Raw genomic sequence first — 85,517 nt, forward strand, 5'->3', positions numbered from 1 at the left:
AGGGGGCCGACGGCTGCGCGCTGATCGAGCCGCAGGTGACCAACCAGCTGTTCGTGCGGATGGCGCCGGCGGTGCGTCGGCGCCTGCGCGACGCCGGCTACAGCTTCTACGACCTGCCCGGCGCCGGCGCGGACGTGATCCGCCTGGTCACCGCCCACGACACCCGGGTGGAGGACGTCGACGGCTTCGCGCGCACCGCCCGGCAGGCCGCCGCCTGAGACCGGTCGCGGCCTGAATTGCTGGCGCGGGCGGCGTCGGTCAGGGTCGCAGTGCCGATTGCGCCGCCGGCGCCGCATGGGACGCGGGCACCGCGCCGGCATTGACGCTGGTCCGCGTGACCGCCCAGCCTCCGGCGCCGGCCGGGACGAAGATGCAGGCCTCGTAGCCGGCGTCGCAGCGCAGCTCGGCGCCGTCGCGGAACCGGCAGACGGTGTGGTCGACCGCCTGGTCGGGCGCGTTGCTCCAGGACCCGCCGTTCTTCGCGCAGTAGGTCAGCGTTTCATAGGCGTCGCTGGCGGCATCGGGCGGCGGGGTGTTGGCGCCGGCCGGCTGCGTGCCGAGCGCGATGCCCAGCAGCGCGGCGCACAGCGGGACGGACGGAAGGGCGAAGCACAGGGACGTGCGCATGGGGTTTCTCCCGGAATCCGGGTCTGCGCCCGCACGGCGAAAGGCGGACGGCGACCTCTGTCGCCTTCCCCGAAGCATGTCCCTGGCCGCAACCTGCCCGCCGATTGCGGCTTTTGCACGGCACCGACGCAGCGATCCCGGCCGAACAGATCAAGCGCCGCGGTCACGCCCCTTGATCTGCCCGGCTGGGATCGCTTATATCCGGCCTACGCCATTGGTCCCCTTCGTCTAGTGGCCTAGGACATCGCCCTCTCACGGCGAAAACAGGGGTTCGAGTCCCCTAGGGGACGCCAGCTTCGGCGCTGGCGGATATATCGGGGAAATCAGCGCGTTGCGTTCGGCGGGCGGGAGCCTTCCGCTGCGGTGCGCCGCGTGCGCGTGCCGCTCAGTCGGTCGGGCGGGTCAGGTCGAGCAGGCCGACGGGGAAGCCGTTCTCGACCAGCGGGCCGATCGGCAGCGGCGTGCCCTCGGCGATCGGGCGCAGGCCTTCGGCCAGTTCCTGCACGCCGCCGGCCAGCATGTCGCGATCCGCATCGTGGGCAACCGGCCCGTCGCCGGCCAGATAGGCCTCGATCGCAGCCAGTTCCGGCTCGGACAGCGGGCGCGCGCCGGCGGGCGCGGCGGCGTGCTGCAGATAGACCCACGGGTTGGTCGCGGTCGGCAGGCCGGCCGGGTCGACGTCGACGAATCCGAGCGAGCCGGAGGCCGACAGCGGCGTGCCGCCGGCATAGGTGCCGGCGCTGGCGAACTGCCGGGCGGCGGCGATGGCGGCCGCGCCGGCGTCGTCCGCGAGCGGGACCATGGCGATCGGCACGATGTCGAACGCGGTACCGAACAGGCCGGAGACGTGCAGCCCCAGCGCCGCGGCCTGTGTCGCGCCCGGCTGGATGCCGGGCTGGCTGAAGCCCCACAGCGCCAGCCGCTCGACCGGCTCGCGCTCCACGGCCAGCGTCAGGTTGAGGGTCAGCGGCGCATAGTCGAGACGCGCATCGGCGTGGGCGTCGGCCAGCGCGAACACGCCGTCGCGGAACGGGTTGTCCGCGTCGTGCCGGTGGACCGTGGCGACCACGCTGCCGGTGACCGAGAAGGCGCCGTCGACGACCGTTTCGATCGTGCAATAGGGCGTGGATTCGCGGTCCGGCACCGGCGGCTGCCAGGCGCAGGCATCCATCTGGGCATAGACGATCACGCCCTCGCCCGAAACGCGGCCGTCGGCCGTCACCGTGACGGTGCCGTAGAGCGCCATCACCATGCCGGCGACGGCATTCTCCGGCGCGGCGACCTGCACCAGGCCGGCGAGCGGATAGACGATCTGCCGCCCCGCCTCCTCGGCGGCGGCATGCGACAGGGTCGCGGCGAGCAGCGCGGCGGCGGGCCAGAGGGGCCTGGCCGGACGGATCATCTGGTGCATCGGCGAGTCTCCCGCGATCTTCCTGACACGGCTGGGACGACCGCACGACCGCCCCGGGGGCCATTCGACCACGCAGGGGTGACCGATTGCTTGACCGCGGGCGGCGCGTGCGAGTGAAGCAGAGCACGGAAATACGTCCCTGCGATGGCCGGCGCGGGGTCATCCGATGGCATGCGCAGCCGGCCGCCGGGCGAAGCGCCAAGCGCATGGCGAATATGAACAATTTGGAGGATTGCGGCGACCCACGAGTATGAGTCAGCATCGCGGCTGGCCGTTTCACCGGGGGGCGAAGGCCGATGGGGGAAGAGTTCGACGACGCGGACCGGCGGTTCGCGATCGCGTTCAACAACGAAGTCTGGGACCTGCTGGCGAAGCCGCGCCGCAGCGCCGCGGAAGACAGCCGCATGGTGCATGCCGCCCATGCGTCGTGCATCCACTGGCTCAGCGCCGGCACGCCGGTGCACCACCAGCGCGCGCTGTGGCTGCTGTCGCGGGTCTATGCGGAGCTCGGCAACGCCGCGGAGGCCAAGCGCTATGCCGCCCAGTGCGCTGCGCTGACCGAACGGGCGCGCGACCTGCTGGCGCCGTTCGACCTGGCCTATGCCATGGAGGCGCTGGCCCGCGCCCATGCGGTCGCCGGCGAGGTCGAGCAGGCGTTGCGCAACCGCCGCGACGCGGTGGCGCTGGCCGAGGCGGTGGAGGACGAGGAGGCGCGCGCGCTGACCCTGGACGACATCCGCAGCGGCAACTGGGGCGCGCTGGAGAAGGAACACGCCTGAGGCCGGCTAGCCGCGCGTGCCCCGGCCCTCCGGGTGGCCGGGCGCGGCGGCGATGGTGTGGCCGGAGACCTCGGCGCCGGCGTCCGGCGCCAGCCGGGCGAAGATCAGGGCGGACAGGGTCGACAGCACCGCCACGACGATGAAGCCGGCGGCGAAATCCGGCGTCGCCAGCGCCGTCGCGCCGCGGGCCGCCTGGCTCACCTCCAGCACCGTCGCGGCAAGGGCGACGCCGGCGGCCAGCGCCACCTGCTGCACCACCGCGTTGAACGAGGTCGCCCGGCTCATCCGCGGCGCGTCGATGTCGGCATAGGCCAGCGCGTTCAGGCTGGTGAACTGCAGCGAGCGGAAGAAGCCGCCGGCCAGCAGCACCGCCAGGATCAGCAGCACAGGCGTGCTCGGCACGAAGGCGGCGACCGCGGCCAGCAGCACGCCGCTGAGCAGGGTGTTGACCAGCAGCACCTGGCGGAAGCCGAACCGGCGCAGGATCGGCGCCGCGGTCAGCTTCATCGCCAGCGCGCCGGCCGCCGACACGAAGGTCAGCGAGCCGGACGCGAACGGCGTCAGCCCGAAGCCGAGCTGCAGCATCAGCGGCAGCATGAACGGGATCGCGCCGATGCCGACGCGGAACAGCGTGCCGCCGACCACCGATATCCGGAAGGTCGTCACCTGCAGCAGGGCGAGGTCGATCAGCGGGTGCGGCGAGCGGCGGGCGTGCAGGACATACAGCGCCACCAGCGCCAGCCCGAACGCGACCAGGCCCTCGGCGCCCGGCTCCGGCAGCACGTCGCGGCCGACCAGGGTGAAGCCGAAGATCAGGGCCGACAGCCCGAGCCCGGACAGCAGGAAGCCGAGCCAGTCCATCGGCCGGGCCTCGTAGCCCTGGATCGGCGGGATCAGCAGGGTGGCCAGCACGATGCCGGCCAGCCCGATCGGCACGTTCAGCCAGAAGATCCAGCGCCAGTGATAGTAGGTGGTGATGAACCCGCCCAGCGGCGGGCCCAGCATCGGCGCGACCAGCGCCGGCACGGTCAGCCAGGCCATGGCGGCGACCAGCGCCCGCTTCTCGACGACGCGCAGCACGATCAGCCGCCCGATCGGCACCATCATCGCCCCGCCGACGCCCTGGCCGAAGCGCGCGGCGACCAGGCCGAACAGGCTGTCGGCCATGGCGCAGCCGATCGACGCCACGGTGAACACCGCGATGGCGGCGCGGAACACGCCGCGGGCGCCGAAACGGTCGGCGCACCAGCCGCTGACCGGGATGAAGATCGCCAGCGACACCAGATAGGCGGTGAAGGCGAGCTTGAGGATGATCGGGTCGACGCCCAGGTCCGCCGCGATCGCCGGCAGCGACGTCGCGATCACGGTCGAATCCAGGTTCTCCATGAACAGCGCCGTGGCGATGACGAGCGTGGTGACGCGGACGCTGGCCATCGCGGGTCAGGGCGCCGCCGGCGCCGCGGGCGGGCGGTGCGCCGCCACGCCGCTCAGTCCGCCGTGTCGCGGTCGGGGTGCTGGAAGCTCTTCAGGCCGGCCATCCGCTCCGGCGGCACGTCGCCCTCGGTGGTCGATTCCGGCAGGCCGTGCAGGGCGGCGAAATAGGGCACGCGGCTCTCCACCCCGTACTGGCGTGCGGGCACCACCGCCGACGGGTCGTCCAGGCTGCCCAGCGCGATGTCGATGGCGTCGCGGTCGATATAGCGGAAGGTCAGCGGCGTGCCGCATTCCGGGCAGAAGCCGCGCTCGACCAGGGCCGAGCTGGCGAACCGCTTCGGCTCGGTCCGGGTCCAGGCGATGTCGGCCAACGCCACCTCCGCCAGCGGCGCGAAGAACGAGCCGAACGCCTTCTGGCACATGCGGCAGTGGCAGATGTGCGGACCGGACGGCACCGCATAGAGCGCGTAGCGGACGGCGCCGCACTGGCAGCCGCCGGTCAGCACCGGTGCGCGGGCTTCGCTGTCGTTCATCGGTCAAGCTCCCGTCGGTTCGGTCCCGGCGCGGCGGCGGGTTCAGCCCAGCGCCATCCAGTCCTCGACCAGCCGGCGGGCGATGGAGTCCAGCCGCGGCAGGCGGAAGGTCTCGTCCTCCGGCGAGGCCTGCAGCGCGGCCCGGTCGTACCAGCGCGCGTCCTCCAGCTCGTGCGGGTCGACCCGGATCTCTGTGGTCGCCGCCCGCGCCCAGAAGCCGAGCATGATCGACGACGGGAACGGCCAGGGCTGGGAGGAATGATAGTGCACCTCGGTGACGCGCACGCCGATCTCCTCATAGACCTCGCGGGCGACCGCGTCCTCCAGGCTCTCGCCCGGCTCGACGAATCCGGCCAGCACCGAATGCATGCCGGGCGGCCACACCTTCTGGCGGCCCAGCACGATGCGGTCGCCGTCGTGCACCAGCATGATCACCGCCGGGTCGGTCCGCGGGAAGTGCTGGATGCCGCAGGCGGCGCCGGTGCACTGGCGCACATGCCCGGCCTGGCCGCTGCGCGTCGGCGCGCCGCAGGCGCCGCAGAAGCGGTGGCGCTGGTGCCAGTAGGCCATGGCGCGGGCATAGGCTAGGATCGCGCCGTCCTCGGCGCCGAGCAGCGGCCCGACGGCGCGCAGGTCGCGATAGGCGGCCTCGTGGTGGCCGGGCTCGTCCGGCGCATGCTGTGACAGGTCGACGGCGAAATAGGCGGCGCGGCTGAACTCGCCGAGGAACACCGGCTCGGCCCCGGCGTCGAGCCACATCCGCACCTCGGTCAGCGACCAGTGCACCGGCATCGGCATCGGCTGCTCGCGGATCAGGTTGCGGTCGCGCCACACCGGCACGAACCGCGCGGCGGGGTCGGCCAGCCGCTCGGTCAGCCAGGCCTCGTCGCTGCGGCGGTCGTGGCGGCGGTCGAGCGGGTTGCCGGCATAGGCGTTCGGGCGCGAGGGAATCGGGCGGACCATGGGCGGATCATAGGCGCTCGCCGCCGCCGGCGCCATCGCGGGCGCGGTGGCCGCGGTGCCGTCAGGCCGCGCTGCGTGCGCCCGCGGCGGCGGGCCTGGCCAGGGGCAGTTCCAGGGTGACCGTGGTGCCGCGGCCCGGCTCGGATTCGAGCGCCAGCTTGCCGCCGTGGTGGTCCATGCAGGTGCGCACCACGTTCAGCCCGATGCCCATGCCGCCGTGCTTGCGCGACAGCGCGCCCTCGACCTGGCCGAACGGGCGCAGGATGCGCGCGATCTCGTCGCGGCTGAGCCCGGGCCCGTGGTCGACGACGAGAATCTGCACCATGTCCGCCGTCCGCGCCGCGGCGACCGCGACCTGGCCGCCTTCGGGCGTGAACTGCACGGCGTTGCGGATGACATGCATCAGGGCGGTGACCACCGCTTCGCGGTCGACGGCGACGACCGTGTCGTCGTCGCCGCGGCTGACCCCCAGCGCGACGCGGCGCGCGGCGGCCAGGGTGGAAACCTTGCGGCAGGCCTCGTCGATCAGCCCGGGCACCGGGGCATCCTCCCAGCCTTCGCCGAAGGCGCGGCCGCCGCTCTCGGCATAGGACAGGATGTCGCTGACGATCTGCAGCAGGCTCTCTGCGGCGGTGGAGATGTTGCCCAGATAGTCGCGCTGCTGGTCGGTGACCGCGCCGCCGACGCCTTCGCCCAGCAGCGAGGTGAAGCCGATGATGTGGTTCAGCGGCGTGCGCAACTCGTGGCTCGCGGTGGCCAGGAAGTCCGACTTCGAGCGCTCGGCCTCGACCTGCGCCTCCAGCGCCAGCCGGCGCATCGCCTCCAGCCGGCGCTGCTCGCTGACGTCGCGGAACACGAAGATGTAGTACTGGGTCTCCAGCAGCGGATCGGCCGCGCCGTCCTCGGCGCCGATGCCGGCCAGCGCCAGCTCCAGTTCCAGCGCCGAGCCGTCGGCGTGCACGCCGACCACGTCGACCGGGTATTGCAGGCCGGGCACGGTGCCGCCGTCGTGCATCATGGCGCGCAGCAGCGGCGCGATCCGGTCGTAGGGATCGATCAGTGCGGTGGCGGACATGCCGACCAGCGAGTCCGCGCTGCGGCCGAAGATCGTCTCGCAGGCCGGGTTTGCGATCAGCACGGCGCCGCGCCGGTCGGTGATCGCCACCGCGTCGATGGTGGTGTCGACCACGCTGCGCAGCAGCGCCTGGCGCCGCTCGGCCTCGCGGTTTTGCTGGGCGATGCGCTGCGACTGCGCGCGCAGCACGCGGGCGATCTGGATGCCGTGCGCGACGGCCAGGCACAGGGCAACCGGCGCCAGATCCAGCTTCAGCGCGGCCATTGCATAGGCCGCCTCGCCGATCGCGAACAGTCCGGCCAGCTGCAGCGCCGCCGGGATCAGCGTCGCCTGCAGGCTCTGGCTGCGGCCGATGGCCGGTGCGGCCGCCGCGGCCAGGCACAGCAGGAACACGAACCACGCGTCTTCCAGCGGATGGATCGCGCGCTGCTGGCGCAGGCTTTCATAGGCGGTGGCGATAACCAGCGGGCCGGGCAGGTTGCCCCAGCGCGGCACCGCCAGCACGTCGCCCAGCTCGACCGCGGTGGCGCCGACCAGCACCGCGCGGCCCGCGATCAGGCTGCGGTCGAAATTGCCGATCAGGACGTCGGCATAGGACAGGCGCGGCAGCGTGCGCGGATCGATACCGAAATCGATCAGGAAGGATTCGGCCGGGGCATCCGCCGGCGCCGTCCGGCCCAGCAGGGCGGCGGCCATGCCCGGCACCGCGACGCCGTCGATGCGGTCGGTGGCGTTCATCCGCCGGGCGATGCCGTCATAGTCCGGCCGCACGTTGATCGATGCCAGCGGCACGTCGCGGAACAGGCTCTGCAGCGGCCGGTCGGTGATGTAGTCGAGGGTGCCGTCGCCGCGGCGGACCTGCTGGCGGAAGACCGGCAGCAGCAGCCGCTCGCCGGCCGCCCGCGCGGAATCGGCCAGCCGGCGATCCTGTGCGGTGTCCGACGCGCTGGAGAAGCTGACGTCGAAGCCGACGCGGGCGGCGCCGGCGTCGATCAGCCGGTCGAGCACCATGGCGTGGTGCCCGCGCGGCCAGGGCCACTGGCCCAGGCGGTGCAGGCTGTCGGCGTCGATCTCGACGACGACCAGGCCGCCGGACGCGGCCAGGTCCAGGGTGCGCATGCGCAGGTCCTGGATGGCGTTGTCGACCAGTCGGAAGCCGCCGAGCAGATAGCCTGCGGTGGCGACGGCGGCGATGGCGCCGGCCACCAGCGGGCAGCACAGCAGGCGGCTCAGGCGCGGCATCGCCCGGCTCCCGGTGCGGCTGTGCGGTCGGTGCGCGGTCGGGTCTGCATCGGTGCAGCTTGCCACGGCCGGGTTTCGGCTTCGTTGCGCCGGCGAGAAATTGGCTAAAATTCGAAACGAAAGCGCTAGGTCGCGAGGCGGCGTTAACAAATCTGTATCGAAAGTTCATCACCGTGAACTCAGGACAAGTTCGGGGGTTTTACCATGACGGTACGTAGTAATAACGGATATCGCGGCGCGCTGTTCTGCGGCGCTGCCATGTTGGCTCTGGTCCCGGTTGCCGCTCAGGCCGCGCCGGACCGGGTCGAGCAGGATGACTATTGGCGCGTCGTCGAGGTCACCGGCGAGGCGACGATGCTGCAGGGCGCCAACCCCTGGAATGCGCCGGCACCGCTGCAGGTCGGCGATGTCGTCGGGCCCTACCAGTCGATCGCCACGCAGGGCGGCGCCAGCGCCATCCTCAGCCGCGGCCAGGACGTGATCGTGGTCTACGAGAACACCACGATCGAGCTGCCGCCGCCGGCGCCCGACCAGGCCGAGACCCAGATCGTCCAGGCCGAGGGCGAGGCGTTCTATTCCGTCGAACCGCGCCCGGACCCGCACTTCGCGGTCGAGACGCCGTACCTGATCGCGGGCGTCAAGGGCACCGAGTTCGCGCTGACCGGCGGCGGCACCAGGCTGGAGGTGGCGCGCGGTCTGGTCGACGCCGAGGATCTCGGCACCGGCCAGCATGCCGACGTGCCCGCCGGTACCGGCGTCGGCGCCGGGGCGGCCGGCGCGCAGATGCGGGTCGCCGCGCTCGACACCGCGGCGATGGAGCGGTGGAATGCGGTCAGCCAGGATGTGGCCGAGGCTAGCGAATCCTGGGCCGAGACCGTGGCCGATGCGGCCGCGGACGAGGCCCACGATGCGACCGAGGCATCGGGCAACGGCAATTCCGGCGGCAACGGCAACGGCAATTCCGGCGGCAACGGCAACGGCAATTCCGGTGGCAACGGCAACGGCATTCCGGTGGCAACGGCAACGGCAATTCCGGCGGCAACGGCAACGGCAATTCCGGCGGCAACGGCAACGGCAATTCCGGCGGCAACGGCAACGGCAACGGCGGAACGGCAACGGCAATTCCGGCGGCAACGGCAACGGCAATTCCGGCGGCAACGGCAACGGCAACGGCAACGGAAACGGAAACGGCAACAACTGATCGCCGCAGCCGCATCGCCGGTTCTCCGGTCCTGAAAGCGAAACGCCGCCCAACCGGGCGGCGTTTTCGCGTCAGCTGTTGCCGGCCTCGCGCGGTCGCCAGCGCTCGGTTTCCGCGTCGCGGCAATAGCGCTCGGTTACGCCGGTCGCGGCAAGGTCCGTCTGGGTGGTCAGGTCGCGGCAATAGGATCCGTCGGCGTCGCGCGCGGTGGTGCCGACCGTGACCCGGGCGGGCATGCCCGTCTCAGGGTCCGTCCAGTCCAGGGTCTCGCCGTCCGGCAGATACTCCAATGCGCGCTGGACCGAGACCGCCAGCGTATCCTGCGAGCTCGGCGCGCTGGAGAACAACCCATCCCAAAGGGCGCAGCCGGAAATCATGCAGACGGCGGCCATCGTCGGCACGATGGGCGTCAACCGGGCCCGCACCAGTGGCTCAACCAGAATGGAATACATGGGGTCCCCCTCGCCGTTGCGTGAGGACGGCATATCGGAGATTGGTTAACGACAAATTGAGGCACGGCGCCGCGGCGCCGTCCGGCTTAACTACGGTTCGCGCGACAGGCCGCGCGCGGCGAGGGCGGCGAGATAGGCGTCCCACACCGCCTGCTGGCGCCGGCCCAGCTCGTGGAGGTAGCGCCAGGAGTACAGCCCGGTGTCGTGGCCGTCGTCGAACAGGATGCGGACCGCGTAGTTGCCCACCGGCTCCAGCGCGCGAATGGCGACGTCGCGCTTGCCGGCGACGATCGTCTTGCGGTCGCCGCCGTGGCCCTGCACCTCCGCCGACGGGCTCTCGACCCGCAGCAGTTCCGCCGGAAGCCGCGCCTGGCTGCCGTCGTCGAAGGCGACCGTCAGCCAGCGCCGGGTCGGGTCGAGGGCGATTTCCTGCGGCCAGGGCGCGTCCTCGCCGCTCTCGCTCACCGGCGGCCCTCGTCGGCGTCGGTCAGCGGCCGCGCCTCGTCGGGCAGCATGATCGGGATGCCGTCGCGGATCGGATAGGCCAGCCCGGCCGCCTTGCTGACCAGCTCGTTGCGGGCGCGGTCGTAGACCAGCGGCTGCTTGGTCAGCGGGCAGACCAGGATCTCCAGCAGCTTGGGATCGAGGCCGGAGGGAGCGGAGCTGGCGTCGGACATGGGCGTGGGCCTGTTGCTGCGGTGGGTCAGTGCGCCGGCTTATCGCCCTCGTCGGGCGCGTGCAAGGCCATGTCGATCAGCGCGTTCATGGTCTGGGCGCGGTCGTCGATGGTCTGCGCCTCGACCAGCGCCTGCTTCTCGTTCACCGGAAACGGGCAGACCACGGCCAGCGTGTTGACCAGCAGCGGCAGCGCGGTGCGGTCGATGGTGTCCCAGTCCGCCTTCAGCCCGTGCAGGTCGAAATAGCGCCGCAGCCGCGCCAGCAGCGAATCGCGCTCGACCGAGCATGGCCCCGGCGGCTCCAGGTCGGCGAGGAAGGGCGTCCAGTCGGCCACGACCCGGCGATAGCCGCGCACGGTGGCCAGCTCCTCGGCGATCCGGAACCGGGCGACGCCGAACAGGGTGATCAGCAGGCGGCCGTCGTCGGTCTCCTGGAAGCTGACGATGCGTCCGGCGGTGCCGACGTCATACAGCGCCGGCGCGCCGTCCGCGCCGGTCTCCGCCTTCGGCTGCACCATGCCGATCAGCCGGTCGGTGCGCAGCGCGTCCAGCGTCATGGCCAGATAGCGCGGCTCGAACACGTTCAGCGGCAGGTGCGTGTCGGGCAGCACCAGCGCGCCGGGCAGCGGAAACACCGGCAGGGTGGCCGGCAGGGCTTCGGCGGTGGGATGGAATCGGTTGCGGCTCATGGCTCCAGCCGGGCATGAGCCAGCCGGCTCACGCGAACATCATGGACGATAGGCGCCGCCGGCCGCTGATCGTGGCCGGATGGGTATGACCTAGAGCTTCGAAGAACTTCAGCAACTGCACCCGCGCGGCGTCGTCGTTCCAGGCACGGTCGCGGCGGTAGAGCTCGAGCAGATGGTCGATCGCCGGCTCGGTCTGGCCGAGGGCGAACAGCGCGTTGGCCAGGGCCAGCCGTTCTTCATGCGCATTGGCGTTGGCGTCGACGGCGGCCTGCAGGCGCGGCATCTCGGCCACCGCGTCGGCGTTCTGCTCGGCCAGTTCCAGCGCGGTGCGCGCCGACTGCAGCTCCTTCGCCTCGCGCATCTCGACCGGGAAGGCGTCGAACTGCTGGCGCGCGCCGGCGACGTCGCCCAGTCCGAGCACGGCGCGGATCAGGCCGTCGGCCGCCGGCAGCCGGCTGTTGTCCGCGTTCAGCACCTGGCTGTATATCGCCGCGGCGGTGCGGGCGTCGCCGCCGTCCAGCGCGGTCTTGGCCTGCTCCATCGCGCGCTCGATCGCCTCCGCCTGGGCCGCGGCGGCGCCGCCGCCCATCTGCACCAGCTTGTCGATGAACTGCTTGATCTGGCTCGCCGGCAGCGCGCCGACGAAGCCGTCGACCGGCCGGCCGTCCTTGAACGCGAACACCGCCGGAATCGACTGGATGCGCATCTGCTGCGCGATCTGCGGGTGCTCGTCGATGTTCAGCTTGACCATCCGCACCGCGCCGCGCGCGGCCTTCACCGCCGCTTCCAGCTGCGGGCCCAGCGTCTTGCACGGCCCGCACCACGGCGCCCAGAAGTCGACCACCACCGGCGTGTCCATCGACGCGTCGATGACGTCGGTCATGAACTGCTCGGTGGTCGTGTCCTTGATCAGGTTCGCATCGCCCCGTCCGCCGGGGCCACCCGCGATCAGCGGTTCCATCTGTCGTTCTTTCCCGAAAATCTGGTGCGGCTGCGCCCGTGTGCCGGGGCTGCCTCAGAAATGGAAGCCTCGGCCGGGATTGACAAGCGAATTCGCGCCGCCGGCTCAGTCCGGTGCCGGCAGCGGCACCGGCCGCGGCGGATCGGCCGCCAGGTCGACCGCCAGCGGCTCGAAGCCGCAGGCGCGCACGAAGCGCACCAGGTCGCCGGGCGCGATCGCGGTGGTCGCGTCGTTCGACAGCGGGTGATAGTTCAGCGGGTCGTGGTCCAGCATCCCGCGGTCCAGCGCCACCACCAGCCCGCTGTGCGGGTCGGCGTTGATCAGCCCGAACGGGGTGACCGAGCCGGGCGCCACGCCCAGGGTCGCCATCAGCCGCTCCGCGCTGGCGAACGACAGGTTGCCGGCGCCCAGCGCGCCGCGCAGCGCCTTCAGGTCCACCGGCCGGTCCTCCAGCGCCACCACCAGGAACTGCCGCCCCTTCTTGTCGCGCAGGAACAGCGACTTGCAGTGGCCGCCGGGCAGGCTGCCGCGCATAGCCTGGCTCTCGGCGACGGTGAACACCGGCGGGTGGTCGACCGTGCGGGTGGCGATGCCGAGCGCCTCCAGCCGGTCCCACAGCCGTTGCCGGGCGGCGGCCAGCCGCGGGTCCGGGCCGGAATCCGGCGCTGCTTCGGTCATCGTCGCCTGCCTTTCCCTGGCGCATCATATGGCTTGCAATGGCGTGTTGCGGGCGGTATACACCGCGACCTGTCGCGGGAGTAGCTCAGAGGTAGAGCATCACGTTGCCAACGTGAGGGTCGCGGGTTCAAATCCCGTCTCCCGCTCCAGTCTTCCTCGGAAAATTGTCGAAGATCGGGGAACGCCGGGGCGCCCTGCCTCAGGCGGCGGAACCGCGCGTGGCGCGCCGCGACTTCGGCGTGCCGGCCACCGGCCAGTCGGTCGACACCACCGTGCCGACGCCGGGCTCGCTGGCCATGCTGACCGTCCCGCCGTGGGTCTCCACCAGCGACTTGACGATGGCCAGCCCGAGGCCGGTGCCGTTGGTGTTGCGCACGAACGGCACGTCGGCCTGCACGAAGGGCGTGAACAGGCGCGGGATCTGGTCGGGGTCGACGCCGACGCCGGTGTCGGACACGCTGACCGCGACCCGCTGGCCCTGGCGATGCGCCCGCACCGTGACCAGCCCGTGCGGGCCGGTGAACTTCAGCGCGTTCGACAGCAGGTTGATCGCCACCTGCTTGAATGCTCGCCGGTCGGCCAGCACGGTCGGCAGGCCGTCCTCGATCTCCGCCTTCAGGGTGATCGGGATGCTGCTGGCCTGGGCGAAGAAGGTCTCCAGCAACGCGCGCAGCTCGCCCTCGATGTCGATGGCGTCGAAGTGGAAGCGCAGCCGGCCGCTCTCGATCCGCGACAGGTCGAGCAGGTCGTTGATCAGGTCCAGCAGCAGGTGGCCGCTGGTCAGGATGTTATCGGCATATTCGCGGTATTTCGGGTTGCCCAGCGGCCCGATGAACTGGCCCGATAGCATTTCGGCATAGCCGTTGATGGCGTTCAGCGGCGTGCGCAGCTCATGGCTCATCCGCGCCAGGAAGTCCGACTTGGCGGCATTGGCCTGGCGGGCCTCGTCGCGGGCCAGCCGCAGCAGCTGCTGGCTGCGCACCAGCTCGCTCTCCACGTCGTGCCGCACATAGGCATAGATGATCGCCCGCTCGATCTGCGCCGCGGTCATCTCGTTCTTGTCGATGAAGTCGGCCACGCCGGCCTGCAGCGCGTCGATGGCGGCGGTGTCGTCGCCGCCGGCGGTCAGCAGCAGCATCGGGATGGCGCAGTTGCGGCCGCCGAGCTCGCGGATCAGCTCCACGCCGGGGCTGCCGTCCAGCACGTTGTCGACCAGCGCCACGTCGAACAGGTCCGACGGCAGCCGGCTGATCGCGGCGTCCAGCGAGGAGATGTGGGTCAGCTCGAACCGGGCGCGCCGCGCGTCGCGCAGCATGCGCTTCAGGTTGAGGAAATCGATCTCGTCATCGTCGACGACGGCGACGCGGAAGCTGGGCAGGCCGTCGCGCCGCGGCAGCCGCGACATCGGGTCGTCGAGCCCGACGACACCGGGCCGGTTGCGCCCGACATTGGCGACAAGGGGCCGGCTGTTCAGTGCAGCCGGCTCTGGCGAGCCTGACGCCATGCTTCCCCACAGGTCCTGCCATCAGTGCAAACATTGTGAAGGTGTAATGCTTAACGGCGTGTTAACACCCGCCGGATGCGCGGTGCGGTGCCGGCCGCAAGAAAAAGCGGCGGCACCGCAGGGTGCCGCCGCCTGTTCAGGGCCGGATGCCGGGCCCGGTCAGGGCGCCGGCACCTCCTTCACCGTCAGGGTGAAGTCGCTGTTGCCGTCGAACGCATAGACATGCAGGTAGTAGGTGCCCGGCTCGACGCTGAGCCCGACCATCTCCTCCGCATTGCCGCTGTTGTTCGACACCGAGACGATCGCGCCGTCGGAGCCGAGCAGCTCCAGGTCGAGATCGCCGACCAGGCCGGTCAGCCTGGCCTCGATCGTCGTCGCCGCAGTCACCGTGAACGAGAAATAGTCGTCCAGGTCGCCGGAGCCGACCCAGTCGGTGGCGGTGAGGCCGTCCGGCGCCGCGGTGGCGTCGAGCGTGCCGAGGTCGGCGGCGTTGTCGACCGAGTTGCCGGCGTTGTCGGGCGGCGGCGGCGCGCTCGGCACGCCGGAGACGTCCAGCGTGTAGTCGGACTGGCCGGCATAGATGTAGACGTGGATGAAGTGCGTGCCGGGGCCGACCACGGCCACCGTCTGCTCCTCGGTGTTGCCGCCGTTGTCGGAGATGGCGACCTGGTTGCCGTCGGCATCGACGATCTCGAGGTCGAGATCGCTGCCCAGGCCCGACAGATAGGCGGTCACCTCGGTGAAGTCGGCGACGGTGAAGCTGTACCAGTCGTCGCGATCGGTGAGGTCGAGGCGCTCATACAGGGTCTGGCCGGTCTCGGTCGGCGACTCGATCGGGCTGGCCTCTTCCATCGTGTTGCCGACGGTGTCCGGCGGCGGCGGCGTGGTCGGCTCGGTGTAGAGATAGAGCGTGTAGTCGGTATCGCCCTCATAGGAGGTGACGCGCACGTAGTAGCGTCCGGCCGGCACGGTCTGCTGGACGTATTCGGAGCCGGGGCCGGCGACCTCCGACGAGCCGATGATGGTCTCGTACTCGTCGACCAGCATCAGGTCGGCGTCGCCGGTGAGGCCCTCGAGGGCCAGATCGACATAGGTCCAGTCGGTGACGTCGATGGCGTAGTAGTCGTCCAGGTCGGTTGAGCTGACGTGGTCGCTGAAGCTGACGTCGGTGGAATCGGCGTTGCCGATCTCATAGGCGTCGTAGATCGAGTTGCCGGCGCCGTCGGGCTGCGGCTGCTCGGTGGCGGTGCCGCCGCCGGTCTGGCCGCCGTCGGTGCTGGGGGCAGCCGGGGCGCCGACCATCGCCGGGGCCAGCACGCCGCTCCACATGTAGCCGGAGGTGCCGTCGTCGAAGGCGATCCGCACCCACTCCGTGCCGATCACCTCGCCGGTCACATAGATGCGGTCGCCCATGTACACTTCGGCCACGGCCGCGGAGCCGGTCGACGGTGCCTCGCGCACCGTCGCCTCCAGCCAGGTGACGTAGTAGACCGCGTCGATCTCCCGCACGTCGGACGAACCGAGGCTGTCCTGGGCGAAAGCCGTCGCGGCGGTGCCGAGCACGGTCGCCAGGCAGGTCGATGCAAGCAAAGCTCGAATGGTCATGAAAGGCTCGCTTCTTTGACAATAGAGGGGCCGGTGACGCATGGCCGGCGGGCCAGCGGAGCACGGCCGCTAGTGTTAGCGGGAGGTTCGGTGTTATCCAAGGCGCAAATTGCGGCGTTATTGCGTTGCAGCCGGATCAACACTGCGGCGAATGGTGAATATGAGCAACGGCGCCCGCACCGACGCGGCGGTTTTCTACGTCGCCGACGGCTACGACACCAACACCCGCCAGCTGATGGGCCGACGCGCCGCGGGCGAGGCCTTTTTGAAGGCGCTGGCGCAGGATCCGGCCGGCGGCCCGCTGGTCTGCTGCACGCCGGCGGCGGGCGGTTTCGACGGCTTCCGCAAGCATGTACGGGCGCTCGGCGCCCCCGCCGACCGCCCGCTGCGCCACGTCGTGCTTGGCGACCATGCCGGCCTGGCCGCGGCCGGCTGCGTGTTCTATCCGGGGCCCGACATCGCCAAGCTGGCGTGGGCGCGGGCGGCCGGCGACCCGCGCGGCCACAGCCTGACCGGGGTGACCCACACCACCGCCTCGCACGGCGCGATGGACCACATTGCCGGCCTGCTCGGCGGTCCGCTCGAGGCCTGGGACGCGCTGATCTGCACCAGCCGCAGCGTGCGGACCACCGTGGAGCAGGTGCTGGGCGTCGCCTTCGAGCAGGCGGCGGCGCGGGGCGAGCGGCCGCGGCCGCCACAGGCGCAGCTGCCGGTGATCCCGCTCGGCATCGACTGCGCCGGCCTTGCCCCGGGGCCGGCGGCGGGCGCGAGCCGCGCCGGCTTCCGCGCGCGCTACGGCATCGGCGCTGACGACCTGGTCGTGCTGTCGCTGGCCCGGACCAGCTATCACGGCAAGGCCCATCCGCTGCCGATGTACCTGGCGCTGCAGGCGGTGGCCGCGATGCCGGGCCGCGGGCCGCTGCACCTGCTGCAGACCGGCTGGTTCGCCAACGATGCCATCGAGCAGCATTTCCGCGCCGCCGCCGCGGCGCTGTGCCCCGACGTCGCGGTTCATTTCGTACCCGGAACGGACCCGGACGTGCGCAGCGGCATCTGGCACGCGGCCGACATCTTCAGCCTGATGTCCGACAACATCCAGGAGACGTTCGGCCTGGCGCCGCTGGAGGCGATGGCAGCCGGCCTGCCGGTGGTCGCCAGCGACTGGAACGGTTTCCGCGAGACGGTGCGCCACGGCGTCGACGGCTTCCTCGCCCGCACCGCGATGCCGGCGGCGGGCGCCGGCGCCGACCTGGCACTGCGCCACGACATCGGCGTCGACAGCTACGACCGCTATATCGGCGGCGCCAGCCAGGCGACCGCGGTCAGCATCGCCGATGCGATCGCGGGCTTTGCCGCGCTGGCCGACGGTGCGGACCTGCGCCGTTCGATGGGCGCCGCCGGCATGGCCCGGGCGCGGGCCGAGTTCGACTGGCCGGTGGTGCTGGGCCAGTATCGCGCCCTGTGGTCGGAACTGGCCGCCCGCCGCGCCGGCGCGATGCCGGACTCCGATCCGCCGGTGCCGGTGCCGCCGCTGCGGCCGCCGCATCCGGTCAACCCGGCGCGCGACGATCCCTTCCGCAGCTTCGCCTGCTATCCCAGCGTCGCGCTGGACCGCGACACGCCGCTGCGGCTCGCCGCCGGCGCCGGCGAGCCGCTGCTGCGCGAACGCGCGGCGCTGGCGATGAACAGCTTCGCCGCCGCCGTGCTGCCGGCCGGGGCCCAGTTCGCCGCGATGCTGCACGCGCTCGGCCGCGGCGACGCCACTGCGGGCGCGGTGCTGGACCGGGCCGAGGTGGCCTTCGCGCCCGGCCTGCGCGGCCTCGGCTGGCTCGCCAAGATGGGCCTGGTCGAGATCGGCGACGGCCGCGGCGGCTGGTTCTAGGCCGGGGGCGGGACCGTGTACGAAGCCGCGCTGGTCGCCTTCACCACCTTCTTCGCCACCATCGGGCCGCAGGACGTGGCGGCGGTGTTCGCCGTGCTGACCCGCGAGCACACCGCCGCCGAACGGCGGGCGATGGCGTTGAAGAGCACGCTGATCGCGGCCGGCATCCTGGTGTTCTTCGCCGTCGCCGGCAAGCTGGTGCTGGTCGACCTCGGCATCGGGCTGCCGGCGCTGCGCACCGCCGGCGGCATCCTGCTGCTGCTGATCGCCATCGACATGGTGTTCGCGCGCACCTCCGGCGGCACCTCGACCACCAGCGAGGAGAATGCCGAGGCGGCGAAACGGCGCGACCTGTCGGTGTTCCCGCTGGCCTCGCCGCTGATGGCCGGGCCCGGCGCCATCGGCGCGGCGATGCTGCTGGCCTCCGAGGCGCAGGGCGACGCGGTGCGGCTGGCGCTGGTGATCGGCGCGATGCTGGCGGTACTGCTGCTGGCCTATCTGCTGATGCTGGTCGCCACCCAGGTGCAGCGGCTGCTCGGCGTCACCGGCCTGCACGTGGTCACCCGCATCGTCGGCATCCTGCTCGCCGCGCTGGCGGTGCAGTTCATCTTCGACGGCGTGCGCGAGAGCGGCCTGGTCGGCTGAGCGGCGCGGTCAGCAGCGGCCGGTCTGGGCGCCGTCGGCGAACAGGGCGGGGCCGCGCTCGTCGATGATCTGCTTGCCCTTGCGCACGGCATAGCTCTCCGCCTCGTCGCGCGAGGCGAAGGTGTCGGCGCGCTGGAACACGCGCTCCAGCGTGCCGGCCTCGGTCTGCTTCTCGATCACGCCGGCCAGCCGCCACTGGCCGCCGGCGGACTCGGGCGCGGCGCGGATGACGAGGCCCTCATATTCGATTGCCTCGCCTTTCTTCGTGCCGCCGCCGGCGGCGGGTTCGCCGCCCTCGCCGCCGCCGAAGATGCGTTTCAGGAACGATGCCATGGCCCGCAGTCTAGCATGCACGGCGGGGGCGGCAACGTCGCAGTGGCCGGCCGGCCGCCGCGCCGGGCAGGTCGCGCTGCGGGCCGGCGCGACAGCGCCGGCGACCGGGTCGAGGCCGAGCGCGATGCGGCCGGCGAACAGCTGCTGGCGCTTCGCCGGCAGCGGATGGAACTGGGCGCCGTGCACGTCGCGCAGCAGCCGCTCCAGGCCGAGGGGCCGCATGAAGCCCTGGCCGCCGGCAACCTCCAGCGCCTTTTCCGCCGCGGCGACGGCGTGCTCGGCGACCACGGTCTTGCGGGTCAGCATGGCGGCGGCGAGCGCTGCCGACGGAACGAAATCCAGGTCGTTGGCCAGCTGCACCATGTCGGCGTGCATCACCTGCGCCGTGGTCAGCAGGGTCTCCATCTCGCCGACCAGCAGCGGCGCGACCGGATCGTCCGGGCGCAGGCCGGCGCGGTCGCGGGCGATGGCGGCGGCCGCCTCGGCGGTGCCGAGATAGGCCGCCATGATCAGCGGCAGCGCCGCGGTCAGCACCACGGCCAGCGCCGGGTGGAACGCGCCGCGCGGCCGGCGCAGCACGACCGCCGCCTCCGGCACGAACACCGCGTCGAGCCGCACGGTCTGCGAGCCGGTGCCGCGCATGCCGAGCGCATCCCAGTCGCCCTGCGGCGTCACCCCCGCGGCCGACAGCGGCAGCGGGAAGTGCAGCACCTGGGCGCCGTCGGCCGGGTCGTCATAGGCGGCCGAGGTGACCATCAGGTCGCCCTTCGGCGAGCCGCTGGCGAACGGCTTCACCGCGGTGACCCGATAGCCGCCGTCGACGCGCTCCGCGGTGCCGTTCGAATCCAGCCAGTCGTTGGCGCCGGTGCTGACCAGGATCGCCTCCGCCGCCGCGACCTTCTCCAGCAGCGCGCGGCCGGGCCGGCCGGCGCGGTCGTTGGCCAGGGCGGTCGCGACCAGATGCTGGTGCATGGACAGCGCCAGCGCGGTCGAGGGGCAATTCCGCGCCAGCCCGCGCAGGAACCCGCACATCGCGCCGTGCGTCGCGCCGCCGCCGCCATAGGCCGCGGGAACCAGGGCCGAGAACACCTTGTGCGCCCTCAGCGCGTCATAGGCCTCGGCGACGAAGGCGGCCGCGGCGTCGCCGGCTGCGGCCTGCGCGGCGCAACGCGGGCCGATGTCGCGGAGGATGGCGTCGAGATCGATGCTGGCGCTCATGGCGGGTCTCCTGGCTTGCGGCGCGGGGTCGAGCATCGCGGTTGTGCTGTCCGGCTTCAACTTCAGCAAGTGAAGTTGCCGAGCACCTGTCAGCTCCCTAGCCTTCGGTCCGGCAACGGAGAAAGGGGCCATGGGCAAGGGCAACGGCTATGGGCAGTTCTGCCCGATCGCGATCGCGGCGGAGGTGGTGGCGGAGCGCTGGACGCCGCTGGTGCTGCGCGCGTTCTTCTGCGGCGCGACCCGGTTCAACGACATCCAGGCCAGCGTGCCGCGGATGTCGCCGGCGCTGCTGTCGCGCCGGCTGAAGGCGCTGGAATATGCCAACATCGTCGCGCGCCGGCCGGCGCCACGGGGCCGCGGCAGCGAATATGCGCTGACCGACGCCGGCCGCGCGCTGTTCCCGGTGCTCGACGCGATGGGCGAATGGGCGCAGCACTGGCTGCGCCGCGAGATCACCCGCGACGAGAATCTCGATCCCGACGTACTGATGTGGGAGCTGCGGCGCACCGTGCTGAACGGCGCCCACCGGGTCGGCGCGCGCCGCGTGGCCGAGTTCCGGCTGAGCGGCGTGCCGGTGGCCAAGCGCTTCTACTGGCTGGTGTTCGAGCCCGACGACGTCGAGATCTGCGTGAAGAACCCCGGCTATCCGGTCGACCTGTGGGTGGCCGCCAGCCTGCGCACGCTGGTGCGGATCTGGGTCGGCCACCTGTCGGTCGCGCAGGCCTGCGACCAGGACCTGCTGGCGCTGCACGGCACCAGCGACGAGGTCGCCGCCTTCTCGCGCTGGTATGCGCTCAGCCACTTCGCGCCGGCCGGGCGGCAGGCGCCGGCCGACGCGGCCGCGGCAGCGGGCTGACCGGCGCCGGCGGCCGGCCGCTGTTCAGCGCCGTTTCGTGCCGCGCAGCCGGAGCGCGTTGGAGATCACCGAGACCGACGACAGGCTCATCGCCGCGGCGGCATAGATCGGCGACAGCAGCGTGCCGAACAGCGGGAACAGGATGCCGGCGGCGATCGGCACGCCGGCGGCGTTGTAGACGAAGGCGAAGAACAGGTTCTGGCGGATGTTGCGCATGGTGGCGCGGGCCAGGGCATGGGCGCGGACGATGCCGTTGAGATCGCCCCTGACCAGGGTGACGCCGGCGCTTTCCACCGCCACGTCGGCGCCGGCCCCCATGGCGATGCCGACATCGGCCGCAGCCAGTGCCGGCGCGTCGTTGACGCCGTCGCCGGCCATCGCCACCACCGCGCCCTCGGCCTTCAGCGCCGCGACCAGCCGGGCCTTGTCCTGCGGCTGCACCTCGGCGCGGACCTCGTCGATGCCCAGCCGTGCGGCGACCGCTTGGGCGGTCGCCATGCCGTCGCCGGTGGCCATCACGATGCGCAGCCCGGCCCGGTGCAGGGCGCCGATCGCCGCCGCCGTGGTCGGCTTGACCGGGTCGGCGACCGCGACCAGCCCGGCCAGCGCGCCGTCGACCCCGGCCAGCATCACCGTCTTGGCCTCCGCCCGCAGCGTTTCGGCCCGGTCGGCCAGCGGCGCCGCGTCGATGCCGGCCGCCGCCATCATCGCCGGATTGCCCAGCACCACCGCGCGGCCGTCGACCGTCCCGCGCACGCCGCGGCCGGTCTCGGCCGCGAAGTCCGACGCCTTGGCCGGCGCGACGCCGCGCGCCACCGCGCCCGATACGATCGCCTCGGCCAGCGGGTGCTCGCTGGCCCGCTCCAGCGCGGCGACCAGCCGCAGCAGCGCGGCCTCGTCGCCGTCCGTGGCGACGACGTCGGTCAGCGCCGGTTTGCCCTCGGTCAGCGTGCCGGTCTTGTCGACCACCAGCGTGTCGACCTTGGCCAGCCGCTCCAGCGCCTCGGCGTCGCGGATCAGCAGCCCTTCCTGCGCGCCGCGGCCGGTGGCGACCATGATCGACATCGGTGTGGCCAGGCCCAGCGCGCAGGGGCAGGCGATGATCAGCACCGACACCGCCGCGACCAGCGCATAGGTCAGCGCCGGGCTGGGGCCGAAGGCCAGCCAGGCGACGAAGGCGGCGACGGCGACCGCCACCACCGTCGGCACGAACCAGCCGGCCACCCGGTCGGCCAGGGCCTGGATCGGCGCGCGGCTGCGCTGGGCCTCGGCGACCAGGGCGACGATGCGGGCCAGCATGGTGCCGGCGCCGACGCGCTCGGCCACCATCACGAAGCCGCCGCTGCGGTTCATGGTGCCGCCGATCACCGGGTCGCCGGCCGTCTTCTCCACCGGCACCGGCTCGCCGGAGATCATGCTCTCGTCGACCGTGGAGCGGCCCTCGCGCACGCGGCCGTCGACCGGTACCGCCTCGCCCGGCCGCACCCGCAGCAGGTCGCCCGCGGCCACGTCGTCGACCGGCACGTCGGCCTCGCTGCCGTCGGCGGCGATGCGCCGCGCGGTCTTCGGCGCCAGGTCCATCAGCGCGCGGATCGCGCTGCCGGTACGGGCGCGGGCGCGCAGCTCCATGATCTGGCCGGCCAGGACCAGCACGATGATCACCGACGCCGCCTCGTAATAGACCGGCACCATGCCGTGGGCGTCGTGCAGCGCGGCGGGGAACAGGCCAGGCAGGAATGTGGCGGCCGCGCTGTAGGCCCAGGCCGCACCGGTGCCGAGCGCGATCAGCGTCCACATGTTCGGGCTGCGGTTGGCGATCGACGCCCAGCCGCGGCGGAAGAACGGCGCCGCCACCCACAGCACCACCGGCGTGGCCAGGGCGAACTGCAGCAGCACGAACGGCCAGTGGCCGAGCCAGTCCAGGAAGGGCAGGCCGGCGTGGCTGCCCATCTCCAGCACGAACACCGCCAACGCCAGCGGCGCGCCGATCCACATCCGCCGGGTGAAGTCGACCAGCTCCGGATTCGGCCCCTCGTCGGCCGGCGGCACGCCCATCGGCTCCAGCGCCATGCCGCATTTCGGGCAGTCCCCCGGGCCGTCGCGCACGATCTCGGGGTGCATAGGGCAGGTGTATTGCGTGCCCGCCGGCACTGGCCCGGCCGGCCGCTTCGGCGCGTGATGGCCGTGGGCGTGGCAGCAATGGCCGCCCGCCGCGGTCTGCGCCGGTTCCGGCTCCGGCACTGGGTCAGGCCCGGCGGCGGCCTTGTGGCCGCAACAGCCGTGCGCCGCGGCCGGTGCCGACGCCATATGATCATGGTCATATGCCGTCGCCGGGTGGCGGTGGCTGTCGCCCGCCGCGTGGCAGCTCTCGCCGGTCTTGTGCCGATGGCTTCCGTCCACGGCGACATCTCCGCTGGTCTGGTTCCAGCCTGACATGGACCTTCCAGTGACTGGAGGGTCAAGCCGCCGATGGGCTCAGGGCAGTGCGCGGCGGAAGGTCAGATTGACGCGGCAGTCGCCGGTCAGCGGGTGGCGGCCGGGCTTCAGCCGGCGCACGCCGTGATAGCCGCGCCGGGCCGGCCCGCCGAACACCACCACGTCGCCGTGCTGCAGCGGGATCGTCAGCGGGGTGCCGCCGCGGGTGGCCCCGTACCAGGCGAACACCGCCGGCAGGCCGATCGAGACCGAGACGATGGGGAAGGCGAAGTCGGCCTCGTCCTTGTCCTGGTGCGCGCCCAGCGTCGTGCCCGGCGCATAGCGGTTGACCAGGCAGGCGTCGGGCGCGAACGGGTCGAAGCCGGCCGCCCGCGCCGCCCGGTCGGCCAGGTCGGCGAACGCCGCCGGCATCGCCGGCCATGCCCGGCCGGTCAGCGGGTCGGTCGCCGTGTAGCGATAACCGCGCCGGTCCGACACCCAGCCGGCGCTGCCGCAATTGGTCATCGCCACCGACATGGTGCCGCCGCCGGGCGTGGTCAGGTGGCGGAACGGCGCCGCCGCCGCGATGCGCCCGACCTCGCCGTGCAGCGCGTCGGCATCGGCGAAGCCGGCCAGCAGCACCAGCCCGTCGACCAGGACGGTGCACGGCGGGCGCAGGGTGGCGAGCAGGTCGGTCATGGCCGAATCCTAATGCCTCTCGACGCTGCCCGCACGTCTCATACTTTCGACGCTTGATTATATAGGAATCCTATGTTTTGCTCCGTCCGCGATGGTCGACGAGGCATCCTTGGACGCGTTGCAGACGGCGTTGGCGCTGGCCAAGCTGGGCCAGTATCTGCGCACAGAAGCGCAGCGTGAGGGCACGCCGGCTCGGCTGAGCCCGACACAGATCATGATTCTGCGTCAGCTAGACCGCGGCTGCACGATGGGGGTGACCGCGCTGGCCGCAGAGTTGGGGGTAACCCAGCCGACCGTAAGCGACGCCATTGCGGCCTTGCGGCGCAAAAGGCTGGTGACGCGCGAGCCCGCTCGTCAGGACGGACGCGTCGCGACCATCTCGCTGACCGCCGCAGGTGCCGAGACGCTGCGACGCCTGACCGCCGTACCTGTCGCGCTGACGCGCATCATGGGCGACTTGCCGCTCAGCGAGAAGGCGGCCCTGCAACGTGTATTGATCAAGATTATCAAGGGTCTACAGGACGCACAGGCGATCCCGGTGCAGCGGATGTGTGTGACATGCGCCCATTTTCGCCCGTTCGCCTACGACGACCCAGTCCATCCCCATCATTGCCGGTTCGTGGACTCCGCATTCGGCGACGACCAGCTACGCGTCTACTGCGGTGACCACCGAACGGCCGACAATCCCGCAAGCGCAGCAACAACGGCAATTGCGGCGAACCCGGCCGAATAAGCGGACGCCCTGCCCGCGGCAACGGACAGGGCGCCCAGATGTCAACCCTCTCTTGGCAAAGACAAGGAGACGTCAGCACGATGACACAAAATCCAACCCGCAACCAGGGCGCGCGGGCGCCCGGAATCTTGTCCTTCCCTGCCTTGGCGGCTTCGATCGCGATTGCGACGCAGGCATCGGCGGACGAAACCCATGGCTCGATCACGGCGACCGCTACACCATCGGTGGACGCGGCGTTCGACATCGTCGAAGCGGCAGTGGTGCTGGACGGCCATATTGCCACGTTCCGCATCACCGTCACCGGAACGGCAGGCGCGACACGGCCACTGGCGGCCGGCCAGCTCGGCGGCAGCGCCGTTCACTCCTATGTCTGGCCGACGTCGCTGGATCCCTCCGCGGTGGGGTTCGAGGCCGGCAGCGGCATCCTGTCCCTCGCCGTGACGGCGCATCCGGACTTCGACGACACGCCGCTCTATGATGAGAACAACGATGGCGACCCGGCCAATGACGGGGCCGACTGGCACAGCCACTGGGTGGTGCTGGCACCGACCGAGGGTTGCGGCGACGGTGCGTTGGGGGTGGTCGACATTCCCGACGGCGCCGCGCCGCCGCTGCCGTCGACATGGCCCGGACTGCCGCTGTTGATCGACAGCCCGGGCTGGGACCCCGTGCTGACGCAAGACAGCGTGACGGTGCGCGTGCCCTTCACCGCCGGCACGGTATCCGGCCACACGGCGTTCGATGGGGTCACCGCGGGACTGCGGGTCAGCGAACATGTTCATGCGCCCCTGTTGTGCGTGACGGACGTGTTCGATGTCGCCTCGGGCGACCTCAGCCTGCCGGGACGCTTCGCCGAGTAGGTCGTCGCATCAGGCCGGCGGACACCGACCCGCCGGCCTCACCGCGCGTCGTGAAAGATGATGCCGAGGACGTGGCGGCGGCCGGCGCGGACCCGGCTGACGCCGTGGCGCAGCGTCACCCGGTGGTCGCCGCGCACCCCGCGCCGCGGCCGGGCGTCGACCGCGAACAGCACCGCCTGGCCCTGGCCCAGCGGCACCACCGCGGCCCGCGACTGCATGCGCGGCCGCTGCTCGACCAGCACGAACTCGCCGCCGGCGAAGTCGCGGCCGGGCGCGTCGAGCAGGATCGCCGCCTGCAGCGGGAAATGGATGTCGCCATAGAGGTCGCGGTGCAGGCAGTTGTAGTCGCCGGGCCCGTAGCGCAGCAGCAGCGGCGTCGGCCGGGTCTGGCCGGCGGCGTGGCATTCGGCGCGGAAGCTGTCGAGATCGGGCGGATAGCGCCGGGCCGCGCCCAGCCGCGCCGCCCAGCCGTTGGCGACCGCGGCCAGCGGCGGGTAGAGCGCGTCGCGCAGCGCGGCGACGACCGGCGGCAGCGGGTCGGCGAAATACTTGTACTCGCCCTGGCCGAAGCCGTGCCGCGCCATCGTCACCCGGCTGCGGAACGGCGCCGCGGCGTCGTAGAGCCCACGCAGCGCGGCACACTGGCCGGGATCGAGCAGCGGCCCGGCGACCGCGTGGCCCCAGGCGTCGAGGTCGGCGGACAGCGCGGGCCAGTCGAGCGCGCCGATCCGTTCGGCCAGTGCCGCCGCGGCGTCGACGCCGGTCGCCCCGGCCTGCAATGCGTTCCGTCCACCGCCGCGCTCCTTGTCGATGCCAAGGCCGCGATCATGCCAGCGCGCTGCGTCACCCGCAGTCCGTTCCTTGCCCGGCAATGCACGAATGCGCGAGGCGGCATGCGCGGCGGTTGATTGCGCGCGTCGGCTGGCCGAACCTCATGTGATGCGATCGACCGTTTCACCCGGCGCCGTCGGCCGGCGCGGCCTGCTGGCGGGGGCCGGCGCCGCGATCGGCCTCGCCGCGCTGCCGCAGGCCTCGGCCGCGGTGCCGCAGGCGGCCGCGCCGGCCGTCGACGCGCGGACGCTTGCCCGCGCGGTGGAGCGGGCGCGCGGTCTGGACCAATTGCACGCGCTGGTCGTCGGCCACGGCGGCGCCATCGTCTTCGCCGAGGCGTTCCGCGGCCCGGCGCTGGACGTGCCGGTCAACGTCAAGTCGGTGTCGAAGACGGTCGTCGCCGTCCTGACCGGCATCGCCATCGACCGCGGGCTGATCGCCGGCGTCGATGCGCCGATGGCGCCGCTGCTCGGCCCGCTGGTCCCGGCTGCGGCCGACCCGCGCGTCGAGGACATCACCGTCGATCACCTGCTGACCATGCGCACGGGGCTGGAGCGGACCTCGGGCCCGAACTACGGCCAGTGGGTCGGCAGCGCCAACTGGGTCGCCTATGTGCTGACCGGCCGTTCGTCGACGTGCCGGGCGGGCGCATGCTCTATTCGACCGGCAGCTACCACCTGCTGTCCGCCGTGCTGACCCGGGTGACGGGCACCAGCCTGCTGGCGCTGGCCCGCGACTGGCTCGGCGGACCGCTCGACGTCGCGATCCCGCCGTGGACCCGCGATCCGCAGGGTCTCTACATGGGCGGCAACAACATGGCGCTGTCGGCCGTCGCCCTGTTCCGCTTCGGCGAGATGGCGCGGGCCGGCGGCCTGTGGCGCGGCGCGCGGTCGTGAGCCAGACGTGGATCGACGAGCTGGACCCCGCGCACCCGCTCGCCCTTCTCGGGCGACGACTATGGCTACGGCTGGTTCGCCGCCGAGATCGGCGGCCGGGCGGTGCGCTATGCCCGCGGCTATGGCGGCCAGATGATCTACGTGGTGCCGGACCTGGCGCTGACCGTCGCCGTCACCTCCGACCCGAACCGCCCGGCCCGGTCCGACGGCTATGTCGGCGACCTGCGCGCGATGCTCGCCGAGGACATAATTCCGGCGGTGGGGTGAGGGCGGCCGTTCCCGTCGGCATTGCCAGCCGCCGAAGTCCGCCTGGAGATCTGCGCGCCTGCGGATCGAGCGACGCCATGGACCGCAGCGTCGCTGACGCGCCTCGCGATGACAGCGGTGGTTGGGGGCGGCCGCCATGCGCCGCTGGCGCCGTCATCGCGAGCTGCCGACGGGCGGCGCGGCGAATCAGGCGCTGACGGATCGGGCGGCGGTGGGGTGATGTGTCTGCCTCTCCCGCCCTGCGGGCGAGGGAAATCAGAACCGCGGCAGGTGCTTGTGCGCGGTCTCGCCCTGGTGGACGTGCATGCGGCCGAGCTCGGCGCAGCGGTGCAGGGTGGGGAACACCTTGCCGGGGTTGAGCAGGCCGTCGGGGTCGAAGGCGCACTTCACCCGCTGCTGCTGGTTCAGGTCCTCCTCGCCGAACTGCACCGGCATCAGGTCGCGCTTCTCCACGCCGACGCCGTGCTCGCCGGTCAGCACGCCGCCGACCTCGACGCACAGCTTCAGGATCTCGGCGCCGAATTCCTCGGCCGCCTCCAGTTCGCCCGGCTTGTTGGCGTCGTAGAGGATCAGCGGGTGCAGGTTGCCGTCGCCGGCGTGGAACACGTTGGCGACCCGGAGGCCTTAGTGCGCCGACAGCTGCTCCATCCGCGCCAGCACCCTGGGCAGCTGGCGGCGCGGGATGGTGCCGTCCATGCAGTAGTAGTCGGGCGAGATGCGGCCGACGGCGGGGAAGGCGGCCTTGCGCCCGGCCCAGAACTGCAGCCGCTCCGCCTCGCTGGTCGAGGCCTTCAGCGAGGTGGCGCCGCGTTCGTGCGCCATCGCCTCGACCCGGCCGATCAGCTCGTCGACCTCGGCCGGCGGGCCGTCCAGCTCGACGATCAGCAGCGCCTCGGCATCGCGCGGATAGCCGGCGCGCACGAAGTCCTCGGCGGCGTGGATCGCCGGCCGGTCCATCATCTCCATGCCGCCGGGCACGATGCCGGCGGCGATCACCGCGGCGACCATGTCGCCGGCCGCCTCGCTCGACGGGAAGCCGATCAGCAGCGCCCGCGCCGAGGTCGGCTTGCGCAGCAGCCGCACGGTGACCTCGGTCACCACGCCGAGCAGCCCCTCCGAGCCGGTGACGATGCCGAGCAGGTCGTAGCCGCCGGCGTCCAGGTGCTTGCCGCCGAACCGTACCACCGTGCCGTCCATCAGCACGAACTCGACGCCGAGCACGTTGTTGGTGGTCAGCCCGTATTTCAGGCAGTGCACGCCGCCGGAATTCTCCGCCACGTTGCCGCCGATGGTGCAGGCGATCTGACTGGACGGGTCGGGCGCGTAGTAGAAGCCGTCGGCGGCGACGGCGTTGGAGATGCCGAGGTTGGTGACGCCGGGCTGCACCACGGCGCAGCGGTTGTCGTAGTCGACCTCGAGGATGCGGTTGAACTTGCCCAGCCCGAGCAGGATGCCGTCGGCCAGCGGCAGCGCGCCGCCGGACAGCGAGGTGCCGGCGCCGCGCGGCACCACCTTCAGCTTGCGGTCGTGGCAGTATTTCAGCACGGCGCTGACCTGGGCCGTCGTCTCCGGCAGCACGGTGACCAGCGGGATCTGGCGATAGGCGGTCAGGCCGTCGGATTCATAGGCGCGCAGCTCGTCGATCGCGTCGATCACGCCCTCGCCGGGCACGATCGCGCGCAGGTCGGCGGCGATCTGCGCGCGCCTTGCGATGGTGTCGGCGTCGGCTGCCGGCATGCGCATGGACAGGCCCTCCGCTGCGGCGGCCCGGGCGGGCGCGCCTCGAAGGCACAGCTAGAAGGCCGCGCCGGGCAGGTCAAGCCCGGCGCATGCGGAGCGACGGGGCGCGGAAACGGCGCGGCCGTCGCGGGGGATGCCGGCGGGGACCGCCGGCGGCACTGTGGGAAGGTGGCGGGTCGGCCGCGCTTGCGCGCGGCGGCGCTCAGCCCTGGCGGGCCTTGAAGCGCGGGTTCGACTTGTTGATCACGTAGATCCGGCGCTTGCGACGCACCACGCGGCAGCCCTTGTGGCGCGACTTCAGCGTCTTCAGCGAGCTGACGACTTTCATGGTCCTGTCCTCGATGCGCGATGGTCTTCGCGTGCGAAGGCGCGGTTGATACCGGGCGGGGCCGGCGATGTCAAGCCGGCGATGGCCTTTTTCGCCGGCTTTCGCGGCCTATCCGGCCAGCACCGCCTCGATCCGCTGCAGCTCGGCGTCGTCGAAGCCGGGCGCGTCGAGCGCGCGCACGCAGTCCGCGATCTGCTCCGGCCGGCTGGCACCGATCAGCGCCGACGTCATCCGCCGATCGCGCAGCACCCAGGCCAGCGCCATCTGCGCCAGCGTCTGGCCGCGTGCGGCGGCGATGTCGTTCAGCGCCCGCAGCCGGGCGCGCATGGCTTCGTCGATCCGGCCGGCCGACAGCCCGGTGCCGGCCGCCGCCCGGCTGTCGGCCGGGATGCCGTCGAGATAGCGGCCGGTCAGCAGGCCCTGGGCCATCGGCGAGAAGGCGATGCAGCCCATGCCCTCGCCGGCGAGCGTGTCGAGCAGGAAGTCGTCCTCGATCCAGCGGTTGAGCATCGAATAGCTCGGCTGGTGGATCAGGCAGGGCGTGCCCAGCTCGCGCAGGATCGCGGCGGCGCGGCGGGTCTGCTCGGCATTGTACGACGAGATGCCGACATAGAGCGCCTTGCCTTGGCGCACCGCCGTGTCCAGGGCGCCCATCGTCTCCTCCAGCGGCGTGTCCGGGTCGAAGCGGTGCGAGTAGAAGATGTCGACATAGTCCAGGCCCAGCCGCTGCAGGCTGCGGTCCAGGCTGGCCAGCAGGTACTTGCGGCCGCCCCATTCGCCATAGGGCCCGTCCCACATCCGATAGCCGGCCTTGGTCGAGACGATCAGCTCGTCGCGGTGGGCGGCGAAGTCGGCGCGCAGGATCGCGCCGAATGCCTCCTCGGCCGAGCCCGGCGGCGGGCCGTAGTTGTTGGCCAGGTCGAAATGGGTGACGCCGGCGTCGAAGGCGGTGCGGCACATCGCCCGGGCGTTCTCCCGCGGCGCCAGCCCGCCGAAGTTGTGCCACAGCCCCAGCGCGATCGCCGGCAGCTTCAGCCCGCTGCGGCCGCAGCGGTTGTAGGTCATCGCCGCATAGCGCGCGGCGGCGGGGGCATAGCCCATCGTCGGTCCCTCCCTGGCAGAACGCTGTCGTGTTATCGTTAACATAACGTCCGGTCGCGCCAAGGGCGAGAGCCGGCGACGCGGCGCGTCACTCCTGCCGGGCGCCGGTGCGGCCGATCAACCCGCCGAGCCAGGCCCGGCCGTTGGGCACCAGCACCGACAGGATCAGCAGCAGGCCGATCACCCCGGTCTGGATGTGGCCGGTGATGTTGACCAGCTGCATCCCGTTCCTGAGGTTCAGCACGATCAGGATGGCCAGCAGCGCGCCGAACAGCGTGCCGGAGCCGCCGAAGATGCTGATGCCGCCCAGCAGCACGATGGTGATGATGTCCAGCTCGAAGCCGGTGCCGATGTCGCCGCGCACCGAGGCGACGCGCATGGTGTAGAGCAGCCCGGCCAGGGCGGAGACGGTGCCCGAGGCGATGAACAGGATCGCCTTGACGCGGTTCACCCGCACGCCGGAATAGCGCGCCATCTCCTTGTTGTTGCCGATCACGTAGACCTGGCGGCCGAAGCCGGAGAAGTGCAGCACCACCACCATCGTCACCAGCAGCACGGCGAACACCACCAGCGCCAGCGGCAGCGGCCCGATCAGCGCCTCCCGGCCGAGGGCGTCGAACCAGTCGGGGAAGCCGGTGACGCCGCGGTCCTCGACCAGGATGCGGGCGACGCCGCTGAAGCCGATCATCATCGCCAGCGTCACCACCAGCGACGGCAGTCCGATGCGGGTGATCCAGAAGGCGTTGAACGCGCCGCCCAAGGCACCGGCGGCCAGCGCGATGACGATGGCCAGCTCGGCCGCCACCCCGTGCTCGAACAGCCAGCCGAACAGGCAGGCGCTCAGCCCCATCATCGAGCCGACCGACAGGTCGATCTCGCCGTTGATGATGATCAGGGTCATCACCAGCGCGATGACGATCTTCTCGCTGGACAGCTGGAACAGGTTGACGATGTTGCCGACGGTCAGGAACTCCGGCGAGATCACCGCGTTGGCGACCACGGTCGCCACCAGGATCAGCAGCAGGAACCCTTCCCAGCCGAGCAGGCGGGCGCCGACGATCTGCAGGGCCGAGCGGGGCCGGGCGGCAGCCATGTCAGCCGCCCTCCCGCGTCGTTGCCGGCCGCCCGCCCGCCCGGGTCGTCGGATCGGCAGCCGCCTCGGCCGCGGCCTGGCGCGCCGCGGCGCGGCGCTGGCGGACGAACACCAGCCGGCGCAGCAGGAAGCTGTCGGCGGCCACCGCCAGCAGGATCATCAGGCCGAGCACGGCGTCGCGCCAGAACTCGGAGATCAGCTCCCAGCGCACCAGGCTGTTGTCGATCAGGTCGACCAGGATCGCGCCCAGCAGCACGCCGATGGCGCTGCCGGAGCCGCCGAAGATGTTGACCCCGCCGACGACCACCGCCGCCACCGACTTCAGCTCCAGCTGCAGCCCGGCGGTGACGGTGATGTTGCCGAACTTGGCCAGGTAGAGGAAGCCGGCCAGCCCGGCCAGCGCGCCGCACAGCACGAAGGCCAGGAACACGATCCAGCGCGTGTTGATGCCGGCGGTGACCGCCGCCTCGGGGTTGGAGCCGACGGCGTAGAACTTGCGGCCCAGCCGCAGCCGGGTCAGGAACAGGTGGACCAGGATCACCACCACCACCGCGATGACGAAGGTCAGCCGGAACTGCAGCCCGCCGAGCTCGAACAGGTTCACCGGCGGCAGCTCGACCAGCCACTGCGGCAGCGACTGGGTGGTGATCGACCGCGCCTCGCCATACTCGACCAGCAGGGTGCGGAACAGCGCCATCGTGCCCAGCGTGACGATGATCGCCGGCACCCGGCCATAGGCGACGACCAGCCCGTTGACGACGCCGAACAGCCCGCCGACCGCCACCGCCACCAGCACCGCCAGCACCGGGCTGAGATCGGGCGTGCCGGCCAGCAGGTCGCCGACGAAATAGGCGGTGAAGCCGACGATGGAGCCGACCGACAGGTCGATGTTGCGGGTCAGCACCACCAGCGACTGGCCGGCCGCGATCAGCAGCACGATCGCCACGCTGGTGGTCACCCGGGTGAACATCCGTGCGTTGTAGTAGTTGTCGACCACGCTGCCGAAGAAGACGATCACCAGCGCCATCACCACGATCAGCGCCAGCAGGCGCAGCGTCTGCGGGTGCAGCCGGTCGATCAGCCAGCTCATCTCAGGCCGCGTCCTGGCGGGTCGTCTGGCCGGTGGCCAGCCGCATCACCTGTTCCTGGGTGGCGTCGCCGGCGTCGAACACGCCCATCTGCCGGCCCTCGCGCATGACCAGGATGCGGTCGGCCAGCGCCATCACTTCCGGCAGGTCCGACGAGATTACGATCACCGCGACGCCGGCCGCGGCCAGGTCGCGGATGATCTGGTGCACCTCGGCCTTGGCGCCGACGTCGATGCCGCGGGTCGGCTCGTCGACGATCAGCAGCTTCGGCTCCGCGTTCAGCCACTTGCTCAGCATCACCTTCTGCTGGTTGCCGCCGGACAGCTTGCCGACCTCCACGTCCAGGCTGGTGGTGCGGATGTTCAGCCGCTCGCGGAAGCGCTCGGCGGTGGCGAACTCGGCGTGGCGGCGGATCAGGCCGAAGCCGGTGAGGAAGCGGTCCAGCGTCGGCAGCGAGATATTGGCGACGATCGACATCGGCAGCGCCAGGCCCAGCTTGCGGCGATCCTCCGAGACATAGGCGATGCCGAGCCGCAGCGCGGCGCGCGGCGATGCGATCGATACCGGCCGGCCGTCGAAGCGGATCGTGCCGGCGTCGGCCGGCTCCACGCCGAACAGCGCCAGCGCCACGTCGGTGCGGCGCGCGCCGATCAGCCCGGCGAAGCACAGGATCTCGCCGCGGTGGACCTCGAAGCCGACCCCGCCGAACACGCCGGCCTTGCCCAGGCCCTCGACCGACAGCAGCACGTCGCCGGTGCGGTGGCTGACCTCGCGGCCGAAATAGTCCTCCAGGTTGCGGCCGACCATGTCGCGGATCAGGCTGTCGCCGGTCACGGCCGCGGTCGGGTTGGTCGAGATCAGCTTGCCGTCGCGCAGCACCGTCACCCGGTCGGCCAGCGCGAACACCTCCTCCAGCCGGTGGCTGATGTAGAGCACGGCCACGCCCTGCTCGCGCAGGGTGCGGGCGATCTTCATCAGCTGCTCGACCTCGTGCGCCGACAGCGAGGCGGTCGGCTCGTCCATGATCAGCACCCTGACGTCGAGCGAGATGGCGCGGGCGATCTCCACCGTCTGCTGTTCGGCGAGCGTGAGCCCGCTGGCCGGGCGGGTGACGTCCAGGGTGACGCCGAGGCGGGCGATCAGCGCGCGGGCCTCGGCGTGCATCCGGCGCCAGTTGACGAAGGCGCCGAGCCGCAGGTGGCTGATGAAGATGTTCTCGGCCACGTCCAGGTCCGGAAACACCATCGGCTCCTGGAAGATCGCCGCCACGCCCAGCGCCTGCGCCGCCTGGGTGTTGGCGATGGTCACCGCCCTGCCGTCGACCAGCACCTCGCCGGCGCTGGGCTGGTGCACGCCGGTCATGATCTTGATCAGCGTCGACTTGCCGGCGCCGTTCTCGCCGACCAACGCGTGGATCTCGCCGGGAAGCAGGTCGAGCGAAATGCCGCTGACCACCTCGGTGCCGGCGAAGCGCTTGGAGATCCCGCGCAGCTGCAGGACGGGTTCGGTCATCGGGGCGGTCGCGCGCCTTTCTCGGAAAGGCCCCGGCCGTCTTGGTCGGGTCGGTCCCGACCATCCACGCCCTTGCGGCTGTTGCCGCAGGAGGCGTGGATGCCCGGCACGAGGCCGGGCATGACGCGAGGGCTATGACGGGGCCTGGAGCCCGGCGTTCGGGCAAGTTCCCGGCCCGTAGCCGGCCCGCCGCGACGGGCCGTACGGGCCGGGGGCTCGGCCTATTGCGCGGCGGCCTCGACGTTCTCCGCGTTGTAGACCGTGAACGGGCCCATCAGCACGCGGTTGCCGACGTCGCGGGTCGGGTCCTTCTCGACCGTGTAGGTGCCCATGCGGCCGGCCTCGAAGGTGTCGCCGACCTCGCCGGCCATCTGGCCGGTCGCGATCAGGTAGGTGACGTAGTAGGTCAGGTAGCCGAGATCGACGAAGCTCCACAGCGCGAATTCGGGCGCGCAGCCGTTCAGCGTGTAGGAGACCATCTCCGCCGGCACGCCCAGGCCGGAGACCTTGACCTGGTCGCACAGGCCCTCGTCCTGCATCGCCTTGGCCGCGGCGACGATGCCGACCGAGGTCGGCGCCATGATCAGGCCGAGGTCGGGATGCTGGTCGATGAGCCCGAGGGCGCGGTTGTAACTGACCTCGGAGATGTCGTCGCCATAGACGGTGTCGACCAGCTCGAGGCCGGCGTATTTCGGATCCTCGAGCGCGGTGTGCATCGCCGCGATCCAGGCGTTCTGGTTGGCCGCGTCCGGGGTCGCGGACAGGATGGCGAACTGGCCCTCGCCGCCGAGGATGGAGTGGGCCATGTCGGCCATCACCACGCCGATCTCGGTGAAGTCGACCTGGGCGACGAACAGGATCTCGCCCTCGGCGGACGGGATCGGCGAATCCCAGGTCACCACCTTGACGCCGGCCTCGCCGGCCGCGACCGCCGCCGGCGCGATCTGGTCGCCGGCGTTGTTCGACAGCATCACGGCGTCCTGGCCCTGGGTGGCGGCCGTGGTCATGATCTCGATCTGGCCGGCGACGCTGTTCTCGGGCGTCGGGCCGACATAGAGCAGCTCGCCCGGGTTCTCCAGCTCGGCATGGGCTTCCTGCGCGCCCTGGTGGGCCTGGTCGAACGGCAGGATGCCGAGGAACTTCGGCAGCAACACCAGGTCGGCTTCCATCCCCTTCTGCGGCACGATCGCCTGGGCCAGCGCCGTGGTGCTCCACAGGGCGGCCGAGCAGGCTACGAGGCCGAGCATGTGTCTGAACCGCATATTGGCATCCTCCCGTTGGCCAATTTGCGCGGGCCGGTTTCGGCGACTGCCGTGGCCGCGCTTGTTGTCCGCGCACTCTCCGCGTTGTGTCGCATCGAAGTCAATAGCGGCCCCGGACCCGCGCGGCGCGCGCGGCGGGGCCGGGCGACGGCCCGAACCGGGCGGAAAATCAGCCGTGAGCGGCTGCCGCCGGCTCCGGCCACAGCGCGCGGATTCCGCGCGGCAGCGCCTCGCGCACCTGGCGCGCCTCGCCCGCCGCGATGCGGCGGCCGACCAGGCCGAACACCGCGCCGGCGACCGCCGCAGGGTCGATCGGCTCGTCGGTCGGCAGCTGGCGGAAGCCGTTGTGCAGGGCGATCAGGAAGGCGTCCTGGTCGCGCGCCTTCAGCGGCTTGTGCGCCGGGTGCCAGCCCTCGTAGTAGAAGCCGCGCACCAGCATCGGCAGCTGGGCGCCGAGGTGGGCCGCCTCGTCGACCGGCAGGTGGTCGCGCAGTTGCTGCAGCGTGACCCTGAGCCCCAGATAGGCGCGGTGGCGATCGGTCCAGCCCATCGCCTCCATCAGCTCGTTCAGCCAGATGTTGGTCAGCTGCACGGTCTCGTCGAAAACAGGCAGTCCGGTCGCGCTCATCGCCATCCCCCGTCGCTGCGGACGCACGGTATCCGTGGTCCCACGCCGGCAGGCTAGCGCGGTCCGCCGGGACGCGGGTTGATCTGCCGCAAGCGTCGCTGCGCTTGGCCGCGCCGGCCATCTGTGGCATGAGACCGGCGCCCGCCTCTCGGCGGGCCCGTCAACCGAACAGACAGCAGGTCGCCCGTGCCCGCCTCGCCCGAGACCGCCGACGCCGCCGATGCCGGGCGGCGCGACTTCATCCGCGACATCGTCCGCGCCGACATCGCCGCCGGCCGCGTCGCCGCGCCGGTCACCCGCTTCCCGCCGGAGCCGAATGGCTATCTGCACATCGGCCACGCCAAGTCGATCTGCCTGAATTTCGGCGTGGCGCAGGAATTCGGCGGCCACTGCACCCTGCGCTTCGACGACACCAACCCGGTGAAGGAGGAGCAGGAGTATATCGAGGCGATCCAGGAGGACGTGCGCTGGATGGGCTTCGACTGGGGCGATCACCTGCGCTTCGCCTCGGACTATTTCGAGCAGCTCTACGCCTGGGCCGAGCACCTGATCGGGCACGGCAAGGCCTATGTCGACGACCTCAGCGCCGACGAGATCCGCGACTATCGCGGCACGCTGACCGAGCCGGGCCGGCCGAGCCCGTGGCGCGACCGCGCGCCGGCGGAGAACCTGGACCTGTTCCGCCGCATGCGCGCCGGCGAATTCCCCAACGGCGCGCGCGTGCTGCGGGCGAAGATCGACATGGCGTCCGGCAACATCAACCTGCGCGACCCGGTGATCTACCGCATCCTGCACGCCCATCACCCGCGTACCGGCGATGCCTGGTGCATCTATCCGACCTACGATTTCGCCCACGGCCAGTCCGACGCCATCGAGGGCGTGACCCATTCGATCTGCACGCTGGAGTTCGAGGACCACCGGCCGCTCTACGACTGGCTGATCGACAACCTGCCGGTGCCGTCGCGGCCCTACCAGTACGAGTTCGCCCGGCTGAACCTGGGCTACACCGTGCTGTCGAAGCGGCGGCTGATCCAGCTGGTCACCGACCGGCACGTCGCCGGCTGGGACGACCCGCGCATGCCGACCATCCGCGGGCTCCGGCGCCGCGGCGTGCCGGCGGCGGCGATCCGCGACTTCATCGGCCGGGTCGGGGTGGCGCGCGCCGACAACCTGGTCGACCGCGCCCTGCTCGACCACTGCATCCGCGAGCTGCTGAACAAGACGGCGGAACGGCGGATGGCGGTGCTGGACCCGGTGCGGGTGGTGATCGAGAACTACCCGGAGGGCGAGGGCGAGCTGCTCGATGCGGTCAACAACCCGGAGGACCCGGCCGCGGGCACGCGCCAGGTGCCGTTCGGCCGCGAGCTGCTGATCGAGCGCGACGACTTCATGGAGAACCCGCCGAACAAGTTCTTCCGGCTGGCGCCGGGCCGCGAGGTGCGGCTGCGCTATGCCTATTTCATCACCTGCCACGACGTGATGGTGGACTCTGCTGGCAAGATCGTCGAACTGCGCTGCACCTACGACCCCGCCACCCGCGGCGGCGACGCACCGGACGGGCGCAAGGTGCGCGGCACGCTGCACTGGGTGTCGTCCGCCCACGCGGTGCCGGCCGAGGTGCGGCTCTACGACCACCTGTTCCGCGAGCCGGAGCCGGGCAGCGCCGGCGACTGGCTGGCCGACATCAACCCCGACTCGCTGAAGGTGGTGACCGGAGCCCTCGAACCGGCGCTGGCGCAGGCCGGCGAGGCGCCGGTGCAGTTCGAGCGGCTCGGCTATTTCACCCGCGACGCGGACTCGACGCCGGACAAGCCGGTGTTCAACCGCACCGTCGGGCTGCGCGACAGCTGGGCGAAGCTGCAGATCAAGCAAGGCGCCTGAGCCGGCGAGATCGAGGAAGGCGCCTGAGCCGGCGCTGGGGCCGCCAGGCGCGCCGCGCTATTCGGCCGGCTCAGGCACGACGGGCAACCGGCTACTGGCCGTTCACGCCCTGTCCGGACTGCGGCAGCGCCGTCTGCGGCACCGGCGTGGACCCGCCCGTGGTGAACGTGCCGTTGAAGCGCGGATCGTCGGTGATGGTCACGTCGTCGTCCGGCCAGCACTGGAAGATGCGGCCGGTCTCGATCAGCCCGGTGTTGGGGTTTTCGCTGTTGCAGGGCCGGTTGTTGAAGGCGGCACAGCCGATGCCGTGGTTGGCGACCGTGAGAAGGACGCTTCTGCCGCCCGGCAGGTCGCACCCGCACTCGCAGCGGGTATAGCCGAGACCGTTGTCGAGGGCGAGGGCCGGGGTGGGCGCCGCCGCCGGCAGCGCCAGCAGCGGGAGGACGAAGGCGGACCTGAAGACGCCATGGATGTTCATGACCTGCTCCAACACTCCACCGGCATGATCGCGACGGTGGTGCATGTAGGGCGTGGCAGAAGTGAACGCGGTTCACCACGGTCCGCGCGGGCTGTGATGCGGCGCACAGCCGCGGCGCGGCTGCTTGGGAGCGGAACGCTGGCGCCGGTGGCGTGCCGCGCCGCCGCTCAGTCCGCTGCGTCGGCGGCGAGCGCGACGAGGCGGGCTGCGAACCGATCGGCCATCGCCGCGTAACGCCCGTCGTCGACCTCGCGCGAGGTCGCGACCAGGCTGGCCTCGGCCGGCCGGCCGCAGACCGCCTCGATCGCGGCGACGACCTGGTCGGCGCCGGAACCGCCCTGGGTGCAGATCACGGCGAGCCGGCCGATCTGCCCGGCGTGGCGCGCCAGCCAGCTGCGCATCGGCGCGGCCATCCGGCCGGCCCAGACCGGCGTCGCCAGCACTACCAGCGCATGGGCGGCCGGATCGGCATCGGGCTCGCGGATCGCCGGCAGCCGACCCTTCAGGGCCTCGAAGGCGGAGCGGAAATAGGCGAACGGTCCGGCGCGGCTGCGCACGTCCTCGATCACGGCGAGCCGGCCGCCGCAGCGTTCAGCCACGCGGGCGGCGACGGTGCGGGTGCGACCGCTGCGCGAATAGCAGACCAGCAGGATCGGGAAGTCGGGCATCGGGCGCCGCCGCTACAGATGGCCCTGTTCGAACGGCTGGCAGGAGTGGCCCAGCTGCGCCAGCCCCTCCTCCAGATAGGTCGCCAGCAGCGGGATGCCGAGCAAGTAGTCCGGCATGTTGCGGCCGGCGGTGTCGGCGGCCTGCTCGCGGGCCTCGGCCCAGTCGTCGAAGTCGCCGCGGCCGAGCCAGGTCAGCGCGATGATGTCGAGCTGCGCGTCCGCGTTCAGGTCCTCGATCGCGCTGCTCAGTTCCTGCACCACCGGGTCGTCGCCATAGTCGGCCAGCACTGCCGCCTCGTTGTCGTCGGTGGGGTTGGAGCCGGGGTCGGACAGGTTCGGCGCGACCTTGGCGTCGAATGCGCGGGCCTTCATCACGATCCGGCATACCGTCTCCGGCGAAATGGTCAGCATGCTGCTCCTCCTTCGGCCGCCGCCCAGCCGGCCTCAACTGCCCTCGATGCGCTCGCCGGCCAGGATGTCGTGGATGCTGCCGACCCGGCTGGCGCGCGCCACGTGCGGCGCGCCGTCCATGCCGGCCTCGGCGGACACCAGCGCGACGGCCTGCTCCAGCTCGTCGACCGTGGCGCCCAGCGCCAGGATCGCGGAGACCTTCCACGCCGGAATCTGCCCGGCGACGGCGACGACGCGGTCGTAGGTCAGCCGCTCCTTTGCATCGTCCGGGCCCATGGCGGTGCGGTGTCCTCGCGCGCCGGTCAGTCCAAGGCGTGGACGTGGACGTCGCGGGCGCCGTGCTTGTCCAGGATGCGCGCCGCCCGTGCCTCGTGCATCGGGTCGCGGGTCCTGACCCACAGCACCAGCCCGCCGCGCTCGATCTGCGCCTGCAGCGCATGGGCGTGGCGCACGTCGATCAGCCGGGCGAGAGCGGCGCCGATCATGCCGCCGGTGCCGCCGGCGACCGCCGCGGCGACCAGGGCTGCGGCCAGCGCGCCGCCGGATGCGACGACGGCACCGGCCGCCGCCACCGCGCCGACATAGACCAGCGCGCCGACGAGACCGCCGGTGGTTTCGCCGCGGGTCTCGGTCGAGACGAAGGCGGTGCGCGGTGCGTCGGCCTCGTCCTCCACCTCGTCGACCCGGCGATAGCGGTGGCCGAGCTTGGCTTCGACCGTCGGCACATCGGCGAGCAGGCTGACATCGGCGCGGTCGAAGCCGTCGCTGAGCAGGTCGTCGACGGCCGCCTCCAGCGCCTCGTGGGTCTCGAACACGCCGACCGCCTCGGTCTGGGCGTGGGAATGCGCCAGATCGGCCATGGCCAGGTCCTCCTTGCCGTGTCTCGCTGCGGCGCCCCTTGCCGCGCCGCGACCGCTTCGACCCTAGGCCCGCTTGTGCGGCGGCTCCTTGACCCGGATCAACGGGTCAGCCGCGCAGCGCGCCGATGTTGCGGCGGAAGCGGATCGCGGCGAAGGCGAAGAAGGCGCCGCCGATCGCGGCGACCAGCGCGAACTGCGGCCAGACGATGCCGAGGCCGGCGCCGCGGAACAGGATCGCCTGGGCGAAAGCGACGAAGTGGGTCGACGGCACCGCCTGCATCAGCGCCTGCAGCGCCTCCGGCTGGCTTTCGGTCGGTGTCTCGCCGCCGGACAGCATGTTCATCGGCAGCACCACCAGCATGAACAGCAGGCCGAACTGCGGCATCGACCGCGCCAGCGTCGCCAGGAAGATGCCGAGCGCGGTGGCGAAGAACAGGTACAGCACCACGCCGGCCAGGAACAACGGCCGCGAGCCGGCCACCGGCACCTGCAGCAGCGTCTCGACCACGATCCACAGCGACAGCGCGACCGCGACCAGGATGACCAGGCCGTTGGCCCAGACCTTGGCCAGCATGATCTGCAGCGGGCCGACCGGCATCACCAGCAGGTGCTCGATGGTGCCGTGCTCGCGTTCGCGGATCAGCGCCGCACCGGTCAGCACGATCGCCAGCATGGAGACGTTGTTGATGATCTCCATCACGCTGGTGAACCAGGAGCTGGTCAGGTTCGGGTTGAAGGCATAGCGCGCGCGCAGGCTGACCGGCGCCGGCGCCGCCCGCCCGGCCGGGTCGACGAAGCGGGCCACCTCCTCGCCGACGATGGCGGCGATGTAGCCGGCGCCGATGCCGGCCTGCATCATCGCGGTGGCGTCGACATCGACCTGCACCGCCGGCCTGCGCCCGGCGACCACGTCGGCCTCGAAGCCGGGCGGGATCACCACGACGAAGGTGTAGCGGCCGACGTCCATCGCCGGGTCGATCTCGGCGAAGTCGATGAAGTCGGGCGGCTTGAAGCTGGGCGCCAGGAAGCCTTCGGCGATGCGGGCCGACAGCGCGGAGCGGTCCTGGTCGACCAGCGCGATCGAGCCGTTGCGCAGGTCGTGCGCCACGCCGGTGGCCGCGGTGTGGACCGACAGGCTGAACGCCCACGCGATCAGCACCAGCAGCACGTAGTCGCGGCGCAGGCTGTACAGCTCCTTGACCCCGAGCCGGAACACGGTCGCCAGCCAGCGCACGCTCAGCGCTCCTGCTTGCGCAGCAGCAGCACGCTGACCGCGGTGAGCACGGGGAAGAAGGCGGCCAGCGCCAGCAGGTGCGGCGCCAGCTCGCGGAAGTCCAGCGCCTTGGCGTAGGTGCCGAGGCTGACCAGCATGAAATAGCTGGTCGGGAAGGCCTGGCCGACCAGCGCGGCACCGCCTTCCAGCGAGGCGACCGGCTGCATCATGCCGGAGAACAGGGTCGCCGGCACCATGGTCGCGATCGCGCTGGCGAACAGGGCGGCGATCTGGGTGCGGGTGAAGCCGGACACCATGAGGCCGAGGCCGGTGGTGGCGATGACATAGAGCAGGGCGCCGACGGTCAGCGTCGCGAAGCTGCCCTTGACCGGCACGCCGAACAGGAACTGGGCCAGCGCGGCCATCGCCAGGAAGTTGACCATGCCGATCGCCACATAGGGCAGCTGCTTGCCGAGCAGGAACTCGCCGCGTCACCGGCGTCACGTGCAGGTTGGTGATCGAGCCCAGCTCCTTCTCCCGCACCACGCCCAGCGCGGTCAGCACCGCCGGGATGAAGATCAGCAGCAGCGCCACGATGATCGGCACCATCGTGTTGATGCTCTTGAACGCCTGGTTGTAGCGGAAGCGGGTCTCGACGGTGGCCGGCGCGGACTGCGGCGTGCGCCCGGTGGCACGGCGGCCGAGCTCGGCCAGATAGTCCCGGTGCAGGCCTTCCACATAGCCGCGCACGGTCTCGGCCCGGAATGGCATGCCGCCGTCGATCCAGGCCGCCACCTCGGCGGGGTCGCCGCGGGCGAGGTCGCGGCCGAAGCCGGGCGGGATCTCCAGCGCCAGGATGATCTCGCCGGACTGCAGCCGCCGGTCCATCTCGGCATGGTCGGCGATCGGCGGCCGCTCGATGAAATAACGCGAGCTGGAGAAGGACTCCAGATAGGCCCGGCTCTCCGGCGTGCGGTCGCCGTCGAGCGCGGCGTAGGACAGGTCCTCGACGTCGAAGGTGATGCCATAGCCGAACACCAGCATCAGCATGGCGGTGCCGAGCAGGGCGAAGGCCAGCCGGATCGGGTCGCGGACCAGCTCCATCGTCTCGCGCCGCGAGTAGGCCAGCAGGCGTCGGCGGCTGAAGCGCATCGGCCGCGGCGGCGGCGCGGGCACGGCCGGCGGCGGTGCCACCGGCTGTGCCGGTGCGGCGCGGGCCGGGGCTGCCGCCTGCAGATAGGCGATGAACGCCTCCTCCAGCGTCCCCGCCCCCTTGGCCGCGATCAGCGCCGCCGGCGTGTCGCTGGCCAGCACCCGGCCCGCATCCATCAGCGAGATGCGGTCGCAGCGCTCGGCCTCGTTCATGAAGTGGGTCGAGATGAAGATGGTGACCCCGCGGTTGCGCGACAGGTCGATCAGCAGCGCCCAGAACCGGTCGCGCGCCACCGGGTCGACGCCGGAGGTCGGCTCGTCGAGAATCAGCATCTCCGGCTCGTGGATGATCGCCACCGCCAGCGACAGCCGCTGGCGCACGCCCAGCGGCAGCCGCTGCGCCAGCTCGTCGCCATAGCCGGCCAGCCCGAAGTCGGCGACCAGCGCGGCGATGCGCGCCTTCGCCCGGGCCTCGCCCAGGTGGAACAGCCGCGCATGCAGCCACAGGTTCTGCAGCACGCTGAGCTCGCCGTAGAGCGAGAAGGACTGCGACATGTAGCCGACCCGCTTGCGGGTGGCGATGTCGTGGGAGTTGGTGCGCGCGCCGAACAGCCAGGCCTCGCCGGCGCTGGGCTGCAGCAGGCCGGTCAGCATCTTCATCGTCGTGGTCTTGCCGCAGCCGTTGGAGCCGAGGAAGCCGAAGATCTCGCCCTTCTCGATGCGGAAGCTGACGTTGTCGACCGCGGTGAAGTCGCCGAACCGGCAGGTCAGCCCCTCGGCGACGATGGCCGGCGCGCCGTCGTGCAACCGCCGCGGTGCGATCGCCAGCTCGGCGTGCTCGGCCTGCTGCGCCGCCGGCAGCAGGGCAACGAAGGCGTGCTCCACGCTGTCGGCGCCGGTGCGCGCGATCAACTCCGCCGGGCTGCCGTTGGCCAGCACCCGGCCCGCATTCATGGCGAACAGCAGGTCGAACCGCTCGGCCTCGTCCATATAGGCGGTGGCGACGACGACGCTCATCTGCGGCCGCGCCCGGCGGATGTCGGCGATCAGGTCCCAGAACTGCCGGCGCGACAGCGGGTCGACGCCGGTGGTCGGCTCGTCCAGCACCAGCAGGTCGGGGTCGTGGATCAGCGCGCAGCACAGGCCGAGCTTCTGCTTCATGCCGCCGGACAGCTTGCCGGCCGGCCGGTCGGGGAAGGGCTCGAGGCCGGTGGCGCGCAGCAGCACGTCGATCCGCCGCCGCCGCTCGTCGCGGTCCTGGCCGAACAGGCGGCCGAAGAACGCCAGGTTCTCGGCCACGGTCAGGTCCATGTACAGGTTCCTGCCCAGCCCCTGCGGCATGTAGGCGATGCGCGGGCACACGGCGGTGCGATGACGGCGCGAGGCCATGTCGCCGCCAAGCACCTCGACCGTGCCGGCCTGGATCGCGCGGGCGCCGGCGATCAGCCCGAGCAGGGTCGACTTGCCGACCCCGTCCGGCCCGATCAGGCCGACCACGGCGCCGTTCGGCACGGCAATCGCCACGTCGTCCAGCGCGACCACGCGGCGATAGCGGTGGCCGACGCCGGCGACGCGGACCGCGGCGGCCGCGTCGGTCACGACCCGGCGGCGGGCAGCCGCACCGCCAGCGCCTCGGGCCAGTCGCCGCCCGGCGCGAGCATGATGAACGCCTCGCCGGGCAGGCCGGTCTTCACCTGGTCGGCATGGGCGCGCAGCAGGTCCGGCGCGATGCGGACCTTGACCCGGAACATCAGCTTCTCGCGCTCGCTGCGGGTTTCCACCTCGCGCGGGGTGAACTGGGCCTCGGCGGCGATGAACGAGACGGTGGCCGGGATCACGTAGTCCGGCGCGGCGTCCAGCACGATGCGGGCCTCGGCGCCCATCGCCACCCGGCCGACCTGATCGGTGGGCAGGAACACGGTCATGGTGACGTTGCTGAGGTCGAGCAGCGTCAATACCGGGCCGCCGGCGCCCAGCACCTCGCCCGGCTCGGCCAGCCGGTACTGCACCCGGCCGTCGCGCGGCGCGGTCAGGATGGCGTCGTCGATCTGGGTCTCGATCCGCGCGGCCTCGGCGTCGGCCGCATCCACCGCGCGCTCGGCGCTGGCCAGGGCGGCCTCTGCGGCACGCAGCGCGGCGCGCGCGGTCTCCACTGCCGCCTCGCGCTGGTCGTAGGCCTGGCGGCTGATGAAGCCCTTCTCCAGCAGCGCCACGGCGCGCTCCAGCTCCTGCTCGGCGAGATGCAGCTCGCTCTCGCGCTGGGCGATCGCGGCCTCAGCCTGCGCGGCGACCTCGCGCTGATAGGCGATGTCCGCCTGTGCCCTGGCCAGGCTGGCGTCCAGCTCGGCGGTGTCCATCAGCGCCAGCACCTGGCCGGCGGCGACGCTGTCGCCCTCTTCGACCAGCACGTCGTCGACCCGGCCGGGGACGCGGGTGGCGACGGTCACCTGCTCGGCCTCGATGCGGCCGTTGCCGGAGCCGATGTAGTCGGGCAGGCCGTTGCCGTCGTTCAGCCACCACCATCCGGCGGCGGCCGCCGCTGCCACGACGGCCAACGCGATCACCAGCCTGTTGGTCCTGCTCACGGGCCCGTCCGTGCTCCCGGTTTCCCCCGCCCGACGGGCGCGGCGGCGATCCTAGCAGACCGCCCTTTCATTTTCGGCCGCGGTGGGACGGGTCGCCTTGACGCAGGTCAGCGCCGCCTGCGCCGGGCCGGCGGCGCGCAGCTGTCGCGCACGATCAGCTCCGGCTCCAGCAGCTCGCGCCGCGGCGCGGTCGGCCCCTCGCCGCGCAGCAGCGGCATCAGCCGCTCGACCGCGCGGCGGCCGATTGCTTCCAGCGGCTGCGAGACGGTGGTCAGGCGCGGATAGAAGGCGTTGGCCCACTCGAAATCGTCGATCGTCACCACCGACAGGTCGTCCGGCACCCTGAGGCCGGCCTCGGCGATGGCGCGCAGCGCGCCGATCGCCATCAGGTTGTTGGCGACGAAGATCGCGGTCGGGCGCTTCGGCAGCGCCAGCAGCGCCTGGCACTTGCGGTAGGCATCCGGGCTGTGGAAGTCCGCCTTGCGGAACAGCTCGGGGTCGCGCTCGGCGTCGCTGCCGTTCAGCGCGGCCTCGAATCCGGCCGACCGTTCCAGCGACGGCGACAGATGGTCGGGCCCCAGCACGGCGCCGATCCGGCGGTGGCCCAGGCTCAGCAGGTGCCGCACCGCCAGTTCGGCCGCCAGCCGGTTGTCGGTGGTCACGCATTCCAGGTCCAGCCCGGGGATGTCGCGGTCGACCAGCACGGTCGGCACGCCGATATGCTCGCGCCAGTCCTGGGTATAGGTCTCGTGCGGGCCGGTGATCGACAGGATCAGGCCGTCGACGTCCTGCGCGCGGGCATGGCCGAGGTAGCGCCGCTCCTTGACCTCGTCCTCGCCGGAATTGTTCAGCAGCAGCGCATAGCCGCGCTGGTCGGCCTCGCGCTCGACGATCCGGCCGATCGTGCCGAAGAACGGGTTGGCGATGTCGGGCACGATCAGCGACAGCATCATGGTCTTGCCCTGACGCAGGCTGCGGGCGGACCGCTGCGGCGCATAGCCCAGCTCCGCCACCGCGCGGCGCACGCGGGCCTCGCGCGCCGGGCTGACCCGGGCGCTCTGGTTCAGCACGGCCGAAACCGTCGCGATCGACACGCCGGCCGCCTCGGCCACGTCGCGGATGGTGGCGATCTGTCGCTTCAACTTGTCCTCGAATGCCGTTGCGGTGGTCGGACGCGTTCATACACGCAGCCGCCGGCGGTGCGAACACTTGCATGATCGCGCCGCTCGTGTAATCTCCGCCGAAACGTTTCGAAGTGCCGCGACCGTCCCGCGCCGAGGGGAACGCAGCACGTCTCGGATCTCGGGAGGCCCAGCCATGGAAGTCCGCGAACGCCCGCCGGAATGGCGTTACCAGCGTCAGTTCCTCTACGAGGAGGGCGTGGTCACGCAGGCGCGCCGGCCGGACCTGCTGCGGCCGGTCACGCCGAAGCTGCTCGACGATGACCAGGTGCGCCAGTTCCTCGCCAACGGCTACCTGCTGCTGCAGCCGGAGCTGCCGGCGGAGTTCCACCAGGACCTGTACCGCCGCTTCGACCGGATCATCGGTTCGGACAACGACGACAACCCCGGCAACAACCTGCTGCCGCTGGTGCCCGAGCTGCAGCTGGTGTTCGACGACCCGGTGGTGAAGGGCGCGCTGACCAGCGTGCTGGGCGACGGCTACCTGATGCATCCGCACCGGGTGCTGCACGACAACCCGCCGGGCAGCGACGCCCAGGTCTGGCACCACGACAGCTACTGGGGCTACAAGCGCAAGGTGCACAACCATCACCCGTGGTGGGTGATGATCATGTACTACCCGCAGGCGATCTTCGAGCAGATCGGGCCGACCGGCGTCATCCCCGGCAGCCAGTGCATCGCCCAGCGGCTGGAGGACATCGAGCAGCTCGGCCGCTGCGCCGAGGGCCCGGCCGGCACCTGCATGATGATCCACTACGACATCTGGCACCGGAAGATGAAGAACTTCACCGACCTGAAGCGGTTCATGGTGAAGTTCGAGTTCATCCGCATGCAGCGCCCGTCCGGCGTGACCTGGGACAGCGCGGAGGACGAGTGGCGGGATCCGGCCCGCCTGCCCGACTATGCGATGCGCCCGGTCTGGCGCGCCCACTGGCACTGGCTCGGCGGGCGAACGCTGGCGCCGGCGACCGGCGGCGCGGGCACGCTCGACGCGGCCCTGGCCGGGCTCGACGCCGACAACAACCACGACCGCGCCCAGGCGGTCGCCGCGGTGGCGGCGCTGGGCAGCGCGGCGGCGCCGGCGACGGACCGGCTGGTCGGGCTGCTCGGCGACGACAGCGAGGTGGTCGGCCTCGACGCCGCCTATACCCTGGCGGCGCTGGGCGAGGCGGCGGTCGGGCCGCTGGTCGCCGCCCTGCGCGGCGACGACGGCGTCAACGTCGACGACGCCCGCTGCTTCATCGACGAGGGCCAGAAGAGCGAGCTGGAGATGGTGGCGCGCAACGCGGCGCACGGGCTTGCCGCCATCGGCCGGCCGGCGCAGGCGGCCCTGCTCGACTGCGCCGCCGACGGCGGGCCGCGGGTACGCAAATACGCCTGCTTCGCCCTGGGCGAGTTGGACAGCGACGACGACGCGGTGATCGACGCGCTGGTCGCCGGCTGCGCCGATGCGGAACCCGCCGTGCGGCTGAACGCGGTCGAGGCGCTAGGCCTGAAGCAGGGCACCGACCGCGCCGCGCTGGCCTTGGCCGCGGCGCTGTCCGACGACGACGACGAGGTGCGGTTCAACGCGGCGCTGGCGCTGGCGCGGCTCGGCCCGGCGGGCGACCCGGCGGTGCCGGCGCTGAAGCAGGCGCTGACCGACGGCAACCGCTACACCATGGGCTACGCCGTCGAGGCGCTGGACCGGATCGGCACGCCGGCCGCGCTGGCCGTGCTGCTGCCGTTCCTCAGGCTCTCCCGCTGGTGTCCGCTGACGACGCGGGAGAACCTGTTCTGACCGGAATTCGCCGCCGCAGGCCGCGGCGGCGGATGTCTCCTTAGGGGAGGAGCGCGAACAGGTCGACATGGCCGATCTCGGCCATGTCGGCCTTTCGTCGCGCAGACAGCCAGTCCGCCAGATCGTCTGCGGCCACCGCGCCGGTCTCGCCGACCGCGGCGGCGATGCCCTCGGCCAGCGCGCGCATCAGCGCGCGGTCGCGCCGCCCGGACAGCACCCACGGGCTCGGCGCGATCACGGTCTCGTAGCCGACCCGTCGCAGCTTGTCGGCCAGCGCCTGCGCCGCCCGCGGCCCCAGCGCCGGGCCGAAGTCCTTCTCGCCCTGCTGGTGCGCGTTGAACGCCGCCTGCACCGCCGCGTCGGCGGCATGCGGCGGCCGCCAGCGCTCCACACCGGCATAGACCAGCGTCATCAGCACCGCGCAGCCCCGCGCCGCCACCGCCGCGGCCAGCCGGCTCAGCCAGGCATCCGAGACCAGGTCGATCAGCGCCGAGCCGTTGATCAGGTCGACCCGGGCCGGCAACAGCGCATCCAGGTCCCCGCGCAGGTCGGCGCGGCGCAGCGTCACCCGCAGCTGACGCTCTCCCCTGGCCAGCCGCAGCGCCTCGCCGTCGGCGTCCGCCCGGTCGGCCCAGGCCGACAGGCGCCGCGGCGCCGCCGCCAGCAGCGCCGGGTCGTGGTCGAGCAGTAGCCAGTCCTGGCGCTGCGGCAGCAGGTCGGCCAGCGCGCGTACCGACGAGCCGGTGCCGGCGCCGAGGTCGCAGACCGCGATGCGCTCTCGTTTGGCGAACGTGTCGCGCACCATGCCGGCGAGGCCGACGTTGCGGGCGCGCATGTCGGCGGGTTCGCGCAGCGCCAGCCAGTCGGCGCTGAACCGGTCGCCCGACCCCGCTCCAGCACGGCGCGGACGATGCCGGCGGTGTCCGGCCAGCGCGGCAGGCGGGCGCCGGCCCGACGTGCCGCCGCGGCCAGCCGCTCCGCCAGCGCCGGGTCGGCCAGCAGGGCGGCGACCGCATCGCGCAGTGCTGAGGCGTCGCCGGGCGCCACCAGGATGCCGGCATCGGCCGGCACCAGGTCGGGCACCGCGCCGCCGGCGGCCGCCACCACCGGCAGGCCGGCGGCCAGTGCCTCGGCGAAGACCATGCCGTAACCCTCGTAGTGCGAGGCCAGCACGAACAGGTCGGCCTGGGCGTAGTGCCGGTGCAGCGCGTCGTCGTCGACCGCGCCGGTCAGCGCGATGCGCCCGGCGAGCCCGGCCGCCGCGATCTGGCTGCGCAGGCGAGCCGCACAGGCGGGGTCGCGGTCCAGGCTGCCGACGAAGCGGGCGGTCCAAGGCATCTGCGCAAGCCCTGCCAGCGCCTCGACCAGCACCGCGTGGCCCTTGCGCGGGGTGACGGTGCCGGTGGCAAGGATCACCGGCGGGCGGTTGCCGCGCGGCGCCGGCGCCAATGCCATCGTGCCCGGCGGCGCCACCGTGATGTCCGCCGCGGTCACGCCCAGCCGCGCGGTCAGGGTGGCGGCGACGTGGGCGCTGGGCACCAGCACGGCGCTGGCATGGGTCAGCGCCCGCGCCTCCGCCTCGAGCAGGCGTTCGGCGACGGCCGGGCCGAGCCCGGTCTCCAGGCCCAGCGGGTGGTGCAGCAGCACCACCAGCGGCGCCTTGGCCGCCGTCAGCACCGCGTCCGGCAGCGCACCGAACGCCAGCCCGTCGACCAGGGCGGCGCGGTCGGCCGGCAGGCCGGCCAGGATCGCCGCCGTCCGCGCCAGGCTTTCCGCCGACGGGAACGGGAAGTCGCCGGGCAGCATCACCGGCTCCAGCGCCAGCCCGGCCGCCGGCCCGTGCGCGATCAGCGCCCGGGCATAGGCATAGCCGCCGGTCGGGCTGTCGAGATCGCCGGGAATCAGGAACGGGTGCGGGCCGCGCGCGGCGGTCAAAGCCCGCCTTCGTAGCTCGCCTTCGCCACGTGGCTTTCGTGCAGGGTCACCCGCAGGCCGGCCAGCGCATCGCCGCCGTCGCCCAGCCGGCCGGCGCGGGCGGCCTCGGCGACCTTGTCGAAGATGTGCTTGCACAGGAACTCGGTGGTGGTCAGCACGCCCTCCAGCCCGGGCACGGTATCGAGGTTGGCATAGCCCAGCGGCTGCAGCGTCTCCTTCAGCACCTCGTGGGCGCGACCGATGTCGACCACAACGTTGTACTGGTTCAGCCGCGCGGCCTGGAACTCCACGTCGACCACGAAGGTGGCGCCGTGCAGATTCTGCGCCGGCCCGAAGAAGGGCTGCGGCAGCGAATGGGCGATCATGATGTGGTCGCGCACCGAAACGGTGAACATGGACGGCTCCCCCTCCGACTCCGTGAAAAGCGTGCCTTGATACGCCGAATCAGCCGTAGCGGACCACCGTGGCGAGTCCCGGCGCGCGCGCGTCCAGGATCGCCGGCAGCGCGGCGGGCAGATCGGCGAAGGCGACCTCGCCGGTGATCAGCGTGTCGAAGCGCGGGTCGCACAGCAGGCCGAGCGCCGTTTCCAGGCGCCGCCGCCGGCTCCAGCGCGCCCGTCGCGCCGGCGGCACGTGGCCGACCTGGCTGGACCGGATGGTCAGCCGCTGGCTGTGGAACGCCCCGCCCAGCGGCACGGCCGGCGCATCGGCGCCGTACCAGCTGGCTTCGACCACCGTCGCCTCGAAGCCGGCGAGCGCAAGCGCGGTGGCCAGCCCGGCGGCGGTGGCGCTGGCGTGGATCACCACGTCGCAGTCGCGCGGGGCGGCATCCGGCAGCGCGAAGGCCGCGCCGAGCGCCGCGGCGGGCGCCGCCCGGCCGGCGTCGATGTCGACCACGGTCAGTGCCACCGCCGGGATCGCGGCGGCGATGGCGGCGACCAGCAGACCCAGGATGCCGCCGCCGACCACCGCGACGCGGTCGCCGGGGCCGATGCCGGCGTCCCACACCGTGTTCAGTGCGGTCTCGGTGTTGGCGGCCAGCACGGCGCGGCGCGGCGGCAGGCCGTCGGGCAGCGGCACCGCCGCCTCGGCCGGCAGCCTGTTCACGGTCTGGTGCGGGCTGAGTGAGAACACGGTCTGGCCGACCCGCTGCGCCGGGCCGGCAGTGACCACGCCGACGGTGGCGTAGCCATAGGCGACGGGAAAGGGGAAGTCGCCCACCTGGAAGGGTGCGCGCATGCGTCCATGCTCGGATTCCGGCACCGCGCCGGCGAACACCAGCCGCTCGGTGCCGCGGCTGACCGCGCCATACAGAGATTTAACGTCGACGGTGGTGGCATCCGCCGGCCCTAGGCCTACCTGACCGATCGCGGCCCGGCCGGGACCGGTGTAGATCAGCGCGTCGGCGCGCGGCCCGCGACCGCGCGCTAATGTGACTTGCGGTGATCTTGCTGCACTGCGAGATTTCGGGCGCGGATCGTTGTGCGCTGCCACAATTCGCTCTTGATGTGAGGCCAAACTGCAGGAAGCACCTTAGGGGGCCGCTCGCGTCCCCTTCAACGAGATCGTTGCATGGCTGTTGATCCGCGCCCTTCGCTGACCCTTGTCGAGCCCGCCACCCCCGCGCCCGCCGGCCTGCCGCCGGCGGCCCGCCGCGCGATCGTGCTGGCGCTGAACCTCGCCACCATCGCCCTGCTCGGCTGGGGCGTCGCCGACGTGCTCGGCGGCGACGGCTGGTCGGTGGCGGACGTGGTGATCTTCGCCGGCTTCCTGGTGGCGGCGCCCTGGACCACGCTCGGCTTCTGGAATGCGGCGATCGGGCTGGCGCTGCTGCACGGGCCGTGGGCGCGGCCGGAGCGCACGGTCTATCCCTACTGGGCGGCGACCGAGCGGTCGGCGCCGCTGACCGCGCGCACCGCGCTGGCGATGGTGGTGCGCAACGAGGACCCGGCGCCGTCGTTCCGCGCGCTGGCCGCCATGCGCGACGCGCTGGCCGCCGAAGGGGTGCTGCCGGCCTTTCGCTTCTACGTGCTGAGCGACAGCTCGAAGGCCGAGATCGCGGCCGCCGAGGAGGCGCTGTTCGCCGATTTCGCCGGCACCTTCCCGGCCGACAACCGGCCGGTCTATCGCCGCCGCGAGGTCAATACCGGCTACAAGGCCGGCAACGTCGCCGACTTCCTCGCCCGCTGGGGCGACGAGAACGACTTCTTCGTCACGCTGGACGCCGACAGCCTGATCGCGGCCGACACGCTGGTGCGGATGGTGCGCGCGATGCAGGCCGACCCGAAGCTGGGCCTGCTGCAGACGCTGGTGGTCGGCGCGCCGGCCGACAGCGCCTTCGCCCGAATCTTCCAGTTCGGCATGCGTCACGGCATGCGCTCGTTCACCATGGGCAGCGCCTGGTGGACCGGCGACTGCGGCCCCTATTGGGGTCACAACGCCATCGCGCGCACCGCCGCCTTCCGCGACCATTGCCAGCTGCCGGTGCTGCCGGGCGGGCCGCCGCTGGGCGGCCACATCCTCAGCCACGACCAGCTCGAGGCGGCGTTCCTGCGCCGCGCCGGCTGGGCGGTGCGGGTGCTGCCGATCGAGACCGCCAGCTACGAGCAGAACCCGCCCAGCGTCGCCGAGTTCGCCTATCGCGACATGCGCTGGTGCCAGGGCAACATGCAGTACTGGCGCTTCCTGGTCGCGCCCGGCCTGCGGCCGGTCAGCCGGTTCCAGATCGCCCAGGCGCTGCTGATGTACGTCGCCGCGCCGGCATGGATGGCGATGACGCTGGCGACCACGGTGAAGGCGATGATGCAGGATTTCCGCATCGAGGACCTCGACCTCGGCATCGCGCTGTTCATCGCCGTGTTCGCGATGAGCCTGGCGCCGAAGCTGGCCGGTTTCGCCGACGTGGCGCTGACCAAGGGCGGTCTCGCCCGCTATGGCGGCGGCCTGCGCTTCGGCGTCTCGGCCCTGCTGGAGGTGCTGTTCTCGATGCTGCTGGCGCCGGCGATGGCGCTGAACATCACCATCTTCATGATCGGGCTGCTGTTCGGCCGGTCGATCAGCTGGTCCGGCCAGAACCGCGCGGTGCGCAGCCTGTCCTGGGTCGCCGCCTGGCGCGGGCTGTGGCCGCAGACCCTGCTCGGCGCCGTGCTGATCGGCGTGCTGTCGTGGACCGCGCCGCTGGCGGTCGCCTGGGGCGCGCCGATCCTGTTCGGCCTGCTGCTGGCGGTGCCGCTGGGCGTGGCGACGGCGCGGCCGCGCCTCGGCCGCTGGCTCGGCCGGCATGGCCTGTTCGCCGGGCCGGAGGATTTCGCCCCGCCGCCGATCCTGCCGCAGGCGGGCCTCGCCCCGCTGCCGCTGGCGCGCCCGCGCGTCGACGAGCTGCCGCGCGCCGCCGAATAGCCGGCTGCGACACGCGGCGGCTTCCCCGACCCGGCACGGCCGACTAGGCTGTCCTCCAACGACGCGGCGGCCGGCGATCGCCGGCGCGAGGAGGGACGCCATGCAGCGCGACGAACGCGGCCACCCGATGACCACCGACAGCGCCGAGGCGGCGCGGGCGCTGGACTTGGCCATTCACAACTTCCTGCACTGGCGCGCGGCGATCATGCCCAACATCCAGGCCGCGCTGGCCGCCGACCCGGGCTTCGGCTTCGGCCACGTCGTGCTGGGGCTGGTGCTGCATGGCGCGCGCAACGCCCACTATCGCGGCAAGATCGGCCAGGCGGTCGCGGCGGCGCAGGCGGCGGCGGCGCGGATGACCGCGCGCGAGCGGCTGTATCTGGCGGCGCTGGAGGCCGTGCACCGCGGCGCGCTGGCCGACAGCGTGGCCTGCTACGAGCTGATCCTGGAGCAGCATCCGCACGACCTGTTCGCCCAGCGGCTGGCGCAGATGGAGCTGTTCTGGATCGGCGAGATGGCGTGGTCGGCCGCGATCTCCGCCGCCGTCCACCCGCACTGGACGCCGGACGTGCCGAGCTACGGCATCCACCTGTCCTGCCGCGCCTTCGACCTGGAGGAGACCCATCACTTCGCCGCGGCCGAATCGCTGGCCCGCCGCGCGGTCGGGATCGACCCCACCGACGTCTGGGGCACCCACGCCGTCGCCCACGTGCTGATCATGGAGGGGCGCTATGCGGAGGGCGTGGACTGGCTGGACGGCCTGAAGGACAACTGGGCCGAGGCCAACCAGATGCAGTTGCATCTATGGTGGCACCGCTGCCTGTTCCACCTGGAACTGAGGGACTATGACGCGGTGCTCGGCATCTACGACCGCTGGGTGCGCAACCGCGACCTGCCGCTGCTGCAGGCGGTGCCCGACCTCTATATCGACCTGCAGAACGGCGCCTCGATGCTGCTGCGGCTGGAGCTGCGCGGCGTCGACGTCGGCGACCGCTGGGCGGAGCTGGCGGAGCTGACGCTCAACCGCATCGGCGACCACACCAGCCCGTTCACCAGCGCCCATTTCGCCGCGATCCTGGCGGCGACAGGCCACGACGGCCAGGCGGCGACGCTGGTCGACGCCATGCAGCGCTTCGCCCATGACGACGACGGCACGCTGGCGCCGCGCTATGCCATCGCCGGCATTCCGGCGGCGAAGGCGGCGATCGCGCACCGCGCCGGCGACCATGGCCGGGTGATCGAGCTGCTGCTGCCGGCGCGGCGGATGCTGTGGCTGATGGGCGGCAGCCATGCCCAGCGCGACCTGTTCTTCCTGCTGCTGGCCGATTCGGCGATGAAGGCGCGGCGCGACGATGTGCTCGGCATCGTGCTGCGCGACATCGCGGCGGCCGGCTTCGCCGACCCGGCCGGGCGCGTCGGCTACAGTGCGGTCGCCGCGCGGCTGGCGGCGGCGGAGTGAGCCGGGCGATGGCCGCGCTTCCCGCCGACGACGCCGAGCGGCTGGCCCTGGTCCGCCGCGCCCTGTTTTCCTCGGTGATCGGCGACGTGCTCGACAAAATGGGGCTGTTGCACCAGTTCCTGCCGCCGCAGATCCGGCCGCTGGCGCCGGAGATGGCGGTGGTCGGCCGGGCGATGCCGGTGATCGAGGCCGATTTCTTCGCCGATGCCGAGCAGGGCGCCGGCCCGCTCGGCGGCCGGCCGTTCGGGCTGATGCTGCAGGCGCTCGACGACCTCAAGCCCGGCGAGGTCTACCTCGCCTCCGGCACCCGCAGCGCCTATGCGATGTGGGGCGAGCTGATGGCGACGCGGGCGCAGGCGCTGGGCGCGGCCGGCGTGGTGGTCGACGGCTATTCGCGCGACACCCGCGGCATTCTCGCGCTCGGCTTCCCGACCTTCTCGCACGGCTCCTACGGCCAGGACCAGGGCGCCCGCGGCAAGGTGGTCGACTTCCGCGTCGGGGTGGAGATCGGCGGCGTGCGCATCGCCCCCGGCGACCTGATCGTCGGCGATCTCGACGGCGTCGTCGCGGTGCCGCGGGCGGCCGAGGACGAGGCGCTGGCCCGCGCGCTGGAGAAAGTGGCGGGCGAGAACCGTGTCGCCGAGGCGATCCGCGCCGGCATGAGCACGGTCGAGGCGTTCGAGACGTTCGGGGTGATGTAGTTCGGCGGACGCAATCAGGCGGGGGAGGGCCGGAGGATGCTGAGCGAGGCACAGGTCGCGCGCTATCACGAGGACGGCTTCGTCGTCCCGGACTACCGGGTGGCGGACGACACACTGGCCGACATCAAGGACCGCCACGACCGCCTGATCGCGCGCCATCCCGAGTTCACCGACTACTGCCCGGCCGTTTTGGCCCACGACCTGGGCTTCCTCAACGTCGCCCGCGACCCGGCCATCGTCGCCATGGTCGGCCAGGTGCTGGGGCCTGACTTCGCGCTGTGGAACTCCAGCTTCTTCGCCAAGCCGGCCCATGTCGGCCGCAAGACGCCGTGGCACCAGGACGGCGAATACTGGCCGATCCGGCCGCTGGCGACCTGCACGGTATGGATCGCGGTCGACGCCTCGACCACCGAGAACGGCTGCCTGCGGGTGCTGCCCGGCTCGCACCGGCCGCGCAAGCTGTTCCACCACCAGCGCAACGACGACCCCACGCTGTCGCTGAACCAGCAGCTGGTCGACGCCGAGGCGCCGGAGGAACGCGCGGTCGACATCGTGCTGGCGCCCGGCCAGATGTCGCTGCACGACGTCTACCTGGCCCACGGCTCGGAGGCCAACCGCTCCGGCCGGCCGCGCCGCGGCATGACACTGCGCTTCATGCCGACCACCTCGGTGTTCGACCGCGCGCTCGCCAGCGAGATGGCGCGCGCCAACGGCCTGCGCGACCACGCCGACCGCACGCTGTTCCTGATGAGCGGCACCGACCGCAGCGGCGGGAACGACTTCCGCATGCGCCTGTAACGGCCCGGCCGGGCGCTGCGGCGGCGGGATCGGCGGGGTTGCGTCCTTCGAGACGGCGTCCTGCGGACGCCTCCTCAGGATGAGGCGGGGTGGGTGTGTGCCGCCGGCGCCGGCGCCGGCGCCGATCGGGGCGTCGCGTCCGATGGATGCCGCGCGGTTCTGCGGCGGGCGGGGCTTCGCGTCCGATGTCCGCCGTGCATGCCCGCAGCGCGCGGCGATGCCACCCACCGCCGCGCCTCCTCAGGATGAGGCGGGGTGGGTGTGTGCCGCCGGCGCCGATTGGGGCGTCGCGTTCGATGGATGCCGCGCGGTTCTGCGGCGGGCGGGGCTTCGCGTCCGACGTGCATGCCCGCAGCGCGCGGCGATGCCACCCACCGCCGCACCTCATCCTGAGGAGCCGCCCATCGGGCGGCGTCTCGAAGGACGCATCCTGTTGCCGCGCGGGTCAGAAGGTGGCGGAGACGCCGCCGTCGACCAGCAGGACCTGGCCGGTGACGTAGGCGCTGTCGTCGCTGCACAGGAAGAAGGCCGGGCCGGCGATGTCTTCGGGCAGGCCGGGGCGGCCGAGCGGCAGCTTCTTGTGCTGCAGGTAGACCGTGGTGAACGCCTCGGTGCGGTGCTCGTGGCTGCCGTCGGGCGCCATCGCCATGCGGGTGTCGACGAAACCGGGTGCGATCGCGTTGACGGTGATGGCGCGGTCGGCAAGCTCGACCGCCAGGCAGCGGGTCATGTTGACGATGCCGGCCTTGGCGACGGCATAGGGCAGCGACGCCGGCGCGCCGAACAGGCCGAGGATCGAGGCGATGTTGAGGATGCGGCCGCCGCCGCCGCGCGCCAGCAGGTCGGTGGCGGCGAGCACGCAGCTGAGCGCGCCGGTCAGGTTGACGTCCAGCACCCGGCGGAAATCGTCCTCGTTCAGGTCCAGGTAGGCGGTGATGTCGAGAATGGCGGCGTTGTTGACCAGGATGTCGAGCCGGCCATGGGCGGCGTCGATCTCGGCCACCAGCCGGTCGGCGGCGGCGCGGTCGGTGATGTCGAGCGGGCGGGCGACCGCGGGCGCGCCGGCCCGCGCCGCCGCCGTCTGCACCTCGGCCGCGTCGACGTCGGTGTACCAGACCGCCGCGCCCTCGGCGGCGAGCCGGTCGGCGATGGCCTGGCCGATGCCGCGGGCGGCGCCGGTGACCAGCGCCACCCGCCCGGTCAGCCGGCGGGCCGGCAACGCGGGCAAGGCCATCGCGGGTCAGGCCGCCAGCCGCACCCGGGCGCAGGCGAACGGCCGCAGCGCCAGCACGGCGCCGCCGGCCGGCGCGGCCAGGCCTTCGAAGCCGTCCGGCCGGATGCATAGCGCGGCGAATGTGGTCTCGTCGATCAGCGCGACGCTCTGCGGCGTGCCGCAGGCGGCGAGATCGACCGACAGCGCCTCGCCGGTCAGGTTGGCCAGCCACAGGTCGGTGGCGCCATCGCCGCGCAACGCGGCGAAGCCCTGCAGCCGGCCCGGCGCGGCGGTGACGGCCGGCATGGCCCGGCCGGCGGCGGCGCCGATGCCGGCGAGGGCGTGGAACACCGGATAGACCTGCGCGCCATTGGCGGCGTCGTCGTACCACGGGGTCGGCCACGGCTGGCGGGTGTGGATCGCGCCGAACGGGCCGGTCGGCGCATCGAGGCACAGCGCGTCGACGCCGTGGGCGAGCGCACGGGCGGCATAGCCGATCGCCCAGGCCGCCGCGGCCAGCCCGCGCTGGCGCGGGTCGTTGCGCGCCATCGCCACCCGGCCGCCGGCGGGGTTGTCGGCGGTCTTGGCGCCATAGGGGTTGGTGCGCATGCCGATCGCGGTCGGGCCGATGCGATAGGGCAGGCCGCCGGCCAGCACCTGCGCCGACATCATGATCGACGGCAGCGCCTGCAGCGATTCCATCACCGACAGGTCGTCGCCGGCATGGACGATCGGGCAGGTCGAATGGGTGATGAAGGCGAACGGCGCGGTCGGCGGGCGCTTGCGGTTCAGCTCGGTGAAATAGACCAGCATGCCGCCGCCCTGCGGCACGCCGGGGAAGGCGGCGGCGATCGCCGCCGCGATCTCGGCATGGGTCGGGCAGGGCGGGAACACGCTGCCGGGCAGGGTCGACTTCAGGTCGCAGGCGGCGTTGGCGACCACCAGGTCGGGCCTGGCGCCGCCCTGCTCGACCAGCCCGCGCAGGCGGGCCACATCGGCCTGCATCACGCCGACGTCGGCGGTCGGCTTGCCGTCCGGGCCGGCGCAGGGCAGCACGCACTCCAGCACCAGCTTCGCCCCCAGGGCGTCGGCGAGGGCGCGGTAGTCGCGCAGCAGCCCGGCTTCCGGGTCGTCGCGCAGGTCGACATGGCAGACCAGGTGTTCCGCCCCGATGGCGCGGGCAAGCGCGGCGTGGGCCAGCGCTTCCGCAACGCTGTCGGGCGAGACGGCGAGGCCCAGCTTCGGCATCGGCCGCGCTGCGGCGCGGTCCAGAGTCACAGCGACCGGTCCGCCGCCGCCGCCGGCGCCGCCGCCGGCCGGCGCCTGGATCTCGACCGTGACCGACTGCTCCAGCGCGGTGCCCTTGCTCAGCTCGTAAGGCCAGGGCAGCGCCAGCGGCCGGATGTAGGTCTTGTACGAGGCGTCGGACCAGTTGCGCTGGTCCTCCATCTCGTAGACGTCGCCGGTCATCGTGCAGCCGACCTTCAGCCCCGGCGCCGGCTCGTGCGCGATGCTGCGGATGTCCATGAACGGCTGCATCGGGTCGATCAGCTCGGGAAAGCGCGACTCTTCGACCCGGCCGTCGGTGTGGGTCACCCGGCACGGCGCGCCGGCCACGCCCTCGACCGCGTGCAGCACGACGAAGCCGGTGCGGTTGGTGACGAAGGGGGTCAGCGTGCTGCCGCGCACACTGAACACGATGCGGTCGGACCGGCCCTCGATCACCGCGCGATAGGCCAGCCGCTGCTCGGCATCGGCGCACAGCGCGTCGAAGGCGATGCGGAAGCCGCCGCCGTTCTCCTCGACGGTCAGGTTGTCCAGCTTGGGCGCGTAGGTGCCCCAGTTGCGGTCGCGGACGATGAACTGCACCGCGCGCATGATCTCGACGTCGCCGACCTTGAGATAGCGCAGGTTGCCGCCGTCGAAGCTGGCCGAGACCGGGCCGGCGCGCACCGTCCGCGGCGCCGGTACCGGCTCGTCGGTGCCGTAGTAGACGACGTCCAGCGATGGGGCCTGGGGCATTGTTGCGTCCTTTCGCTTCGTCGCGGCGTTCAGCCGACCACCCGGCCGCTGTCCGGGTCGATCAGGATGGCGCGCGCCATGTCGAGCCACACCGTCACCCGCTCGCCCGCGCGCTGCACGTCGTGGGCGGCGAGCTCGGCGGTCACCTCGGTCTCGCCCAGCTTGAAGGTCGCGTAGAGCCGGCTGCCGGTCGGCTGGACCAGGTCGATCTCCACCTCCACCGGCTGCTGGCCGGGCCGCGCGGCGGCGCCGTCGTGCAGGCGGCCGATGTGCTCCGGCCGGATGCCGAGGGTCAGCGCCCTGCCGTGATGGGAGGCAAGTGCGGCCGGGTCGGCGCCGTGCACCGCCAGCGCCGGGCCATCGCTCCAGCGCACTGCCGCGGCGGCGCCGTCGACGGCCAAGCGCACCGGCACGAAATTCATCTGCGGCGAGCCGAGGAAGGCGGCGACGAACTGGCTGACCGGGCGTTCGAACAGGTCGAGCGGCGCGCCGTGCTGCTCGATCACCCCGCCGTTCAGCAGCACGATGCGGTCGGCCAGCGTCATCGCCTCGATCTGGTCGTGGGTGACGTAGATCATGGTCTTGCCGATCTCGCCGTGCAGCCGCTTGATCTCCACCCGCATCTCGTCGCGCAACTGGGCGTCCAGGTTCGACAGCGGCTCGTCGAACAGGAACACGTCGGCGTCGCGCACGATGGCGCGGCCGATGGCGACGCGCTGGCGCTGGCCGCCGGACAGCTGGCGCGGCTTGCGCTGCAGCAGCTCGCCGATGTTCAGCAGGTCCGCCGCCTCGCGCACCCGGCGCTGCACCTCGGCGTCGCGCACCTTGCGGGCCCGGAGTCCGAAGGCGATGTTCTCGAACACGTCGAGATAGGGGTAGAGCGCGTAGTTCTGGAACACCATCGCGATGTTGCGGTCGCGCGGGCGCAGGTCGTTGACCAGCCGGCCGCCGATATGCACCGCGCCCTGGTCGATGTCCTCCAGCCCGGCGATCATCCGCAACAGGGTGGACTTGCCGCAGCCGGACGGGCCGACCAGCACGGCGAACGCGCCGTTGGCGATGTCCAGGTCGACGCCGCGCACGGCGTGGACCTTGTCGTAGTATTTGTGGACGCCGGCCAGTCTTACGTCTGCCATCTCAGCCCTTCACCGCCCCCATCGATATCCCGCGCACCAGGAAGCGCTGCAGCAGCGCGACCGCGATGAAGATCGGCACGGTGCCGAGCACGCTCATCGCCGCGATCTTGGCCCAGAAGTTGGACTGGCCGCCGAAATAGTGGGTCACCTGCACCGGGAAGGTGGTGATCTCGCTGCGGCTCAGCACCAGCGCGAAGATGAACTCGTTCCAGGCGAAGACGAAGGTGAAGACGGCGGTGGCGAACAGCCCGCCGCGCACCATCGGCCAGACCACGCGCACGAACACCTGCCAGCGGGTGCAGCCGTCGACCAGCGCGGATTCCTCCAGCTCCAGCGGGATGTCCTGGATGTAGCCGCGCATCATCCAGACCACGTAGGGCAGGTTGAACGCGGTATAGAGCAGGATCAGCCCGCCATAGCTGTCGACCATGTCGAACTCGACGAACAGCAGGAAGATCGGGAACACGATCACGATCGGCGGGATCATGCGGTTCGACAGCAGCCAGTCGGAGAAGAAGTTGCCGCCGGTGCGGAAGCGGGCGATCGAATAGGCGCACATCGTGCCCAGCACCATGGCGGCGACGGTGGAGATCGTGGCGATCACCAGGCTGTTCCACACCGTCACCGCGTCGCCGTCCTTGAACAGCACCGCGTAGTTGGCGAACTGGATCGATTCCGGCCACCACACCGGCGGGAAGGCGAAGATCTCGTCCGGCGTCTTGAACGAGATGATCGCCAGCCAGTAGACCGGGAACAGGAAGAACAGGGTGACCAGCACCGCCACGCCGAAGCGCAGCGCCAGGCCGGAACCGCGGCCGGCCCTCATCGGTCGATCTCCATCCGGCGCAGGACGATGGTGACCGTGGTCGCCAGCAGCAGGATCACCACCAGCGCCATCGCCGAGGTGTAGCTGGTCTCGAACTGCTGGAAACCCTGGACATAGGCGTAGATCGAGAAGGTCTCGGTCCGCGTGCCGGGCCCGCCCTTGGTCAGCGCCCAGACCACGTCGAACAGGCGGAACAGGTCCAGCCCGCGGATCAGCACGGCGATCGCCATCACCGGCCAGATCGCCGGCAGCACCACCTTGGTGAACTTGCGCCAGAAGCTGGCGCCGTCGATCTCCGCCGCCTCAAGCTGGCTCTGGTCGACGTTGGACAGCGCGGCCAGCAGCAGCAGGAACATGAACGGCGTCCACTGCCAGATCTCGGCGATCAGGATGGCGGGATAGACCAGTTCCGGCTGGACCAGCCACAACAGCGTGGTCTCCTCGCCGGTGATCCAGCCGATCACCTGGTTGATCGGCCCGTAGCGGTTGTCGAACATCAGCCGCCAGGTGGCGCCGGCGATGATCGGCGAGACCACGACGGGCAGCACCAGCAGCGCGACGAAGACGCGCTTGCCCGGCAGCCGGTCGAGGAACAGATAGGCCAGCGCCAGGCCGAGGATCAGCTCGGTCGGCAGCGCGACGCCGACGAAGATCATGGTGTGCGCCAGCGATTCCCAGAACCGCGCGTCGCCCAGCAGATAGCCGTAGTGCACCAGCCCGTGGAAGGAGGAATCGTCCTCCATCATGGTGCGGTTCTGCAGGCTGATGATCAGGGTGTAGATCACCGGGAACAGCCCGATGAACAGGATCACCGTCACCGCCGGGAAGATCATCAGGTATTTGAAGTTGCGGTCGACCCACAGGCCGAAGCGGTCGCCGCCGGCAGCGGCGCCCTCGCTCGCAGCCCGGCCGCCGCGCCGCGCGCCGTTACCGCTCATCGGGGGTCGTCTTCAAGGCAGGCGGCCGGCCGCCGGGCAGGCGGCCGGCCTTTTCCGATAGCGCGGCTCAGCCGGGATAGGCAGCCGCATTCGAGGCCCAGGAGGCGTAGGCCGCCTTCTGCGCGTCGACGCCGATCCGGTCGGTGATCTCGTCCCAGGCGGCGGCGATGTCGTCCAGAATCCCCTGCGGGTCCTCGCCGGCCCAAAGCCGCGAGATGCCCTGGCGCAGCGCCTCCTCGTAGCGATCGGTCTGGATGATCGACAGGTCGAGCAGGCCGTTGATCGCGCCCTCGTTCAGCGCGGCCAGATACTGCGATGCCTCGCCCCAGCGGCTCTTGTACTCCTCCGAGGTGAAGTGGCTGTCGCGGAACGGATCGCGCAGCGCATAGGGCAGCTGCACCCGCTGCAGGCTGATCTCCTCGGAGTTCAGCCACTGGATGAACAGATAGGCCGCCTCCTTCTGCCGCGACGAGGCCGAGACCGACAGCGCGAAGCCAGCGGCGAGCTGCGGGTGGCCGCCCGGCGGTACCGCATAGCCGACCTTGCCGGCGATGGTCGACTGCGGCACCCACGACAGCGCCTCCTGGTCGGTGCCGTAGCCGGCGGCCCAGCGGCCATAGGGCGGCCAGGAGATGGTCATCGCCGTGTCGCCCTGCAGGAAGGCGGCCAGGTTCTCGACGAAGCCCCAGGTCTGCACGCCGGCCGGCATCCACTCGTTCTCGGCCAGCCAGTCGGTGAACACCTTCAGCCCGGCGGCCGAGTTGACCGTCGCCTTCATGGTGTCGGCGTCGAAGAACCTGCCGCCCTCGTTGCGGAAGCGCTCCTGGAACATGAACTGGGCATAGGGCGCATCGCGGAAAAAGGCCGCGCCATAGGGCGCGTTGCCGGTGTGCGCCGAGATGAACGAGCCGACGTCGTCGAACTCCTTCCAGGTGGTCGGCGGCACCGGCAGGTCGTAGCCGTGCTGCGCCTTGAACGCGGCCTGGATCGCCGGGTCGCCGAGCACGTCGGTCCGGTAGTACATCAGGAACACGTCGCCGTCGTCCGGGAAGCCGTAGATGGTGCCGTCGACCATCATCTGGTTGTCGCGGTAGACCGGCGCGATCGTCTGCAGCTCGTCGCGGAAGCCGTACTGGTCGACATAGGCGTCCAGCGGTTCCAGCGCGCCGGCGCGCACCAGGTCGGGCATCCAGGCCGGGATCACGTTCAGCGCGTCATAGGCGCCGGTGCCGGCGCGGTGTTCCTGCAGGATCTTGGTGAACATCTCGGCGGTCGGCACTTCGATCACGTTAACCTTGATGCCGGTCGCCTCTTCCCACTTCGGCCCGGAGAAGTTCAGCGGGTCGAGCGACTGCAACCCGGCCTCCCACACGATGCTGATCTCGCTGCCGGCATATTGCTTGGCGGCGTCGACCGCGGTCTGCGCGGCCTGGGCGCGGGCCTGCCGCGCCCGGCCCAGCACCGTCGAGCCGGCGGCGACAGCCGACGCCGATATCAGGAAGTCTCGTCTGCGCATTGTCCTCTCCTCCCATTGCGACGGCCGTTGCACCGGCTCGTCTTTCCGTAGGCACCGTCCGTTCAGGCCGCTGCCTGCACTGTCTCGCCGCGGCGGCGTCAGCCGCCGAAGCGCTGGCGGTAGCCGGCAAGCTTGGCCTGCCAGCCGGCCCGCTCGGTCACCCCGCTGTTAACGATACCACGCGGCACCTCGCCGCGCATCACGGCCAGCGCGGCGGCCACGTCGGCGGCGCCGATCCCGGCGAAGCACTGGTCGGTCCAGCACAGCGAATGCGGGCTGACGATGACGTTGTCGAAGTCCATCAGCGGCTCGCCGGCCGGCGTCGGCTCGGCCTCGAACACGTCCAGCCCGGCGCCGGCGATGGCGCGGCGGCGCAGCACGTCGGTCAGCGCGGCCTGGTCGACCACCGGCCCGCGCGCCGTGTTGATCAGGTAGGCGGTCGGCTTCATCAGGGCCAGCCGCTCGGCATTGACGATGCCGCGGGTCTGGTCGTTCAGCGGACAGCTGACCGACAGGAAATCGGACTCGCGGAACAGGTCCTCCAGCGACACCAGGCGGATGCCCAGCTCCTTGGCCAGGTTCGGGTCGGCGAACGGGTCGTGGGCGATGAAGCCCATGCCGAACGGGGCGGCCAGCCGGAACACCTCGGCGCCGATGTTGCCGATGCCGAGCTGGCCCAGCGTCTTGCCGATCAGGCCGGTGCCCATGTGCTCCGACCGCTGCGCCCAGCCGTCGGGGCCCTGCCGCGCCAACCGGTCCTTGACCAGCATCTTCTGGCTCAGCGCCAGCACGTAGGTGACGATGGACACCGCCACCGGGCGGCGCACGCCGTCGGGGGTGATGCACAGCGCGATGTCGGCGTCGGTGCACGGGCCGACCTGGACGGAGTCGTAGCCGACGCCGAAGCGGGCGACCAGCGCCAGCCGGCCGCCGCTGGGCACGCTCTCCGCGGTGAATTTCGGCACCAGCAGGATCAGCGCGTCATAGTCCTCCAGCGCGGCTGCCGGCATCACCCCGTCGACCGGCGCGACAAAGCCGATCTCGACCTGCGGGTTGCCGGTCAGCGGCGTCAGGTCGAAGTCGGGATAGGCGGGCGAGCCGTCGGCGCGCTTGAAGTCGGCACTGAGGGCGACGCGGAACTTGGTCATCGGCAGCTCTGCTCCAGGAAAGGTCGCGGGGTCGCGGGCCGCCCGGCCCTAGTTGCCGGCACAGGCGGCGCGGATGCCGTCGACCCCCGCCTTCAGGCCGGCCTGGTAGACCCAGACGTCGCCCGAATAGCAGATGAAGTCGAACCCCTTGGCGTTGTAGTCGGCGGCGGTCGCCACGTCGGGCACCAGCCGGCCGCAGGCCTTGCCGTGCGCCTTGCAGGCGGCGGTGACGCGGTCGATCGCGGCCAGGAACTTCGGGCTGTCGAACTGGCCGGGAATGCCCAGCGAGCAGGACAGGTCGAAATGGCCGACCCACAGGCAGTCGACCCCGTCGGTGGCGGCGATGGCGTCGGCATTCTCGACCCCGGCCGCGGTCTCGATCTGGGCGAACAGCGTGGTGCGCCGGTTGGCGGCGGCCAGCTTGTCCATCACCGGCCCGCCCGAATAGGCGTCGTGGGCGATGCCCAGCGCCACGCCGCGCTGGCCGTCGGGCACGTATTTCAGGCAGTCGAGGATCGCCCGCGCCTCGGCCGCATCGTTGACCATCGGCAGCATGATGCCCTCGGCGCCCATGTCGGCCGCCCGCGCGATGTGGTGGTACGACTTCGACGGCACCCGCACGATCGCCGGCACCTGCGCCGCCTCGAAATAGCGCAGCGCCGCCTTGATGGTCTCGTGGTGGAAGCCGCTGTGCTCGGTGTCGAACAGCACGAACTCGCAGCCGCAGTTCTTCAGCATGTGGCCGATGCCGGGCGTGGCGAACTCGACGATGAAATGCCCGACCTTCAGGTCACGCGTCGCGGCCTGCGCCTTGAGCGTCCGTGCCGTCATATTTCCTCCCCCTGCCGCTCGCGGTTGGTGCGGCGCCCGGCGGCGCCTGCGATGCGGGTCCGGTCATGCTGGTCCGTGGCATCGGGCCTGTCAATCGTCGCAGCGACTTCGCAATTGCGCCGAAATACCGCGTCGTAGACACTGGTCCGGCCGTGCCGCCGCGTCCTTCGGCGGCCGGGCGGAACGGGTGGAGGACCGGCATGGCGACAGCGGCACGGACGGACCCGACAACCGGCGGCGCGGACGCAACCGGGCCGCTGCGCGCCGGCGAGGTCGCCCGCTACCGTATGGCCGGCTATGTGACCCCGCGGCTGCGCCTGCCGGCGGACGCGCTGGCCCGCCTCGCCGCCGCCGTCGACGCGCTGATCGAGGCCAACCCGCAGGTGCGGCCGGAGGACCTGGCCGTGCCGCACGTGCCCGGCGGTGCCGGCGGCAGGCTCAACACGCCGGCCGCGCTGCGGGCGGAGTTCCTCGCCATCGGCCGCCATCCGCTGCTGCTCGAGGCGGTGGCGCAGCTGATCGGGCCGGACATCATCCTGTGGTCCAGCCATGCCTTCTGCAAGCCGGCCGCCACCGGCGCCACCGTGCCCTGGCACCAGGACGGCCAGTACTGGCCGATCCGGCCGATGGCCACCTGCACCGCCTGGATCGCCATCGATCGCTCGGACCGCGGCAACGGCTGCCTGCGGGTGATTCCCGGCTCGCACCGCGACGGCCTGCTGTCGCACCGGCGCGACGGCGACAAGGCGCTGGCGCTGGACAGCGTGCTGGACCTGTCCAGCCTCGACGCCGAGACGGCCGAGGACGTGGTGCTGGAGCCGGGCGCGGTCTCGTTCCACGACGTGCACCTGGTGCACGGCTCGGAGCCGAACCGGTCGGACCGGCCGCGGCGGGCGATGGTGTTCCGCTACATGCCGGCGACGTCGCATTACGACCGCGACACGCCCGACTACGTGATGGGCAACGGCGTCGTCATGCACTGGGCCAGCCGCCCGATCTGGCTGGTGCGCGGGCGGAACCGGCATCCGGGCAATTCCGTCGAGGCCTGACCGCACGGCGATCAGCGGAACGCCGGCACGACGGCCCGGCCGGTCGCGGCGGACTCGTAGGCGGCCTCGCAGGCGGCAAAGGTCTTCAGGTTGTCGCGGCCCGAGGTGTCGGCGTCGCGGCCGGCCAGCAGGCAGGCTGCGAAGTGGCGCTGGGTGTTCAGCACGCTTTCCTGCGGGCCGTGCCACGGCGTCGTCGCCCAGGGCAGCACCGCCGGGCAGACGTTGCGGCGCTCGGTGCCGGCGGCGTCGACGATCTTCATCTCGTAGCCGGCGGTCAGCCGGATGCTGCCGGCGGTGCCGTCCAGCTCGACCAGAGTCTGCGGGAACGGGTCGGGGTCCTGCCGGCTGGCATAGCTGACGTCGACGAAGCCGGCGGCGCCGTTGGCATGGCGGGTGAGGATGGCGAAGCTGTCCTCGCCCTTGATGCCGGGATGCACGGAGTTCGACACGCAGCTCAGCAGGTCGATCTCGCCCAGCAGCACGCGGGCGACGTCGAGCACGTGCACGCCGAGGTCGAGGATGGCGAAGCGCTCCTCCTCGGCCAGATAGGGCTGGCCCTTGTAGACGTCGTAGGCGTTGCGCCACGAGATGCGGCCGAAGAAGATCTCGCCGATCCGGCCGCCGCGCACGACCTCCTGCACCGCCAACAGCGGGGTCTGGAAGCGGAAATTCTCGTGCACCATCAGCGGCACGCCGGCGGCCGCGCAGGCGTCGACCATGGCGACGCAGTCGTCCAGCGCCGGCGCGAACGGTTTCTGGCAGATCGCCGCCACGCCGTGGCGGGCGGCCAGCTCGACCAGCGGACGGTGGGTCGGCATGGTGGTGACGATGTCGACGAAATCCAGCCGCTCGCCGGCCAGCATCGCCGCGGCGTCGTCATAGGCGGCCGGCACGCCGAAGTCGCGCGCCGCGGCGTCGGCCTTGGCCCGGTCGCGGTCGCACACCGCGGCCAGCGCGACCTCGCCGATTGCCTTCCAGGCGTTCAGGTGGTTGCGCGCGAAGAAGCCGCACCCGATCAGCCCGCCGCGCAGGACCTGCTTCGCCATGCTGCGCCCCCCTTCCCGTGTTTCGTCAGGCCGCCCGCTCGCCCGGATCGTCGATGCGGATCTTGCGCCGGTTCAGCCGCGCGGCGGTGCGCGTGCGCATGGCGTCGACCAGCACCGCGAGGAAGATGATGCCGGCGGTGATCAGCGGATAGGCGTAGGGGTCGGAGTTGGCCATCACCAGGCCGGATTCGACGGTCTGGATCAGCAGCGCGCCGAAGGCGGTGCCGATCACGGTGCCGCGCCCGCCGAACAGGCTGGTCCCGCCCAGCACCGCGGCCGCGATCACCGGGAACTCCTTCTGGAAGCCGAAGGTCGACGATGCCGCCGCCACCTGGGTCAGCGAGACCAGCCCGCCGATCGCCGCGCACACGCCGGACAGCGCGTAGACGCTGAACAGGATCGCCTGCACCTTCAGGCCGGCCTTCGCCGCCGCCGCCGGGTCCTGGCCGACCGCATAGACCTGGCGGCCGAACGGGGTCGAGCGCAGCACGACGAACGCGATCGCGAACACCACCAGGAACACCCAGATCGACGAGCGCAGGCCCAGCCAGTCGGTCTGGCCGAGGGTCAGCACGTCGTCGTTGGCGAACACCATCGCGGTGTCGGTCATGAACAGGGCCGCGCCGCGGCCGATGAACAGGGTGGCCAGGGTGGTGATGAACGGCGCGACCCGCACCACCACGATGAAGAACCCGTTCAGGCAGCCGAAGGCCAAGCCGACCAGCAGCCCGATCGGGAACGACAGGATCAGCGGCAGGTCGCCGAGGTAGAGGGTGACGATGGCGACCACCACATACATGATCGCGCCGACCGACAGGTCGATGCCGGCGGTCAGCAGCACGAAGGTCATGCCGATCGCGATGATGGCGATGTGCGCCGCCTGGATGACGACGTTGTTCAACGTCTGCAGGCTGAGGAAACGGTCGGCGGCGAGGCTGAAGATCAGCACCACGATCGCGAACAGGATCACCGGCGACAGCTGCAGCAGCAGAAGCTGCATCCGCACCGGGTCCTGCGTCGCCGCCGCCAGCCGCGCGAGCGGACCGTCGGCCCCTTGCGGTGCGGCGCGGCCGGTCATTGCACGGCGTCCAGGCCGCCCCACAGGGCGGATTCCATGATCTTCTCGCTGCTGAACGCGGCGCGGTCGTGCACCGCGGCAATTTCGCCGCGGTTCATCACCATGATCCGGTCGCACATGCCGATCAGCTCTTCCATCTCCGACGAGATGAACAGCACGCCGGCGCCGTCGGCGACCATCTGGTTCATGATCTTGTAGACCTCGTACTTCGCGCCGACGTCGATGCCGCGCGTCGGCTCGTCGAGGATGAAGATCGCCGGCGCGCGCATCAGCCACTTGGCCAGCACCACCTTCTGCTGGTTGCCGCCGCTGAGGTTCTTCACCAGCATGCGCACATAGTCGCGCGTGTTGATCTTGACCCGGTCGGCCGAGCGGGTGACCTCGGCGGTCAGCTGCGGCCGGCGCAGCCAGCCGGCGAAGCGGCCGGCATAGTCGCCGAGCGAGGGCAGGGCGATGTTGTCGCTGATGCTGGCCTCCATCATCAGCCCTTCGGCCCGGCGGTCCTCGGTCAGGAAGGCGATGCCGCGCTGCATCGCCTCGATCGGCCCGGCCGCGGCATAGTCCTTGCCCTCGACCCGGATCGTGCCGTGCGCATGCGGGTCGAGGCCGAACAGGATTCGCGCCAGTTCCGACCGGCCGGAGCCCATCAGGCCGGAGATGCCCAGGATCTCGCCCTTGTGCAGGGTGAAGCCGATGTCGTGCACCACGTCGGGCTGGCTCACGCCCGCGACCTCGAGCAGCGGCTCGGCGGTCAGGCACGGCGCGCGCGGCGGAAACAGCTGGCCGATCTCGCGCCCGACCATCATCGAGATGATCGCGTCGATCGACAGGTCGGCGGCCCGGCCGCTGCCGACGACGGCGCCGTCGCGCAGCACCACGATGCTCTCGCACAGCGCCTTCACGTCGCCGAGGATGTGGCTGATGTAGATCATCGCGATGCCCTGCGCCTTCAGCCGGGCGATGATGTCGAACAGCCGCGCGCTTTCCTTCTTGGTCAGCGACGTGGTCGGCTCGTCGAAGATGATCACCCTGGCGCCGGCGGCCAGCGCCTTGGCGATCTCGACCAGCTGGCGCTCGCCCTGGCTCAGCCGGGAAACCGGCGTCGCCGGCGCGACGTCGAGGTCGACCATCTCCAGCACCGCGCGGGTGCGCGCGGCGATCTCGCTGCGGCGGATGAACGGCAGGAAGCGGCCGACCAGCGGGAAGTCGCCGACGAAGATGTTTTCCTGGATGCTCAGATTCTCGAACAGATTGAGCTCCTGGTGGATGAAGGCGACGCCGGAGGCGAGCGCGTCGCGCGGGCTGCGCGGCGCATAGGGCGCGCCGTTCAGCACGATGCGGCCGCTGTCGCGGGCGTGGATGCCGCCCAGGATGTTCATGGTGGTCGACTTGCCGGACCCGTTCTCGCCGACCAGGCCGAGCACCTCGCCGGGCGCCAGGCTCAGGCCGACGTCGAACAGCACCCGGACGCCGAAGAAGCTCTTGTTCAGCCCCTCGATGGTCAGCACCGGGGCGGCGGGCGCGGCCTGGCTTGCGGCGGTTCCGGTCACGACGGCTACCGCGCCAGGATGCGCTGCCGCGCGGCGTCGATGACGGCGGCCAGCAGGATCACCGCGCCCTTGACGCCGACCGCGAAGTCGTGGCCGAGCCCGATCAGGTCCAGGCTGGCGTTGATCATCGACAGGAACAGCACGCCGAACACGGTCCAAAGGATCTTGCCCTTGCCGCCGAACAGGCTGGTGCCGCCGATCACCGCCGCGCCGACGATGTCGAGCAGAATCCGCTTGCCGAGCACGGGTGTGCCGGTTTCCAGCCGGCCGGTGTAGAGGATCGAGGCGAGCGCGGCCAGCGTGCCGCACAGCACGAACGCCCAGATGATGACCTTGTCCACCGGTACGCCAGAGATGCGCGCCGCCTCGCGGTTGCGGCCGATCGCGTACAGCCACTGGCCGAAGCGGGTGCGGCTGAGCAGCAGATGGGCGGCGACGGCGACGACCAGGGCGACCCACAGCGCGTTCGGGATGCCGCCGACGTCGCCGCCGCCGATGGCGATGAAGGCGGCCGGCAGGTTGGCGATGCTGCTGGTCTCGGTGTGGGCGGTCGTGTACCACAGCGCCGCGCCGGCGAAGAACATCATCGTGGTCAGCGTGACGATGAACGAGGGCATGTGCAGCCTGGTGCTGCACACGCCGTTGAACAGACCGACCAGCGCGCCGATCGCCAGGAAGGCGACGATGCCGACCGGCACGGCGAGGGCCGAGCCGCCGAGATAGCCGCCGTCGCCGGTCATGATCGAGGCGCCGACCACGCTGGTGGTCGCGATCACTGCCGTCACCGACAGGTCGATGCCGGCGATGATCAGCACGATGGTCTGCCCGATCGCCACCACCAGCAGCGGCAGCATGGCAGAGAGGATGTTCGCCGCCGTGTTCGCGGTGGCCATTTCCGGCACGAACGGCCAGATGGCGAAGAAGTACAGGACGCTCACATAGAGCACCAGGTACTCCGACATCAGTACGTGTCGGGTCAGGAAACGCCGCAGCGCACCGCTGCCGCCGGCCGGATCGACGGCGGCGACGCTCATCGCGGCAGCAACGCCGCGGCCGACCGCCGGGGCGGCCGGCCGGGCGCCGTGCGGGTCACCGGGTCAGCGGACATGGCAAGCGGCCCGAGGCGGCGCGCGGACGGGGCCGCGCGCCGGGTCCGGTCAGCCGTTTTCCTTCTGCCAGACGACGTAGCCCCACATCTCGTCGCGGACCTCCTCGAGGTTGCCCGCGGTGATGACGAAGCCCGGGTCGAGCAGCAGCTTTTCGGGTTGCCCGCCGCCCCACATCTCTTCGAACGCGCCGAACGCCATGTCCACTTCGAGGAACAGGTTCTGCACGCCGTCGGCGTCGAGATAGCCGTCGACCAGCAGCTGATAGGCGGTGGCGTCGCCGTCGAAGGCGCCGAAGATGACGTGGCCGTCCTCGCCGCGCTTGTGCCACTTGCCGGCGACGCGCAGCACCTGCTGGATCTGCGGGTGCAGGAAGTCGGACGAGGTGAACAGGAAGTTGATGTCGGGGTTGGCCTGGAACGCGTTGGTCAGGCCGGCGAAGGCCTTGTCGGCGTTCCATTCGGTCGCGATGCGGGCGACCACCTCGATGATGTCGGTGTTCTGGTCGACGATGTCGAAGAAGCCGTCGCGCCGCTGGATCGCGTTCACGTCGCCCAGGTCGCCGATCAGGATCGCGGCCTTGTAGCTGCCGCCGATCCGCCGCGCCTCGTCGACCATGAACTGCACGGTGTCCTGGGTGATCTTGCGGTTGTCGGCCTGGATCGCGACCGAATAATACTCGTTCTCCGCCGGCGGCCGGTTGAAATGGACCATCGGGATGCCGGCCTCGTTGGCGGCGCGGATGGCGGGTATGACCGCATTCGCATCGGTCTGGATGATCAGGATGCCGTCGACCTGGCGTTCGATCATGGCCTTGACCTGCTCGAACTGCTTGTTGTCGTCGAAGTCGGAGATCGCCTCCAGCGTGGTCCAGCCCGCCGCGGCGGCCTTCTCGCGCATGATCTCGATGCCGCTGACCCAGAAGGGCGACACCAGGCTGTCGAACAGCAGGGCGACGGTCTTGCCGCCCTGGGCACGCACGAACATCGGCATGCCGGCCACGCCCAGCGACATCAGCGTGCCCACGGTAAACGAACGCCGAGTAAGCGACATCGAGACTTCCTCCCACTGTTGCACCCGGCGGCAGGGGTCTTGCGGGACCGGGGCCGGGCCGTCTTGTTGGCGGTCATCCTGGATCGCAGACGCCCGACCGGCCCGCGCCCGGCCCCGGTCGGGGCGACGGGCCTGCCGCGTCGCACGGTGCGCCACAAATGGCCACTTGGTAACGTTACCAGCTTGGCTGAGGAGGCCTTCGCGAGTCAAGACGCGATGTGATGTCAGGACAACCGGCGGTAACCCACGCCGTGCGATGCTCTCGCGCGGCCCCGCGGTGCCGCGCCGATTGTCAAAATCCATCGAAATGGTAACGTTACCAGAAATGAAGAACGGCAAACCGACGATCAAGGATGTCGCCCGGCTGGCCGGCGTGTCGCCGATGACCGCGTCGCGGGTGGCGAACGGCCAGGGCAACGTCCGTGCGGAGAAACGCGAGGCGGTGCTGCGCGCGATGCGCACGTTGGACTATGCGCCGCATGCCGCCGCCCAGTCGATGCGCACCCAGCGCACCCGGCGCATCGGCTTCATGCTGCCGGACATTACCAACATGACCAATGCGGTGGTCTCGCTGGCGGTCGAGCGGCACCTGGCGCGGGACCGCTATCACCTGATGCTGTTCAACACCGACTTCCAGACCGCGATCGAGCGCGACGTGCTGGCCATGGGCAACCACAAGATGTTCGACGGGCTGATCGCGGCGCTGGCCGACGATACCGACCCGTCGGTGGCCGCCGCCCTGGCGGCGTCGCCGATCCCGGTGGTGCTGATCGACCGCCAGTGCGGCGTGGCGGTGGACTGCGTCTACAGCGACCATCACGGCGCGATGCGCACCATCGTCCAGCAGCTGGCCCATCTCGGCCATCGCCGCATCGCGCTGATCGCGCCGTCGCGCGCGATCTGGCCCGGTCGGGCGCGGGTCGAGGCCTTCGTCGAGGCGATGGCGGGCTGCGATCTGCCGGTCGACCGGGCGTTGATCTGGGCCGAGGACCAGTCGATCGCGTTCGGCCGCCAGGTCACGCTGGCGATGATGGCGTCGGCCGACCCGCCGACGGCGCTGATCGCCGGCGCCAACCAGCTGACCCTGGGCGCCTACCAGGCGCTGCGCGACAGCGGCATCGCGATTCCCGGCGACGTGTCGTTCGTCGGCGCCGACGACCCCTATCTGGCATCGCTGATGTCGCCGCCGGTGACGGTGATCTATCGCGACATGGAGCTGGTCGGCCGGCATGCCGCGGACCTGCTGCTGCGGCGCCTGCGCGGCGAGGCGGGCCCGTCGCCGCGCAGCGTTACCGTGCCGTCGGAGATCGCGCTGCGCGATTCCACCGGCCCGGCGCGGCGCCGCCGATGAACTTGCCGCAAGCTCGGCGGGCGCGGCTTGCGGGCGGCGCGGCCGGCCTTATTCTAGGACCTTGAATCAGCCGCGGCGGATGCTGCCGCGCCGGCCGTGCGCCGGGCGGGCATGCGTGGCGCGTGCAGCAGTGGAGGGAGTCGTGAAGGCAAGGTTCTCGCTCGGCGCCGTCGGTGCCGGCGCATTGGCCGCCCACGCGGCCGCGCACGGTGCCTCCGACCCGAGGGGTGGCTGCGACGACCCGTTCCGCACCGCCACGCATATCGACCGGACCCACGCCTTCGCGCCGCTGCCCGAGCAGGACGATCCGCCGCGCCGCGACGTGCGCGGGGTGTTGCGGCCGACCCCGCCGTCGCAGTGACGCGTCCGGCCCGACGTTCGGCTGTCGCATGCGGGAGCGGACGGCGATGAGCCGGCCGGTCCCGCGGGCGCGGCCCGACGACGCCAAGTTCCAGGTGCTGAAGGCGGTGTTCGGCTTCGACGCGTTCCGGCCGGGCCAGGAGCCGGTGGTCGATGCGCTGCTCGACGGCCGCGACGTGCTGGCGGTGATGCCGACCGGAGCCGGCAAGTCGCTGTGCTTCCAGTTGCCGGCGCTGGTGCGCGGCGGGCTCGCCATCGTGGTCTCGCCGCTGGTCGCGCTGATGCAGGACCAGGTCGCCGCGCTGAAACTGGCCGGCGTCGCCGCCGACGCGATCAACTCGTCGCGCGATCGCGCCGACAACGTCGCCGCCTGGCGGCGCGCGGCGGCGGGCGAGACCCGGCTGCTGTACATGGCGCCGGAGCGGCTGATGACGGAGCGCATGCTGGCGGCGCTGCAGCGGTTGCCGGTCGGACTGATCGCGGTCGACGAGGCGCATTGCATCTCGCAGTGGGGGCCGGCATTCCGGCCGGAATACGAAGCGCTGGGCGAGCTGCGCGGGCGTTTTCCCGGCGTGCCGATCGCCGCGCTGACCGCCACCGCCGACGCGGTCACCCGCGAGGACATCGCCGACAAGCTGTTCGGCGGGCGGGTGGAGGCGCATGTGCTGGGCTTCGACCGGCCCAACCTGCGGCTGGCGGTGTCGGCCAAGCGCGACTGGAAGCGCCAGCTGCTCGGCTTCGTGCGTGCGCAGGACGGCGCCAGCGGCATCGTCTATTGCCTGTCGCGGCGCAAGACCGAGGAGACCGCCGCGTTCCTCGCCGACAACGGCATCCGTGCGCTGCCCTATCACGCCGGCATGGAAAAGTCGGCGCGCGAGGCCAACCAGAACGCGTTCATGACCGAGCGCGGGCTGGTCGTCGTCGCCACCATCGCCTTCGGCATGGGCGTCGACAAGCCGGACGTCCGCTTCGTCTGCCACACCGACCTGCCCGGCAGCGTCGAGGCCTATTACCAGGAGATCGGACGGGCCGGCCGCGACGGCGCGCCGGCCGAGGTGCTGATGCTCTATGGCCTGGACGATATCCGCATGCGTCGGATGTTCATCGACCGCGAGGACTCGTCCGACGCCCGCAAGCGGCGCGAGCACAAGCGGCTGGACGCGCTGGTCGCCTATTGCGAATCCCCGGCCTGCCGGCGGGTGGTGCTGCTCGACTATTTCGGCGAGGCGGCGACCGCCTGCGGCAACTGCGACATCTGCCTGGATCCGGTGGAGATGGTCGACGGCACGGCCGAGGCCGAGAAGGCGCTGTCGGCGGTGCAGCGCAGCGGCCAGCGGTTCGGCGCCGCCCACATCGTCGACATCCTGCGCGGCACCGCCACCGACAAGGCGGTCGCCGCCGGCCATGACCGGCTGCCGGCGTTCGGCAGCGGCGCCGGTCGCAGCAAGGCCGACTGGCACACGCTGGTCCGCCAGCTGGTCGCGGCCGGTTTCCTGCGCATCGACGTCCAGGGCTTCGGCGGCCTGGCGCTGACGCCGCAAGGCGCGGCGCTGCTGCGCGGCGAGGCGACGTTCCGCTATCGCCCGGACACCATGCGCGGCGGCGAAAAGGGCCGAACGCCGCGCGGCCGGCCGGCGGTCGCCGACGCCTTGTCGGGCGCCGATACGGCGCTGCTCGACCGGCTGAAGGCGCTGCGGCTGGAGCTGGCGCGGGCCCGCGGCGTGCCGGCCTATGTGATCTTCGCCGACCGCTCGCTTGCCGACATGGCCGCGCGGCGGCCGCGGACCGAGGCGGAGTTCGCCGCGGTCCACGGCGTCGGCGCCGCCAAGCTGCGCGAGTTCGCCGGCCCCTTTCTTGCAGCGATCGCCGCGGCGGCGGATGGCGGCGAGGACGGCGGCACGCCGCCCTGACCGCCGCAGATTCGCCGCAATTCTGCAGCCTCACCATGGGACCCATGCCGCCGCATCCGGCGCCGACGGAAACCACGATGCCGTACCCGGCCGAAAGCTCAATCGCCCTGATCGCCGGCGCGCCGGCCGAACGGCCGTTCGTCGTCGGCCAGATCGGCCAGTCGCTGGACGGCCGCATCGCCACCGCCACCGGCCAGTCGCACTACATCAACGGCCCGGCGGCGCTCGATCATCTGCACCGGTTGCGCGCCGCGGTCGATGCCGTCGTGGTCGGGGTCAGCACGATCCTGCACGACGACCCGCAGCTGACCGTGCGCCGCTGCAACGGCCGGCAGCCGCAGCGCGTGGTGATCGACCCGCGCGGGCGGATGCCGCAGGGCGCGCGCTGCCTGCACGACGGCGGGCCGGCGCCGATCCGGGTCACCGCCCCGGAGCGCGCCGGCGACGCCAACGCGCTCGGCCTGCCGGCCGACCCGGTGACCGGCCTGATCGCGCCGGCGGCGGTGGTGGAGGCGCTGTTCGCGCGGGGCTATCGGCGGCTGCTGGTGGAGGGCGGGGCGACCACGCTGTCGGCCTTCGTCGCCGCGCATGCGGTCGACCGGCTGCACATCCTGCTGGCGCCGATTCTGATCGGCTCGGGCATGCCCGGGCTGACCCTGCCGCCGATCGACGGGCTGACCGAGGCGCTGCGGCCCGCGATCGACGTGGTCTCGCTCGACGGCGGCGACATCCTGTTCGACTGCGCGCTGGCCAGCCGCTGGGCGCAGGCCTGACCGCAGCGGGGGCGGTTCAGGCGGCGGGCGCGGCCAGGGTCGCCTGCAGGCGTTCGCCCGAATCGGCGTCGAACAGGAAGCAGTGGTCCATGTTCAGCCCGATGCCGACGTCGCTGTCGAAGCCGACCTCGAACTCCTTCGGCATCTTGATCGCCAGGTGGTCCTCGCCCAGCGCCACCGTGACCAGGGTGACGTCGCCGGTCAGCTCGGCGGCATAGACCCGGGCGGCGAAGGTCCCCTCTGCGGCGGAAACCACCACCGCGTCCTCGGGCCGGAAGCCGAGCACGGCCTGGCCGGCCCAGCTGCCGTGCACCGGCAGGTCGATGCCGGGCGCGGTGAAGCGGCCGTCGCCGACCCGGCCGCGGACGAAGTTCATCGGCGGCGAACCCATGAAGCCGGCGACGAACATGTTGGCGGGGTTGTTGTAGACCTCGCGCGGCGTGCCCAGCTGCTGCAGCACGCCGTGGTTCATGATCGCCACCCGGTGGGCCAGCGTCATCGCCTCGATCTGGTCGTGGGTGACGTAGATCGTGGTGGTGCCGAGCTCGTGCTGCATGTGCTTCAGCTCCGCACGCATGAAGCCGCGCAGCTTGGCGTCCAGGTTCGACAGCGGCTCGTCCATCAGGAAGATCGACGGCCGGCGCACGATGGCGCGGGCCAGCGCGACGCGCTGGCGCTGGCCGCCGGACAGCTGGCGCGGATAGCGGTCGAGCAGGGTCTCCATGTGCACCTGCGCCGCCGCATCGCGCACCGCGGCGTCGCGCGCCGCCCTGTCGATGCCGCGCACCTTCAGCGGGAAGCCGATGTTCTCCGCCACCGTCTTGTGCGGGTACAGCGCATAGGACTGGAACACCATCGCGATGTCGCGGTACTTCGGCAACATCTCGGTGACGTCGGCGTCGCCGATGTGGATGCTGCCGGAGTTGGCCTGCTCCAGCCCCGCGATCATGCGCAGCGCCGTGGTCTTGCCGCAGCCGGACGGCCCCAGCAGCACCAGGAACTCGCCGGGCTCGACCGCGATGTTCAGGTCCTTGACCACGTGGACGGAGCCGAACCACTTGTTCAGACCGTCGATCGCCAGGCGCTTGGCGTGCCGGCTGCGGCTCTCGGTTCCGGGCGCCATCGCCTCCGCTACACTCATCCTTTGACCGCCCCCAGCAATACGCCCTTGGAAATGAAGCGCTGCAGCACAAGCGCCAGCAGCACCACCGGGATGATCATCACGATGATCACCACCGACATCGACCACCACAGGATGCCCTTCTCGCCGGCATTCATCGCCGCGACCAGGATCGGCATGGTCTGGGCGTGGGTGGTGGAGAGGAAGACGGCGAGCAGATACTCGTTCCAGGCCAGGATCAGCACCAGCAGTGCCGTTGCCGCCAGGCCCGGCCGCGACAGCGGCAGCACCACCTCCCAGAACGTGCGCACGCGCGACGCGCCGTCGAGCTGCGCGCTCTCCTCCAGGTCGATCGGGATCGAGTTGAAGAAGTCGTACATCAGCCAGACCACGATCGGCAGGTTGATGACGCAATAGGCCAGGATCAGCGCGATGTGGTTGTCGATCAGGCCGAGTTCCTTGAACATCAGGTAGATCGGCACGATCACCACGATCGGGGCCAGGATGCGCTGCGAGATGATCCAGAACAGGATGTCGCCGTTGGAGAGCCGGCGCCTGAAGTGGCGGCCGACCGCCTTCAGCAGGAAGAAGAACAGCGCCATCGCGATGGCGAACGCCACCCACCAGTCGAGCAGCGCGTAGTCGGCGACGACGACCGCGGCGGCGGTCAGCAGCACGAACAGCACGATGCTGCCGAACTTCGGCTTGTACTCGATGCGCGCCAGCGCATAGGCCGCCATCGAGCCGACGATGACAGAGAGCACGGTCGAGGCCGGCGCGATCACCAGCGAGTTGACGTAGGCGCCGATGGTGTCCTTCCAGTCGGTGACCAGCAGATCGGTCCAGGCGTGCAGGCTGGGCTGGAAGTCGACGAACGGCAGGAAGAACGGGCCGTTGATGTAGTCGGTCCGGGTCTTGAACGACGTGATCACCAGCCAGTAGATCGGGAACAGGACGAAGATCGTCCAGCCGATCAGCAGCGTATAGACGATGATCCGGCTGCCGGGCGCCGCCCGGCCGATCGCCGGCGGCTCGAACAGGCGCTGCCACAGGCTGCGCCCGCCGCCGTTCTGGTGCGTGTCGCTCATGCCGCCTTCCTGACGTGCCGCAGCACGACGAGATTGAAGAACGAGACGCAGACCACCACGGTGATGAACAGCAGCAGATAGGCCACCGCCGCCGACTCGTTCAGGTCCGGCGACCACCACAGCATCAATGCGGTCAGCGTCATCGATTCGGTCGCCGTGCCGGGGCCGCCGGAGGTCATGATCCGCGGCAGGTCGACGATCTTGAAGGCCTCGATCATGCGGATCAGCAGCACCGTCGCCGCCACCGGCATGACCTGCGGCCAGGTGATCTCGCGGAAGATCTGCCAACGGCTGGCGCCGTCGACCTCACCGGCCTCGACGAAGTCGCGCGGCACGTTCTCCAGCGCGGCGAGCATGACCACGAAGATGAACGGGATCCACTGCCAGCTGTCGCCGATGATGATGAAGGCGCGTGCCGCCCACGGGTCGCTCGACCAGGCGAACTCGCCCAGCCCGACCCACTGCCACAGCGGCGCCAGCGGTCCCAGGTTGGTGTCCGCCATCATGCGGAAGGCATAGCCGACGCCGATCGGCGTGATCATCAGCGGGATGAAGAAGACCACGCGGAAGAAGGTGCGGCCCTTGATCTGCTGCGCACACAGGAAGGCGAGGCCGAGCCCGATGACGAACTGCACGCCGCAGCCCACGAAGACGTAGAACAGCGTCATGCCGATCGAGCCGAACTGGTAGCCGCTCAGCGTGCTGGCGGAAAACAGCAGGACGATGCCGAACAGCGCCGCGGCGGTGATCAGCCGCCCGACGAAGCCGATCACGCTGAATTCGGCGCGGATATAGCGGGCCATCCACCACAGGATCAGGGCGGCGGACGCCACGATGGCGATCCAGCCGAGGATGCTGATCTCGCCGAACCGGCCGACCACGGTGTCCTGGCCGGAGCCGAACAGCTGGCGCCCGAAATTGTCCAGCCAGACCATGCGGCGGTTCTCGAAGCTGAACAGGCGGAACCGCGTCAGCGCGATCACCAGCGAGGCGACCAGCGGGAAGATCGAGAACACCAGGATCAGCAGCACCGCCGGGCCGATGAACAGCGAGCGCGACTGCGTGTCCAGCCACTCGCTCAGCCTGACGGCCAACGTCCGGGTGGGTAAGGATTCGGCCGGGACCATGGGCCCCGGCCGATCGATCATGGCTTGCGCCACGGTGGATTATCCTCGTTCGGCGGTCGGTCAGTTGGTGATGCCGAGCGAGGCCTTGTACATCTCGAGCTGGTCGTCGCGGCCGAGGTCCTCGGTCACTTCTTCCCAGGCCGCCTGGATGTTGGCCACCGCCTCTTCGGCCGTGATCTCGTCGGCCAGGAAGCGGGCCAGCTCGCGGTCGAGGATGACGCCGGTGTATTCCTGCGCACCCGGGATGCGGATGTCAGAGGCCATGTTCGGGTGGTTCAGGCTGGTGGAGATGGCACCGAGATAGTTCTCGGCCGCCGCCTGGCTGAAGCCCGCGTCGAGCCACGGCTGCAGGTTCTCGAACTGCGAGTTGCGGTACGGGTTGTAGCCGGTCCAGCCCTGGGTGACGTCGTAGTTCGACTGCGCGGCCTGGTTCATGTACGACAGGAAGTCGTAGGCCGCCTGCTTCACGTCGTCGTCGGCCGCCGCGTTGATGGCGCCCGACCAGCCGCCGAACGCCGCGAACGGGGCGAAGTTGATGCCGTCGGTGGCGTAGGGGCAGATCTCCGGCGTGCAGTCGACCAGGGCGCCGGTGGCGCGATCCAGCACGCGGCTGGTGCCCGGCATGATCACCGCGCCCACCTTGTCGCGGATCGGCGCGCCGGCCTCTTCCAGCGAGAGCGGGCCGATGTCGCCCCAGTCGATCATCAGCGCGCAGCGGCCGCCCTGGACCAGGGCGCGGGTGTCGCCGATATCCTGGTTCAGCTCGTCCGGCGGGCCGTACTCGCCGGTCGCCTTGTAGATGCGGAACGCCTCGGCCCATGCCTCGTTGTCGATGATCGGGGTCATGGTCTCGGTGTCGAAGTAGATGCCCTGGCCGGTGCCCTGGGTCTGGACGAAGGCGGCCGCGATCGACTGCACGGCGAAGTAGGACTGGGCGCTGCGCTTCTTGAAGATGCACGAGCCGTAGTCGGCCTCGCCGTCGCCGTTCAGGTCCTTGCCGTCGGCCGCCGCGGCGATCGCCATGTACTCGTCCCAGGTCCGGGGCGGATCCATGCCCAGATCGGCGAGCACGTCGGTGCGGTAGTACAGCATCTGGAAGTCGCCATCGATGGTCAGCATGTAGGTGCTGCCGCCGACCTTCTGGTTGTACTCGCGGAAGTAGGGCGCGATGTCCATGACATCGATCTTGTCGTCCGCCGCGATGTAGTCGTCCAGGTTCTCGATCAGGCCGAGCGAGGCCAGCTCGACGCCCCAGGCCGAGCTGAACACGCCGACGTCGATGGAGTTGGTGCCGGTCGACCAGTCGGTCAGCATCTTCTGGAACAGTTCGGCGAACGGCACCTCGGCGACCCGGATCTCGGCGCCGGTCATTTCCTGGAACTCGACGCCGCGCTCGGCCAGGCGGCCCGCGATCACCGGACCCGGCCGGGTCAGGATGTTGACGACGATGCCTTCATAGGGCTTGTCCTGGGCCAGGGCCGCGCCGGCCGCGACGATCAGGCCGACCGCCGTGGCGCCTCCCAGCACGCGCCGCGTCAGGTACGATTTCCGCATTCCGTCTCCTCCTCCACGCTATTCCGGCCCGGTTCGATCACAGCCGGACACTCTCTTGTATGAGGTCATTCCCGACCGTCAGGGACCGGCAGACCGCAATCGCGGCCCGGCACCCGACGGCCGGCATGACGCTAACTGTCCGGTTACAGTCCGTCTTTGGCTTCGTGTGTCAAGGCCTTTCCCCGCCGCGCCCGCGGCGGCAGGGGCGGCGGCCGGCGTTCCCGCAGGGCGTGTCCGTGCGGCCGCGCTTGCTCCCGCCCCGCGAACGCGCGAGGATGCCGGGCGCCGGTCCCTGAGCCGCCTTGCATGGCGGCGCCGATACGCGTATATAACTAACCGGTTACTGCATAAGCAGAGCTGCATCCTGGGGAGGAAGCAACAGATGTCCGACATCGTCAGCCAGATTCGTGCGCAGTATCAGAGCCGGCGGCTCAGCCGCCGCCGCCTGCTCCAAGGGGCAGCGGCAACCTCCGGCGCGTTCGCCCTGGGCGGCATCGCGCCGCGCCGGCTGCGCGCCCAGGCCAAGCCGACGGTGGTGAACTCCATCCGCTCGCTGTCGAACCCCTATCACGCCACCTGGAACCAGGGCGGCGAGGCGTTCGCGGCCTGGGCCGGCGCGGAGTACGTCACTCTGGTCACCGAGGGCGACAGCGAGAAGGGCGTGGCCGACATCCGGGCGATGATCGCGCGCACCGAGGGCAACATGGTGCTGAACGTCGATCCGAACGAAAGCTCGGACGCGCGCCCGATCGTCGAGGCCTGCACCGAGGCCGGCGTCTACTGCGTCACCCAGTGGAACAAGCCCGACGACCTGCATCCGTGGGACTTCAACCCGAACTACGTCTCGCACATCTCGTTCAGCGGCGTGCCGGCCGGCAAGGCGATGGCGGAATCGCTGATCAAGCAGATGGGCGGGTCCGGCGGAATCGTCGCGCTGGGCGGCATCCTGTCGAACGTGCCGGCGATCGAGCGCAAGGCCGGTCTCGACCAGGCGCTGGCGGAGAATCCGGACGTCGAACTGCTCGACTTCCAGACCGCCAACTGGGACCCGAACAAGGCGCTGGAGATCACCAGCGCGTGGCTGACCCGCTTCGGCGACGACATCAAGGGCATCTGGGCGGCCAACGACGGCATGGGCCTGGCGGCGCTGGAGGCGCTGCGCTCCGAGGGTCTGGCCGGGCAGGTCCCGGTCTGCGGCATCGACGGCATCCAGCTGGCGGTCGAGGCGGTGCTGGCCGGCGAATTCTCCGGCACCGTGGCCTGGGACCCGTTCTGGCAGGGCAGCATCGGCCTGTCGATCGGCTACCACGCCAAGCTCGGCACCTTCGACCCGGCGGCCGAGCCGCAGGAGCACCGCGAGTTCTACGGCACCGGCATCGTGGTGACCGCGGAAAACGCGCAGGAGTTCTACGACAACAACGTGCTGGCCTCGCCCTCGATCGATTTCGAGGACATCTGGGGCCGGGTCAGCGGCCAGATCCAGTACAACTGACCGCCTGAATCCGCACGCGACGACGCGGGCCCGGCCGGCCGCCAGCAACGGGCGGCGGCCGGCGGGCGCCCGCGCCGCAAACGACGGCTGACAATGGCAGGACATCCGCACCAGGCTGCAGCGAGGCGGCCGGACGCCCGACCGGGCGTCCGGCGATGAGCGCGACGGCCGCGGCCGGCGACGAAGACGCCGGCGAGCGCTGGCGCCGGCTGCGCCGCCGGATCGGCCCGTGGGCGCCGGTCATCGTGCTGGTGCTGCTGTGCCTGCTGATCGGACTGGCCAACGACAGGTTCTTCTCGTTCGGCAATCTCTCGCGCATCGCCGATGCCGCCTCGATCCCGCTGGTGCTGGGGCTGGGCGTCACCTTCATCATCGTGATGGGGTCGATCGACCTGTCGGTCGAGGGCGTGCTCGCCTTCTCGGCGGTGATCGTCAGCCTGCTGGTGCTGAACGGCGCCAACGGCAACGACTTCGGCCTGCTCGGCGTGCTGGCCGTGCTGGGCATCGGCGCGGCGATGGGTTTCGTCAACGGCGTGATCCACGTCGGCCTGCGCATCCCCTCGTTCATGGCCACGCTGGGCATGTGGTTCGTCGGCGTCGGCATGGGCAACGCCATCCTGGGCGGCATCCAGGTGCGGGTGAACGACGAGATGATCCGGGCGCTGTCGCTGGAGCGGCTGTTCGGCTTCAAGTACCAGGTGTGGGTGGCGCTGCTGGCGCTGGGCATCGCCTATGTGATTCAGCGCTACACCCGGCTGGGCCGCTACATCTTCGCCATCGGCGGCGGCGAGGACCTGGCCGAGCTGACCGGCATCAAGGTGCGCGCGGTGCGCGTGATCACCTTCACCATCGCCGGCGTGTTCTACGGCCTGGGCGGGGTGATGGCGGTGGCGCAGCAGGGCTCGGCCTTCGCGCTGATCGGCAACGACCGTCTGTTCACCACCGTCACCGCGGTGGTGGTCGGCGGCACCGCGCTGATGGGCGGCTCCGGCGGCGTGCTCAACACGCTGGTCGGCGCCCTGATCGTGGTGGTGCTGGCCAACGGCATGGTGCTGATGGGCATCTCGCCCTACGTCCAGCAGATCGTGCAGGGCGGGCTGATCGTCGTAGCGGTGGCGCTGTCGGTCGACCGGATCCGGGCGAGGATCGTGAAATGACCGCCGCCGCCGACATGCCGGTGCTGGCGCTGCGCAACGTGGTCAAGTCGTTCCCCGGCGTGCAGGCGCTGAAGGACGTCACCATCGAGGTGAGGCCGGGCGAGGTGGTCGGCCTGATCGGCGAGAACGGTGCCGGCAAGTCGACGGTGATGCGCATCCTGGCCGGCGTCTACCAGCCGGATTCCGGCACGATCGAGCTGCACGGCAAGCCGGTGACGCTGAAGGGCCCGACCGATGCGGCCCGCCATGGCATCGGGATGGTGTTCCAGGAGCAGTCGCTGCTGCCGAACCTGACCGTCGGCCAGAACATCTATCTCGGCGCCGAGCGCCGCTTCGCCACCGCCGGCATCATCC

General features: G+C 71.3%; 78 protein-coding genes, 2 tRNA genes and 3 pseudogenes (1 of these 83 only partly in view). 27 read left to right on the forward strand and 56 right to left on the reverse strand.

What is annotated here, in order from left to right; genetic code table 11:
* Nucleotides 1–218, forward strand: the 3' portion of a protein-coding gene (locus R3F55_05580; protein MEZ5666895.1) for a beta-eliminating lyase-related protein. The gene continues 823 nt to the left of window position 1, outside the view; the window shows 218 of its 1,041 coding nt (coding positions 824–1,041); the start codon falls outside the window, past its left edge; the stop codon is at nucleotides 216–218.
* Nucleotides 219–258: 40 nt separating this feature from the next.
* On the opposite strand, the gene R3F55_05585 is transcribed toward R3F55_05580, so the two are convergent.
* Complete coding sequence (locus R3F55_05585) at nucleotides 259–627, reverse strand: hypothetical protein (protein ID MEZ5666896.1); 369 nt, start codon at nucleotides 625–627, stop codon at nucleotides 259–261.
* 217 nt (nucleotides 628–844) lie between these two features.
* On the opposite strand from R3F55_05585, the gene R3F55_05590 reads away from it, so the two are divergent.
* Nucleotides 845–920 (forward strand) — tRNA-Glu (locus R3F55_05590).
* A 92-nt stretch (nucleotides 921–1,012) separates the two neighbouring features.
* Here R3F55_05590 and R3F55_05595 read toward each other — a convergent pair.
* Nucleotides 1,013–2,038: a hypothetical protein gene (locus R3F55_05595; GenBank protein ID MEZ5666897.1), complete on the reverse strand. Its 1,026-nt coding sequence runs from the start codon at nucleotides 2,036–2,038 to the stop codon at nucleotides 1,013–1,015.
* 296 nt (nucleotides 2,039–2,334) lie between these two features.
* Between R3F55_05595 and R3F55_05600 the strand changes: the two genes are divergently transcribed.
* Complete coding sequence (locus R3F55_05600) at nucleotides 2,335–2,817, forward strand: hypothetical protein (GenBank protein ID MEZ5666898.1); 483 nt, start codon at nucleotides 2,335–2,337, stop codon at nucleotides 2,815–2,817.
* A 6-nt stretch (nucleotides 2,818–2,823) separates the two neighbouring features.
* On the opposite strand, the gene R3F55_05605 is transcribed toward R3F55_05600, so the two are convergent.
* From R3F55_05605 to R3F55_05620, 4 genes are all read right to left on the reverse strand, one after another.
* Nucleotides 2,824–4,251, reverse strand: coding sequence for an MFS transporter (locus R3F55_05605; GenBank protein MEZ5666899.1), 1,428 nt, complete (start codon nucleotides 4,249–4,251; stop codon nucleotides 2,824–2,826).
* A 53-nt stretch (nucleotides 4,252–4,304) separates the two neighbouring features.
* A complete protein-coding gene (locus R3F55_05610; protein MEZ5666900.1) occupies nucleotides 4,305–4,784 on the reverse strand; it encodes a GFA family protein in 480 nt (159 codons plus the stop codon).
* Between the two features lie 42 nt (nucleotides 4,785–4,826).
* Nucleotides 4,827–5,747 (reverse strand): NAD(+) diphosphatase, encoded by a 921-nt coding sequence (gene nudC, locus R3F55_05615; protein MEZ5666901.1) that lies wholly within the window; start codon nucleotides 5,745–5,747, stop codon nucleotides 4,827–4,829.
* A gap of 61 nt (nucleotides 5,748–5,808) precedes the next feature.
* Nucleotides 5,809–8,064: a CHASE2 domain-containing protein gene (locus R3F55_05620; protein MEZ5666902.1), complete on the reverse strand. Its 2,256-nt coding sequence runs from the start codon at nucleotides 8,062–8,064 to the stop codon at nucleotides 5,809–5,811.
* 258 nt (nucleotides 8,065–8,322) lie between these two features.
* Between R3F55_05620 and R3F55_05625 the strand changes: the two genes are divergently transcribed.
* Nucleotides 8,323–9,300 (forward strand): FecR family protein, encoded by a 978-nt coding sequence (locus tag R3F55_05625; protein ID MEZ5666903.1) that lies wholly within the window; start codon nucleotides 8,323–8,325, stop codon nucleotides 9,298–9,300.
* A 36-nt stretch (nucleotides 9,301–9,336) separates the two neighbouring features.
* Here R3F55_05625 and R3F55_05630 read toward each other — a convergent pair whose 3' ends face one another.
* From R3F55_05630 to R3F55_05655, 6 genes are all read right to left on the reverse strand, one after another.
* Nucleotides 9,337–9,750, reverse strand: a complete 414-nt coding sequence (locus R3F55_05630; protein ID MEZ5666904.1) for a hypothetical protein — start codon at nucleotides 9,748–9,750, stop codon at nucleotides 9,337–9,339.
* Nucleotides 9,751–9,807: 57 nt separating this feature from the next.
* Nucleotides 9,808–10,182 (reverse strand): DUF971 domain-containing protein, encoded by a 375-nt coding sequence (locus R3F55_05635; protein ID MEZ5666905.1) that lies wholly within the window; start codon nucleotides 10,180–10,182, stop codon nucleotides 9,808–9,810.
* Nucleotides 10,179–10,394, reverse strand: a complete 216-nt coding sequence (locus R3F55_05640) for a Trm112 family protein (GenBank protein ID MEZ5666906.1) — start codon at nucleotides 10,392–10,394, stop codon at nucleotides 10,179–10,181. The genes R3F55_05635 and R3F55_05640 overlap by 4 nt, the downstream gene beginning before the upstream one ends.
* Before the next feature lie 26 nt (nucleotides 10,395–10,420).
* The gene (locus R3F55_05645) at nucleotides 10,421–11,083 is read right to left on the reverse strand and encodes an LON peptidase substrate-binding domain-containing protein (GenBank protein ID MEZ5666907.1); all 663 of its coding nucleotides are present in this window, start codon (nucleotides 11,081–11,083) and stop codon (nucleotides 10,421–10,423) included.
* 28 nt (nucleotides 11,084–11,111) lie between these two features.
* Entirely contained in the window at nucleotides 11,112–12,044 is a 933-nt protein-coding gene (gene trxA / locus R3F55_05650; GenBank protein ID MEZ5666908.1) for a thioredoxin, read from the reverse strand.
* Nucleotides 12,045–12,149: 105 nt separating this feature from the next.
* Nucleotides 12,150–12,722 (reverse strand): prolyl-tRNA synthetase associated domain-containing protein, encoded by a 573-nt coding sequence (locus R3F55_05655; GenBank protein ID MEZ5666909.1) that lies wholly within the window; start codon nucleotides 12,720–12,722, stop codon nucleotides 12,150–12,152.
* Between the two features lie 74 nt (nucleotides 12,723–12,796).
* On the opposite strand from R3F55_05655, the gene R3F55_05660 reads away from it, so the two are divergent.
* Nucleotides 12,797–12,871 (forward strand) — tRNA-Gly (locus tag R3F55_05660).
* Between the two features lie 50 nt (nucleotides 12,872–12,921).
* On the opposite strand, the gene R3F55_05665 is transcribed toward R3F55_05660, so the two are convergent.
* Nucleotides 12,922–14,226: a hybrid sensor histidine kinase/response regulator gene (locus R3F55_05665; protein ID MEZ5666910.1), complete on the reverse strand. Its 1,305-nt coding sequence runs from the start codon at nucleotides 14,224–14,226 to the stop codon at nucleotides 12,922–12,924.
* Between the two features lie 159 nt (nucleotides 14,227–14,385).
* On the reverse strand, nucleotides 14,386–15,831 hold the full coding sequence (locus R3F55_05670) for a pre-peptidase C-terminal domain-containing protein (GenBank protein MEZ5666911.1): 1,446 nt from the start codon (nucleotides 15,829–15,831) through the stop codon (nucleotides 14,386–14,388).
* Nucleotides 15,832–15,991: 160 nt separating this feature from the next.
* Here R3F55_05670 and R3F55_05675 point away from each other — a divergent pair, with 160 nt between their 5' ends.
* Both R3F55_05675 and R3F55_05680 read left to right on the forward strand, forming a co-directional pair.
* Nucleotides 15,992–17,713, forward strand: coding sequence for a glycosyltransferase family 4 protein (locus R3F55_05675; protein MEZ5666912.1), 1,722 nt, complete (start codon nucleotides 15,992–15,994; stop codon nucleotides 17,711–17,713).
* Between the two features lie 15 nt (nucleotides 17,714–17,728).
* A complete protein-coding gene (locus tag R3F55_05680; protein MEZ5666913.1) occupies nucleotides 17,729–18,358 on the forward strand; it encodes a MarC family protein in 630 nt (209 codons plus the stop codon).
* A 9-nt stretch (nucleotides 18,359–18,367) separates the two neighbouring features.
* Here the strand turns inward: R3F55_05680 and R3F55_05685 are convergent, their stop codons facing one another.
* A complete protein-coding gene (locus R3F55_05685; protein MEZ5666914.1) occupies nucleotides 18,368–19,909 on the reverse strand; it encodes an HlyU family transcriptional regulator in 1,542 nt (513 codons plus the stop codon).
* 130 nt (nucleotides 19,910–20,039) lie between these two features.
* Here R3F55_05685 and R3F55_05690 point away from each other — a divergent pair, with 130 nt between their 5' ends.
* Nucleotides 20,040–20,765 (forward strand): helix-turn-helix domain-containing protein, encoded by a 726-nt coding sequence (locus R3F55_05690; protein MEZ5666915.1) that lies wholly within the window; start codon nucleotides 20,040–20,042, stop codon nucleotides 20,763–20,765.
* A 24-nt stretch (nucleotides 20,766–20,789) separates the two neighbouring features.
* Here the strand turns inward: R3F55_05690 and R3F55_05695 are convergent.
* A pseudogene (locus R3F55_05695) lies at nucleotides 20,790–22,934 on the reverse strand (copper-translocating P-type ATPase).
* 306 nt (nucleotides 22,935–23,240) lie between these two features.
* Nucleotides 23,241–23,879, reverse strand: coding sequence for a DNA oxidative demethylase AlkB (gene alkB, locus R3F55_05700; GenBank protein MEZ5666916.1), 639 nt, complete (start codon nucleotides 23,877–23,879; stop codon nucleotides 23,241–23,243).
* Between the two features lie 109 nt (nucleotides 23,880–23,988).
* On the opposite strand from alkB, the gene R3F55_05705 reads away from it, so the two are divergent.
* Both R3F55_05705 and R3F55_05710 read left to right on the forward strand, forming a co-directional pair.
* Entirely contained in the window at nucleotides 23,989–24,612 is a 624-nt protein-coding gene (locus R3F55_05705; protein ID MEZ5666917.1) for a MarR family winged helix-turn-helix transcriptional regulator, read from the forward strand.
* Nucleotides 24,613–24,692: 80 nt separating this feature from the next.
* Nucleotides 24,693–25,472, forward strand: a complete 780-nt coding sequence (locus R3F55_05710) for a hypothetical protein (GenBank protein MEZ5666918.1) — start codon at nucleotides 24,693–24,695, stop codon at nucleotides 25,470–25,472.
* 38 nt (nucleotides 25,473–25,510) lie between these two features.
* Here R3F55_05710 and R3F55_05715 read toward each other — a convergent pair whose 3' ends face one another.
* Nucleotides 25,511–26,251, reverse strand: a complete 741-nt coding sequence (locus tag R3F55_05715; GenBank protein MEZ5666919.1) for a 2OG-Fe(II) oxygenase — start codon at nucleotides 26,249–26,251, stop codon at nucleotides 25,511–25,513.
* A 160-nt stretch (nucleotides 26,252–26,411) separates the two neighbouring features.
* On the opposite strand from R3F55_05715, the gene R3F55_05720 reads away from it, so the two are divergent.
* From R3F55_05720 to R3F55_05730, 3 genes are all read left to right on the forward strand, one after another.
* Nucleotides 26,412–26,999 (forward strand): serine hydrolase, encoded by a 588-nt coding sequence (locus tag R3F55_05720; protein MEZ5666920.1) that lies wholly within the window; start codon nucleotides 26,412–26,414, stop codon nucleotides 26,997–26,999.
* Nucleotides 26,954–27,199, forward strand: a complete 246-nt coding sequence (locus tag R3F55_05725) for a hypothetical protein (protein MEZ5666921.1) — start codon at nucleotides 26,954–26,956, stop codon at nucleotides 27,197–27,199. The genes R3F55_05720 and R3F55_05725 overlap by 46 nt, the downstream gene beginning before the upstream one ends.
* A gap of 102 nt (nucleotides 27,200–27,301) precedes the next feature.
* Complete coding sequence (locus R3F55_05730) at nucleotides 27,302–27,466, forward strand: hypothetical protein (protein ID MEZ5666922.1); 165 nt, start codon at nucleotides 27,302–27,304, stop codon at nucleotides 27,464–27,466.
* 255 nt (nucleotides 27,467–27,721) lie between these two features.
* Here R3F55_05730 and R3F55_05735 read toward each other — a convergent pair.
* From R3F55_05735 to R3F55_05770, 8 genes and pseudogenes are all read right to left on the reverse strand, one after another.
* A pseudogene (locus R3F55_05735) lies at nucleotides 27,722–29,209 on the reverse strand (FAD-linked oxidase C-terminal domain-containing protein).
* A 199-nt stretch (nucleotides 29,210–29,408) separates the two neighbouring features.
* Nucleotides 29,409–29,534 (reverse strand): type B 50S ribosomal protein L36, encoded by a 126-nt coding sequence (gene ykgO / locus R3F55_05740; GenBank protein MEZ5666923.1) that lies wholly within the window; start codon nucleotides 29,532–29,534, stop codon nucleotides 29,409–29,411.
* 108 nt (nucleotides 29,535–29,642) lie between these two features.
* Nucleotides 29,643–30,635 (reverse strand): L-glyceraldehyde 3-phosphate reductase, encoded by a 993-nt coding sequence (gene mgrA / locus R3F55_05745; GenBank protein MEZ5666924.1) that lies wholly within the window; start codon nucleotides 30,633–30,635, stop codon nucleotides 29,643–29,645.
* 88 nt (nucleotides 30,636–30,723) lie between these two features.
* Nucleotides 30,724–31,728: an ABC transporter permease gene (locus tag R3F55_05750; protein MEZ5666925.1), complete on the reverse strand. Its 1,005-nt coding sequence runs from the start codon at nucleotides 31,726–31,728 to the stop codon at nucleotides 30,724–30,726.
* Nucleotide 31,729: 1 nt separating this feature from the next.
* Nucleotides 31,730–32,818, reverse strand: coding sequence for an ABC transporter permease (locus tag R3F55_05755; protein MEZ5666926.1), 1,089 nt, complete (start codon nucleotides 32,816–32,818; stop codon nucleotides 31,730–31,732).
* Between the two features lies 1 nt (nucleotide 32,819).
* On the reverse strand, nucleotides 32,820–34,328 hold the full coding sequence (locus R3F55_05760) for a sugar ABC transporter ATP-binding protein (protein MEZ5666927.1): 1,509 nt from the start codon (nucleotides 34,326–34,328) through the stop codon (nucleotides 32,820–32,822).
* 221 nt (nucleotides 34,329–34,549) lie between these two features.
* Nucleotides 34,550–35,590, reverse strand: a complete 1,041-nt coding sequence (locus tag R3F55_05765; GenBank protein ID MEZ5666928.1) for a substrate-binding domain-containing protein — start codon at nucleotides 35,588–35,590, stop codon at nucleotides 34,550–34,552.
* A gap of 169 nt (nucleotides 35,591–35,759) precedes the next feature.
* A complete protein-coding gene (locus R3F55_05770) occupies nucleotides 35,760–36,218 on the reverse strand; it encodes a DUF2267 domain-containing protein (GenBank protein MEZ5666929.1) in 459 nt (152 codons plus the stop codon).
* A gap of 186 nt (nucleotides 36,219–36,404) precedes the next feature.
* Here R3F55_05770 and R3F55_05775 point away from each other — a divergent pair, with 186 nt between their 5' ends.
* Nucleotides 36,405–38,099: a glutamine--tRNA ligase/YqeY domain fusion protein gene (locus R3F55_05775; GenBank protein MEZ5666930.1), complete on the forward strand. Its 1,695-nt coding sequence runs from the start codon at nucleotides 36,405–36,407 to the stop codon at nucleotides 38,097–38,099.
* A 91-nt stretch (nucleotides 38,100–38,190) separates the two neighbouring features.
* Here the strand turns inward: R3F55_05775 and R3F55_05780 are convergent, their stop codons facing one another.
* The 9 genes and pseudogenes from R3F55_05780 to R3F55_05820 form a co-directional block, all read right to left on the reverse strand.
* Complete coding sequence (locus tag R3F55_05780) at nucleotides 38,191–38,577, reverse strand: hypothetical protein (GenBank protein ID MEZ5666931.1); 387 nt, start codon at nucleotides 38,575–38,577, stop codon at nucleotides 38,191–38,193.
* 167 nt (nucleotides 38,578–38,744) lie between these two features.
* Nucleotides 38,745–39,245 (reverse strand): flavodoxin, encoded by a 501-nt coding sequence (locus tag R3F55_05785; GenBank protein ID MEZ5666932.1) that lies wholly within the window; start codon nucleotides 39,243–39,245, stop codon nucleotides 38,745–38,747.
* A 12-nt stretch (nucleotides 39,246–39,257) separates the two neighbouring features.
* Nucleotides 39,258–39,656 (reverse strand): DUF3775 domain-containing protein, encoded by a 399-nt coding sequence (locus tag R3F55_05790; GenBank protein MEZ5666933.1) that lies wholly within the window; start codon nucleotides 39,654–39,656, stop codon nucleotides 39,258–39,260.
* A 33-nt stretch (nucleotides 39,657–39,689) separates the two neighbouring features.
* Nucleotides 39,690–39,932, reverse strand: coding sequence for a hypothetical protein (locus R3F55_05795; protein MEZ5666934.1), 243 nt, complete (start codon nucleotides 39,930–39,932; stop codon nucleotides 39,690–39,692).
* A 26-nt stretch (nucleotides 39,933–39,958) separates the two neighbouring features.
* Nucleotides 39,959–40,516, reverse strand: a complete 558-nt coding sequence (locus tag R3F55_05800; protein MEZ5666935.1) for a hypothetical protein — start codon at nucleotides 40,514–40,516, stop codon at nucleotides 39,959–39,961.
* Nucleotides 40,517–40,622: 106 nt separating this feature from the next.
* Nucleotides 40,623–41,483 (reverse strand): ABC transporter permease, encoded by an 861-nt coding sequence (locus R3F55_05805; GenBank protein ID MEZ5666936.1) that lies wholly within the window; start codon nucleotides 41,481–41,483, stop codon nucleotides 40,623–40,625.
* Between the two features lie 269 nt (nucleotides 41,484–41,752).
* Nucleotides 41,753–44,480, reverse strand: a pseudogene (rbbA, locus tag R3F55_05810) (ribosome-associated ATPase/putative transporter RbbA).
* Nucleotides 44,477–45,466, reverse strand: coding sequence for an HlyD family efflux transporter periplasmic adaptor subunit (locus tag R3F55_05815; protein ID MEZ5666937.1), 990 nt, complete (start codon nucleotides 45,464–45,466; stop codon nucleotides 44,477–44,479). Before R3F55_05815 ends, rbbA begins: the two are co-directional and overlap by 4 nt.
* 107 nt (nucleotides 45,467–45,573) lie before the next feature.
* On the reverse strand, nucleotides 45,574–46,608 hold the full coding sequence (locus R3F55_05820; protein MEZ5666938.1) for a LacI family DNA-binding transcriptional regulator: 1,035 nt from the start codon (nucleotides 46,606–46,608) through the stop codon (nucleotides 45,574–45,576).
* Nucleotides 46,609–46,783: 175 nt separating this feature from the next.
* Here R3F55_05820 and R3F55_05825 point away from each other — a divergent pair, with 175 nt between their 5' ends.
* Complete coding sequence (locus R3F55_05825) at nucleotides 46,784–48,427, forward strand: HEAT repeat domain-containing protein (GenBank protein ID MEZ5666939.1); 1,644 nt, start codon at nucleotides 46,784–46,786, stop codon at nucleotides 48,425–48,427.
* Nucleotides 48,428–48,467: 40 nt separating this feature from the next.
* Here R3F55_05825 and R3F55_05830 read toward each other — a convergent pair whose 3' ends face one another.
* From R3F55_05830 to R3F55_05845, 4 genes are read right to left on the reverse strand one after another with little or no spacing between them, the layout of a single operon-like run.
* A complete protein-coding gene (locus tag R3F55_05830; GenBank protein MEZ5666940.1) occupies nucleotides 48,468–48,995 on the reverse strand; it encodes a hypothetical protein in 528 nt (175 codons plus the stop codon).
* Nucleotides 48,992–50,362: a glycosyltransferase family 4 protein gene (locus tag R3F55_05835; protein ID MEZ5666941.1), complete on the reverse strand. Its 1,371-nt coding sequence runs from the start codon at nucleotides 50,360–50,362 to the stop codon at nucleotides 48,992–48,994. The genes R3F55_05830 and R3F55_05835 overlap by 4 nt, the downstream gene beginning before the upstream one ends.
* Nucleotides 50,359–50,757 carry a 6-carboxytetrahydropterin synthase gene (locus tag R3F55_05840; protein ID MEZ5666942.1) on the reverse strand — a complete coding sequence of 133 codons (399 nt, stop codon included), beginning with the start codon at nucleotides 50,755–50,757 and terminating at the stop codon, nucleotides 50,359–50,361. Before R3F55_05840 ends, R3F55_05835 begins: the two co-directional genes overlap by 4 nt.
* Before the next feature lie 49 nt (nucleotides 50,758–50,806).
* On the reverse strand, nucleotides 50,807–51,601 hold the full coding sequence (locus tag R3F55_05845) for a zinc-binding alcohol dehydrogenase (GenBank protein MEZ5666943.1): 795 nt from the start codon (nucleotides 51,599–51,601) through the stop codon (nucleotides 50,807–50,809).
* Nucleotides 51,602–51,934: 333 nt separating this feature from the next.
* Here R3F55_05845 and mdoH point away from each other — a divergent pair, with 333 nt between their 5' ends.
* The 4 genes from mdoH (at nucleotide 51,935) to R3F55_05865 (ending at nucleotide 56,719) form a co-directional block, all read left to right on the forward strand.
* A complete protein-coding gene (gene mdoH, locus R3F55_05850; protein ID MEZ5666944.1) occupies nucleotides 51,935–53,761 on the forward strand; it encodes a glucans biosynthesis glucosyltransferase MdoH in 1,827 nt (608 codons plus the stop codon).
* A 100-nt stretch (nucleotides 53,762–53,861) separates the two neighbouring features.
* Nucleotides 53,862–55,220 carry a tetratricopeptide repeat protein gene (locus R3F55_05855; protein MEZ5666945.1) on the forward strand — a complete coding sequence of 453 codons (1,359 nt, stop codon included), beginning with the start codon at nucleotides 53,862–53,864 and terminating at the stop codon, nucleotides 55,218–55,220.
* A gap of 8 nt (nucleotides 55,221–55,228) precedes the next feature.
* Complete coding sequence (locus R3F55_05860) at nucleotides 55,229–55,921, forward strand: RraA family protein (GenBank protein ID MEZ5666946.1); 693 nt, start codon at nucleotides 55,229–55,231, stop codon at nucleotides 55,919–55,921.
* A gap of 36 nt (nucleotides 55,922–55,957) precedes the next feature.
* Nucleotides 55,958–56,719, forward strand: coding sequence for a phytanoyl-CoA dioxygenase family protein (locus R3F55_05865; protein MEZ5666947.1), 762 nt, complete (start codon nucleotides 55,958–55,960; stop codon nucleotides 56,717–56,719).
* Between the two features lie 445 nt (nucleotides 56,720–57,164).
* Here the strand turns inward: R3F55_05865 and R3F55_05870 are convergent, their stop codons facing one another.
* The 8 genes from R3F55_05870 to R3F55_05905 form a co-directional block, all read right to left on the reverse strand.
* Nucleotides 57,165–57,953 carry an SDR family NAD(P)-dependent oxidoreductase gene (locus R3F55_05870; protein ID MEZ5666948.1) on the reverse strand — a complete coding sequence of 263 codons (789 nt, stop codon included), beginning with the start codon at nucleotides 57,951–57,953 and terminating at the stop codon, nucleotides 57,165–57,167.
* 6 nt (nucleotides 57,954–57,959) lie between these two features.
* On the reverse strand, nucleotides 57,960–59,954 hold the full coding sequence (locus R3F55_05875) for a hypothetical protein (GenBank protein MEZ5666949.1): 1,995 nt from the start codon (nucleotides 59,952–59,954) through the stop codon (nucleotides 57,960–57,962).
* 29 nt (nucleotides 59,955–59,983) lie between these two features.
* Nucleotides 59,984–61,090 carry a sn-glycerol-3-phosphate ABC transporter ATP-binding protein UgpC gene (gene ugpC / locus R3F55_05880; protein MEZ5666950.1) on the reverse strand — a complete coding sequence of 369 codons (1,107 nt, stop codon included), beginning with the start codon at nucleotides 61,088–61,090 and terminating at the stop codon, nucleotides 59,984–59,986.
* A 1-nt stretch (nucleotide 61,091) separates the two neighbouring features.
* Nucleotides 61,092–61,916: a carbohydrate ABC transporter permease gene (locus tag R3F55_05885; GenBank protein ID MEZ5666951.1), complete on the reverse strand. Its 825-nt coding sequence runs from the start codon at nucleotides 61,914–61,916 to the stop codon at nucleotides 61,092–61,094.
* Nucleotides 61,913–62,854: a sugar ABC transporter permease gene (locus tag R3F55_05890; protein ID MEZ5666952.1), complete on the reverse strand. Its 942-nt coding sequence runs from the start codon at nucleotides 62,852–62,854 to the stop codon at nucleotides 61,913–61,915. The genes R3F55_05885 and R3F55_05890 overlap by 4 nt, the downstream gene beginning before the upstream one ends.
* A gap of 67 nt (nucleotides 62,855–62,921) precedes the next feature.
* Nucleotides 62,922–64,370 (reverse strand): extracellular solute-binding protein, encoded by a 1,449-nt coding sequence (locus tag R3F55_05895; GenBank protein MEZ5666953.1) that lies wholly within the window; start codon nucleotides 64,368–64,370, stop codon nucleotides 62,922–62,924.
* A 98-nt stretch (nucleotides 64,371–64,468) separates the two neighbouring features.
* Nucleotides 64,469–65,518: an NAD(P)-dependent oxidoreductase gene (locus tag R3F55_05900; GenBank protein ID MEZ5666954.1), complete on the reverse strand. Its 1,050-nt coding sequence runs from the start codon at nucleotides 65,516–65,518 to the stop codon at nucleotides 64,469–64,471.
* A 48-nt stretch (nucleotides 65,519–65,566) separates the two neighbouring features.
* On the reverse strand, nucleotides 65,567–66,349 hold the full coding sequence (locus tag R3F55_05905) for an aldolase/citrate lyase family protein (GenBank protein ID MEZ5666955.1): 783 nt from the start codon (nucleotides 66,347–66,349) through the stop codon (nucleotides 65,567–65,569).
* 200 nt (nucleotides 66,350–66,549) lie between these two features.
* Here R3F55_05905 and R3F55_05910 point away from each other — a divergent pair, with 200 nt between their 5' ends.
* On the forward strand, nucleotides 66,550–67,398 hold the full coding sequence (locus R3F55_05910) for a phytanoyl-CoA dioxygenase family protein (protein MEZ5666956.1): 849 nt from the start codon (nucleotides 66,550–66,552) through the stop codon (nucleotides 67,396–67,398).
* Between the two features lie 11 nt (nucleotides 67,399–67,409).
* Here the strand turns inward: R3F55_05910 and R3F55_05915 are convergent, their stop codons facing one another.
* The 5 genes from R3F55_05915 to R3F55_05935 form a co-directional block, all read right to left on the reverse strand.
* Nucleotides 67,410–68,444 carry a Gfo/Idh/MocA family oxidoreductase gene (locus tag R3F55_05915; GenBank protein ID MEZ5666957.1) on the reverse strand — a complete coding sequence of 345 codons (1,035 nt, stop codon included), beginning with the start codon at nucleotides 68,442–68,444 and terminating at the stop codon, nucleotides 67,410–67,412.
* 25 nt (nucleotides 68,445–68,469) lie between these two features.
* Complete coding sequence (locus tag R3F55_05920) at nucleotides 68,470–69,522, reverse strand: ABC transporter permease (protein ID MEZ5666958.1); 1,053 nt, start codon at nucleotides 69,520–69,522, stop codon at nucleotides 68,470–68,472.
* A complete protein-coding gene (locus tag R3F55_05925; protein MEZ5666959.1) occupies nucleotides 69,519–71,072 on the reverse strand; it encodes a sugar ABC transporter ATP-binding protein in 1,554 nt (517 codons plus the stop codon). Before R3F55_05925 ends, R3F55_05920 begins: the two co-directional genes overlap by 4 nt.
* Before the next feature lie 5 nt (nucleotides 71,073–71,077).
* The gene (locus R3F55_05930; GenBank protein MEZ5666960.1) at nucleotides 71,078–72,106 is read right to left on the reverse strand and encodes an ABC transporter permease; all 1,029 of its coding nucleotides are present in this window, start codon (nucleotides 72,104–72,106) and stop codon (nucleotides 71,078–71,080) included.
* 123 nt (nucleotides 72,107–72,229) lie between these two features.
* Nucleotides 72,230–73,231 (reverse strand): sugar ABC transporter substrate-binding protein, encoded by a 1,002-nt coding sequence (locus R3F55_05935; GenBank protein ID MEZ5666961.1) that lies wholly within the window; start codon nucleotides 73,229–73,231, stop codon nucleotides 72,230–72,232.
* Nucleotides 73,232–73,556: 325 nt separating this feature from the next.
* Here R3F55_05935 and R3F55_05940 point away from each other — a divergent pair, with 325 nt between their 5' ends.
* The 4 genes from R3F55_05940 to R3F55_05955 all read left to right on the forward strand — a co-directional run bounded on the left by R3F55_05940 (nucleotide 73,557) and on the right by R3F55_05955 (nucleotide 77,625).
* Nucleotides 73,557–74,582 carry a LacI family DNA-binding transcriptional regulator gene (locus R3F55_05940; GenBank protein MEZ5666962.1) on the forward strand — a complete coding sequence of 342 codons (1,026 nt, stop codon included), beginning with the start codon at nucleotides 73,557–73,559 and terminating at the stop codon, nucleotides 74,580–74,582.
* A gap of 142 nt (nucleotides 74,583–74,724) precedes the next feature.
* Nucleotides 74,725–74,943, forward strand: a complete 219-nt coding sequence (locus R3F55_05945; protein MEZ5666963.1) for a hypothetical protein — start codon at nucleotides 74,725–74,727, stop codon at nucleotides 74,941–74,943.
* Between the two features lie 46 nt (nucleotides 74,944–74,989).
* Nucleotides 74,990–76,852, forward strand: a complete 1,863-nt coding sequence (recQ, locus tag R3F55_05950; protein MEZ5666964.1) for a DNA helicase RecQ — start codon at nucleotides 74,990–74,992, stop codon at nucleotides 76,850–76,852.
* 77 nt (nucleotides 76,853–76,929) lie between these two features.
* Entirely contained in the window at nucleotides 76,930–77,625 is a 696-nt protein-coding gene (locus R3F55_05955; protein MEZ5666965.1) for a RibD family protein, read from the forward strand.
* 16 nt (nucleotides 77,626–77,641) lie between these two features.
* Here R3F55_05955 and R3F55_05960 read toward each other — a convergent pair whose 3' ends face one another.
* The 4 genes from R3F55_05960 to R3F55_05975 form a co-directional block, all read right to left on the reverse strand.
* Nucleotides 77,642–78,766 carry an ABC transporter ATP-binding protein gene (locus R3F55_05960; GenBank protein MEZ5666966.1) on the reverse strand — a complete coding sequence of 375 codons (1,125 nt, stop codon included), beginning with the start codon at nucleotides 78,764–78,766 and terminating at the stop codon, nucleotides 77,642–77,644.
* On the reverse strand, nucleotides 78,763–79,833 hold the full coding sequence (locus R3F55_05965) for a carbohydrate ABC transporter permease (GenBank protein MEZ5666967.1): 1,071 nt from the start codon (nucleotides 79,831–79,833) through the stop codon (nucleotides 78,763–78,765). The genes R3F55_05960 and R3F55_05965 overlap by 4 nt, the downstream gene beginning before the upstream one ends.
* Nucleotides 79,830–80,927 carry a sugar ABC transporter permease gene (locus R3F55_05970; protein MEZ5666968.1) on the reverse strand — a complete coding sequence of 366 codons (1,098 nt, stop codon included), beginning with the start codon at nucleotides 80,925–80,927 and terminating at the stop codon, nucleotides 79,830–79,832. Before R3F55_05970 ends, R3F55_05965 begins: the two co-directional genes overlap by 4 nt.
* 93 nt (nucleotides 80,928–81,020) lie before the next feature.
* A complete protein-coding gene (locus R3F55_05975; GenBank protein ID MEZ5666969.1) occupies nucleotides 81,021–82,514 on the reverse strand; it encodes an extracellular solute-binding protein in 1,494 nt (497 codons plus the stop codon).
* Nucleotides 82,515–82,896: 382 nt separating this feature from the next.
* Between R3F55_05975 and R3F55_05980 the strand changes: the two genes are divergently transcribed.
* The 3 genes from R3F55_05980 to R3F55_05990 form a co-directional block, all read left to right on the forward strand.
* Nucleotides 82,897–84,006 carry a sugar ABC transporter substrate-binding protein gene (locus R3F55_05980; protein ID MEZ5666970.1) on the forward strand — a complete coding sequence of 370 codons (1,110 nt, stop codon included), beginning with the start codon at nucleotides 82,897–82,899 and terminating at the stop codon, nucleotides 84,004–84,006.
* Nucleotides 84,007–84,161: 155 nt separating this feature from the next.
* The gene (locus R3F55_05985; GenBank protein MEZ5666971.1) at nucleotides 84,162–85,163 is read left to right on the forward strand and encodes an ABC transporter permease; all 1,002 of its coding nucleotides are present in this window, start codon (nucleotides 84,162–84,164) and stop codon (nucleotides 85,161–85,163) included.
* The coding region (locus R3F55_05990; protein MEZ5666972.1) for an ATP-binding cassette domain-containing protein at nucleotides 85,160–85,517 on the forward strand (358 nt) is incomplete at its 3' end. The genes R3F55_05985 and R3F55_05990, both read left to right, overlap by 4 nt.

The sequence above is a fragment of the Alphaproteobacteria bacterium genome (assembly GCA_041396705.1).
GTDB lineage: Bacteria > Pseudomonadota > Alphaproteobacteria > CALKHQ01 > CALKHQ01 > CALKHQ01.

Excerpts from the sequence above, each read along its gene's own strand:
- R3F55_05585 (MEZ5666896.1), bottom strand. The coding sequence starts at position 627 with ATGCGCACGTCCCTGTGCTTCGCCCTTCCGTCCGTCCCGCTGTGCGCC.
- R3F55_05595 (MEZ5666897.1), bottom strand. The coding sequence starts at position 2,038 with ATGCACCAGATGATCCGTCCGGCCAGGCCCCTCTGGCCCGCCGCCGCG.
- R3F55_05600 (MEZ5666898.1), top strand. The coding sequence starts at position 2,335 with ATGGGGGAAGAGTTCGACGACGCGGACCGGCGGTTCGCGATCGCGTTC.
- R3F55_05605 (MEZ5666899.1), bottom strand. The coding sequence starts at position 4,251 with ATGGCCAGCGTCCGCGTCACCACGCTCGTCATCGCCACGGCGCTGTTC.
- R3F55_05610 (MEZ5666900.1), bottom strand. The coding sequence starts at position 4,784 with ATGAACGACAGCGAAGCCCGCGCACCGGTGCTGACCGGCGGCTGCCAG.
- nudC (MEZ5666901.1), bottom strand. The coding sequence starts at position 5,747 with ATGGTCCGCCCGATTCCCTCGCGCCCGAACGCCTATGCCGGCAACCCG.
- R3F55_05620 (MEZ5666902.1), bottom strand. The coding sequence starts at position 8,064 with ATGCCGCGCCTGAGCCGCCTGCTGTGCTGCCCGCTGGTGGCCGGCGCC.
- R3F55_05625 (MEZ5666903.1), top strand. The coding sequence starts at position 8,323 with ATGTTGGCTCTGGTCCCGGTTGCCGCTCAGGCCGCGCCGGACCGGGTC.
- R3F55_05630 (MEZ5666904.1), bottom strand. The coding sequence starts at position 9,750 with ATGCCGTCCTCACGCAACGGCGAGGGGGACCCCATGTATTCCATTCTG.
- R3F55_05640 (MEZ5666906.1), bottom strand. The coding sequence starts at position 10,394 with ATGTCCGACGCCAGCTCCGCTCCCTCCGGCCTCGATCCCAAGCTGCTG.
- R3F55_05645 (MEZ5666907.1), bottom strand. The coding sequence starts at position 11,083 with ATGAGCCGCAACCGATTCCATCCCACCGCCGAAGCCCTGCCGGCCACC.
- trxA (MEZ5666908.1), bottom strand. The coding sequence starts at position 12,044 with ATGGAACCGCTGATCGCGGGTGGCCCCGGCGGACGGGGCGATGCGAAC.
- R3F55_05655 (MEZ5666909.1), bottom strand. The coding sequence starts at position 12,722 with ATGACCGAAGCAGCGCCGGATTCCGGCCCGGACCCGCGGCTGGCCGCC.
- R3F55_05665 (MEZ5666910.1), bottom strand. The coding sequence starts at position 14,226 with ATGGCGTCAGGCTCGCCAGAGCCGGCTGCACTGAACAGCCGGCCCCTT.
- R3F55_05670 (MEZ5666911.1), bottom strand. The coding sequence starts at position 15,831 with ATGACCATTCGAGCTTTGCTTGCATCGACCTGCCTGGCGACCGTGCTC.
- R3F55_05675 (MEZ5666912.1), top strand. The coding sequence starts at position 15,992 with ATGAGCAACGGCGCCCGCACCGACGCGGCGGTTTTCTACGTCGCCGAC.
- R3F55_05685 (MEZ5666914.1), bottom strand. The coding sequence starts at position 19,909 with ATGAGCGCCAGCATCGATCTCGACGCCATCCTCCGCGACATCGGCCCG.
- R3F55_05690 (MEZ5666915.1), top strand. The coding sequence starts at position 20,040 with ATGGGCAAGGGCAACGGCTATGGGCAGTTCTGCCCGATCGCGATCGCG.
- alkB (MEZ5666916.1), bottom strand. The coding sequence starts at position 23,879 with ATGACCGACCTGCTCGCCACCCTGCGCCCGCCGTGCACCGTCCTGGTC.
- R3F55_05710 (MEZ5666918.1), top strand. The coding sequence starts at position 24,693 with ATGACACAAAATCCAACCCGCAACCAGGGCGCGCGGGCGCCCGGAATC.
- R3F55_05720 (MEZ5666920.1), top strand. The coding sequence starts at position 26,412 with ATGCGATCGACCGTTTCACCCGGCGCCGTCGGCCGGCGCGGCCTGCTG.
- R3F55_05725 (MEZ5666921.1), top strand. The coding sequence starts at position 26,954 with ATGCTCTATTCGACCGGCAGCTACCACCTGCTGTCCGCCGTGCTGACC.
- ykgO (MEZ5666923.1), bottom strand. The coding sequence starts at position 29,534 with ATGAAAGTCGTCAGCTCGCTGAAGACGCTGAAGTCGCGCCACAAGGGC.
- mgrA (MEZ5666924.1), bottom strand. The coding sequence starts at position 30,635 with ATGGGCTATGCCCCCGCCGCCGCGCGCTATGCGGCGATGACCTACAAC.
- R3F55_05750 (MEZ5666925.1), bottom strand. The coding sequence starts at position 31,728 with ATGGCTGCCGCCCGGCCCCGCTCGGCCCTGCAGATCGTCGGCGCCCGC.
- R3F55_05755 (MEZ5666926.1), bottom strand. The coding sequence starts at position 32,818 with ATGAGCTGGCTGATCGACCGGCTGCACCCGCAGACGCTGCGCCTGCTG.
- R3F55_05760 (MEZ5666927.1), bottom strand. The coding sequence starts at position 34,328 with ATGACCGAACCCGTCCTGCAGCTGCGCGGGATCTCCAAGCGCTTCGCC.
- R3F55_05765 (MEZ5666928.1), bottom strand. The coding sequence starts at position 35,590 with ATGCGGTTCAGACACATGCTCGGCCTCGTAGCCTGCTCGGCCGCCCTG.
- R3F55_05770 (MEZ5666929.1), bottom strand. The coding sequence starts at position 36,218 with ATGAGCGCGACCGGACTGCCTGTTTTCGACGAGACCGTGCAGCTGACC.
- R3F55_05780 (MEZ5666931.1), bottom strand. The coding sequence starts at position 38,577 with ATGAACATCCATGGCGTCTTCAGGTCCGCCTTCGTCCTCCCGCTGCTG.
- R3F55_05785 (MEZ5666932.1), bottom strand. The coding sequence starts at position 39,245 with ATGCCCGACTTCCCGATCCTGCTGGTCTGCTATTCGCGCAGCGGTCGC.
- R3F55_05790 (MEZ5666933.1), bottom strand. The coding sequence starts at position 39,656 with ATGCTGACCATTTCGCCGGAGACGGTATGCCGGATCGTGATGAAGGCC.
- R3F55_05795 (MEZ5666934.1), bottom strand. The coding sequence starts at position 39,932 with ATGGGCCCGGACGATGCAAAGGAGCGGCTGACCTACGACCGCGTCGTC.
- R3F55_05800 (MEZ5666935.1), bottom strand. The coding sequence starts at position 40,516 with ATGGCCGATCTGGCGCATTCCCACGCCCAGACCGAGGCGGTCGGCGTG.
- R3F55_05805 (MEZ5666936.1), bottom strand. The coding sequence starts at position 41,483 with ATGGACGTCGGCCGCTACACCTTCGTCGTGGTGATCCCGCCCGGCTTC.
- R3F55_05825 (MEZ5666939.1), top strand. The coding sequence starts at position 46,784 with ATGGAAGTCCGCGAACGCCCGCCGGAATGGCGTTACCAGCGTCAGTTC.
- R3F55_05840 (MEZ5666942.1), bottom strand. The coding sequence starts at position 50,757 with ATGTTCACCGTTTCGGTGCGCGACCACATCATGATCGCCCATTCGCTG.
- R3F55_05845 (MEZ5666943.1), bottom strand. The coding sequence starts at position 51,601 with ATGCGCGCACCCTTCCAGGTGGGCGACTTCCCCTTTCCCGTCGCCTAT.
- mdoH (MEZ5666944.1), top strand. The coding sequence starts at position 51,935 with ATGGCTGTTGATCCGCGCCCTTCGCTGACCCTTGTCGAGCCCGCCACC.
- R3F55_05855 (MEZ5666945.1), top strand. The coding sequence starts at position 53,862 with ATGCAGCGCGACGAACGCGGCCACCCGATGACCACCGACAGCGCCGAG.
- R3F55_05860 (MEZ5666946.1), top strand. The coding sequence starts at position 55,229 with ATGGCCGCGCTTCCCGCCGACGACGCCGAGCGGCTGGCCCTGGTCCGC.
- R3F55_05865 (MEZ5666947.1), top strand. The coding sequence starts at position 55,958 with ATGCTGAGCGAGGCACAGGTCGCGCGCTATCACGAGGACGGCTTCGTC.
- R3F55_05870 (MEZ5666948.1), bottom strand. The coding sequence starts at position 57,953 with ATGGCCTTGCCCGCGTTGCCGGCCCGCCGGCTGACCGGGCGGGTGGCG.
- R3F55_05875 (MEZ5666949.1), bottom strand. The coding sequence starts at position 59,954 with ATGCCCCAGGCCCCATCGCTGGACGTCGTCTACTACGGCACCGACGAG.
- ugpC (MEZ5666950.1), bottom strand. The coding sequence starts at position 61,090 with ATGGCAGACGTAAGACTGGCCGGCGTCCACAAATACTACGACAAGGTC.
- R3F55_05885 (MEZ5666951.1), bottom strand. The coding sequence starts at position 61,916 with ATGAGGGCCGGCCGCGGTTCCGGCCTGGCGCTGCGCTTCGGCGTGGCG.
- R3F55_05890 (MEZ5666952.1), bottom strand. The coding sequence starts at position 62,854 with ATGAGCGGTAACGGCGCGCGGCGCGGCGGCCGGGCTGCGAGCGAGGGC.
- R3F55_05895 (MEZ5666953.1), bottom strand. The coding sequence starts at position 64,370 with ATGCGCAGACGAGACTTCCTGATATCGGCGTCGGCTGTCGCCGCCGGC.
- R3F55_05900 (MEZ5666954.1), bottom strand. The coding sequence starts at position 65,518 with ATGACCAAGTTCCGCGTCGCCCTCAGTGCCGACTTCAAGCGCGCCGAC.
- R3F55_05905 (MEZ5666955.1), bottom strand. The coding sequence starts at position 66,349 with ATGACGGCACGGACGCTCAAGGCGCAGGCCGCGACGCGTGACCTGAAG.
- R3F55_05910 (MEZ5666956.1), top strand. The coding sequence starts at position 66,550 with ATGGCGACAGCGGCACGGACGGACCCGACAACCGGCGGCGCGGACGCA.
- R3F55_05915 (MEZ5666957.1), bottom strand. The coding sequence starts at position 68,444 with ATGGCGAAGCAGGTCCTGCGCGGCGGGCTGATCGGGTGCGGCTTCTTC.
- R3F55_05920 (MEZ5666958.1), bottom strand. The coding sequence starts at position 69,522 with ATGACCGGCCGCGCCGCACCGCAAGGGGCCGACGGTCCGCTCGCGCGG.
- R3F55_05930 (MEZ5666960.1), bottom strand. The coding sequence starts at position 72,106 with ATGAGCGTCGCCGCCGTCGATCCGGCCGGCGGCAGCGGTGCGCTGCGG.
- R3F55_05935 (MEZ5666961.1), bottom strand. The coding sequence starts at position 73,231 with ATGTCGCTTACTCGGCGTTCGTTTACCGTGGGCACGCTGATGTCGCTG.
- R3F55_05940 (MEZ5666962.1), top strand. The coding sequence starts at position 73,557 with ATGAAGAACGGCAAACCGACGATCAAGGATGTCGCCCGGCTGGCCGGC.
- recQ (MEZ5666964.1), top strand. The coding sequence starts at position 74,990 with ATGAGCCGGCCGGTCCCGCGGGCGCGGCCCGACGACGCCAAGTTCCAG.
- R3F55_05955 (MEZ5666965.1), top strand. The coding sequence starts at position 76,930 with ATGCCGTACCCGGCCGAAAGCTCAATCGCCCTGATCGCCGGCGCGCCG.
- R3F55_05960 (MEZ5666966.1), bottom strand. The coding sequence starts at position 78,766 with ATGAGTGTAGCGGAGGCGATGGCGCCCGGAACCGAGAGCCGCAGCCGG.
- R3F55_05965 (MEZ5666967.1), bottom strand. The coding sequence starts at position 79,833 with ATGAGCGACACGCACCAGAACGGCGGCGGGCGCAGCCTGTGGCAGCGC.
- R3F55_05975 (MEZ5666969.1), bottom strand. The coding sequence starts at position 82,514 with ATGCGGAAATCGTACCTGACGCGGCGCGTGCTGGGAGGCGCCACGGCG.
- R3F55_05980 (MEZ5666970.1), top strand. The coding sequence starts at position 82,897 with ATGTCCGACATCGTCAGCCAGATTCGTGCGCAGTATCAGAGCCGGCGG.
- R3F55_05985 (MEZ5666971.1), top strand. The coding sequence starts at position 84,162 with ATGAGCGCGACGGCCGCGGCCGGCGACGAAGACGCCGGCGAGCGCTGG.